102 protein-coding genes and 3 riboswitches (2 of these 105 only partly in view) are annotated in these 115,343 nt (G+C 45.2%); of the genes, 70 read left to right on the top strand and 32 right to left on the bottom strand.

Annotated features, from left to right (window positions below; all coding sequences use genetic code 11):
• The 4 genes from BTR1S_RS02450 to BTR1S_RS02435 all read left to right on the top strand — a co-directional run.
• A protein-coding gene (locus BTR1S_RS02450) for an acyltransferase family protein (RefSeq protein ID WP_029419769.1) crosses the window boundary here: on the top strand, window positions 1-867 show its 3' portion. 222 nt of this gene lie to the left of the window's left edge; only the last 867 of its 1,089 coding nucleotides appear in the window; its start codon lies off the left edge, out of view; its stop codon occupies window positions 865-867.
• A gap of 185 nt (window positions 868-1,052) precedes the next feature.
• On the top strand, window positions 1,053-1,280 hold the full coding sequence (locus BTR1S_RS02445) for a FeoA family protein (protein ID WP_029419768.1): 228 nt from the start codon (window positions 1,053-1,055) through the stop codon (window positions 1,278-1,280).
• On the top strand, window positions 1,277-3,289 hold the full coding sequence (feoB, locus tag BTR1S_RS02440) for a ferrous iron transport protein B (protein ID WP_029419767.1): 2,013 nt from the start codon (window positions 1,277-1,279) through the stop codon (window positions 3,287-3,289). The genes BTR1S_RS02445 and feoB overlap by 4 nt, the downstream gene beginning before the upstream one ends.
• Before the next feature lie 15 nt (window positions 3,290-3,304).
• Window positions 3,305-3,463, top strand: coding sequence for a FeoB-associated Cys-rich membrane protein (locus BTR1S_RS02435; protein ID WP_029419766.1), 159 nt, complete (start codon window positions 3,305-3,307; stop codon window positions 3,461-3,463).
• 21 nt (window positions 3,464-3,484) lie between these two features.
• On the opposite strand, the gene BTR1S_RS02430 is transcribed toward BTR1S_RS02435, so the two are convergent.
• Together BTR1S_RS02430 and BTR1S_RS02425 are read right to left on the bottom strand one after the other, a co-directional pair.
• Window positions 3,485-3,853: a VOC family protein gene (locus BTR1S_RS02430; protein WP_029419765.1), complete on the bottom strand. Its 369-nt coding sequence runs from the start codon at window positions 3,851-3,853 to the stop codon at window positions 3,485-3,487.
• A gap of 182 nt (window positions 3,854-4,035) precedes the next feature.
• Window positions 4,036-5,007 (bottom strand): iron-hydroxamate ABC transporter substrate-binding protein, encoded by a 972-nt coding sequence (locus tag BTR1S_RS02425; RefSeq protein WP_029419764.1) that lies wholly within the window; start codon window positions 5,005-5,007, stop codon window positions 4,036-4,038.
• Between the two features lie 155 nt (window positions 5,008-5,162).
• Here BTR1S_RS02425 and BTR1S_RS02420 point away from each other — a divergent pair, with 155 nt between their 5' ends.
• The 4 genes from BTR1S_RS02420 (at window position 5,163) to yidA (ending at window position 8,443) form a co-directional block, all read left to right on the top strand.
• Window positions 5,163-5,627, top strand: a complete 465-nt coding sequence (locus tag BTR1S_RS02420; protein WP_006639734.1) for a DUF3052 family protein — start codon at window positions 5,163-5,165, stop codon at window positions 5,625-5,627.
• 151 nt (window positions 5,628-5,778) lie between these two features.
• A complete protein-coding gene (locus BTR1S_RS02415) occupies window positions 5,779-6,429 on the top strand; it encodes an MtnX-like HAD-IB family phosphatase (RefSeq protein WP_006639733.1) in 651 nt (216 codons plus the stop codon).
• Entirely contained in the window at window positions 6,429-7,478 is a 1,050-nt protein-coding gene (locus BTR1S_RS02410) for an iron-containing alcohol dehydrogenase family protein (protein WP_006639732.1), read from the top strand. The genes BTR1S_RS02415 and BTR1S_RS02410 overlap by 1 nt, the downstream gene beginning before the upstream one ends.
• A gap of 152 nt (window positions 7,479-7,630) precedes the next feature.
• Window positions 7,631-8,443, top strand: a complete 813-nt coding sequence (gene yidA / locus BTR1S_RS02405; protein WP_006639731.1) for a sugar-phosphatase — start codon at window positions 7,631-7,633, stop codon at window positions 8,441-8,443.
• 34 nt (window positions 8,444-8,477) lie between these two features.
• Here yidA and BTR1S_RS02400 read toward each other — a convergent pair whose 3' ends face one another.
• Window positions 8,478-10,016: an ABC-F family ATP-binding cassette domain-containing protein gene (locus BTR1S_RS02400; RefSeq protein WP_006639730.1), complete on the bottom strand. Its 1,539-nt coding sequence runs from the start codon at window positions 10,014-10,016 to the stop codon at window positions 8,478-8,480.
• Window positions 10,017-10,462: 446 nt separating this feature from the next.
• Here BTR1S_RS02400 and htpG point away from each other — a divergent pair, with 446 nt between their 5' ends.
• The gene (htpG, locus tag BTR1S_RS02395) at window positions 10,463-12,343 is read left to right on the top strand and encodes a molecular chaperone HtpG (protein WP_006639729.1); all 1,881 of its coding nucleotides are present in this window, start codon (window positions 10,463-10,465) and stop codon (window positions 12,341-12,343) included.
• A gap of 149 nt (window positions 12,344-12,492) precedes the next feature.
• Here the strand turns inward: htpG and glpT are convergent, their stop codons facing one another.
• From glpT to BTR1S_RS02375, 4 genes are all read right to left on the bottom strand, one after another.
• A complete protein-coding gene (gene glpT, locus BTR1S_RS02390; RefSeq protein ID WP_006639728.1) occupies window positions 12,493-13,851 on the bottom strand; it encodes a glycerol-3-phosphate transporter in 1,359 nt (452 codons plus the stop codon).
• Between the two features lie 16 nt (window positions 13,852-13,867).
• Window positions 13,868-14,761 carry a glycerophosphodiester phosphodiesterase gene (locus BTR1S_RS02385; protein WP_006639727.1) on the bottom strand — a complete coding sequence of 298 codons (894 nt, stop codon included), beginning with the start codon at window positions 14,759-14,761 and terminating at the stop codon, window positions 13,868-13,870.
• A 298-nt stretch (window positions 14,762-15,059) separates the two neighbouring features.
• Window positions 15,060-15,992, bottom strand: coding sequence for an aldo/keto reductase (locus BTR1S_RS02380; RefSeq protein ID WP_006639726.1), 933 nt, complete (start codon window positions 15,990-15,992; stop codon window positions 15,060-15,062).
• 72 nt (window positions 15,993-16,064) lie between these two features.
• Window positions 16,065-16,820, bottom strand: a complete 756-nt coding sequence (locus BTR1S_RS02375) for a DeoR/GlpR family DNA-binding transcription regulator (RefSeq protein WP_029419763.1) — start codon at window positions 16,818-16,820, stop codon at window positions 16,065-16,067.
• A 429-nt stretch (window positions 16,821-17,249) separates the two neighbouring features.
• Between BTR1S_RS02375 and iolA the strand changes: the two genes are divergently transcribed.
• The 15 genes from iolA (at window position 17,250) to BTR1S_RS02300 (ending at window position 33,972) form a co-directional block, all read left to right on the top strand.
• Window positions 17,250-18,716 carry a methylmalonate-semialdehyde dehydrogenase gene (iolA, locus tag BTR1S_RS02370; protein WP_029419762.1) on the top strand — a complete coding sequence of 489 codons (1,467 nt, stop codon included), beginning with the start codon at window positions 17,250-17,252 and terminating at the stop codon, window positions 18,714-18,716.
• 74 nt (window positions 18,717-18,790) lie between these two features.
• Window positions 18,791-19,606, top strand: a complete 816-nt coding sequence (gene iolB, locus BTR1S_RS02365) for a 5-deoxy-glucuronate isomerase (protein ID WP_029419761.1) — start codon at window positions 18,791-18,793, stop codon at window positions 19,604-19,606.
• A gap of 27 nt (window positions 19,607-19,633) precedes the next feature.
• Window positions 19,634-20,623: a 5-dehydro-2-deoxygluconokinase gene (gene iolC / locus BTR1S_RS02360; RefSeq protein WP_006639722.1), complete on the top strand. Its 990-nt coding sequence runs from the start codon at window positions 19,634-19,636 to the stop codon at window positions 20,621-20,623.
• Between the two features lie 27 nt (window positions 20,624-20,650).
• Complete coding sequence (gene iolD, locus BTR1S_RS02355) at window positions 20,651-22,564, top strand: 3D-(3,5/4)-trihydroxycyclohexane-1,2-dione acylhydrolase (decyclizing) (RefSeq protein WP_029419760.1); 1,914 nt, start codon at window positions 20,651-20,653, stop codon at window positions 22,562-22,564.
• A 13-nt stretch (window positions 22,565-22,577) separates the two neighbouring features.
• Entirely contained in the window at window positions 22,578-23,480 is a 903-nt protein-coding gene (gene iolE / locus BTR1S_RS02350; protein WP_006639720.1) for a myo-inosose-2 dehydratase, read from the top strand.
• Between the two features lie 12 nt (window positions 23,481-23,492).
• Entirely contained in the window at window positions 23,493-24,791 is a 1,299-nt protein-coding gene (iolF, locus tag BTR1S_RS02345) for a myo-inositol transporter IolF (protein WP_006639719.1), read from the top strand.
• A gap of 24 nt (window positions 24,792-24,815) precedes the next feature.
• Window positions 24,816-25,850, top strand: a complete 1,035-nt coding sequence (gene iolG / locus BTR1S_RS02340) for a bifunctional inositol 2-dehydrogenase/D-chiro-inositol 1-dehydrogenase (protein WP_029419759.1) — start codon at window positions 24,816-24,818, stop codon at window positions 25,848-25,850.
• A gap of 22 nt (window positions 25,851-25,872) precedes the next feature.
• Window positions 25,873-26,739 carry a sugar phosphate isomerase/epimerase family protein gene (locus tag BTR1S_RS02335; protein WP_006639718.1) on the top strand — a complete coding sequence of 289 codons (867 nt, stop codon included), beginning with the start codon at window positions 25,873-25,875 and terminating at the stop codon, window positions 26,737-26,739.
• A 63-nt stretch (window positions 26,740-26,802) separates the two neighbouring features.
• The gene (gene iolI, locus BTR1S_RS02330) at window positions 26,803-27,639 is read left to right on the top strand and encodes a 2-keto-myo-inositol isomerase (RefSeq protein ID WP_006639717.1); all 837 of its coding nucleotides are present in this window, start codon (window positions 26,803-26,805) and stop codon (window positions 27,637-27,639) included.
• A 21-nt stretch (window positions 27,640-27,660) separates the two neighbouring features.
• On the top strand, window positions 27,661-28,539 hold the full coding sequence (gene iolJ, locus BTR1S_RS02325; protein WP_006639716.1) for a 6-phospho-5-dehydro-2-deoxy-D-gluconate aldolase: 879 nt from the start codon (window positions 27,661-27,663) through the stop codon (window positions 28,537-28,539).
• 183 nt (window positions 28,540-28,722) lie between these two features.
• Complete coding sequence (locus tag BTR1S_RS02320; RefSeq protein ID WP_006639715.1) at window positions 28,723-29,661, top strand: DMT family transporter; 939 nt, start codon at window positions 28,723-28,725, stop codon at window positions 29,659-29,661.
• Window positions 29,618-30,889 carry an ATP-grasp domain-containing protein gene (locus BTR1S_RS02315; RefSeq protein WP_034326768.1) on the top strand — a complete coding sequence of 424 codons (1,272 nt, stop codon included), beginning with the start codon at window positions 29,618-29,620 and terminating at the stop codon, window positions 30,887-30,889. Before BTR1S_RS02320 ends, BTR1S_RS02315 begins: the two co-directional genes overlap by 44 nt.
• Before the next feature lies 1 nt (window position 30,890).
• The gene (locus BTR1S_RS02310) at window positions 30,891-31,466 is read left to right on the top strand and encodes a prephenate dehydratase domain-containing protein (RefSeq protein WP_006639713.1); all 576 of its coding nucleotides are present in this window, start codon (window positions 30,891-30,893) and stop codon (window positions 31,464-31,466) included.
• Window positions 31,454-32,683, top strand: a complete 1,230-nt coding sequence (locus BTR1S_RS02305; RefSeq protein ID WP_029419757.1) for a DUF6421 family protein — start codon at window positions 31,454-31,456, stop codon at window positions 32,681-32,683. The genes BTR1S_RS02310 and BTR1S_RS02305 overlap by 13 nt, the downstream gene beginning before the upstream one ends.
• 5 nt (window positions 32,684-32,688) lie before the next feature.
• Complete coding sequence (locus BTR1S_RS02300; protein WP_006639711.1) at window positions 32,689-33,972, top strand: valine--pyruvate transaminase; 1,284 nt, start codon at window positions 32,689-32,691, stop codon at window positions 33,970-33,972.
• A gap of 32 nt (window positions 33,973-34,004) precedes the next feature.
• Here BTR1S_RS02300 and BTR1S_RS02295 read toward each other — a convergent pair whose 3' ends face one another.
• From BTR1S_RS02295 to BTR1S_RS02275, 5 genes are read right to left on the bottom strand one after another with little or no spacing between them, the layout of a single operon-like run.
• A complete protein-coding gene (locus BTR1S_RS02295; RefSeq protein WP_029419756.1) occupies window positions 34,005-36,119 on the bottom strand; it encodes a cellulose biosynthesis cyclic di-GMP-binding regulatory protein BcsB in 2,115 nt (704 codons plus the stop codon).
• Window positions 36,120-36,125: 6 nt separating this feature from the next.
• Entirely contained in the window at window positions 36,126-37,388 is a 1,263-nt protein-coding gene (locus BTR1S_RS02290; RefSeq protein WP_006639709.1) for a glycosyltransferase family 2 protein, read from the bottom strand.
• Window positions 37,381-39,111 carry a DUF2334 domain-containing protein gene (locus BTR1S_RS02285; RefSeq protein WP_029419755.1) on the bottom strand — a complete coding sequence of 577 codons (1,731 nt, stop codon included), beginning with the start codon at window positions 39,109-39,111 and terminating at the stop codon, window positions 37,381-37,383. Before BTR1S_RS02285 ends, BTR1S_RS02290 begins: the two co-directional genes overlap by 8 nt.
• A complete protein-coding gene (locus tag BTR1S_RS02280) occupies window positions 39,101-39,949 on the bottom strand; it encodes a diguanylate cyclase domain-containing protein (RefSeq protein WP_006639708.1) in 849 nt (282 codons plus the stop codon). The genes BTR1S_RS02285 and BTR1S_RS02280 overlap by 11 nt, the downstream gene beginning before the upstream one ends.
• Entirely contained in the window at window positions 39,930-41,024 is a 1,095-nt protein-coding gene (locus BTR1S_RS02275; RefSeq protein WP_006639707.1) for a glycosyl hydrolase family 8, read from the bottom strand. The genes BTR1S_RS02280 and BTR1S_RS02275 overlap by 20 nt, the downstream gene beginning before the upstream one ends.
• Before the next feature lie 332 nt (window positions 41,025-41,356).
• Between BTR1S_RS02275 and BTR1S_RS02270 the strand changes: the two genes are divergently transcribed.
• Window positions 41,357-41,815 (top strand): NUDIX hydrolase, encoded by a 459-nt coding sequence (locus BTR1S_RS02270; protein WP_029419754.1) that lies wholly within the window; start codon window positions 41,357-41,359, stop codon window positions 41,813-41,815.
• Between the two features lie 176 nt (window positions 41,816-41,991).
• Here BTR1S_RS02270 and BTR1S_RS23010 read toward each other — a convergent pair whose 3' ends face one another.
• The gene (locus BTR1S_RS23010) at window positions 41,992-42,123 is read right to left on the bottom strand and encodes a hypothetical protein (protein ID WP_255130726.1); all 132 of its coding nucleotides are present in this window, start codon (window positions 42,121-42,123) and stop codon (window positions 41,992-41,994) included.
• A complete protein-coding gene (locus tag BTR1S_RS02265; RefSeq protein WP_006639705.1) occupies window positions 42,120-43,223 on the bottom strand; it encodes a response regulator aspartate phosphatase in 1,104 nt (367 codons plus the stop codon). The genes BTR1S_RS23010 and BTR1S_RS02265 overlap by 4 nt, the downstream gene beginning before the upstream one ends.
• 230 nt (window positions 43,224-43,453) lie before the next feature.
• Here BTR1S_RS02265 and deoR point away from each other — a divergent pair, with 230 nt between their 5' ends.
• From deoR to BTR1S_RS02175, 17 genes are all read left to right on the top strand, one after another.
• Window positions 43,454-44,404, top strand: coding sequence for a DNA-binding transcriptional repressor DeoR (gene deoR, locus BTR1S_RS02260; RefSeq protein WP_006639704.1), 951 nt, complete (start codon window positions 43,454-43,456; stop codon window positions 44,402-44,404).
• 107 nt (window positions 44,405-44,511) lie between these two features.
• Complete coding sequence (gene deoC / locus BTR1S_RS02255; protein ID WP_029419753.1) at window positions 44,512-45,183, top strand: deoxyribose-phosphate aldolase; 672 nt, start codon at window positions 44,512-44,514, stop codon at window positions 45,181-45,183.
• Window positions 45,184-45,279: 96 nt separating this feature from the next.
• Window positions 45,280-46,461 carry a NupC/NupG family nucleoside CNT transporter gene (locus tag BTR1S_RS02250; RefSeq protein ID WP_006639702.1) on the top strand — a complete coding sequence of 394 codons (1,182 nt, stop codon included), beginning with the start codon at window positions 45,280-45,282 and terminating at the stop codon, window positions 46,459-46,461.
• A gap of 28 nt (window positions 46,462-46,489) precedes the next feature.
• Window positions 46,490-47,791, top strand: coding sequence for a pyrimidine-nucleoside phosphorylase (locus BTR1S_RS02245; RefSeq protein WP_029419752.1), 1,302 nt, complete (start codon window positions 46,490-46,492; stop codon window positions 47,789-47,791).
• Between the two features lie 194 nt (window positions 47,792-47,985).
• Entirely contained in the window at window positions 47,986-48,258 is a 273-nt protein-coding gene (locus BTR1S_RS02240; RefSeq protein ID WP_029419751.1) for a hypothetical protein, read from the top strand.
• A 488-nt stretch (window positions 48,259-48,746) separates the two neighbouring features.
• Window positions 48,747-49,085, top strand: coding sequence for a hypothetical protein (locus tag BTR1S_RS23005; protein ID WP_236834707.1), 339 nt, complete (start codon window positions 48,747-48,749; stop codon window positions 49,083-49,085).
• Window positions 49,086-49,913: 828 nt separating this feature from the next.
• A complete protein-coding gene (locus BTR1S_RS02225; protein ID WP_006639695.1) occupies window positions 49,914-51,362 on the top strand; it encodes a DEAD/DEAH box helicase in 1,449 nt (482 codons plus the stop codon).
• A 116-nt stretch (window positions 51,363-51,478) separates the two neighbouring features.
• Window positions 51,479-52,873, top strand: a complete 1,395-nt coding sequence (gene abnB, locus BTR1S_RS02220) for an arabinan endo-1,5-alpha-L-arabinosidase AbnB (RefSeq protein ID WP_029419749.1) — start codon at window positions 51,479-51,481, stop codon at window positions 52,871-52,873.
• 164 nt (window positions 52,874-53,037) lie between these two features.
• Window positions 53,038-54,000 (top strand): hypothetical protein, encoded by a 963-nt coding sequence (locus BTR1S_RS02215; protein WP_029419748.1) that lies wholly within the window; start codon window positions 53,038-53,040, stop codon window positions 53,998-54,000.
• Window positions 54,001-54,129: 129 nt separating this feature from the next.
• Window positions 54,130-55,119, top strand: coding sequence for a penicillin V amidase (gene yxeI / locus BTR1S_RS02210; protein ID WP_029419747.1), 990 nt, complete (start codon window positions 54,130-54,132; stop codon window positions 55,117-55,119).
• Window positions 55,120-55,137: 18 nt separating this feature from the next.
• Window positions 55,138-55,686, top strand: a complete 549-nt coding sequence (locus tag BTR1S_RS02205) for a hypothetical protein (protein WP_006639691.1) — start codon at window positions 55,138-55,140, stop codon at window positions 55,684-55,686.
• Between the two features lie 373 nt (window positions 55,687-56,059).
• Window positions 56,060-57,898, top strand: coding sequence for a beta-glucoside-specific PTS transporter subunit IIABC (locus BTR1S_RS02200; protein WP_029419746.1), 1,839 nt, complete (start codon window positions 56,060-56,062; stop codon window positions 57,896-57,898).
• 61 nt (window positions 57,899-57,959) lie between these two features.
• The gene (gene bglH / locus BTR1S_RS02195) at window positions 57,960-59,369 is read left to right on the top strand and encodes an aryl-phospho-beta-d-glucosidase (RefSeq protein WP_006639689.1); all 1,410 of its coding nucleotides are present in this window, start codon (window positions 57,960-57,962) and stop codon (window positions 59,367-59,369) included.
• A 165-nt stretch (window positions 59,370-59,534) separates the two neighbouring features.
• Window positions 59,535-60,227, top strand: coding sequence for a response regulator transcription factor (locus tag BTR1S_RS02190; protein WP_006639688.1), 693 nt, complete (start codon window positions 59,535-59,537; stop codon window positions 60,225-60,227).
• Window positions 60,224-61,228 carry a sensor histidine kinase gene (locus BTR1S_RS02185; RefSeq protein WP_006639687.1) on the top strand — a complete coding sequence of 335 codons (1,005 nt, stop codon included), beginning with the start codon at window positions 60,224-60,226 and terminating at the stop codon, window positions 61,226-61,228. The genes BTR1S_RS02190 and BTR1S_RS02185 overlap by 4 nt, the downstream gene beginning before the upstream one ends.
• A gap of 100 nt (window positions 61,229-61,328) precedes the next feature.
• Complete coding sequence (locus BTR1S_RS02180) at window positions 61,329-62,090, top strand: ABC transporter ATP-binding protein (RefSeq protein WP_006639686.1); 762 nt, start codon at window positions 61,329-61,331, stop codon at window positions 62,088-62,090.
• Window positions 62,080-64,023 carry an FtsX-like permease family protein gene (locus BTR1S_RS02175; protein ID WP_006639685.1) on the top strand — a complete coding sequence of 648 codons (1,944 nt, stop codon included), beginning with the start codon at window positions 62,080-62,082 and terminating at the stop codon, window positions 64,021-64,023. Before BTR1S_RS02180 ends, BTR1S_RS02175 begins: the two co-directional genes overlap by 11 nt.
• 62 nt (window positions 64,024-64,085) lie before the next feature.
• Here BTR1S_RS02175 and BTR1S_RS02170 read toward each other — a convergent pair whose 3' ends face one another.
• The gene (locus tag BTR1S_RS02170) at window positions 64,086-66,158 is read right to left on the bottom strand and encodes an ArnT family glycosyltransferase (RefSeq protein WP_029419745.1); all 2,073 of its coding nucleotides are present in this window, start codon (window positions 66,156-66,158) and stop codon (window positions 64,086-64,088) included.
• Window positions 66,159-66,362: 204 nt separating this feature from the next.
• Here BTR1S_RS02170 and yhfH point away from each other — a divergent pair, with 204 nt between their 5' ends.
• The 3 genes from yhfH to aceA are packed head-to-tail and all read left to right on the top strand — an operon-like array spanning window position 66,363 to window position 69,423.
• A complete protein-coding gene (yhfH, locus tag BTR1S_RS21535) occupies window positions 66,363-66,500 on the top strand; it encodes a protein YhfH (protein ID WP_006639683.1) in 138 nt (45 codons plus the stop codon).
• Window positions 66,501-66,543: 43 nt separating this feature from the next.
• Window positions 66,544-68,133, top strand: a complete 1,590-nt coding sequence (gene aceB, locus BTR1S_RS02165; protein WP_029419744.1) for a malate synthase A — start codon at window positions 66,544-66,546, stop codon at window positions 68,131-68,133.
• A gap of 15 nt (window positions 68,134-68,148) precedes the next feature.
• Window positions 68,149-69,423: an isocitrate lyase gene (aceA, locus tag BTR1S_RS02160; protein ID WP_006639681.1), complete on the top strand. Its 1,275-nt coding sequence runs from the start codon at window positions 68,149-68,151 to the stop codon at window positions 69,421-69,423.
• A gap of 229 nt (window positions 69,424-69,652) precedes the next feature.
• Here the strand turns inward: aceA and BTR1S_RS02155 are convergent, their stop codons facing one another.
• The 5 genes from BTR1S_RS02155 to BTR1S_RS02135 form a co-directional block, all read right to left on the bottom strand.
• Window positions 69,653-70,507 (bottom strand): Cof-type HAD-IIB family hydrolase, encoded by an 855-nt coding sequence (locus tag BTR1S_RS02155; RefSeq protein ID WP_029419743.1) that lies wholly within the window; start codon window positions 70,505-70,507, stop codon window positions 69,653-69,655.
• 63 nt (window positions 70,508-70,570) lie between these two features.
• Window positions 70,571-71,992 carry a PTS galactitol transporter subunit IIC gene (locus BTR1S_RS02150; RefSeq protein ID WP_197196736.1) on the bottom strand — a complete coding sequence of 474 codons (1,422 nt, stop codon included), beginning with the start codon at window positions 71,990-71,992 and terminating at the stop codon, window positions 70,571-70,573.
• Between the two features lie 16 nt (window positions 71,993-72,008).
• On the bottom strand, window positions 72,009-72,308 hold the full coding sequence (locus tag BTR1S_RS02145) for a PTS sugar transporter subunit IIB (protein ID WP_006639678.1): 300 nt from the start codon (window positions 72,306-72,308) through the stop codon (window positions 72,009-72,011).
• A 2-nt stretch (window positions 72,309-72,310) separates the two neighbouring features.
• Window positions 72,311-72,802 carry a PTS sugar transporter subunit IIA gene (locus BTR1S_RS02140; RefSeq protein ID WP_006639677.1) on the bottom strand — a complete coding sequence of 164 codons (492 nt, stop codon included), beginning with the start codon at window positions 72,800-72,802 and terminating at the stop codon, window positions 72,311-72,313.
• 14 nt (window positions 72,803-72,816) lie between these two features.
• On the bottom strand, window positions 72,817-73,566 hold the full coding sequence (locus tag BTR1S_RS02135) for a DeoR/GlpR family DNA-binding transcription regulator (protein WP_006639676.1): 750 nt from the start codon (window positions 73,564-73,566) through the stop codon (window positions 72,817-72,819).
• A 380-nt stretch (window positions 73,567-73,946) separates the two neighbouring features.
• Here BTR1S_RS02135 and lacA point away from each other — a divergent pair, with 380 nt between their 5' ends.
• The 5 genes from lacA to BTR1S_RS02110 all read left to right on the top strand — a co-directional run bounded on the left by lacA (window position 73,947) and on the right by BTR1S_RS02110 (window position 77,864).
• A complete protein-coding gene (gene lacA / locus BTR1S_RS02130; RefSeq protein ID WP_006639675.1) occupies window positions 73,947-74,375 on the top strand; it encodes a galactose-6-phosphate isomerase subunit LacA in 429 nt (142 codons plus the stop codon).
• A gap of 14 nt (window positions 74,376-74,389) precedes the next feature.
• Window positions 74,390-74,908 carry a galactose-6-phosphate isomerase subunit LacB gene (lacB, locus tag BTR1S_RS02125; protein WP_029419740.1) on the top strand — a complete coding sequence of 173 codons (519 nt, stop codon included), beginning with the start codon at window positions 74,390-74,392 and terminating at the stop codon, window positions 74,906-74,908.
• A gap of 23 nt (window positions 74,909-74,931) precedes the next feature.
• Window positions 74,932-75,867, top strand: coding sequence for a hexose kinase (locus BTR1S_RS02120; RefSeq protein WP_029419739.1), 936 nt, complete (start codon window positions 74,932-74,934; stop codon window positions 75,865-75,867).
• A gap of 5 nt (window positions 75,868-75,872) precedes the next feature.
• Window positions 75,873-76,862 (top strand): tagatose-bisphosphate aldolase, encoded by a 990-nt coding sequence (gene lacD / locus BTR1S_RS02115; protein WP_029419738.1) that lies wholly within the window; start codon window positions 75,873-75,875, stop codon window positions 76,860-76,862.
• A 252-nt stretch (window positions 76,863-77,114) separates the two neighbouring features.
• Window positions 77,115-77,864 (top strand): DeoR/GlpR family DNA-binding transcription regulator, encoded by a 750-nt coding sequence (locus BTR1S_RS02110; protein ID WP_197196735.1) that lies wholly within the window; start codon window positions 77,115-77,117, stop codon window positions 77,862-77,864.
• 344 nt (window positions 77,865-78,208) lie between these two features.
• Here BTR1S_RS02110 and BTR1S_RS22685 read toward each other — a convergent pair whose 3' ends face one another.
• A complete protein-coding gene (locus BTR1S_RS22685) occupies window positions 78,209-78,367 on the bottom strand; it encodes a hypothetical protein (protein ID WP_006639670.1) in 159 nt (52 codons plus the stop codon).
• A 186-nt stretch (window positions 78,368-78,553) separates the two neighbouring features.
• Window positions 78,554-78,659: riboswitch (TPP riboswitch) on the top strand.
• A 106-nt stretch (window positions 78,660-78,765) separates the two neighbouring features.
• Between BTR1S_RS22685 and tenA the strand changes: the two genes are divergently transcribed.
• The 7 genes from tenA (at window position 78,766) to BTR1S_RS02075 (ending at window position 86,862) form a co-directional block, all read left to right on the top strand.
• Entirely contained in the window at window positions 78,766-79,452 is a 687-nt protein-coding gene (gene tenA / locus BTR1S_RS02105) for a thiaminase II (protein WP_006639669.1), read from the top strand.
• A complete protein-coding gene (locus BTR1S_RS02100) occupies window positions 79,449-80,048 on the top strand; it encodes an ECF transporter S component (RefSeq protein WP_006639668.1) in 600 nt (199 codons plus the stop codon). The genes tenA and BTR1S_RS02100 overlap by 4 nt, the downstream gene beginning before the upstream one ends.
• On the top strand, window positions 80,023-81,612 hold the full coding sequence (locus tag BTR1S_RS02095) for an ABC transporter ATP-binding protein (RefSeq protein WP_029419736.1): 1,590 nt from the start codon (window positions 80,023-80,025) through the stop codon (window positions 81,610-81,612). Before BTR1S_RS02100 ends, BTR1S_RS02095 begins: the two co-directional genes overlap by 26 nt.
• Window positions 81,609-82,346, top strand: coding sequence for an energy-coupling factor transporter transmembrane component T family protein (locus tag BTR1S_RS02090; protein WP_006639666.1), 738 nt, complete (start codon window positions 81,609-81,611; stop codon window positions 82,344-82,346). Before BTR1S_RS02095 ends, BTR1S_RS02090 begins: the two co-directional genes overlap by 4 nt.
• A 205-nt stretch (window positions 82,347-82,551) precedes the next feature.
• Window positions 82,552-83,385 carry a BglG family transcription antiterminator LicT gene (licT, locus tag BTR1S_RS02085; RefSeq protein ID WP_029419735.1) on the top strand — a complete coding sequence of 278 codons (834 nt, stop codon included), beginning with the start codon at window positions 82,552-82,554 and terminating at the stop codon, window positions 83,383-83,385.
• Window positions 83,386-83,597: 212 nt separating this feature from the next.
• On the top strand, window positions 83,598-85,430 hold the full coding sequence (locus BTR1S_RS02080) for a beta-glucoside-specific PTS transporter subunit IIABC (RefSeq protein ID WP_034326764.1): 1,833 nt from the start codon (window positions 83,598-83,600) through the stop codon (window positions 85,428-85,430).
• 13 nt (window positions 85,431-85,443) lie between these two features.
• Window positions 85,444-86,862: a glycoside hydrolase family 1 protein gene (locus BTR1S_RS02075; protein ID WP_006639663.1), complete on the top strand. Its 1,419-nt coding sequence runs from the start codon at window positions 85,444-85,446 to the stop codon at window positions 86,860-86,862.
• A gap of 42 nt (window positions 86,863-86,904) precedes the next feature.
• On the opposite strand, the gene citH is transcribed toward BTR1S_RS02075, so the two are convergent.
• On the bottom strand, window positions 86,905-88,209 hold the full coding sequence (gene citH / locus BTR1S_RS02070) for a citrate transporter CitH (protein WP_006639662.1): 1,305 nt from the start codon (window positions 88,207-88,209) through the stop codon (window positions 86,905-86,907).
• Between the two features lie 445 nt (window positions 88,210-88,654).
• On the opposite strand from citH, the gene BTR1S_RS02065 reads away from it, so the two are divergent.
• Entirely contained in the window at window positions 88,655-90,733 is a 2,079-nt protein-coding gene (locus BTR1S_RS02065; RefSeq protein ID WP_029419734.1) for a catalase, read from the top strand.
• 41 nt (window positions 90,734-90,774) lie between these two features.
• Here the strand turns inward: BTR1S_RS02065 and BTR1S_RS02060 are convergent, their stop codons facing one another.
• The 5 genes from BTR1S_RS02060 to BTR1S_RS02040 all read right to left on the bottom strand — a co-directional run bounded on the left by BTR1S_RS02060 (window position 90,775) and on the right by BTR1S_RS02040 (window position 97,810).
• On the bottom strand, window positions 90,775-91,971 hold the full coding sequence (locus tag BTR1S_RS02060) for a nucleoside transporter C-terminal domain-containing protein (RefSeq protein ID WP_006639660.1): 1,197 nt from the start codon (window positions 91,969-91,971) through the stop codon (window positions 90,775-90,777).
• A gap of 129 nt (window positions 91,972-92,100) precedes the next feature.
• Window positions 92,101-92,202, bottom strand: a riboswitch (purine riboswitch).
• 104 nt (window positions 92,203-92,306) lie between these two features.
• On the bottom strand, window positions 92,307-93,311 hold the full coding sequence (galE, locus tag BTR1S_RS02055) for a UDP-glucose 4-epimerase GalE (protein ID WP_029419733.1): 1,005 nt from the start codon (window positions 93,309-93,311) through the stop codon (window positions 92,307-92,309).
• 30 nt (window positions 93,312-93,341) lie between these two features.
• Window positions 93,342-94,340, bottom strand: a complete 999-nt coding sequence (locus BTR1S_RS02050) for a glycosyltransferase family 2 protein (RefSeq protein ID WP_006639658.1) — start codon at window positions 94,338-94,340, stop codon at window positions 93,342-93,344.
• On the bottom strand, window positions 94,340-96,544 hold the full coding sequence (locus BTR1S_RS02045; RefSeq protein ID WP_029419731.1) for a glycosyltransferase family 39 protein: 2,205 nt from the start codon (window positions 96,542-96,544) through the stop codon (window positions 94,340-94,342). Before BTR1S_RS02045 ends, BTR1S_RS02050 begins: the two co-directional genes overlap by 1 nt.
• Window positions 96,545-96,679: 135 nt before the next feature.
• Window positions 96,680-97,810, bottom strand: coding sequence for a 5-methyltetrahydropteroyltriglutamate--homocysteine S-methyltransferase (locus BTR1S_RS02040; protein ID WP_029419730.1), 1,131 nt, complete (start codon window positions 97,808-97,810; stop codon window positions 96,680-96,682).
• Between the two features lie 71 nt (window positions 97,811-97,881).
• A riboswitch (SAM riboswitch) is annotated at window positions 97,882-97,993 on the bottom strand.
• A gap of 330 nt (window positions 97,994-98,323) precedes the next feature.
• On the opposite strand from BTR1S_RS02040, the gene BTR1S_RS02035 reads away from it, so the two are divergent.
• A complete protein-coding gene (locus tag BTR1S_RS02035) occupies window positions 98,324-99,007 on the top strand; it encodes a DUF3298 and DUF4163 domain-containing protein (RefSeq protein WP_006639655.1) in 684 nt (227 codons plus the stop codon).
• A 98-nt stretch (window positions 99,008-99,105) separates the two neighbouring features.
• On the opposite strand, the gene BTR1S_RS02030 is transcribed toward BTR1S_RS02035, so the two are convergent.
• Together BTR1S_RS02030 and BTR1S_RS02025 are read right to left on the bottom strand one after the other, a co-directional pair.
• Window positions 99,106-99,630, bottom strand: coding sequence for a chorismate--pyruvate lyase family protein (locus BTR1S_RS02030; RefSeq protein WP_087962543.1), 525 nt, complete (start codon window positions 99,628-99,630; stop codon window positions 99,106-99,108).
• Between the two features lie 179 nt (window positions 99,631-99,809).
• Window positions 99,810-100,784, bottom strand: a complete 975-nt coding sequence (locus tag BTR1S_RS02025; RefSeq protein WP_006639653.1) for a LacI family DNA-binding transcriptional regulator — start codon at window positions 100,782-100,784, stop codon at window positions 99,810-99,812.
• 234 nt (window positions 100,785-101,018) lie between these two features.
• Between BTR1S_RS02025 and BTR1S_RS02020 the strand changes: the two genes are divergently transcribed.
• The 6 genes from BTR1S_RS02020 to BTR1S_RS01995 are packed head-to-tail and all read left to right on the top strand — an operon-like array spanning window position 101,019 to window position 107,866.
• Window positions 101,019-102,317, top strand: a complete 1,299-nt coding sequence (locus BTR1S_RS02020) for an ABC transporter substrate-binding protein (protein WP_029419729.1) — start codon at window positions 101,019-101,021, stop codon at window positions 102,315-102,317.
• Between the two features lie 11 nt (window positions 102,318-102,328).
• On the top strand, window positions 102,329-103,267 hold the full coding sequence (locus BTR1S_RS02015; RefSeq protein ID WP_029419728.1) for a carbohydrate ABC transporter permease: 939 nt from the start codon (window positions 102,329-102,331) through the stop codon (window positions 103,265-103,267).
• On the top strand, window positions 103,264-104,112 hold the full coding sequence (locus BTR1S_RS02010) for a carbohydrate ABC transporter permease (RefSeq protein ID WP_006639650.1): 849 nt from the start codon (window positions 103,264-103,266) through the stop codon (window positions 104,110-104,112). The genes BTR1S_RS02015 and BTR1S_RS02010 overlap by 4 nt, the downstream gene beginning before the upstream one ends.
• A 34-nt stretch (window positions 104,113-104,146) precedes the next feature.
• Window positions 104,147-105,382: an MFS transporter gene (locus BTR1S_RS02005; RefSeq protein ID WP_029419727.1), complete on the top strand. Its 1,236-nt coding sequence runs from the start codon at window positions 104,147-104,149 to the stop codon at window positions 105,380-105,382.
• A gap of 14 nt (window positions 105,383-105,396) precedes the next feature.
• The gene (locus BTR1S_RS02000) at window positions 105,397-106,878 is read left to right on the top strand and encodes a glycoside hydrolase family 32 protein (protein ID WP_006639648.1); all 1,482 of its coding nucleotides are present in this window, start codon (window positions 105,397-105,399) and stop codon (window positions 106,876-106,878) included.
• On the top strand, window positions 106,871-107,866 hold the full coding sequence (locus BTR1S_RS01995; protein ID WP_006639647.1) for a carbohydrate kinase family protein: 996 nt from the start codon (window positions 106,871-106,873) through the stop codon (window positions 107,864-107,866). Before BTR1S_RS02000 ends, BTR1S_RS01995 begins: the two co-directional genes overlap by 8 nt.
• Window positions 107,867-107,914: 48 nt before the next feature.
• Here the strand turns inward: BTR1S_RS01995 and pepT are convergent, their stop codons facing one another.
• Complete coding sequence (gene pepT / locus BTR1S_RS01990; RefSeq protein ID WP_006639646.1) at window positions 107,915-109,147, bottom strand: peptidase T; 1,233 nt, start codon at window positions 109,145-109,147, stop codon at window positions 107,915-107,917.
• Window positions 109,148-109,342: 195 nt separating this feature from the next.
• Between pepT and BTR1S_RS01985 the strand changes: the two genes are divergently transcribed.
• The 3 genes from BTR1S_RS01985 (at window position 109,343) to BTR1S_RS01975 (ending at window position 111,798) form a co-directional block, all read left to right on the top strand.
• Window positions 109,343-109,762 (top strand): hypothetical protein, encoded by a 420-nt coding sequence (locus BTR1S_RS01985; RefSeq protein WP_029419726.1) that lies wholly within the window; start codon window positions 109,343-109,345, stop codon window positions 109,760-109,762.
• 102 nt (window positions 109,763-109,864) lie between these two features.
• Window positions 109,865-110,434 (top strand): sigma-70 family RNA polymerase sigma factor, encoded by a 570-nt coding sequence (locus BTR1S_RS01980; RefSeq protein ID WP_034326759.1) that lies wholly within the window; start codon window positions 109,865-109,867, stop codon window positions 110,432-110,434.
• Entirely contained in the window at window positions 110,404-111,798 is a 1,395-nt protein-coding gene (locus BTR1S_RS01975) for a DUF4179 domain-containing protein (RefSeq protein WP_029419725.1), read from the top strand. Before BTR1S_RS01980 ends, BTR1S_RS01975 begins: the two co-directional genes overlap by 31 nt.
• Window positions 111,799-111,833: 35 nt before the next feature.
• On the opposite strand, the gene BTR1S_RS01970 is transcribed toward BTR1S_RS01975, so the two are convergent.
• Window positions 111,834-113,231 carry a sensor histidine kinase gene (locus tag BTR1S_RS01970; protein ID WP_029419724.1) on the bottom strand — a complete coding sequence of 466 codons (1,398 nt, stop codon included), beginning with the start codon at window positions 113,229-113,231 and terminating at the stop codon, window positions 111,834-111,836.
• On the bottom strand, window positions 113,228-113,950 hold the full coding sequence (locus BTR1S_RS01965) for a response regulator transcription factor (protein WP_006639641.1): 723 nt from the start codon (window positions 113,948-113,950) through the stop codon (window positions 113,228-113,230). The genes BTR1S_RS01970 and BTR1S_RS01965 overlap by 4 nt, the downstream gene beginning before the upstream one ends.
• Before the next feature lie 189 nt (window positions 113,951-114,139).
• Here BTR1S_RS01965 and BTR1S_RS01960 point away from each other — a divergent pair, with 189 nt between their 5' ends.
• Both BTR1S_RS01960 and BTR1S_RS01955 read left to right on the top strand, forming a co-directional pair.
• Window positions 114,140-115,054: an ABC transporter ATP-binding protein gene (locus BTR1S_RS01960; RefSeq protein ID WP_029419723.1), complete on the top strand. Its 915-nt coding sequence runs from the start codon at window positions 114,140-114,142 to the stop codon at window positions 115,052-115,054.
• A protein-coding gene (locus tag BTR1S_RS01955) for an ABC transporter permease (RefSeq protein ID WP_006639639.1) crosses the window boundary here: on the top strand, window positions 115,051-115,343 show its start. 466 nt of this gene lie beyond the right edge of the window; only the first 293 of its 759 coding nucleotides appear in the window; the start codon lies at window positions 115,051-115,053; its stop codon lies off the right edge, out of view. The genes BTR1S_RS01960 and BTR1S_RS01955 overlap by 4 nt, the downstream gene beginning before the upstream one ends.

Here is a 115,343-nt window from a genome sequence, read left to right as displayed (position 1 = left end):
GGATTTTTAAAAAAGCGGTTTAAAACAATTTTCATCCCTTTTCTATTTATCGCTGTTTTGGATGCTTTTATGACCGCAGGTCTGATGATGCAGCAATTTCATGCATCGGTCATTATTAAAAAACTGTTGGCGAATATTTTCTTGGGGAATTTCATCGGTTACTTCATCCTCGTCATCTTTCAATTTTACTTGCTGCATATGTGCTTCCATTCATTTTTGCAAAAGGCTTCACCTAAATGGGTGCTTTCGATTTCTTTTGTGGTCACGGCGGCTTATTTGAGCTATTTCACGTTCATTCATCCTCCGGTTGTTCAGGAGGAGGCGCCGTTTCCTTTTTCATGGGTGCCGTTTCCCGGCTGGCTTTTTTATTTTTGTTTGGCCTATTATTGCGGCAAGAATTACGAGCGCTTTTTGGCATTGCTGGAACGATACAGGCATGCGGTGTATGCAGCGGCTGCTGTGACCGGATGTTTCATTGTAGCGGTTTCCTACTTCGGACAAGACATCGCGGTGACGTCAAAGCGTCCGGATATCCTGCTTTATTCGACAAGCATCATTTTCTTATGCTTTCACCTGTTTTCAAAACTGAAGTCGGTGCCGAAACTGATCATGACGATCAGCAACTATTCTTTTTCTATTTATCTATTGCACGCTTTTATCCTGATTTTCGGATTGGTTATCTTAACAACCCTTGACAGGATCGGTACGGTTTCGGCTGTTTTGCTTTTGTTTTTCATATCTACAGGCGCTGCGGTTTTCATATCCTGGGCCGTCAATAAATTGAAGTACGGCTACATGTTTGTCGGAAAAATTTATGTGCCGAAAAAGCGGCGAATGGAGCAAAAAGTGCGTCATCATGCGGGTTAATGACATAGCTATTGATAGAGTGAAAAGCCAGAACGGCAGATTGTCTGCCGGGGTTTTTCGCTTTTTTTATATTCTCGCAAAAGTGTTCCGGTTTTGCCACATCTCCTTTTAAATGGAAGGTGACTTATTGCCTATAATCATATTATGATAACGATTATCATTTTCAGAATGTGGAGGCCTCAACGATGGTTTTAGCCGAATTAAAGCAAAAAGAGAGAGCAAGAATCATAGATTTTTCAGAAGTGAATGAACTTGTTCAACACAGGCTCATACAGCTCGGGATGAAAGAAGAAGCAGAAATTTGCGTGAAGCGGAAATTGCCGTTTGGCGGTCCGTTCATGTTCGAGTCAGGTGGACAGTGCCTCGGCATACGGCTTGAAGAAGCAAAAAAGATCAGGATTGAAAAGCTATGAACAGCCGGCAGATTGCCCTTTTCGGAAATCCGAATACGGGGAAAACGTCATTGTTTAATGCGCTGACAGGCTCCTATGAGTATGTCGGAAACTGGAGCGGGGTGACCGTTGAGAAAAAGGTGGGACTGCTCCGCCATAAACAAGGAATGATGGTCGATCTCCCCGGCGTTTATACATTGAGCCCACTGTCCCGCGATGAAGGGGTCGTCACTGACTTTCTGCTCAATGAATCATTTTCAGACATATTGAATATTGTCGATGCATCTCAGTTAAAGCGGAATTTGCACTTAACCGTGCAGCTCTTGGAATTTGGTCATCCGCTTATAATCGGTTTAAATATGATCGATGTCGCAGGACAGCGCGGCATCTTCATTGATCATCAAAAAATGTCTGAAGCGCTAGGTGCTCGGGTGATTCCTGTGATTGCCCGCAGCGGCAAAGGGTGTGATGAACTGAGCCGGCATTTGCTTATTGAAAAAGAAAAGAGGGCGGAGCCGCTTGTCATCGATTACGGGAGCACAGTGGAAGAAGCGATCAGCCGGGTCGAATCGATCATACCGGAACGCCCCGGTGTTCTAAAGCGCTGGATGGCCCTTCAATATTTGGAAGGCAACTCGAAAATGAGAGAACAGCTTGAAGGCGCTGCCGACAGCGAAAGGTTAAAAGAAATTTACGAGGAAACCGAAAAACGCCTTCTTAAAGAACAATCCGCAAGATCGCTGCATCAGCATATTTACAATGAGAGAGAGCGATGGATTGACCGCATTATATCATCCTCTGTGCAATATCAGTCAGATCGAAAACAGACGCTGACGGAACGCGTGGATCAGATCGTAACGCATCAAGTGCTTGGCATCCCGATTTTTTTGTTGTTCATGTATCTCATGTTCATGCTGACGTTTGATTGGCTTGGTGTTCCATTGTCTGACGCACTGGACGGTTTCATCGGCGGACCGCTTACGGAATGGACGGCCTCGGCGCTGTCGGCAATGGGAGCCAGCCCGTTTATCGAGGCGCTCATTCTCGATGGGATTATTACCGGTGTCGGCGGTGTCCTCGTTTTCGTCCCGCAGATCTTTATCCTGTTTTTCTTCATTTCGGTGCTTGAAGATTCCGGATATATGGCGCGTGTGGCCATGGTGATGGACCGACTGATGGAGGCGATCGGTTTAAACGGCAAAGCCTTTATTCCGCTGATCATTGGCTTCGGCTGCAATGTTCCCGGCGTCATGGCTGCGCGAACTGTAGAGCAGCCTAAGGAAAGACTCTTGACGATTATGCTGACGCCATTTATGTCCTGTTCGGCAAGGCTGCCGGTTTATGCTCTGTTTGCAGGGGCTTTTTTCGCGGCTCATCAGGCTTTCGTCGTCCTTTCTTTGTATGTGCTGGGCATCGCAGCAGCGCTGGTGCTGGCGAAGTTCTTATCCTCGTCCAAGCTCAAAGAAGAAAAGTCGTTCTTCGTGATTGAACTGCCGCCGTACCGTTTGCCTCAAGCACGTACATTGTGGCGGGCAACATGGGAGAAGGGAAAAGGCTTCGTCCGCAAAGCCGGGACTTACATTTTTGGCGGGTCTGTCCTCATTTGGCTCTTATCGTATACGGGACCCGGCGGAACGGGAGTTGAGATGGATGACAGCTTTTTAGCGATGATCGGCGGAGTGATCGCACCGTTATTGCTGCCGCTGGGGTTCGGCACATGGCAGGCAGCGGCATCACTATTAACCGGTTTTCTCGCGAAGGAAGTTGTCGTTGCTTCGATGAGCATCATCTATTTCGTACCCGAAGCCCAGCTGCAAGGCATGATGGCTGAGCAATTCACACCGCTGGCTGCATATGGATTTATGGCTTTCGTTCTTTTATACGTGCCATGCCTCGCGACAGTAGCGGTGATTAAAAAAGAAACAAACTCGAAAAAGTGGATGTTCCTGTCCATTGTTTACGGACTGGCCATTGCATATGCGATCGCGTTCTTGATTTATCAGGGCGGACGACTGCTTGGGTTATCATAGGAAGGATGTGACAGCATGCTGTTTAATATGACGATCGGAGCGCTGATCTTCGGCTATGCGGCATGGACGCTTATAAAATTTGTCAAACGAAGCCGGAAAGGAAAATGCGCCGCCTGTGAATTAAATCGTACGTGTCAATCGGCTTGTGATGATGTGAAGACGAAAAACAGCTGAGGGATCAGCTGTTTTCACTTTTTATATGTGCACTTCACTCATCAACGCGAGGGTATTTCCTTCGGTATCTTCAAAGAAGGCCATCCAGGTTTCTGTTTGCTCGATTTTCGCCACCACATGCGGCTCTATTGGAAAAGAAACGCCTTTTGTTGCGATTTCATCATATAATGCCGGCAAATCTTCAACTTGAAAATAAATGACGGAGCTTGCATGAGCAAATTCGTCTTTTTCCGGGAGGCTGAGAAGAAGCCGCAGCCCGCCGCACTCAAAGAAAGCCATGCGATCTGTCTGAAATAAAAGGGACAGGCCTAATACATCCTGATAAAATGCCACAGCCCGCTCTAAGTCTTCAACCGGCACCCCGATTTGTCCAACTTTTTCAATTCCCATATTTATCGCCTCCATCCATTTATTGTATCATATATCGTTCCACGTGAAACAGCTTCCGTGAAATGGGAGGGAATGATCGTGCGGTTACGGAGGGAGCCTTAAAGCGGTGTTGAAGTCCTTCTTGTCCCTGGTTCCATCCTTCACCCAAAGCAATAAAGAAAGGCTGGAGACGGGCTCCAGCCTTATTTTTTCTGATTCTCCTTCTCACGCTTCACCAGCATCTCCGTAATCAAATCAACCTGCTTGCTGACAGAGATCGGATCGTACGGGTAGAAGGTATTAAAATCATTGATGAAGACGCGGTTGTTTTTGACGGCGTCAAGGTTTTTCCAAATGGAAGACTGCTTCAGCTTGTCCAGCGTTTTGCTGTCGCCGTTCGGATTATAATCTGTGACGAACATATAATCGGCAGCATATTCAGGGATGACTTCCGTGGACAGTTCTTTGATTTCACCTGTTTTGAAAATGTCTTTTACGATTTTTTCAGGAGCTTTTAAGCCGAGTGCATTATAAACCGCTTGGCCGCCGCGTCCGCCGTTGTCATTGAACACCCAAAACTTCCCTTTATCCGTGTTTTCATAAACGCCGAATGTTGCATTTTTGTCGACGACTTTGGCGATTTTTTTCTGAGCGGCTTTTGATTGTTTCTCAAAGTCTGCAAGGAATTTGTCGGCCTGTTCTTTCGCACCTGCGATATCGCCGAACATCTTCACGGTTTCCTGCACATTTTTTGCAGTGTTATAAGGGATGACGACAGTCGGTGCGATTTTAGACAGCTTGTCGTAATTGTCGTCTTTCATAACAACGATTAGATCCGGCTTCAGTTTCATGACCTTCTCTACATTGATCGGGTCGCCTACATCTGTTACATCTTTCAGCTGATCTTTCAAAAATGGGTTGGTGAAAGACCATGAGCCTGAGCCGACTACATTCGCGCCAACCGAGAACAGCTCGCCGGCATAAAAGTCTGTCACGATCCGTTTCGGTTTTACCGGGATTTTGACATTGCCGCGTGTTGATTTATAAGTTCTTGTCGCCGCCTCAGCTGCTTTTTCATTGCCGCTGCTTCCGCTGGACTCTGAAGAGCTGCTGCATGCGCTGACAAACAAACATAATATCATAACGAATCCGATGATAAATGAATACTTTTTCATTTGACCCTCCATATGTATCTATAATTGAAAATGATTCGCATTATCAATGTAAATATAGCAGAAAAAGCCCTCATTCGTCTATTACTTTTTTGCTTTGTATGATTACTGTTGTTTTGGATAATTTGTTACTATAAACAGAAAAGGATTGATTAAAGATGGCAGAAACACATCCGGTTATCAAAAAATTGCAGGTTAAAGACTTCGGCCAGCCCGTACTCATCATAAACGCACCTGAGTCTTACAATGAAATCATGGCCGCATTTCAAGGTGAAGTGCATGATAGGGCCGAACAAGACAAATACGATTTTGTTCAAGTGTTTGGCACGGCAAATGAAAGCCTGCAGGCATCTGCCCGGGAAGCGGAGCATCATCTGGCAGAGGACGGATTATTTTGGCTTTGTTATCCGAAAAAATCATCCAAACTGTACAAGGGTTCTGATTGCAGCCGCGAGACGGTAGCCGCTTTGCTTGCGGATCAGGGCTATGAGCCTGTCCGCCAGATCGCAATTGATGATGATTGGTCTGCCCTGCGGTTTCGGAAAGCGGAAAACATCAAGACAATGAAACGGAAATTTGCCGTGACGGAAAAAGGGAAACAACGTACTGAGAAAGAATCATAAACACATCACGTATATTGTTCAGTTCATTAAGAATATTCACTTTGTGAAATAAAGTACACAAAAAAGAAATATGATTATGTTCAACAATTCACAAACTTTCTGTATAATAAATCTAAAATTTAAAATTCCCTAGAGAAAAGAGGTATGCAGCATGAAGGAATGGGCATTTGTATCAGACTTTGACGGGACGATTTCCAAACAGGACTTTTATTGGATGGTTATTGATAAATATTTTCCTGAAGGCCGTGAATTGTTTAAGAAGTGGAAAGCGGGAGAATTAAAAGATATTGAATTTTTAGGCACCGTGTTTGCTTCCATCAATCAAAGCGAACAAACCATCATCGATGACATCCATTCGATTCCGATTGATGAGCATGTACCAGACTTCATTCGGCATGTCCAGGAAAGCGGCGGCGACTTTTTCATTCTAAGCGCCGGAACTGATTATTACATTCATTATATTTTAAAAAAATACGGCATTAAAGATGTCGAGGTTTATTCAAATAAAGGCTTTTTTAAAGAAGACAACGTCCACATGACGATTGATGAAAACCATTGGCACTACTCTGAACGCTATGGCATTGATAAATCAAAAGTCATTCAAAAGCTGAAAGAAGAGTATAAGACGATTTATTTTGCCGGTGACAGCGAACCTGATTCCCACCCGGCAAAATTTGCGGATGTTACGTTTGCAAAAGACGCGCTCCAGGATATATTGCGCGAGAAGGGTGTGCCGTTTGTAGCGGTCGAGACTTTCGGGGACATCGAACGGTACTTAAAGCAAAAAGGAATGATCGTCTAATGCCGCGCCAGGTGACAAGTATCGCCATTCCTGCGGTTTTGGACATTAGTGAAGGCGTGTTTGGCCGGTTGGAGGCGATCTTGGAAAAGCACCAGTTTGATAAGGCCATTATGTTTTTTGATGATTTTTCATATCAGCAGTATGAGAATTCATTAAAAGCCGCTTTTCAAAAGGTCCAAGTCGACGCTGTTAAACTGCCGGCCGGCCTTGATCTTCAGCAGCTGATTCAGAAAGCATTTTCAATCGGTAATTATGATGTCATGATCGCCATGGGCGGCGGATATGTCGTTGATTGCGGAAAATATATCGCCTTTTCTAAACGAACCCCGTTCATCAGCATACCGACATCGGCATCCAACGACGGGTTTGCAAGCAGCAATTGTTCGCTTCAGGTCGAGGGCAAAAAAACAACGGTTCCTGCCCGGGTTCCTTATGGGATTATTGCTGATTTGAATATTATTCAAAAAGCACCGGAATGCTTTATTTTAGCCGGGATCGGCGACCTGATGTCCAACATTACCGCCCTTTATGACTGGGAGTTTGAAGAGCGGCAAGGAGTCAGCGATGTCAATGCGTTTGCATCTATGCTCAGCAAAAAGGCAGTGAACAGTTTCGTCCGTACGCCGATGCAGGATATTAAACAGCCGATCTTTTTGAAAGAATTGGTCAGTTCATTAACAATGGGCGGCATCGCAACGGAAATCAGCGGAAACAGCGCGCCTATCAGCGGTTCAGAGCATTTGATATCCCATGCGCTGGACAAAATCTCAAAAAAACCGCAGATGCACGGCATACAAGTAGGGGTGGCCACCTATATCATGGCCCATGTGCAAAATCACCGGGCTGAGAGAATTAAAAAGGTGTTTACAAGAACGGGCTTTTTCAACTATGTAAAAACGCTTCATCTTGACAAACATGAGTTTCGCGAAGCGATCAGCCTTTCTCACACGATAAAGCCAAACCGTTATACGTACCTGCATGACAAGGCCTACCGTGAAAAAGCGCTCCGTTTGCTTGATGAAGATCCCATTCTTCAAGACATGTTTTAAGCTGCAAACAGTCTCCGCCAGAGGCTGTTTTTTGCTGTGGGGAGTTTTTCGGATGATGTCATAAAGGAAAAGCCAAGGACTGTGGTAAAATAAAGGAGAAATAGGTCATAGGTATGAGATTGAGGCACGATTTTAATCAGGGAGAGTGGAACATGTACAAACTAATCGCGATAGATATGGATGGAACATTGTTGAATGACCTTCATGAGGTAACAGAGGAAGTGCGTGATGCCCTTCATGCGGCGAAAGCGCAAGGCGTGAAGATTGTCCTTTGCACCGGGCGCCCTCTCGGCGGAGTGAGCCGCTATTTGGAAGAACTGAATTTAAATGAAGATGGCGATTATGTTATCGCCTATAATGGTGCGCTTGTTCAAAATACGCATACACAGAAGGTCGTATCAGAGCTGACGCTTCGCTATGAAGATTTGAAATCTTTATATGAACTCAGCCAAACCCTTGATACCCCGATGCACTTTTTTGACTCATCTTATTTATATACGCCAAACCGCGATATCAGCCCCTATACAGTCTATGAATCAAACGTCACTCAGGTTCCGCTCCGTTTTCGGAAGATGGAGGAGATACCGGAAGACATACTGGCGCCAAAGGCGATGTATATTGATGAGCCGGAGAAGCTTGACCGGACCATCGCCGCTATACCGGAGGAAGTAAAGGAACGTTATACAATGGTGAAGAGTTCGCCGTTCTTTTACGAAATTCTTCATCCTGCGGCCAGTAAAGGAAATGCCGTTCGGCAGCTCGCCGATCTATTGGGGATTGCAAGAGAAGAAGTAATGACAATCGGCGATAACGGCAACGATCTGACAATGATCGAATGGGCTGGCTGCGGAGTTGCGATGGGCAATGCCATACCTGAGGTGAAGGCCTCTGCAAATTATGAAACGAAATCAAATAATGAAAACGGCGTCGCCCACGCCATTCATGAGCTTGTATTATCCAAATAAAAAAGCCGGCCTTTCGAAAAGGCCGGCTTTTCCTTTACTTGCGCCGCCAGGCTTCAATCCGCCAGACATGAGTCACCCAGTCTTCATAAAAGGCCGGCTCATGGGAAACGAGCAAAATCGTTCCTTTATAGTCGCAAAGCGCTTGCTTTAAGGCATTCTTTGCCAATGTGTCAAGATGGTTTGTCGGTTCATCAAGAACAAGCAGATTGCTGTTTGAAAGCATCAGCTCCGCCAGCCGGACTTTTGCCTGTTCACCGCCGCTGAGCGTAGAAAAGGGCTGGCTGATATGCTTTGGCGTCAAACCGGACATCGCGAGCGTTTGCCTGATGTCTTTTTCCGGTACATCGGGAAAGAGCGCCCGCACTTTTTCAAGCGGTGTATCATGAGAAGCGGGGCTTTCCTGTCTAAAATAGGCTGCCTGTAAATGCTGTCCGGCTGTTACGATGCCGCTGAGAGGCTTGAGATCACCGAGCAGCGTTTTGATGAGCGTCGATTTTCCGGCGCCGTTTTCTCCGATAATGGCGATTTTATCGCCCCGGTTCACGGTCAGGGAAAGGGGCTTAAATAATGGTACGGTGTAGCCGGCCTCAAGCTTTTCCGTCTCGAGCACGGTCATCGCCGGATTCCGCCCCGTTGTAAATTCAAAGCGGGGGACATGAGAATCTGTCGGTTTTTCGATTCGCTTGATTTTGCTTAATGCTTTTTCCCTGCTTTTGGCCTGTTTCGCTTTTCGGACTCTGTTGCGGTCGATAAACGCCTCTAACTTTTTAATTTCCCTGTTCTGTTTTGCGTAAGCGGCTTCTGCCTGTGCCCGGCTTTGCGCATATTCCTTCAGAAAATATTGATAGTTGCCGGAGTAGCGTTTTATCGTTTGATGCTCCAGATGGAATGTAACCGTCGTGATCTCATTTAAAAAGCGTTCGTCATGGGAGATGACGAGAAATGCGTGCTCATAGTTTTTCAAGTAGCCTGTCAGCCACTCAATGTGTGAGGCATCCAAATAGTTGGTCGGCTCATCCAACAACAGCACATCAGGTTCTTCGAGCAGCAGCTTGGCCAGCAGCAGCTTCGTACGCTGGCCTCCGCTTAAAGCCGTGACATCCTGATCAAGGCCGATTTCCGTCAAGCCGAGGCCTTGGGCGGCATCCTCAATGTTGGCGCCGATTTGGTAAAATCCTGAAGCATCCAGTTCGGTCTGGAGCTCTCCGTATCTTTTCAGCATGGCCTCCAGGTTGTCTCCGGGATCGGCCATTTTTTCAGCGAGCACATTCATTTCCATTTCGATTTCAAAAAGCCGTTCATAGGCCTTTTCCATGTACTGAAGGATGGTTGTGCCTTCCGTCAGTTTGGCATGCTGTTCGAGAAAACCGGCCCGAATATTCGGCTGCCATTCAATGTTTCCGTAATCGGGCAGAAGGCTTCCCGTCAAGAGCCGCAGAAATGTCGACTTTCCGGCTCCGTTTGCACCGACAAGGCCGGCATGCTCGCCTTTCAGCAAGCGGAAGCCGGCATCTTGAAAGATCATGCGGTCTCCATATATATGGGTAAGATTCGTGACATTAACAATACTCATGGTGATTCTCTCCTTCAGGCTTATTTTCGAAAAAACTAAGCCATCAAAGAGAACAGCGTGAAGCATCGCTATCCTGTCCGGCAAAAAAAGCGGGTAAGGCAAAATACACCTTACCCGCTACATATTAAAATACAGCAAGAAAGGATGTGAAATCGTATCAAACTGTTCCCGAGATGGCTTGTCTAAAAAAGGGCAGACTTCTCCTGTCTTTAAGCCAATTCTCTTTTAAGAACAGTTGATAAGATTTTCATTCCTTTCCACCTCATACAGTCAAAATTTTCTTCATATCAAATTATATGAAGAGGAAGTACGGTTGTCAAATTGTAAAAAATGCTCCTTCAAGCGGCATTTTTTACAATTTGACATCAATCAGCCGGTATGTTATTTAAAATATGAATAGGAAAGATATTGAAAAGTCGGTTTGAAAACAAAAGGAGAGAGAAAAGGTGGCTAAAAAAGAATTCAAAGCAGAATCCAAAAGATTGTTAGACATCATGATCAACTCAATTTACTCCCAAAAGGAAGTCTTTTTAAGGGAGCTGATTTCTAACGCGAGCGACGCCATCGATAAAATCTACTACAAAGCGCTGACAGACGATTCACTGACGTTTAACAAGGACGATTATTACATAAAGGTGAAATCTGATAAGGAAAACAGAACATTGACCGTATCAGATACGGGAATCGGCATGACAAAAGAGGAGCTGGAGGAGCACCTCGGAACGATCGCGAAAAGCGGTTCACTTGCGTTTAAACAGGAACACGAAGTAAAAGACGGGCATGATATCATCGGCCAGTTCGGCGTTGGATTTTACGCCGCTTTTATGGTAGCCGACGTTGTCACAGTCATCACAAAGGCGCATGGCAGCGACCAAGCGTATAAGTGGGAGTCCGCGGGAGCCGACGGGTATACGATCGAGCCGTGCCAAAAAGATCATGTCGGCACAGATATTATGTTGAAATTGAAAGAAAACACGGATGATGAAAATTATGATGAATACCTTGATGTGCACCGTTTGAGATCAATCATTAAATCATATTCCGATTTCATTCGCTATCCGATCAAGATGGATGTCACCGTCAATAAACCGAAAGAGGACGGCGAAAACGAATTCGAAGAAGTCCAGGAAGAGCAGACGGTCAACAGTATGGTGCCGATTTGGCGGAAAAATAAAAACGAGCTTACAAAAGAGGATTATGAAGCGTTTTATGCTGAAAAGCGCTACGGCTTTGACAAACCTCTTGCCCATATCCATACAAGTGTCGACGGTGCGGTGAGATACCATGCTATTTTATACATTCCGGAGAACATGCCGTTTAACTATTATTCAAAGGAATTTGAGAAGGGCTTGGAGCTGTACTCTAACGGTGTATTGATCATGGAGAAATGCCCTGATCTGCTCCCTGACCACTTCAGCTTTGTGAAGGGAATGGTAGATTCAGAGGATTTATCCCTCAACATATCAAGGGAGATGCTCCAGCATGACCGCCAGCTCAAGCTGATTGCCAAAAATATCAGCAAGAAAATCAAAAATGAATTGAAAAATCTGTTGAAACATGACAGGGAAAAATATGAATCATTCTATCAATCGTTCGGCAGACAGCTCAAGTTTGGCGTCTACAACGATTTCGGCGCCAACAAGGATGTGCTGAAGGACTTGCTGATGTTCTACTCTTCCAAGGAGAAAAAGCTTGTCACGCTTGACGAGTATGTATCAAGAATGCCTGAGGACCAAAAATATATTTATTATGCGTCAGGCGATTCATATGACCGGATTGAAAAGCTTCCTCAGACAGAGCTTGTTTCTGAAAAAGGCTACGAAATTTTATATTTTACCGAAGATATTGATGAATTCGCCATAAAAATGCTTGCGAAGTATGAGGAAAAAGAATTTAAATCCGTGTCAAGCGGAGACCTGGGAATCGAAGAAGACAAGGACCAAAACAATACAGATGCGGATGAACATCAATACAAAGAGCTGTTTGGCGAAATGAAAAGCATACTGGCGGACAAAGTAAAAAACGTAAGGGCGTCAAAACGCCTGAAAACCCATTCCGTATGCCTTGCTGCCGACGGCGAAGTCACAATCGAAATGGAGAAAATTTTAAACGCGATGCCTGACAATCAGCATGTCAAAGCAGACAAAGTGCTGGAGATCAATACAAATCACGACGTTTTCAAAACGCTGCAGGACGCTTTTGAAAACGACAAAGATAAATTCAAACTGTATACCAGTCTCCTGTACAACCAGGCGCTGCTGATCGAAGGCCTGCCGATCGATGATCCAGTCGAGTTTACAAACGATATATGCAAAGTGATGGCGTAATAAATAAGCCGCATCTCAAGGTTTCTTGAGATGGGCTTTTTTTGTGGAAGTGGTTAGGTGGGAGCAAACAGCCAAACGAATATGGCCGGAAAAAATTTTATGGAAAACTTAGTAAAAGATACATCTCAGACTGAGATGTATCTCTTCACTTAATGTTTGACAACTTCCTGTCCCCGCACATTCCATGTCATCGCAAAGATGAGGGCGGCAATTGCGCATGATGCCGTTAATAATGTAAATCCTGCGTTCCATCCGGCTGAATCGACGATGACCCCCATTAGAGCGTTGGCGGTCATTGTGCCTCCCAAGTAGCCGAACAGACCGGTCAGTCCGGCGGCGGTGCCGGCGGCTTTTTTAGGAACAAAGTCAAGCGCCTGCAAGCCGATCAGCATAACCGGACCGTAAATAAGAAAGCCGATCGCGATCAAGGATATCATATCCACCACCGGATTTCCGGCCGGATTGAACCAATACACCAGCACAGCAATCAAAACGCCGAGCATAAAGACGAAACCGGCGGGACCGCGGCGTCCTTTAAACCATTTATCCGAGATCCAGCCGCATAGCAGCGTCCCCGGAATGCCCGCCCATTCATACAGAAAATAGGCGACGCTTGATTTGCTCATATCAAACCCTTTTTCTTCGTTTAAATAGGTTGGCGCCCAGTCCAATACGCCGTAGCGGACGAAATAGACGAAGATGTTTGCCAGCGCGATGGCCCAAACCCATTTATTATTCAACACATATTTGAACAGAATCTCTTTAGTCGACAGCTCCGTTTCAAACGTTTTTTTCGTTTTTGTTGAATAGTCATTGCGATATTCTTCAATTGGCGGCAGTCCAACAGACTGAGGGGTATCGCGGATTAATACATATGAAATAACTGCTACAACGATGGCAACCAGTGCTGGTAAAATAAAGACACCTTCATACCCTGAAGAACTTCCGGTGATTCCGGAGAATACCGCGACACCGGCAACAGCAATCGGAGCCATCAGCCCTCCGCCGACATTGTGGGCGACATTCCAAATCGCCGTTTTATTTCCCCTTTCGCTTACGCTGAACCAGTGAACAAGTACGCGGCCTGATGGAGGCCAGCCCATCCCTTGGAACCAGCCGTTTAAAAACAGCATGATGAACATGATGGCGATAGATGAAGTAAAGAAAGGAACAAACCCCATCAGCAGGCTGATGACGGCGGAAAGAATCAAGCCGGCAGGCAGGAACATCCGCGGATTGCTCCTGTCTGATATGGTCGCCATCACAAACTTGCTGATCCCGTAAGAAAGTGAAAGGGCGGATAAGGCCAGGCCGAGCTGTGATTTTGAAAACCCTTCTTCAATAAAATACGGCATAGCCAGCGAGAAATTTTTGCGAATCAAATAATATGCTGCATATCCGATGAAGATGCCAAGAAAAACCTGCAGTCTGAATTTCTTGTATTCAGAATCGATTTTTTCGTCAGGCAATCTGTCAATCGGCGGTGCAGGTCTAAAAAGCTTAATCATGTTTTCCTCCTACAAATCAATACTTGTTTTCTTGTAAAACTTGCTGCAAGCGGTCGGGAAAGTTGGTGAACATTCCGGTGACGCCCCAATCCAGCAGCCTTCGCATGTCTTCTTTTTCATTGACGGTGTAAGGATGTATGAGCAGTCCGGCCTTGCGCACCTTTTGAACGTATGCCTGATCAATTTGATCAAAGTTCATCCCGAGGCCGACGCTGTACGTCTTATACGCCTTCAGCTCATCATCCGTAATGGAAGCCGGCCCATCGTACCAGAGCAGCTGCACAAGCGGGATGGCAGGGTTTAATTGATGAATAATGTTCAAGCTTTCAGGACTAAAAGATTGAATGATGACTTTATTCGAATGAACATTTGGCCCTGTTAATTTATACTTATTCAGGGTGTTGAGCAGCTTTTCTTCCATTTGAGGATATACTTCCGGCGATTTTGTTTCAATATAGTAGCGGGCGTTTTTGCCGAATGTTTGAATCACTTCTTCAAGTGTTGGAACCTTTAGTCCGACATACTCCTTTTTCGCCAATTCGGGATACTTTTCATTAAACCAGGACCCGGCATCCAGCTGTTTTATTTCCTTTAGCGTATGGTCTTTGACAAGTCCGGTTCCATTTGTCGTCCGGTCCAATGTTTCATCATGCATGGCAATCAATCGGCCGTCTTTTGTCATTTGAAGATCGATTTCTATGTAATCGCCTTTCATGCGCTGTCCGAGTTTATAGGCCAATAGAGTATGTTCAGGAGCATGGCCCGATGCCCCGCGATGTGCGACATTTAATATTTGATTCGGGTTCAGCGGTTTGCCGGCCGGTGCTGCCGCCTCCGCTTTGCCGCAGATCCCAAAACCGATCCCAATCAGTGCGGCAGACATCAATACGTTTCGTAAAAGTCCCTTCATCATCGTTTCCCCTTTCTTTTATGAAAAAGATTGAGTGATCAATTTGAGGTCATTCCTCACATGTTTCCTTTCCTCCTTCATCGATTTGATCTGTTAATATAGCGGCAAAGAAAAAAGATCCCCAAAAAACCTCCTAAATGCTGAGGTTCTTCCAGTGGATCTCCCAAATCTCCATCACTATGATTAACTTATTCCCTATCATATCAGAATTGGAAACGCTGTCAACGTGTTTTAGCGATAAACTGCAAAAAGAAAAAACCTATCATGAAAGATAGGTTTTTAGAATGGTTTCTTTTTATTATGCAAACAGCTGGTCGATGTAGTCGATATCGTCCTGCGACAGTTTGATCTCAGCCGTTTTTATATTATCCAGCAGCTGATCTGCACGTTTCGCTCCAGGAATCAAAATATCGATTTCCGGTCTTGCAAGATACCAGGCCAATACGATGTGCGCGATGTCGGCACCATGCTTTTCCGCAATCGGCGCCAGCTTGTTTACCTTTTTGATGTTTTCTTTAAAGCGTTCGCCTTGGAAGTTTTCCATTTCCCTGCGGAGGTCACCTTCAGGGAATGTCGTGTCTTCCGTGTATTTTCCGGCCAAGAGCCCTGAAACAAGCGGGAAATATGGAACGAACGAAATGTTATGCTCCTGTATATACGGGAAAAAGGTCGTTTCCGCTTCCCGGTTCAGCAGATTGTATTCGCCTTGCAAAACATCAACAAGCCCGTTTTTATTTGCTTCTTTAAGCTGGTCGAGAGAGAAATTGGAAACACCGATCGCCCGGATTTTTCCCGCCTTCTTCAGCTCATGCAGCGCCTCGACCGCTTCATCTTTCGGTGTGTGTTCGTCAGGGAAGTGAATATAGAAGAGATCGATGTAATCCGTTTGCAGCCGCTTTAAGCTTTCGTCTACGGATTGTTTCAAAAATTCCGGAGAGTTGTCAAAGACAAAGTCGTTTCCTTCTTTTTTGTGGGCGGCTTTTGTTGCGATGACGGCATCTTCGCGGTTAAATTCGCGGAGGACTTCGCCAATCAGCTCCTCAGAACGGCCGACTCCGTATATGTATGCGGTATCCAGCAATGTCACGCCGTTTTTAAGCGCTTCGCGGACCAGTTCTTTTCCTGTTTCTTCATTGAGATTTGGATAAAGGTTATGGCCGCCGACTGCATTTGTTCCAAGACCGATCGGAAATACATGTAAGTCTGACTTGCCCATTCTAACTTTTTTCATTGATTTCCCCTCCTAATATATATGGACCCGGCCGGCAATACCGGCCAAGCTGTTCACTTCAACTATAACATGCTAAGCCAGATGGATTTCAATGTTATGCTCGTTGCAGAATGTGTTGTACTCCTCATCGAGCGGTTTTGACGTGACAATGGCATGCAGCCTGTCAAAACGCGCATATGTCAGCAATGTCGATTTGCCGAATTTGGAACGGTCAGCGAGCAAGTACACTTCTTTTGCTTTTTCGGAAATCTTCTTTTTGATTTCATATTCGAGCAGATCCGAGTTTGTCAGCCCGTGTGTCAGAGTCGCCCCGGTCGCCGACATAAACGCTTTGTTGATGTTGTATTTATCCAATGTGCTCGGATCATCCATCCCGACAAAGGACTGTGTTTTTCGCTTAAAGTTGCTTCCGATGATAATCAGGTTAATATGTTTCAGAGCTGCGGCAGCATTGATAATATCCAGGCTGTTTGTTAAAACGGTTACATTTTTATTTGGATCAAGAGTTTCCAATATCGATCTTGTCGTCGTGCCGGAATCGATGAATATAAGGTCGTGATCTTCGATGAACCGTGAAGCATAATGGGCGATTTTCGTTTTGGCGTCTTTATTTTGGATTGTGCGATTCTCAAATGGGATCAACGCCGTTTTCTCAATCGCCGTCACACCGCCGTATACTTTTTGGATGACGCCCTTCTCAGTCAATTTGTTAATATCGCGTCTGACCGTGTTTTTGGAGACATTGAAGACCTGGCAAAGTTCATCTAACGAAGCGGTGCCATTGGTCAAAATGTACTCCTCCATCTCCTTTATCCGCATCAATTTCATACATATATCTCCTTCTAATATCTTTAATTAAATATATAAGAAATCCAAGAGTTAATCAATAATTGCTTAAAAAATGATAACATTGGTGGCTATTTTTTGCAAGATTTGACTGCGTTCCATTTTATTACACATTTATTATATAAATAGTTTCAAGGTTTCAACAAGAAAAAATTTATTTTTTTATGATTGACTTATGGGTATAATCAGATTAGAATATAACCAAGAAATAACCAAAACGTGATAAAATTTGATGAAAATGTTGAGCTGAAAAAAAGCTTTTCATTCCGTTTTCGGTTCTTTTGATTTTGTAAGCGTTTCATTTCCGCCTTTTGCGAAATCTGTCATGCAATGAGCAATAGCCGTTCATGATGGTTAAATCCTGCCAACATCTGTACCAGCAGACGTTTAATATTTAAGGAGGTTATAAGGATGGCAGAAATCAGAAAGCTAAGAAACTATATTAATGGCGAATGGGTTGAAAGCAAAACCGATAAATATGAGGATGTCGTCAATCCTGCTACAAAAGAAGTACTGTGCCAAGTGCCGATTTCTACGCGGGAAGATATCGAATACGCTGCACAAACAGCGGCAGAAGCGTTTAAAACATGGTCAAAAGTTGCCGTACCGCGACGGGCGAGAATTCTTTTTAACTTTCAGCAGCTTCTGACCCAGCATAAAGAAGAGCTTGCACACCTGATAACGATTGAAAATGGAAAAAACACAAAAGAAGCGCTTGGCGAAGTCGGGCGCGGAATAGAAAATGTCGAGTTTGCCGCAGGAGCCCCTTCATTAATGATGGGCGATTCGCTTGCAACGATTGCGACTGATGTCGAAGCCGCCAACTATCGCTACCCTGTTGGAGTCGTCGGCGGAATCGCACCGTTCAACTTCCCGATGATGGTTCCGTGCTGGATGTTCCCAATGGCCATTGCTTTAGGAAACACATTTATTCTGAAGCCATCTGAGCGTACACCGCTGTTAACAGAGAAGCTGGTTGAGCTTTTTGAAAAAGCGGGGCTTCCTAAAGGTGTATTCAATGTTGTGTACGGCGCGCATGACGTCGTAAACGGAATTCTCGAGCACCCGGAAATTAAAGCGATTTCATTTGTCGGTTCCAAACCGGTCGGGGAGTATGTCTATAAAAAAGGAAGCGAACATTTAAAACGCGTTCAGTCTTTGACAGGCGCCAAAAACCACACCATTGTGCTGAATGATGCCAATCTGGAAGATACGGTCACGAATATTATCGGTGCCGCTTTCGGTTCAGCCGGTGAGCGCTGCATGGCTTGTGCGGTTGTAACCGTAGAAGAAGGAATCGCCGATGCCTTTATGGAGAAATTGCTTAAAAAAGCGTCCGAGGTCAAAATCGGAAACGGACTGGATGACGGCGTGTTCTTAGGTCCGGTCATTCGTGAAGAAAATAAAAAGCGCACGCTCGGCTATATACAAAAAGGGATTGAAGAAGGCGCCAGACTCGTCTGCGACGGCCGTGAAAATGTGTCTGATGACGGCTATTTCGTCGGTCCGACGATCTTTGACAATGTAACAACTGATATGACGATCTGGAAAGACGAAATTTTTGCGCCTGTTCTGTCGGTCATCCGTGTGAAAAACTTAAAAGAAGCGATTGAAGTCGCCAACAAATCTGAATTTGCCAACGGCGCATGTTTGTTTACATCCAATTCCAACGCCATCCGCTATTTCCGCGAGAACATTGATGCGGGAATGCTTGGCATCAATCTGGGCGTGCCGGCTCCAATGGCCTTCTTCCCATTCTCCGGCTGGAAGTCCTCCTTCTTTGGAACACTGCATGCCAATGGAAAAGACAGCGTTGATTTCTATACGCACAAAAAAGTCGTGACTGCAAGATATCCGGCCCCTGATTTCAATGAATAAATGATAACTGTCGAACGGCGTGGACCTCACGCTGTTCGGCCCATGTTTCAAGATATAAAAAGGAGGCTTTTTCAATGAGTCATTTGTTGCGCAAGCCGCAAGAGGCAGAGCTTTCACAAGGCGTCAAGGTTGTTCATGAGGTGACGGCCTCAAATTCCGATCTTCGCTATGTAGAATTCAAGGTCGTCGACCTCGCGCCGGGATCCCGCTATTCAGAGGAATTAACCAAGCAGGAATGCTGCATTGTTGCGGTTACTGGAAAAATTACCGTATCTGATCATGAAGCGACATTTGAGAACATCGGAACGAGGGATAGCGTATTTGAAAAAAAACCGACGGACAGCGTCTATGTGTCAAATGACCGCGCATTTGAAGTGACTGCGGTTACCCAGGCAAGAATAGCCCTTTGTTATTCCCCTTCAGAAAAACAGCTGCCGACAAAATTGATCAAAGCGGAAGATAACGGCGTCGAGCATCGCGGGAAGTTTAGCAATAAACGGACCGTCCATAATATTCTTCCGGATTCAGACCCTTCGGCGAACAGCCTGTTAGTCGTTGAAGTCTACACAGAAAGCGGAAATTGGTCAAGTTACCCGCCTCATAAACACGATCAAGACAATCTGCCAGAAGAATCGTTTTTAGAAGAAACCTATTACCATGAACTTGATCCTGCCCAAGGTTTTGTATTCCAGCGCGTCTATACGGATGACCGCTCAATTGACGAGACGATGACAGTAGAAAATGAAAACGTTGTCATCGTGCCGGCGGGCTATCACCCGGTGGGTGTTCCTGATGGGTATACGTCTTATTATTTGAATGTCATGGCAGGACCGGTGCGCAAGTGGAAGTTTCACAATGATCCGGATCATGAGTGGATTTTGGAACGCTAACAATCAGGCGAGGAGTGGCTGTTGAAGATGAAATATACGTTTAATGAAGAGAAGGAATTTGACATTGTGGCGATCGGCCGCGCGTGCATTGACTTAAATGCCGTCGAATACAACCGGCCGATGGAAGAAACGATGACGTTTTCGAAATATGTCGGCGGCTCGCCGGCGAATATTGCGATCGGCAGCTCAAAGTTGGGATTGAAGGCCGGTTTCATCGGCAAAATTCCGGACGACCAGCATGGCAGATTTATAGAGTCCTATATGAGAAATACGGGTGTTGACACATCGCAAATGGTTGTTGATCAAGACGGACATAAAGCAGGCCTCGCTTTTACGGAAATCAAAAGCCCTGAAGAATGCAGCATTTTGATGTACCGGGATGATGTCGCAGACCTTTACCTTTCTCCTTCGGAAGTTGACGGGGACTACATCGCCAGAGCGAAGATGCTCTTGGTCTCCGGTACGGCGCTCTCAAAAAGTCCGTCCCGCGAAGCGGTTTTAAAAGCCGTTCAGCTGGCGAAAAAGCACCAGGTCAAGGTTGTATTCGAGCTTGATTACCGTCCGTACACATGGACATCAGCGGAAGAGACCGCTGTTTACTATTCATTGGTCGCCGAGCAGTCCGACGTCGTCATCGGGACGCGCGATGAATTTGATGTGATGGAAAACCGCAGCGGAGGAAGCAATGAAGAATCAGTGAAACATTTATTCGAACATTCTGCGGATCTTGTCGTCATCAAGCACGGTGTGGAAGGGTCGTATGCATACAGCAAATCGGGAGAGGTCTTCCGCGCGAAAGCTTACAAAACAAAGGTTCTGAAAACATTTGGAGCAGGCGACTCATATGCTTCAGCCTTCCTCTACGGCCTTGTGACAGGGAAGACAATCGAAACGGCATTGAAATACGGCAGCGCTTCCGCCTCTATTGTCGTCAGCAAGCACAGTTCATCCGAAGCCATGCCGACCGTTGAGGAAATCGAGCAGCTCATTGCGGCGCAGTCTTACAGTCTTAAATGAAAAGAATGAGTAAAGGTGGGATCGTTTGTGGGCAAGAAAATACGTTTAACAACAGCACAAGCGTTAATTAAATTCTTAAATCAGCAGTACGTCAATGTTGATGGAGAGGAAACGCCGTTTGTCGAAGGGATTTTCACAATTTTCGGACACGGAAACGTGGTCGGGATCGGCCAGGCGCTTGAGCAGGATGCCGGTCATTTGAAAGTATTCCAGGGGAAAAACGAGCAGGGAATGGCTCATGCGGCAATGGCCTACAGCAAGCAAATGCTGAGAAGAAAAATCTATGCCGTATCAACGTCCGTCGGACCGGGAGCCGCGAATTTGGTGGCTGCCGCAGGAACAGCGCTCGCGAACAATATTCCGGTTCTTTTGCTTCCGGCTGACACATTTGCAACGAGACAGCCTGATCCGGTTCTTCAGCAAGTGGAGCAGGAATACAGCGCAGCGGTTACGACGAACGATGCATTGAAGCCGGTCTCAAGGTATTGGGATCGCATTACACGTCCCGAACAATTAATGAGCAGCCTGATTCGTGCGTTTGAAGTGATGACAGACCCGGCAAAGGCCGGTCCGGTAACGATTTGCCTGTCTCAGGATGTCGAAGGTGAAGCATTTGACTTTGATGAAAGCTTCTTTCAAAAACGCGTTCACTACATTGACCGCAGGGAGCCGAGCGAACGCGAGCTGACAGGCGCGGCAGAGCTGATCAAATCGAGCAAAAAACCGCTTATCTTAGTCGGCGGCGGGGCGAAATATTCCGGTGCCCGGGACGAACTGATCGCGATCTCCGAAGCATACAACATACCATTGGTTGAAACACAGGCCGGCAAATCAACGGTGGAAGCTGACTTTGCAAATAACTTGGGCGGAATGGGCATCACAGGTACGCTCGCTGCCAACAAAGCAGCCCGCCAGGCCGACCTCATCATCGGGATCGGAACACGATATACCGATTTTGCGACCTCTTCAAAAACGGCGTTTGATTTTGATAACGCAAAATTTTTGAACATCAATGTCAGCAGAATGCAGGCCTATAAGCTTGACGCATTCCAGGTCGTGGCAGATGCGAAAGTGACGCTCGGCAAGCTGCACGGCTTATTGGAAGGATATAAGAGCGAGTTCGGTTCACTCATTCGGGAGCTGAAAGACGAATGGCTTGCTGAACGCGACCGCTTGAGCAAAGTCACATTTAAGCGCGAAAACTTTACGCCTGAAATTAAAGATCACTTTTCTCAAGAAGTGCTGAATGAATATGCCGACGCACTGAAAACCGAGCTTCCGCAAACGACCGCTTTGCTGGCGATCAATGAGACAATCGATGAAGACAGCGTTGTCATTTGTTCAGCGGGTTCTCTGCCGGGCGACCTGCAGCGGCTGTGGCATTCAAACGTACCGAATACGTACAACCTGGAATACGGCTATTCCTGCATGGGTTATGAAGTATCCGGCACACTCGGGCTGAAATTGGCTCATCCGGACAGAGAGGTCTATTCACTGGTTGGGGATGGCAGCTTCCTGATGCTTCACTCAGAGCTGATCACAGCCATTCAGTACAATAAGAAAATCAATGTCCTGCTTTTTGACAACTCCGGGTTTGGCTGTATCAACAACCTCCAGATGGATCATGGAAGCGGCAGCTACTATTGCGAATTCAGAACGGATGACAACCAGATTCTCAACGTCGATTATGCAAAAGTTGCTGAAGGCTACGGAGCCAAAACATACCGCGCCAACACGGTTGAAGAATTAAAAGCCGCACTTGAAGATGCAAAAAAACAAGAGGTCTCGACATTGATTGAAATGAAAGTGCTGCCGAAGACGATGACTGACGGTTATGACAGCTGGTGGCATGTCGGGGTTGCAGAGGTTTCAGAACAGGAAAGCGTTCAAAAAGCGTATGAAGCCAAAGAAAAAATGCTCGAATCTGCAAAGCAGTATTAAAGGAGGCACCAGGATGACCAAGTCAGAAATTCTATGGGGCATTGCCCCCATAGGATGGCGGAATGATGATATTCCGGAAATCGGAGCGGGCAACACCCTTCAGCATTTGTTAAGCGATATCGTCGTTGCAGGCTTTCAAGGCACGGAAGTGGGCGGCTTCTTTCCGGAACCGGCCATTCTCAATAAAGAGCTCGAGCTGAGAAATCTAAAGATTGCCGGCAAGTGGTTCAGCAGCTATATCCTTCGTAACGGCGTTGAAGAAGCGGCCAAGGAATTTGCGGCTCACTGCCAGTACTTGAAAGACGTCCATGCAGATGTTGCGGTCGTATCAGAACAGACCTACAGCGTGCAGGGTTTGGATAAAAACGTGTTTACAGAAAAGCCTTATTTCACCGATGAAGAATGGCTGCGGCTATGCGAAGGTTTAAATCACCTCGGGGAAATCGCCGGCCGGTACGGCCTGAAGCTTGTCTACCATCATCACCTCGGCACAGGCGTGCAGACAGAAGAAGAAGTTGACCGGCTCATGGCAGGAACTGACCCGTCGCTTGTGCACCTTCTGTATGATACGGGGCACGCCTACATTTCCGACGGAAATTATATGAACATTCTTGAAAAGCATATCGACCGGATCAAACATGTTCATTTTAAGGACGCACGCCTGAATGTCATGAAGAAATGCAAGGCGGAAGGAAGATCGTTTCAACAAGCGTTTTTGCAAGGAATGTTCACCGTTCCAGGCGACGGCTGCATCGATTTTAAAGAAGTATATGAAAAGCTGCTGCAGCACGGCTATTCCGGATGGATCGTAGTGGAGGCCGAACAGGATCCTGATGTGGCAAATCCGCTTGAATACGCATTGATCGCCAGAAAATATATTGACCGTCACTTGTTGAATGTCGCAGCAACCAATTAAGGGGGCTCTAAATTGAGCAATGGAAATGCAGCAGTCTCACCATTCAATAAACGAACCGTCGCGGCAGCTTTGGCAAATTACATTGATGCAGGCTCCATTGTGGCAGGATCGGCAGGTTTATCTTTATGGGTCAGTTATCTAAAGCTTTCTGATACACAGATCGGGCTGCTTGGCGCGTTTAGCGCGAACGCCATCTCAGCAGCGATCGGAGCGCTGCTCGGCGGCTTTTTGGCTGACAAAATTGGCCGGAAAGCTGTCTATACGAACAGTATGCTTGTTTATGCACTGGGGATTTGTTTAGTATTGTTCGGCGCCAGCTTCCCTATTTTGTTAAGCGGTTACATTATTATCGGTTTGTCGGTAGGAGCTGATATTACGGCTTCTTGGACGATTATCGCAGAGAACGCGCCTAAGAAAAACCGGGCCCGTCATTGCGGCGTTGCGCAAGTCGCATGGGCTGCGGGAGCGGTTGTGGTTCTGTTGCTGTCGGTCCTGCTGGGTGATTTCGGCTTATTGGGCAATAAAATCGTGTTTGGGCATTTGCTTGTCATCGCACTGATCACCTATGTTCTGCGCAAAAGGCTGCCGGAATCCGATGCCTGGCAGGATAAAGCTGAACCGGCTCAAGCCGTCAGGAAGACGTCCTATCTTGATTTACTTCAGCCTAAGTTTTTAAAAAGCATTTTATTTTTAATGGGTGTGTACTTGATTTGGAATCTGGCGGCCGGTGTCATGGGATTTTTTATGCCTTACATTTATCAGCAAGTCGGCGGTGTGTCAGCAAACATGGCAAACATTTTGCAGATGGGGCTGTTTATTTTCACCGGGCTTGGTGTCGCTTTTATCTTCATGCCGTTTGCCGACAAATACAGAAAGACAGTGTTTGGAATCTCCGCATTTGCGGCGGTGATTGGCTGGTCATTGTTTCTGCTTCCGGCAGAGGGCATGCCGATTCTCATCCTCTTTATCGTGATGATCGGCATCAACAATGGGGCCGGACAACAGGCGAACTATCAATTATGGGCCAGCGAAATTTTCCCGACAGAATACCGTGCATCTGCACAAGGGCTGATGTTCTTTCTTGTTCGCATCTCAATCGGAGCCTGGAGTCTGTTCGTCCCAATGATCATCTCGAATTTTGGAATTGCATTTATGGCCGCCATTCTCCTCGGCTGTGTAACAGCCAGCATGATCATCGGGCTTGTATTCGCACCTAATACATCCGGCAAGTCGCTTGAACAAATTCAAAAAGAGCTGTATGGAACTCCGCCAGCTCAAGTTGAGCAAGTACAGACAAAAAAAATTATGTAACTACTTTTGAAGGAGTGGCTATCAATGAAATTACGCATTGGTGTTATTGGTACAGGAGCAATCGGAAAAGAGCACATCAACCGCATCACGAATAAATTAGCCGGCGGAGAAATTGTCGCGGTCACCGATGTAAACCAGGAGGCAGCTCAGCAAGTCGTAGCCGACTACAGTTTGAATGCCAAAGTCTATCCGGATGACGACAGCCTGATCGCAGCCGAAAACGTAGACGCCGTCTTGGTGACAAGCTGGGGTCCGGCTCATGAATCAAGCGTGCTGAAAGCGATTAAAGCGAATAAATACGTATTTTGTGAAAAACCTTTAGCGACGACTGCGGAAGGCTGCATGCGGATCGTCAATGAAGAAATCAAGGCAGGCAAACGACTCGTTCAAGTCGGCTTTATGCGCCGTTATGACAGCGGTTACGTACAGCTGAAAGAAGCGCTCGATAACCATGTCATTGGCGAGCCGCTTATGATTCACTGCGCGCACCGCAATCCGGCAGTGGGAGAAAACTATACAACGGATATGGCCGTTGTTGATACGCTTGTTCATGAAATTGATGTGCTGCACTGGCTCGTCAATGATGACTACGAGTCCGTCCAGGTCATCTATCCGAAAAAATCGAAAAACGCGCTGCCGCATTTAAAAGATCCGCAAATTGTAGTGGTCGAGACAAAAGGCGGGATCGTCATCAATGCTGAAATCTATGTCAACTGCAAATACGGATACGACATCCAATGTGAAATCGTCGGCGAAGACGGCATCATCAAGCTTCCCGAGCCAGCAAGCATCTCGGTGCGAAAAGACGGAAAATTCTCTACAGATATCCTGATGGATTGGCAGCGCCGCTTTGTGGACGCGTATGATGTGGAAATTCAAGATTTCATTGACTCGATCCAACAAAAAGGCGAAGTCAGCGGACCGACCGCATGGGACGGCTATATCGCAGCCGTGACGACGGACGCCTGCGTAAAAGCTCAGGAATCCGGACAGAAAGAGCCTGTGGCACTCCAGGAGAAACCGGAATTCTATCAATCGTTTACAACTGTGCAAAAATAAAAACATTGAGGAGTGAAAAAATATGAAATTAGCATTGGATCCATCGATGTATCGAGATGATTTAACTTTGGAGGAAACGGTCTATAAAACGGCGGAGCTAGGCTACGAATATATCGAACTATCGCCGCGCGAAGATTTTTGCCCATTCTATAAATATCCGAAAGTCGATTCAGCAAAGATCAAACAATTAAAGCGTCTTTTAAGGGATACAGGTGTTAAGCTTTCATCGCTCCTCCCGCTTTACCACTGGGCAGGTCCTGATGAAGATCGCCGTCAGGCAGCGGTGCGCAATTGGAAAAGGGCGATCGAAATTGCGGTTGAGCTTGAAGTGGATTTGATGAACAGCGAATTCAGCGGTTCAAAATATGACCCTTTAACAAGTGAAGAAAAATTTATCAAATCCATGGATGAACTGATTCCCGTCTTTGAAAAAGAAGGCATTAAGCTGAATCTTCAAGCCCATCCGTACGATTTTATCGAAACGCACAAAGGTGCGATGGATATGATCCGCGCGCTTGATCGGGATTGGATCAACCTTGTCTACTCGACTGCGCATACATTCTTCTATGATGACGGCAAAGGCGATATCGAAACCATGTTTGACGAAGCAGGCGACCGCCTCACACATGTTTTATTTGCAGATACCTATAACCATAAAGCGGCTCATGGCCTGCGCTACATCGTCAATCCGCCTGACGCGAAAGTAACGGTTCACCAGCATTTGGACATTGGTCAAGGCGAGGTTGATTTTGATACGATTTTCAGAAAGCTGAGAGAGATGAAGTTCGACGGAATTGCGACCAATGCCGTTTTTGCTTGGGTCGGTGAAAGAGCGGATGAATCAAGCAGATTCATGCTTGAAAAATTGAAACAGGAATTATTAGGATGAGCCTCGAGTTCGGCGCCGTGCCGAACTCTCTTCACAAGGACATGAGAGAAGGAGAATCGCGAGATGAAACTATGCTTTAATGAAGCAACGACATTGGAAAACTCAAACCTTGCAAAAGATCTTGAATATTGTGAAAAACACGGATACGACTATATTGAGATACGGACGATGGATAAGCTGCCGGAATACTTAAAAGACCACTCTCTCTCGGAATTGGCGGAGTACTTTCAAACCCACCATATCAAACCGCTTGCATTAAACGCTTTAGTATTTTTCAACAACCGCGATGAGAAGGGGCATCAGGAGATTATCGCCGAATTTAAAAACATGATGGACATATGCCAGACGCTCGGCGTAAAATATGTCGTCGCTGTTCCGCTTGTTACAGAACAAAAAATCTTAAAAGAAGAGATTAAAAGAAGCTGCGTCGATGTCTTGACAGAACTGTCCGATATCGCCGAACCGTACGGCGTCAAGATAGCCCTTGAGTTTGTCGGGCATCCGCAATGCACGGTCAATACATTCAGACAGGCATATGACATCGTCAGCGCCGTAAGCCGCGACAATGTCGGCCTTGTATTTGACAGCTTCCACTTCCATGCGATGGGATCTGACCTTCAAGACTTGAAACAGGCCGATGGAAAGAAAATTTTTATTTACCATATTGATGATACAGAGGATTTTCCGATCGGCTTTTTAACTGACGAAGACCGTGTATGGCCGGGACAGGGGGCCATTGATTTGGATGCCCACTTATCGACGTTAAAAGAAATCGGTTTTTCAGACGTTGTGTCTGTTGAGCTGTTCAGACCAGAATATTATAAGATGGCTGCTGAAGAAACGATTAAAACGGCAAAAAAAACAACGGTTGATGTTGTCTCAAAATACTTCAAGATATAACTGGAGATAGGAGGGGTGAACGTGGCTTTCGTTTCCATGAAGGAGCTTCTTAGAGAAGCAAAGAATCAGCATTATGCGATCGGACAGTTCAATATTAACGGCCTTCAGTGGACAAAGGCGATTTTACAGGCGGCGGAAGAAGAACGGTCACCCGTCATTGCAGCCGCCTCAGATCGTTTAATCGATTATTTGGGGGGCTTTAAAACGGTATCAGCCATGGTTTCGGCACTGGTTGAAGAAATGTCGATTACCGTTCCCGTCGTCCTGCACCTTGATCACGGAAGCAGTCCTGAACGCTGTAAACAGGCGATTGACGCAGGGTTCAGCTCTGTGATGATTGACGGGTCGCATGATCCGATCGATGAAAATATCGCCATGACAAAAGAAGTCTTATCATATGCCAGACGTTACAATGTGTCGGTTGAAGCAGAGGTCGGCACGGTCGGCGGTATGGAAGACGGCCTGATTGGCGGAGTGAAATATGCAGACCTTGAAGAATGCAAACGTCTTGTGAAAGAAACCGATATCGATGCATTGGCTGCCGCTCTCGGCTCAGTCCACGGCAAATATCAAGGCGAGCCAAAGCTGGGATTCAAGGAAATGGAAGAGATCTCTGCTGCAACCGATGTTCCGCTTGTTCTCCATGGGGCTTCGGGAATCCCGGCTGATCAAATTGCAAGAGCGATCAAACTCGGCCATGCGAAAATCAACATTAATACCGAATGCATGGTGGCCTGGACTGAAGAAACCCGGAGCATGTTTAAAGAAAATCTGGATTTATATGAACCGCGCGCCTATATGGCGCCTGGGATCAGCGCCGTCAAGGAAACGGTAAAAAGCAAAATGAGGGAATTCGGGTCATCCGGCAAAGCGGCCGCGGCCCGCAAATTGAATGTCTAACGATTCCGCTTACACTCACTGCATTATGGTGAGTGTTTTTTTATATATAATTGTTAAGAGATTCTAAATGTTATTGACTGCAATTGATATAAAAGTTATAATTTCCCTCATAATCCATTTCGATCAGAAAAGAGGTAATTTTCTGAAAATAGCAAGACGATAACGAATAAGGTGAAGTGTAATATGCTGACAAATCTTTTCAAGTACCGTGTATATGTTTTATTTGGGCTTTTATGCTTAATCGGCGGCACGACGTGGGCTGTGCAAAAAACCGGACTGAAGGACAGCCTGCCGTTTTGGTCGGCCGGCATGCGTTTTATGATTGCGAGCGTCATCATTGCCGCATTTCTTTTGATGCGGAAGCAATTTGTTTTCTCAAAGGAACTGCTAATGCTATCTTTTTTCAATGGCATCATGTATTTTTCCATTCCTTTTGGCTCTGTCTATTGGGCTTCGCTTTATTTGCCAAGCGGATTGGTATCCATTTTAGCAGCGAGCATCTCCGTCTTTGCTTTGATCATCAATCGGCTGGTAAAAGGAACCCCGGCGACAAAGATTCAAAAGTGGGGCATCGTCCTCGCTTTGCTCGGCATTATGGTCGTATTTGGAAATCAGTTGTTTATCAAGGTTGATGTGATTGAAATCATCGCCATGGCCGTGATTTTATGCGCGATGTTCGGTTCAGCTTTTATCCAAATCAAAGTGCAGCAAAAAATCCGCACGCTTCCGATTTTAAGCTTCAATTCTTTGTCCATGCTGAGCGGCGGAATGGTGTTGCTGATCAGCAGCTTTATTTTCGAAAGCGGAACAAGGACATTTTCCGGCATCAGCCTTTATTCATTATTATACCTGGCGATCGTTGGATCGATATTGGGTTTTTGGATTAATATTTATTTGCTGAAAAAATGGCACATCTCAAAAGCGACTTCACATCTGTTTATCTCCCCTGTCATTGCTCTCTATATCGGTTTTCTTTTTTTGGATGAACAATTAAACGCAAATATTTATGCAGGAACATTGTTTGTGATTTTTGGAGTGATGTTTATTAACCTAAAAAAAGAAGAGAGGATCGCGAAAATTGACAAAGCTCAACAAACACTTGGCCATCATATGCCAAAATAAACAGTTGCCTTTTATTTTTGAAGAAGCGGAGCGTTTAGGAATAGAAGTTACTTTTTTTTATCATTCGAGGGAAGATTCCCCGGGAAATCTTCCGTCAGTGGTCAGGTCTGTGGCGATCCCGCTGTTTGAAAATGAAGATGAGGCAATGGATATCGTGAAGAAAACATTTGTCGAATTTCCATTCGACGGAGTCATGACATTGTTCGAGCCCGCGCTCTGTTTTACCGCCAAAGCCGCTGCGGAATTAAAGCTTCCCGGCCTTCCTTTAAAAACGATTGAAAACTGCCGTAATAAGAACGAAACCCGCAGCATTCTTCAGCAAAACGGTCTAAATACGCCGCTCTTCTATGAAGTGGCTGCATATGAAGACTTGGAGAATGTGGAACTGACATTTCCTTTAGTCGTGAAACCGATCAACGGCTTTTCAAGCCAGGGCGTCGTTCGGGCCGATGACCGCAAACAGCTCTTAGAAGCGATCAAAAAAGTGGAGGTGATCAATCAAGGGGACCTTAAACAGTTTGTCAAAGGGAAAAGAGGCATTGTCGTTGAGCAATTTATCGACGGGCCCGAATTTGCGATTGAAACATTGTCTGTTCAAGGCAAGGTCCACGTTTTGTCGATCGGCTATAAAGGCAATAGCAAAGGACCTTTTTTTGAAGAAGGCGTCTATATTGCGCCGGCGCAATTGGATGACCAATCGCGCGCTTCGATCATCAAGGAAGTAACGGGCGCCGTTTCAGCGTTAGGCATTCGCCACGGACCGGCACATACCGAATTAAGGCTGGATAAAACCGGAAAGCCTTATGTGATTGAGGTAGGGGCGAGAATAGGCGGATCCGGCATTTCTCATTACATCGTAAAAGAGAGTACGGGCATCAATTTTATGAAACTGGTCATTCAAAATGCCTTTGAACCGCTGGACAAGCATCTTGAAGAGATTCGCGCGGAAAGGACGGCCGGAAACTACATCATTCCCGTACAGGGTTCGGGTATATTTGAACAAATCGATGGCCTTGAAGCCGTCAAACAAATGCCGGAGGTCAAGCGGGTTTTTCAATTTATCAAAACCGGGGCCGAGATTCTTCCTTACCCGCACTTTTCCGGATACCCGGGGTTTATTTTAACAAGTCATGATTCATATGAGGAATGCGAATCGTTTTACCGTAAATTGGATGATGAGCTTGCCATCATTTATAAAAATAACCTGACGGGTACAATAGGAGGTTAAGATGATCGCGACTAAAGTGCAGGAAGATCAAGCCGTGATGATTGTTCACACATTAGGTCCAAGAGGTACAAATTGTGAAAAGGCGGGCCTCTTATGGCTTAAGAACCAAGGGCTTCAAGGGGAAGTCAGACTGTATGAAACACTTGAAGAAGCATTGCCGCATGTAAAAATGACTGAAAATTCTGTCCTGTTGGGCTGTGCGGTCTACCCGTTATTGCACAACATCGTATTTGAGAATTTACTGGATTTAGAAATCATTGATAGTTTTGTTATGCCGACATATAACATGGTGTTTGCCGCAAAGCCAAACACGAAAGAAGCAGATATCAAAACAATCGCTTCCCATCCTGCACCTGCTCATCTTGCAAAACTGTTCAGTGATGAAGTTCAATTGGTCAACAGCAACTCCCAAGCGGCGATTGCATGCGCGTCAAATGCAGCTGACGGCTGCATTACAACGATTAAAGCTGCTGATGAGAACCATTTGCAGGTCATAAAAGATTTCGGTGAAGTGCCGATGTGTTTTACCATTCACGGGCTTCAAAAACATGAAGGAGGAAACCGATGGAGACGTTGACGCGTGATATTGTCAATTTGGTAGACGAAAAGATTGTGCCGCAGGTTCATGAACTGCAGACATATCAAAACGAAAAAGGCGAAATTGCAGAAAACCGCGAGAGGGCAAAACAGCTTCTGCTGCAGTTGAGCGAAGACGCGGGCATGATATATGAGGCGGTTGATTTACAAGATGCGGCTTCCGCTTTCAAAGAGGATGTCCAGGATTGGATCAGCCGCGGATTGGGAGAGACTCCGTATTTTGACCGTTTATTAACGGCCTACCGCCCTCCGCAAGACCAGGAAGCGACCTTCTTTCTCGCTCCTGTCGTGACGCCCAACGGGCCGCATACAAAAGGCTGTTTTTTTGAAGCGTTTTTCGCCGTTCGAGACGAGCCGGCGATGATGAAGCCGATTGAAGAGGAGCTGCCCCACCCTGAAAACGGCTGCCAATCGCTCAAGCTGATCACAGGAACAAAGGGGTTCACAGAGGAAAAATGCATCGTGTTTTTCCCGGAGAATGTCAAAACAAAAGAGAAAATCACCTCGCAAACGTTTGCGATATTTTATTTTAATAAGTTTTATCAAATCTATCATGAAGATACATTAAAAAGGGCAAAAGCCATTTTTGAAAACGTCTCTTTCAAGTCGGCGAATATATCTCCGGAAAGCACATATGAAGCAAGGGTTCTCTGGGGATATTTGCACGACTATTACCATCACTGCGGCAAAAAGCCGTTTCATAAACATATTCACGCGAAAATGAATTTTTTTGCGGGAATATTGGAAGAAATCAAAGTGGACTGCCAATCGATCCTGGCTTTATCACAGCGGCAATATAAGGATTGGGAAGAAATCATTGAGTTCGTCCTGTTTGAACGGCTGCTGCGATATCCAAGCCAGCATAATGCCACACAAAACTTCGACTCGGGAACAGGCTTTTTCCTGTTCAGCTGGCTCATTGAAAACGGCCGCTCCATCCAAAGGGGAAAAGAAAAGCCCATATCATTCGATCTTTCCTTATGCATGGACGATTTGAAAAAGCTTGTCGCAGAAATAGAAGAATTAGAAGAAATAGAAGATGACATCGAATATAAAAAAGAGGCGGAACGCTATGTCAGGCAGTATTTGCCGCCCGGAAACAAAGGGGAGCGGTTTAGCGTCCCGCCGCAATATTTTATATATGATACAAACAACCAAATCGATACGCCTTATCTAATATTTCACAATGAGAGGTAAAAGCATTGAAACCAAACCTAAGCCTCATCGGTCAGAAAATGAATAAAAAGACAGGAGTCAGGGCGGTGATGGGCGATATTCAGGAAGTACTCGCAGACGGCTCCAAGCAATATACGAATTTGAGCGCTGGCAATCCGATGATTCTGCCGGAAGCGGCCGCAATGTGGGAATCGGCTTTGGCAGACTTGCTCGAAGACGGCAAAATCGCTCCGATTATCAGCCAATACGGATCAAGCTATGGAACGGACGAGCTGATTCAAAGCATTGTCCGGTTCTTTTCTGAACATTATGATCTTGAGCTTCAAAAAGAGAATGTATTGATTACCGCGGGAAGTCAGCAGTTGTTTTTTCTTGCCATCAATTCTTTTTGCGGTCCGGGAAGCGACTTTGTGGTGAAAAAAGCCTTAATACCAATGCTTCCCGATTATTCGGGTTACAGCGGTACGGCATTGGACTTGAGCATTGTGGAAGGGATTCCACCGCTGATTCATAAATTGGATCGTCACATGTTCCGGTATGAATTGGATCGGGAGAGCTTTTTAAGGAAAATGCGGAACGACCATGAGATCGGCGCCGTCGTAATGTCCAGGCCGAATAATCCGTGCGGAAATATTCTGACCGAGGAAGATGTTCGGTTCATTTCTGAGGCGTGCCGCGAGGCCAATGTTCCGCTCTTCATCGATTCCGCATATGCGCCGCCATTTCCGGCGCTTAACTTTATTGACATGGAGCCCGTTTTTAATGATCAGATCGTTCATTGCATGAGCCTTTCGAAGGCGGGGCTCCCAGGTGAAAGAATCGGAATCGCGATCGGTCATTCCCGATATATTCAAGTCATGGAGGCTTTCCAGTCAAACACGGCGATTCATTCTTCAAGATTAGGTCAGTATATGGCGGCAGCCGTTGTCAATGACGGACGCCTTGCCGCTGTTTCACAGCATGAGGTCCGGCCTTACTATGAGAAAAAATTCCGGCTGTTAAAGGATACGCTGTTTGCTGTCATGCCGGACGATATCAAATGGTATTTGCACAAAGGAGAAGGAGGGCTATTCGGATGGCTGTGGTTTGAGAATCTGCCGGCATCAGATATAGAGTTGTACAGACAATTGAAAGCCAAACATGTCATCATCGTGCCCGGCGCCTCATTCTTTCATCATACATCAAGTCATTTGCCTCATGCCCGGGAGTGTATCAGGATCAGCTTGACGGCGGCGGATGAAGATATTAAAAGGGGAGTCGGCCTTTTAGCCGAGGTCGTCAGAGAGATGTGTAAAAAAAAGGTGTTGTGATCAAACACAACACCTGGTTTCAGGGGCTGACATCAGCCCCTGTCTGTTTTTCTCTTTTTGCGTCTTACCGCTATCCAGATCGAAATGACTGCTATCGCCATGATGAAAACCAGGATGCCGACATACAGCAGCATATGTTGCTGATTGCCTTTTTCTGTTTCAGCCGGCTGCGTTCCGCTCGTTTTTGAGATGAGCTGCTGGTGGTTTGTGAACACCTGCCGGCTGTCTGTTTCATTCATGACGGTCGCTGTGTCGCTATTGCTGTTCAGAAAGCTGATCATTTCTTTTGTGACTGCTGTGCCTTGACCGCTTAATGGCGCAAACACAGCCATCGAATAATTTGAATCCCATAGTGACGCTTGGGTAAATGCGACTCGTTTCGTTGTTTCATTCAGCATCTGAAAGGCTGACACGTCGAGTGCTCCGTTTTTCGCCACCTGCACAGCCAAATCGGCTGCTTTCTCTTTTAGAAGCGAAAATTCGTTCACGGCGCCGATGAAAATGATATTCCGGCCTTTTGCATCATTCGCTTTGACTTCAGATGCTTTCTTTACCGTGAATGACTGCTGAGCTTCGCTGCCGAAGGAATCTGTCACAAGTGAAAGCTCGTGAAGCTTCGATTGATCCACTCGGTCAGGAAGGATCATCAGTGTCGTGTTGTTCTGGTCTCCCGCATAAGGAAGCGGCCAATCCTGAAAATCGGCGGTCGCTGATGTATCGCCCACAGAGTAGGACAGTGTGCTGTTTTTATCGATGAAAACCCATTTGTCGTCGTCTGTCGAGCTGCAAGGATTATTCTCCTTCAAGCCTGAAGTGACGAATTGAATATCAATATAGCGGTTTTTTTGCAAAAGCTTTGGATCGACTTTTAAGGAGACATGATAAAAGCCGTTTTTATCTTCTTTCCCCAAGTCTTCAAGATCGATAGAGTGGGGCTGGCCATTGATCATCACCTTCAGCTCTGCATCTTTCGCAGAAGCTTCGCTTTCGGCCGCAGCCTTTTGAATCGATGCCGATTTTTTCAAGGCAAGAGACAGCTTCGCCGGCTGATTCTTGTCCAATATCGCCGGGACAGGATAGTAATAATGCTCTGAAGATGTTTGGTCAGACCCGATTGTCAAATCCCCCGCCCCGAAATTCTCAAGTGTCAGATCATGGCCGCTCTGATTTGTATGATGTATGAGCTTGCCGATCTCCAATGTTTCTCCGCTGAGCTGGCTGCTGTATGTTTTATCGGTAATGACGCTGATCTTATCAGTCAGCACATCATCGGAAGCGGCAGTGACAAACAGTACGGGCTGTTGTCTGTCGTTGGCTTTCAGCACCCGTTCCGCAAGCAAAAGCTTTTCTCCATGCGCTTTCAGGTTTCCCTGTTTCAACAGCTTTTTCACCTTGCCGTTCCAATGCTGCTGAACGCCGATAAACATCGTCGGCCTGTCGATCCGCTTCACATCGGACTCATTCAGGAGCTTAGTTCTGATGCTGCTGTCCACTGTGTGAAGATAGCTTTCTGTTTTGACCGCTGCTTCTATTTCTGCCGAACTTGGATCATCAGGGATCACGATCGCCGCTTCTTCCTCTGTGTTTCCTGATTGGGCAAAGGGATATGGATAATGTTCAAGAGCTGTTCCCTTTAATCCGCTGTTATCTCCCAATGTCAGACGGCTGTCCGGATAAATTTTGATCCAGTTGCCGGAAGAATCCTGCCTGACACAGACGCCTTCTTTCAAGACTCCGTAAAACTTCAGCGATAAGCTGTGATAGCCTTGAGATGATTGGCTTTTGTCCAACGAAAGCTTCAATGTTTTCCGTTTTGAATCCCCATCAAGCTTTACCGTTTTCACCGGTTCGCCATCGATTTCCGCCGTTAGAGAAGAAGGGGGGATTAAAAGGTCTGACGCCTCATATTCAATCGCCAGCTGCTGCTGGGCGGAGGAGGAGCCGGCCGGAATTTGATAGGTCAGTTCTGTACTGTCTTTTGCTCCATACATGGCAATCAGGTCGCTTGAGAGCACCTGCTGCTTGGCCTGTGAATGGCTGTTCTCCCCCAGAATTGAGCCATCGACCTTCACCTCTTTTGCCAAAGCTGTTTGTCCGGCCATAGCCGCCAGCATGAAGCTTATCAGACATATAATTGTATATTTCAAAAAAAGTCACCCGCTTTTCCTTTGATTGTATCGTTCTGTTTTGTACCACTTCACTTCCTGCTTGAATAGGCGGTGCTTGAGTTCTACGAATAGGGAGTAAATCACGAGCACAATCCAAGCCTGTGAGTATGTAAAGTACATCAGAAAAACGATGAAAAAGTTTTGCCTGTTCATTTCTGTTTTTTCGATGCTTAATGTGATCATGACCTCTGTCATAAATAGAAAGAAGGCCAAGATCCATAAAATCATCGACAAAAAACCGACTGAAAGGTGCAAATCATAAAATAAATTCACAATAAAAATTGTATTAGACATAATCACGCCAAAGAAAAACAAAAAATACGTAAAGAAGAAATAAAACAAATCAAAGATAATCCGTTTTCGTTTCAGCTTGAAAAATTGCGATAGAAATTTCAGGACGACATATTGATTGCCGCGCGCCCATCTTGTCCGCTGGCGCCACCAGACCTTCCACGTTTCCGGTTCCTGCTCCCATGTAACAGCCGCCGGAAAGAAGCGGATGTGGTAGCCGAGGTTATACACGCGGATCGTAAGCTCGGTATCCTCTGCCAGCGCTTTATCATCCCAGCCGCCAAGCTGTTCGATGATGCTTCTGCGGATCGCAAAGTTGGTGCCGGGAATCGTTGCGATTTTGAACCATTTCCATCTTCCACCCTGCGCCATCCACTGAAAACAGATCGTTTCAATGTTGATGAATTTTGTCAGAAGTGTTTTTGCGGCATTGATGACGCGGAATTTTCCTACCACGGCTCCGGCCTTCTGATCGTTCATCAGTCCGAGAACAAGGTAATATACGGCCATCTTCTCCGGGGTGTTGTCGGCGTCATAGACGCAAATGACATCACCGTTCGATTCGGCAAAACCGCAGTTCAGAGCCGAGGATTTTCCTTTTCCGGCGTGAGGCGGTTTGGTCACGACCATTTTAATAAACCCGTATTGTCTCGAAAATTCATTCACGATCTCGCCTGTCCGGTCTGATGAATTGTCGTTGATGACGATAATCTCCAGCCGATCCTTCGGATAATAGAGGTTTACCATTGCCTTCAGCGTCTGCCGAATCACGACCTCTTCATTATGCGCCGGAATCAGAACGCTGACCTTCGGAAGGTCCTTCAAGTTCTCTCTCCACTTCGGAATGTTCAGTTCGTAGGTCATGTAGTGCCGGAATCCGCCCTGCATCAGGAACATATGATACAGAAGCATGACCCATATTAAGCTTAACGAGATAAAGAACAGAACATTACCCACGGCTTTTTCTCTCCTTAAAGATTCGTTTTTTTAATGTGGCTCTCAAGTAAAAGGTATAGCTCACAAACATGACAACAAACAAGAGCACGACTGCTGAGAGAATCCATAGCGCCTTTTCCAGCGGGCTTTGCTGATGATGGTCGAAAAACTTTTCAACGGCATTGACCTTGCTGTTTACTTGAATGGTTCCGTTTCCGTTTGTGTGAATTTCCACTTTGTCTGTTTTTACGGTTTGCTTCGTTTTCTTTAAATCGAGCCAGCGGCTATTCGGAATGCGTTCCATCTGGTCGACAAGCTCCGGCAAATAGGTCATTCCCAGATAGGGATGGTAAAATGCTCCTGCCACTCCGCCTTCAAAATCGATCATTTGCGAGGTGTGCTCTTCTATACTGCCGAGCGGATTCTGATCTGATGCATCGACATAGCCGAGTGTTTCAGGATACAGCGTCATGCCGTGCAGCATGGCGGGTTTCGTTACAAAAGGACCTGTGCCGGACGTTTTCCACGTTGCATCACTTAGCTGGACCTGTCCGATGATGCTTGAGAAATATTGAGAGGCAATTTGGTAGCCTTGCTCTGACATCGTATAGTGCGGTGCCTCAAATGCGAGCGGATACAGCCCTTCCGCGGTTAAATCCTCAATAGCGTGCGTCAGTTTTTTTCGCGTATAGGTTTCTTCATTTTTCCGGAACGGTTTCAAATAGTTGTGATAAGCCGTTTCATTCGGAAAATCCTGTTCTTTTTGTAAAATTGACGGGGAATCCTCGGCATTTTGCGATGTGATCGGCTGATCTGCCTCAGCATCCCAAAATTCGAACCCTTCCCCGGTTTCACTGTAGCGGTAGGCGTGGGTATATCCGTGCACAACCACACTGCCGCCCATGTTCTGCAGTTTTCGCAATGTTTTGACAAGCTTCGGCTTATCAGCTAAATAGACTTTGTCGCCTGTTTTAGGGTTCAGATAGACCGGGATGACGGCCAGGATAAAAGGAATATGTCTTTTATGCAGGTAGGTTCCGGCTTCAAGCAGCAATTTTTCATCTGACATCGGGCTGATATCCTCCAGCCGGAGATATAAAAGCGTGCTGCCTGCAGGTTCCCCAAATGCTTCTCTGACCCGTTTCGCCACGAACAGGTAGTTGTTTTGCAGATTCGTCAAGCCGATGTATACATTTGACTGCTCGGTTTTCCATATAAACGGATGGGATGTCCCATCATTAGATTTGTGTGTGTATAAAGCTTTTCCTTTCAGCCCTGAGACGTCCAGCACATCGAGCCCGGTTTCCAAAGAGGCCTCGTTTTTCTCAGTGCTGCTGCGGACTTGGTACACATTTTCTTTGCGTGTCAGCGATAGGCCGGAAAATTGGCTGATTTGCCCGGCATTAAAGCCGATTGCAACCACCTGCTTTTGGAAGCCGCTGATCAGTGACACCAGCTCTTTGCTCAGCTTTCTTTTCGTTTGGCCGAAATAAATGACCCGTTCTTTTCCCTCAAGATCAGATGAGGTAACATCCGCATCTTTTTTGACGGTTACATGCGAGGTAAAATGTCCCGCCAGTAAATCAAGCATTTTCACATGGGAAGACTTTTTCCCATCGATGGTTGTATAGATGATGAGAATTCCGTGATTCTCCCGTTTTGCTTGGGCGGAGCCGGGAACATAAAAAACGGCCGAGAGGATGAGTACAGTTGCGTATAGAAGTCGTATCGGCTTACAGTTCATTCATCATCATCTCATTTTCCAGTTCTTCTAAAAATTGATCAGCCGTTTTCAAATCTTTTCGATAGGATAAGTAACAGACATGGAAGGTTAAGCTGACATATTTGCCATTTTCCAGCTGATACGTGTCCAGCTGGTTTTTCAGCTTTGATAGGACAGCAGGCATATGTTCCGCAGGTGTGTGAGTCAGTACGATGCCGAACCGTTCCTCAGAGGGGCGGAATTTTTTATCCGTTTCCCGTACAAGCGATCTGATTTGACTGCTCACAAATTGAAAGAGGCGATCGGTTTCTTTTTCACCGTATAAGGACTTAAACTCTTTGAAATAATGGAGCTGAAGCAGCAAAAAAACAAAGGAGTTGCCATACCGCTCCGCCCGTTTGATTTCTTCAGAGAGCTCAAGCTTCATTCTCTCTGCATTATCAAAACCCGTCACTGTGTCAATCGCTACAAAGCTTTTGATTTCAGACTGAAGCCGCTTGACTGAATGATGAAGCTCTTTCGCGATATCATGGATTCTTCCTGATAAAAAGGACAGTACCAAAAGCGCAGCCCCCCAGAACGCGAGCATTCGCATTCCTTCATCAGCCGGAAAAGGCACAACTTGCTCGGCATGAAAAAACATCATTAAAGTCCCGAGAATAAACACGATGATAAAGGTGCCTGATAGTGCGTAAATCGGACCGAGCCAAATCCCCGCGCCGATCACGGCAAATGTGATGCAAGTCATCAACACGCCTTCAGGCTGCTGGACGGCATAATGCAAAAAAAGAGAAAGGGCCGCGACGAACCCTGTTATATAGGCAAATATTTTCTGTGATTCATTGAATGACATTTTCATCAAAAAGTTTCCTTTCAGCCAATAATGGCAGCAGGTTGTCAAAAGAGTGCGTATTGCTGCCGCTCATATATCCCCCGTAATAGGCAGCGGATGGGTCAAGAATTTCGAAAGAAGTCATTTTTTCATATATCGCTTTGACCACGCTTCTGTCTTCATGTTGTTTCATTAAAAATAAAATGGCCAAAGCGTAAACGGATGGAGACTCATATTGAACAGCCGGCTTTTTTGTATTCGCCCAATACCGTCCATACAGCTTTCCGTTCGTTTGAAATTCCTGCTTGATCCAATCCGCCATAGCAGCGGCTTTTGTATCCCCAGGCTGCAAGTGCCAAGCCGTGTACAGTTGATCAATGAGATTGACTTCACTGTCATAGCTGTATTCCTTTTTCTCTGTGCTGTACATTTTCGGCAGAAAGCCGTTTTTCAGAGGAGCAAGATCTAGAATGTTTGTGTTCCGCTGTTCAGTTTCTTCATCTATGGTTCCGTACTTTTTCAAAACAGATAGTGCGTCAGGCATGATATATGAAAGGGTGATATCCTTCGCCGCTGCTCGGGAAGAGGAATCGTAAAAATCAGTGAATATCCCGTTGTTCATGTTGTACGATTTTATGGCAGCGCCGATTTTCCGGGCGGTTTGCTCATACTGGCTGTTGCCCCATAGAGCGGCAGCTTGATCCAGACTCTGCATGATTCTGAGATCATCGATCAGTGCGTTTGTTCGGCTTGCTTGACCGTCTTGAATTTTCCATGAAATCAGGCCGTTGTTCAACAAAAAGGATTCGTTCAGGTGCTGATATTGCTCTTGAAAATGTGAACGGTCCCTTTTGGCGGCCAAAAATTCCATCCATAAGCCGAGCGATTCTGATAAGTAGACAGGCTGATCGGAAAGATCGGTTCTGATCAGCCACTGATCATTCATTAAATGATGGTAAACAAAGTACTCGGCAGGCTGTAGCGGTTCATTGGCGGTATCTGCGGCCGTTTGTTTTTTCGACTTGCTTTCAGCTACAATGCAACCGGCGGAAAGACTGATAAATAAACAGCATAAGATAATCCCTGTCAATATATGCCTCACGGACACATCCCCCCTGATTCGTTTCCTTACATATTTCATATATTATAAATGAAAAATTGGAGATTGCTAGATTTTTTTCGGTCTTTCTCATCATTTTCGAATCAGGACTTTAAGATCAATAAAAAGCTGTGCATTATTTGCACAGGATAGGGCATTGCACTTTGCGCTATCCGGATGTGAAGGGGGGACATAGTGAAGCAAAACGCTTTTTTAAAAGGCTCTGTTATAGGTAAATGTTGATATTTGATACCTATACGATTCCTTGATATAATCATAAATAGAAACAAGTGTTCGATGAGGTATAATTTCCAAAGAGAACTGAGGAGAAATGGATGTCGCAAAATGGAATTGTTTTAGTAGCAAGTGTATCAATCTTTAGTGATGATAAAGTCTTGATTATAAGAGAGAATAAACCTGCTGCTGTTAATAAATGGAACTTTCCGGGTGGACGTATCGAATATGGAGAGGACATTCTCTACTCAGCTCGAAGGGAAGTTAAAGAGGAAACTGGGTTGGACGTAAACCTGATTGCCACTACTGGTATATATAATTTTATCAGTAGTACGAACAATCAAGTTATTTTATTTCATTTTATTGGTGAAGTTACTGGAGGTTCTTTAAATCTCGAAGAAGATGAAATTTCAGACAGCAAGTGGATAAAAGCAAATGACCTTGTCACATTTGAAAACGAAGATTTACGAGAACCAAATGTAATAAAGCAAATAATTGATAACTTATTAAAAGAGAATTTACACTCAATTAGCGTGTATAATGAGCAACTGATTAAATAGTTCTTAATGAGCTGACGGGGATGTTGGTTTAACAAGAATGGAGGAAACCCTAATAAATAGGGTTTCCTATATATTTTTATGCATGATCAGCATTAAAATTCAACAGAGCCTTTTAAAAAGAAAAAGGCGTTGTGAAAAAACACACAACACCTTTTTCTTGAATAACGCTCTTCATATTAGCCGAAACCGGCGTTTTCCGTGACCTTCACCGGGATTTGACTTACTGCCTTCTGATCTGACACTCCATGGGAAGTGACCCCTGCTGTCAGTATGCCGAGTAGCAATGCGACGCCTGCCAGTTTTTTCATGAAACCGCCTCCGTTAATTTGAAAATTTGATCTTTCGCATAGCACGCTTTTTCAAAATATTTGGCTGAGTGCACATAGTTGTTTTCCTGTTTGAAGTATTTCGCACAGTTGATTGCCAGGTCGGCTACGTCTGACCAATGCTGTTGCCTTTCCAGATGTTTAAGGCCTTGATCGATTCCATCCGGATCGCATTTCTCATACAGGGAATGTATGATGAAGAGTTTGGACTGGAATTCAGTCTGCTCCTTTTTCGAAGCGAGGGATGCCGCTTTTTGGTACCAGTGACGCGCCTCTGCATACAGTCCCATTTTGTAGAGAACACGGCTCAGCATGTATTTGGACCGCAGAGAAAAGACGGATTGCCGATGTTCTGGAATGTTCAATGCTTTTTCAAAGCACTGTCTTGCTTCAAGCAGCTGGTCATGACGTTCATAGCAAATTCCCAAATTCATGCAGGCAAGTCCGGCCGATCGGAAATCTCCGGCTGCAGAAGCTTCGCCGTATACCTTCCGATAAAGCTCTTCGGCTTCATGAAACCGCTGAAGGTCTACATAATTGGCGGCAATCACCATTTTGCTTTTGAGTGTTTTGCTTGTGTATTCGTCATGTGCTTGAAAGGATTCCAGCGCTTTTTCAGCATGGTTTAATGAAAAAATGTTTTGTCTGATTTCATAGTAAGCAATGGCCAGATGATAGTGGAATTCGGCTATTTCGATTTCATCAGGGATTTTGTAAAGTGAATGTTCGGCAATTTTGTAGAAGTTGATGGCGGTGATGAAGTCTTTTTTATAAAACTCATACATTCCGCTGAAAAAATAGAAATAGTATTGAATCATGTTGTCCGTGCCGATTTCTTCCGGTGTTTTATTGATGTTTTTTAAGAGTGTTCCGGATTCCTCATACCGTTCTGTCAACAGTTTGAATCGCGAATCAATGAGGTTGAAATACAGAAGCACATCCTGATTTTCTTCCATCGCATCAAGCGTCCTCTTAATTTCTTCCCTCATGGCGGCCGCCTCTGTAATGTTGTTCTGCCTGATCAGCCCGTACCATTGATTCAAGCTGTTTCCCACTGCTTCGAATGCGATTTTTGCTGCCACTCTTCACCCTCCATTCACCAATATGGTAACCTCCCCTACATTACCCATTTTATCATAATAATGGTATATTAATAGTTATAAACAGTACAAGTTTACTATAGTCAACATGGCATATAACGCCGGCAGAAAGACTTGCTTCAGCCGGGATGTGCATCAGCGTTCCGGCTGGTTGAAAAAGTCTGCAAGGGTATATATGATGGTATGAAGCGATACTAAAGGGGAGGCTTGTGATGGACAGGGAAAAACAGCAATTGAGCATTGAAGCTGCAAGACTTTATTATCAGTCTGATTACAGCCAGCAGCAAATCGCTGAACAGCTTCAAATTTCAAGGCCGACAGTATCCAGGCTGCTGCAATATGCAAAGGAAAAGGGGTATGTACAGATCCGCATCATGGACCCGTTTGAGGACATGGATGCGCTCGGTTCGATGCTTGAAGAGAAATACGGTCTGCTTGAGGCGCACGTCGTTTTTTCACCGACGGAGGATTATACGATCATCACGCACTATCTCAGCCGCTACGGTGCGGAATATATGCACGGCGCCGTTAAAGATGGCGACATCGTCGGCGTCAGCTGGGGAACGACCATGTATCAGGTTGCACAAAATCTCCACGCCAAACAAGTGAAAGGCGTAGAGGTCGTCCAGTTGAAAGGCGGGATCAGCCATTCACAAGTCAATACATATTCGGCAGAAACAATTCAGCTGTTTGCCGAGGCTTTTCAAACGATGCCGAGATATCTCCCGCTCCCGGTCGTGTTTGATCATGCCGAGGTTAAACAGATGGTAGAGCAAGACCGCCATATCAAACGGATCATGGAGATGGGCAAACAAGCCAACATCGCGCTTTTTACGGTTGGAACGGTTCGCGATGAAGCACTGCTGTTCAGACTCGGCTATTTCAGCGAGAAAGAAAAATCCCTGCTCAAAACAAAAGGCGTCGGCGACATTTGTTCGCGGTTTTTTGATGCTGATGGAAACATATGCAGCGAAGCCATCAATGCCAGAACAATCGGTGTAGAGCTGGGGGATTTAAGGGAGAAGGAACGATCAATTCTCATCGCCGGCGGCCTGAGGAAAACGGCTGCCATTCACGGGGCGCTGAAAGGCAAATACGCCAATGTGCTGATTATCGATCAGCATACGGCAAAGGAATTGTTAAAAAAGGGTCAGGAAGATTGACCTTGAATTAACGTTATTTTCTAATGAACAAAATTTCATGTGGTAATTTACATTTGTTCAAAAATCAGTTATGCTGAAACTATCTTAGACAAAGGAAGTGCTTGTATATGACGATTGCAAAACAAATTGATCATACAGCATTGAAACCGCATACACAAAAATCAGACATAAAGAAGTTAATAGAGGAAGCGAAAACATACCAATTCGCTTCAGTCTGCGTCAATCCGACATGGGTGGAATTTGCCGCCAAAGAACTGGCTGGAACCGGAATTGATGTTTGCACAGTCATCGGCTTCCCTTTGGGCGCCAATACATCTGAAACAAAAGCGTTTGAGACGAAAGACGCCATTGCAAAAGGCGCGACAGAGGTGGATGTGGTCATCAACATCGCCGCTTTAAAAGACGGCGACGATAAGCTGGTTGAATCAGATATCCGCGGCGTTGTAGAAGCCGCAGCCGGAAAAGCCCTTGTCAAAGTCATTATTGAAACATGTCTTTTGACAGATGAAGAAAAAGAGCGTGCATGCCGTTTGGCAGTCGCAGCGGGTGCTGATTACGTCAAAACGTCCACAGGATTCTCCACAGGCGGAGCAACAGCGGAAGATATCGCGTTAATGCGGAAAACCGTAGGACCTGACATTGGGGTCAAAGCATCCGGTGGCATCAGAACAAAAGAGGATGTTGAAAAAATGATCGCAGCGGGAGCAAGCCGCATCGGAGCGAGCGCCGGGGTTTCCATTGTCGGCGGTGAAGCCGGGAAACAAGACGATAACTATTGATAGATGCAGAAACGGGAAGCGTCATGCTTCCCGCAAAATACAGAAACATGGCATTGTAGAAAATTGTAAGCGAATACAATTTCAGGAGGACGCGACATGAAGTTTTTAATTGGGATCTTAGGCTTGATCGTAGTCTTGGCCCTTGCATGGGTGGCGAGCAGCGGGAAAAACAGAGTCAAGTACCGCCCTGTCATCGTTATGATTGTACTGCAATTTGTATTAGGGTATATTTTGCTCAACACAGGTGTCGGCAATTATCTTGTCGGAGGCTTTGCCCAAGGCTTCGGCTATTTGCTCACATATGCAGGAGAAGGAGTTAATTTTGTTTTTGGCGGGCTGGTGAATGTGAATGAATCTACATTCTTCATGAACGTTCTCCTCCCAATCGTGTTTATTTCAGCTTTAATTGGTATTCTTCAGTATTGGAAAATACTCCCGTTTATTATAAAATATATTGGACTTGCGCTTAGCAAAGTCAACGGAATGGGGAAACTGGAATCTTACAATGCCGTGGCTTCGGCGATTTTGGGGCAGTCTGAAGTATTTATTTCCTTGAAAAAGCAATTAGGAGGGCTTTCCAAACAAAGGCTCTACACACTATGTGCGTCAGCGATGTCAACCGTGTCCATGTCAATCGTCGGTTCTTACATGACGATGCTTAAGCCCGAATATGTCGTGACCGCGCTTGTATTGAACTTATTTGGCGGATTTATTATTGCTTCTATTATCAATCCTTATGAAGTGACACAGGAAGATGATGTGGCAGAGGTTGTAGAAGGGGAAAAACAATCCTTTTTCGAAATGCTCGGTGAATACATTATGGACGGATTTAAGGTGGCCGTCGTCGTTGCGGCTATGCTGATCGGATTTGTTGCGATCATCGCCATGATCAACGGTATTTTTAATGCTGTATTGGGCGTATCCTTCCAAGAACTGCTTGGCTATGTATTTGCCCCATTCGCTTTCTTAATGGGTATTCCATGGAATGAGGCAGTCAATGCCGGAAGCATCATGGCAACCAAAATGGTGTCCAATGAATTCGTTGCTATGCAGTCGCTTGCTCAAGGCAATTTCCACTTCAGCGGCCGTACGGAAGCGATTGTGTCCGTCTTCCTCGTCTCTTTTGCAAACTTCTCATCCATCGGCATCATTGCCGGCGCGGTGAAAGGATTGAATGAAAAACAAGGGAATGTCGTCGCTCGTTTTGGCTTAAAATTATTGTACGGTGCTACACTCGTCAGTTTCTTGACTGCGACAGTCGTCGGATTGATTTACTGAACATTATAGAAAAGGATCGGTGATGATGATGAGAATGGTCGATATCATTACGAAAAAGCAGAGCGGAAAAGAGCTGTCCACGGAAGAAATCAACTTCTTTATCAACGGCTATACGGACGGCAGCATTCCTGACTATCAGGCAAGCGCGCTGGCCATGGCGATCTATTTTCAAGACATGACTGACAGAGAACGCGCTGATTTAACGATGGCTATGGTCAACTCAGGCGAGACGATTGACCTCTCCGCCATTGAAGGCATTAAGGTCGACAAGCATTCAACCGGAGGCGTCGGCGACACGACCACACTCGTTCTCGCGCCGCTTGTCGCTTCGCTTGGGGTGCCTGTTGCCAAGATGTCCGGCCGCGGACTCGGCCATACAGGAGGAACGATTGACAAGCTGGAAGCCATTGAAGGGTTTCACGTGGAACTTTCAAAGGATGAATTCGTTGACCTCGTCAACCGCGACAAGGTCGCCGTCGTCGGGCAAAGCGGTAACTTGACTCCCGCCGATAAAAAGCTTTATGCACTTCGTGATGTGACAGGGACTGTCAATTCGATCCCGCTGATCGCAAGCTCAATTATGAGCAAGAAAATTGCCGCCGGAGCGGATGCCATCGTCCTTGATGTGAAAACGGGAGCGGGCGCCTTTATGAAAACGGACGAAGACGCCGTCAATCTCGCAAAAGCGATGGTCCGAATCGGCAACAATGTCGGCCGCCAAACGATGGCTGTCATCTCTGACATGTCTCAGCCGCTCGGCTATGCAATCGGAAACGCCTTAGAGGTCAAAGAAGCGATCGACACATTAAAAGGAGAAGGTCCTGAAGACCTTACCGAGCTTGTCTTAACATTGGGCAGCCAAATGGTCGTTCTCGCCAAAAAAGCAGAGACTCTTGACGAAGCAAGAGAGAAACTGACCGATGTAATGAAAAACGGAAAAGCGCTGCAAAAATTCAAAGACTTCCTGCAGAACCAAGGCGGCGACAGCTCTGTCGCGGATAACCCTGAAAAGCTGCCTCAGGCTGCCTACAAAATCGACGTTCCTGCCAAAGAAGCGGGCGTCGTGTCTGAAATCGTCGCCGATCAAATCGGCGTCGCGGCCATGCTACTGGGTGCCGGCCGCGCAACAAAAGAAGACAAAATCGACCTCGCCGTTGGCATCATGCTTCGCAAAAAAGTCGGCGATGCCGTTGAAAAGGGAGAACCATTGGTCACACTTTACGCCAACCGTGAAAATGTTGATGACGTTATCACAAAGGTTTATGAAAATATCCGGATTGCTGATCAGGCAGAAGTACCAAAGCTGGTGCACACGGTGATCACTGAATAAAAGGAAATTAGCAAGCAGCACATGCCCGTGGCGGGTGTGTGCTGTTTTTCTTTTTAGTCGGCATAAAGGATGATGAAAGCGATAGGGTCTTTTTTCTCATTTACCTGTTTTTATCTTTCTTGTAGTATGAAAAAGGTCTGTTTGTCACCTTTTTACATAGTCGGAAAGATATAAACAACAGGAGGTCATTAAACGTGTTCAAACGCATCTTAGCATCTGCTGCCATCAGTTTTTTAATATTAATTCTTATTGGTATAGGTTCATTCATCCTGTATGCCATACTGTCGTTTTTTTTCCTGCAATCTTTCGCGACGGGAAACCTCTCCCAGGATGAAGCATTGGGATGGGGGTATATCGGCATGCTGGTTATTTCCTTCATATTAGCCATTTTGACTAGCGGAATTGCGGGTGTCGTAAGCTTTTGTAAATATTTTAAAAAATATGGGGAAAAGAATCGTTCAATATGAATAATAAAATGATTCAGGCTGCCGGATTTGCTGGCAGTTTTTTTGTTTCAAAAAAACCTTTCCGTCTTTCCTTTTTTGTCATGATCAATATATTCAAGAAAACCAAAATTTCGTGAAAGAGCACCAGAGGCTATTATAAATGAACAACAGTTCATTTATAGTGAAAAGGGAATTGAACCTTTTTCAATCCAGACAGAAAGTCTTTTAAAACAAAGAGGATATTGGGCTGATAACACAGAATCTAACTTGCAAAAAGGATTAGAAAACCTGATACATCTACTCATTCAATCAAAGCAAAAAGTTCGCTGTATCCATCGAAAAAAGGTGCTGATTGTACATCACCTTCAAAAAAATGAACTGATCGTGCAGGAAATCGAAAACCAAAACACAGTTTTTCGATTTTACGAAGCAGAGAAACGTTTCTGGAAATATTGAAAGCATTTTATCATTCATATACGGATAAGAAACCAGAATATGAAATTTTTAAAATGGATGAAGATTCATTTGACGAGTTTCACGAGGTAGAAGCTGAAGTTATTAAAAGAATGGCAGAGGACCCAAAAACACATCCGTCTATTAGTCAATTTTCTTTTGATTTTTTAGCGAACGATCAAGAACTTGATAATATTTCTTTTGTTGAAAGTGACTATATTCAAAACCAAACAAGATTAGATCAAGTTGTGTTTTTATTAAAAAGCGACGATTTCATTTGGCATTTAGATTATGAAAATATTAAAAAAACCGGTTCTCTTTATCTTCAGCCGGTAGCAGTGGGTGAATATTTTGAGAAAATAGTGGCCGTCATGAATGAATTTTATGATTTATAGAATGTAGAAAGGACTAATTTTATGTTTTCAATAAAAAAAAGCTTCTTTTTTTGGTTAAGAAGCAACGTTGTTATATTATTGTTTACAGCTTTTTTGTTAGCAAGCTTGCCTTATAGAAATGAGGATGAGAGCGGTAACTCAATTTTTTTATTTGCTTTTTTATCTGAATGCTTCTTAATATTACTTTCTTTTGTATATGGTACTAAAACAAAAAAGCAATATACCAGCCCACGAAAAAGGATACTTAAGAAGTCAAATGTGACACAAGGTATTTTAGTATTTCTTTTCATAAGTATCTTCTTTAGTTATGCATTAAATGGAATGGTACCTTTTCCAAGTTCATTGCTTTATATTTCATTAAGTGTCAACTTAATAATGGCTATATATTCTTTAATTGCTCCCTCATGGGTAATAAAAATATATGAATACAATATTTATGAAGCACCGAATGGGTGGATAAGCGATTTGCTGTATTTTTTGTTTTTCGTATGGTCGGTTAACTATGAGGTTCAAGTTGTTTTATACCGGCTCCCATTTCTGTTGCAACGGTTATTGGGTATTATTTTTATATTTGTTTTGATCATAAACATATTTTTGATTTCTTCAATGTTTTAGAGGGGCAATTGAATGTTAAAAACAGTCGTTTCTTTGGCTGAGAAGCAATTTTTTTGTTGTTAACAGCTTTTTAAGTTGATTAGGGTGTTTCTTAGGGCTGCACTGATTGCAGCCTCTTTGTCATGTCTTTTTGAAATCAGTCATGATTAGCGTATAATCACATTCATAACACCGTCATTGACTGGAAATCATATGACCAAAAGGAGTCCATTTATGAGCAAAACCAGTTTTAAAAGCTATAGATTAAGCGGCGATATCATGAAAGCCCTCGATCATTTAGGGTACAAGCATCCGACTGCGGTGCAGAGTGAAGTGATCCCCGCAGTGCTCAAGAAGCGGGATGTTATTGTGAAATCGCGGACGGGGAGCGGGAAGACGGCTGCGTTCGGAATTCCGCTTGGCGAACTGACCGAATGGGAAGAGAATAGACCCCAAGCTCTGATTTTGACACCGACGCGCGAGCTTGCCGCTCAAGTAAAAGAGGATTTGACCAATATCGGCCGCTATAAAAGAATAAAAGCAGCAGCTGTTTACGGAAAATCTTCCTTTGAACGGCAGAAAACGGAATTGAAACAAAAATGCCATGTGGTTGTCGGGACTCCGGGCCGTTTATTAGATCACATTGAAAAAAGAACGCTTCCGCTGGAAAAACTGAAATACCTTGTCATCGATGAAGCTGATGAAATGTTGAATATGGGATTTATCGACCAGGTTGAAGCGATCATCCGTCATCTGCCGGAAGAACGGCTGACCATGCTGTTTTCAGCGACCTTTCCGGAGGATGTCGAGCACCTTGCTGATCAATATATGAAAAGCCCTTTGAAAATCGAGATCAAAGCAAGCGGTATGACAACCGCAGACATCGATCATGCGCTGATCATCGTAAACGAGCATGATAAATTTTCGCTTTTGCGGGATGTTTTAATTACTGAGAACCCGGACAGCTGCATCATGTTTTGCCGTACACAGGAGCATGTGAATGAATTGCAGCGGCGATTGGCCGGTTTGGGCTATCCCTCTGCCAAAATCCACGGCGGAATGCCTCAGGAAGAACGTTTTGCCGTTATGAACCGCTTTAGACGCGGAGCATTTCGCTATTTGATAGCCACCGATGTGGCGGCAAGGGGCATTGACATTGAGAACATGACACATGTGATCAACTATGATCTGCCATTAGATAAAGAAAGCTATGTGCACCGTACCGGAAGAACAGGACGAGCGGGCAGCCGGGGAAAAGCGGTTACCTTTGCCACACAGCATGAAAAGAACATTATAGCGGAAATTGAAGACTACATCGGTTTTGCTATTCCTGTCATTGAAGCTCCATCAAAAGGAGAAGTGGCACAAGCAAAAGCGGCGTTTCAAAAGAATATCAATACAAAGCCGGAGCTTAAAAAAGATAAGAGTGAATCGTTAAATCAAGAAATCATGAAGCTCTATTTTAATGGGGGAAAGAAGAAGAAACTGAGAGCCGTTGATTTCGTCGGAACGATTGCTAAAATCGATGGTGTCTCTGCGGAAGATATCGGTATTATCACAATACAAGAGCAATGTTCATTTGTTGAGATATTAAACGGCAAAGGCCCGCTCGTATTAAATGCGATGAAAGAAACGACCGTGAAAGGGAAATTGTTGAAAGTGCATAAAGCAAGGAAGAACTAATTTCAGGCTGTCGACTCTATCGAGAGCTTTTTTGTTCGTAATAAACAATGGATAAGCGGCATATGATGGATTGTCAAAAAATGAAAGCGTTTCAAAAGAGAGGAGAACAAATGAAGATGAGTAAGCGTTTCTTGCGGATTCTTGCATTGACTTTCATCATCACTGCCTGCTTGATACCGGGGACTGCATTTGCAACATTTCAAAAACCGGTTTTTTCAGATGTTAGCGTTCATGATCCATCCGTCATCAAGGTCGATGATACGTTCTATGTATTCGGCTCCCATTTGGCCTCGGCAAAATCAGCCGACCTCATGAAGTGGACGCAAATTTCTTCAAGTGTAAACAACGACAATCCGCTTATTCCAAATGTGCATGAGGAATTAAAAGAGACCTTTGAGTGGGCGGAGACCGATACGCTGTGGGCGCCTGACGTCACACAGCTTGAAGACGGCAGATTTTATATGTATTACAATGCCTGCCGGGGAGATTCTCCAAAATCGGCGCTCGGCCTTGCTGTCGCAGACGACATTGAAGGTCCGTATAAAAACAAAGGCGTTTTTTTAAAATCGGGAATGGAGGGAATCAGCAATGACGGCACCCGATATGACGCGACAAAGCATCCGAATGTCGTCGACCCGCACACATTCTTTGATAAGGACGGAAAACTGTGGATGGTGTACGGCTCCTATTCCGGCGGTATTTTCATTTTAGAAATGGATCGGAAGACCGGCTTCCCTCTTCCGAATCAGGGCTATGGAAAAAAACTGATCGGCGGTAACCACAGCCGGATTGAAGGCGCATATATCCTCTACAATCCGGATACGGAGTACTATTACATGTACATGTCTTTCGGCGGCCTTGCTGCTGACGGCGGGTACAACATCCGTGTCGCCCGCTCGAAACATCCAGACGGGCCATACTATGATGCGGAAGGCCATGCGATGATCAATGTGCGCGGCAAAGAAGGCACACTTTTTGATGACCGCTCAATCGAGCCGTACGGCGTCAAACTTATGGGGAATTTCCAGTTTGAAAATAAGAGCGGCTACGTCTCGCCGGGCCATAACTCCGCCTTTTATGATGAAAAAACCGGCCAATCCTATTTGTTTTTCCATACCCGTTTCCCGGGACGGGGCGAGGAGCATGAAGTCCGTGTTCATCAGATGTTGATGAATAAAGAAGGCTGGCCTGTTGTCGCGCCTCACCGCTATGCCGGAGAGAAACTCGGGAAGGTGAAAAATTCGGACGTGATTGGAGACTACCAGTTGGTGCGGCATGGCAAGGACATTTCCGCAGACATTCGTTTACATCGCAATGGCAAAGTGTCCGGCGGGGCAGAGGGAAAATGGAAGAAAACCGGACACAACCGAATTGAACTCAAGATCGACGGAAAAAAATACAACGGCGTGTTTTTGCGGCAGTGGGATACGAGCGCCGGGCGGAAAGTGATGACGTTTAGTGCGTTGTCTCGTGAAGGGGGTGCGGTTTGGGGGAGTGAAGATTTATATTAAAAGTAGTAATAATTTATAAAGGCATATACCTAATTAAAGGTATGTGCTTTTTTGAGAAGGTTACTAATAAATTTTGTTTTAATATAGTAATTTAGTGAGAGTTATACGATAATTAGTATAGATTTCTTTTAAAAGGGCGCATGATGCTGTTTTAGAGGTGTAAGATGGAGACCATGATATTATTTATTATATTTATGTTTGTTATATTTTTAGTTATATTGCTTTCTAGGTTTATACTTGATAAAGCAATATTTCCTTTTATTGAATATTTGAGCAATTCCAGTTTTGAAAAATATAATGAAATAGTTAAAAAAAGTAAAAAACGATTAATTATACATAATGTGATTTTAAAAATTAGCGAATGTTTTTTCATTTTGCTATTGATATTTTTTATAACCGTGTGTTTAAGTTTGTCTTTATCTCCAAACGATATAATCTTGACAATCAAGTATATTATAGTATCTGCTTTCTTTATTTGTTGCACAATTTTTATAGGGAATTTCACCCAAAAAATTAAAGATGAATTTAAAAGAGGGAAAATTAAATATGATAGCTTAATAGAAAAGACTATTCATAAGATTATATCCACTATAGATATAGACAGTTATTTGTATAGCAGGTTGAAAGTCATTGGAAAAGCAAGTATGAGCTTTTTAATTCATTGCTTGCTCATTTATTTGATCCTACTTTTTTTAACAAAAGTCGATAATATCCCCTACGAAGTTTTTTATTTAGGTTTAATGTTTCTTCCTTTGGCTTTGGCAAGTTGGGTCTATTTTTCATCATTAAATAATGAAGAACAAAATATCCGAAGAATAGTTATTTATGTAGTGTTATTGATTGTAACTTTAGGTAAAAGTTTTTTTGATTTTAAAGTTGTAATAGGTTTAGATATTGTTAATTCAGCTAATGAATATATTATATTCTTAATCCTCACTGTTTTCACTGCTGTGGACCGACTTTTAAAAAGTATATTTGATGATTTAAAAAGCTTTAAAGAGCAAAAAAAGGAAAAATCTAAAAAAAGAAAAACGAACAGAAGAAAAAAATTAAAACAAAAGATTCCTTTAAAATTGAAGGCAGCAAAACCAAGAAAGAGAACAAAGATTAAAGGAAGAACTATCTAATGGCAAGCCGGGATGAAACATCTCGGCTTTTGCTATAATCCTTTCGTTTTGACGAATCTTTTCCAATTCGTTAAGATAAACATAAATTGTTCACTAAGTGTAATATCAATCAAAAAGGACTGAGGCGCCATGTGTACGAGTTTGACATTGACGACGGCTGATCAGATGCAAGTGCTGGCAAGAACGATGGATTTCGCTTTTCAGCTTGATGGCGAGGTGCTGTTGCATCCGCGTATGTTTCAGTGGACGAGTGAAGCGGATGGCAAGGAGCATAAGGCTCCGTATGCGTTTATCGGAATGGGCAGAAGGTTTAAAAATGCTTTGTTTGCCGATGGTGTAAACGAAAAGGGCCTGTCATGCGCCGCTCTTTATTTCCCGGGCTATGCGGTGTATGAAACAGAAGCAAAAGAGGACCGCAAAAATATCGCACCGCATGAATTTGTGACATGGGTGCTGTCAAGCTGCCGTAACCTGGATGATGTGAAAGATGCGGTGTCTTCCCTCGCCATTGTTGAGAGGGAGGTGAAGCTGCTCGGTACGGTTACGCCGCTGCATTGGATTTTGGCAGATCGATCAGGCAAAAGCATCGTCGTTGAACCTGTGGAGGACGGTATACAGGTTCATGACAATCCTGTCGGGGTGATGACGAACAGTCCGGATTTTCCATGGCATTTGACCAATTTACGGAATTACATCGGGCTGCGCCCGGGGCAGTTCACAGCAAAAAAATTGGGCGAACTGACGTTGTCGGCTTTTGGAGAAGGATCGGGGCTGGCCGGGCTGCCGGGAGATTTCACTCCGCCTTCCCGTTTTGTAAGGGCCGCGTATTTGAAGGAACATATTAAACCTGTCTCTGGTGAAACAGAAGGTGTGGCGGCGGCTTTTCACATTCTCTCAAATATGAACATACCGAAAGGCATTGTTATCACAGAGCAGGGAGAAGACGACTATACGCAATACACAGCGGCGATGTGCAATCATACGGGAACCTATTATTATCATCATTATCAAAATCGGCAGATTCAAAAGGTATGCCTGTTTCACGAAGACCTTGATCAGCCGGAGCTGAAATCATTTCCGGCAAGAGCTGAAGAAGCGATCCACTCACTTCAATCATAATACGAAGGAAGGAACGACATGCAAAACAAAGCAGCAAATAGACTTACTTTATTGGGAATAGGATTGCATATCATGTACTGGTTCGGCATTTTATTCGTCTTCCTGCGCATCAAAAGCAGGTGGTTTGATTCTTACACCGTTTGGAATCCGGATGTCGTGAGCGGATACACGCAGTCTGAGACTTTCGTGGATATGCTGAGATCGATGATTTATTCGGGGACATTGTTTAATTGGTTCTGTTTTTTCCTTTTGATCATGTTAATCGTCATTTTGGCGCAGTCGCTTATTTTTATTGCCCTGGAAATTACGGCGTATTTCAAAATCAGAAAAAATCCTTTTTCTGCGTGGGGTTCTTTTATTTTGGCGATGGGTTTTAAAAACATCTTTACGAATACATCCGGAATTCCGTTTCTCATTGCCGGATTTCTCCTTCATAAACAGCAAAAAGAACCGCAGGAACCTGAAACAAAGGCCGTGCGGCGCAAGACCAGAAGAAGGGCTTCCGCATTCGGCGAACGAAAAGCAGCAGCGGTGAAAAAACGGAGAAATCCAGGAGTAAAGTCTTGATAGAAAATGAGATTTGCAGATGAACCAAGCGGGGAAAAGCCGCCGAACACCGATTTCACGGGATGGCGGCGGCTTCCGCTTTTTTTATGTGACAATTGTAATGAAAGCGTTGACATAAAAATGAGCAGATGCTACAGTATAGATACAAACTAATATCACCAAGTTCCTAAGGATTGTTACTGCTATGCAGGCAAAACCTAAGTTGCGCATCATTATCGGGATATTGACCCGTGAATGGCGGCGTAATTTAGGTTTTTTTGTGCCTGAAAATGAGGAGGTGATGCAAAACGATCGATACTTTTCCAGAAAAAAAAGCCGGGTGAAGGCGGCCACCTTCAGTCCGGCAGATTCCCCCAAAAGAGGAGGTACTCATATGGATTATAATAAAGTATCAAAAGACATTTTACAACTCGTCGGCGGTGAGGAGAACGTACAGAGCGTGATTCACTGCATGACAAGACTGCGTTTCAACCTTTATGACAACGCAAAGGCAGACCGCGCGAAACTGGAAAGTCTGCCGGCTGTAATGGGCATCAACATCAGCGGCCAGCAGTTTCAAATCATCATTGGAAATGATGTGCCAAAAGTGTATAAAGCGATCATTGCCAATAGCGGACTCAGTGATGAAAAAGCAGGCTTGCAGCAAGGCGGGAAAAAGAAAAACGTGTTATCCGCCATCTTTGATGTAATTTCCGGCGTATTTACGCCGATTCTGCCGGCGATCGCCGGTGCTGGTATGATCAAGGGGATCATTGCGATCGCCGTCACGTTCGGCTGGATGACAAGTGAAAGCCAAGTGCACACCATTTTATCCGCCATCGGCGACGGAGCATTTTACTTCCTGCCGATTTTGCTGGCGGTCAGCGCCGCAAGAAAGTTCGGCAGCAACCCTTATGTTGCGGCGGCGATCGGAGCGGCGATTTTGCATCCCGACCTGACGGCGCTCCTCGCTTCTGGCAAAAGCATCTCCTTTGCCGGGCTGCCTGTAACCGCTGCCACTTATTCGTCAACGGTCATCCCAATCTTGCTTGCGATTTGGATTGCATCTTATGTGGAGAAATGGATTGACAGATTCACCCCGACTTCTTTAAAGATGATCTTTGTGCCGACGCTGACGCTGCTGGTTGTCGTGCCTGTCACATTAATTACGGTCGGTCCGCTCGGTGCGATTGCCGGAAACTATCTGTCAATCGGTGTGAACGGTTTATTTGAAAACGCCGGTTTAATCACCATGATTCTTTTAGCCGGAACGTTCTCGCTGATCATCATGACAGGAATGCACTATGCCTTTATTCCGGTTATGTTCAACAACATTTCCCAAAACGGCTACGATTATTTAATACCTGCGATGTTTTTGGCGAATATGGGTCAGGCAGGTGCGTCATTTGCCGTCTTTTTACGATCCAGAAATAAGAAGTTCAAATCATTGTCGCTCACGACAAGCATTACGGCTTTGATGGGGATAACAGAGCCGGCGATGTACGGTGTCAATATGAGACTGAAAAAACCGTTTGTTTCCGCGCTTCTCGGCGCCGCCGTCGGAGGTGCATTCTATGGTATCACCGGTGTAGCAGCATATATTATTGGCGGAAACGTCGGTTTGCCGGGAATCACGACGTTTATCGGCCCGACTTTTATACAGGCGATGATCGGTATCGTCATCACGTTCTTTGCAGCGACGATTATCGCTTATCTGTTAGGATTTGAAGACATACCTTCAGAGGAAGATGACGCTCCGGCTAAAGGCGATGCGGCCGCCGAAGAAATCATTCACAGCCCTTTAAAAGGCGAAGTCAAAGCATTAAGCGAGGTGGATGATGCGACATTTTCCGGCGAAGTGATGGGAAAAGGCGTAGCCATCGAACCTGTGGAAGGCGAAGCGGTGTCTCCCGTATCGGGTACGATCACAACGGTTTTTCAGACAAAGCACGCTATCGGCATCACGAGCGACAATGGCGCAGAGATCATCATCCATATCGGGATCGACACGGTGAAGCTAAACGGAGAACATTTTACCGTACATGTAAAAGAAGGAGATGCTGTATCACCGGGAGATCTGCTTGTCTCATTTGACATGGAAGCGATTAAAAAAGCCGGCTATCAGCTGATTACGCCGATCATCGTGACAAATACGGATCGGTACGAATCGATCAAGCCGGTCAAAACAACAGAAAACGTAAATCTTAAGGAAGCGCTTCTCGTTTTATCGTAAATATAATATATCCCCTCTCTTTCATCGGGAGGGGAAGAAAATAATAATGAGGTGAAATCGTATGAGTGAAAATGCCAAAAGATTTCCTGAAGGCTTTCTGTGGGGCGGTGCGGTTGCAGCAAACCAGGTAGAAGGAGCGTATAATGTCGGCGGAAAAGGACTTTCGACCGCTGATGTGTCACCGAACGGAGTGATGCATCCGTTTGATGAATCAATGGAGTCGTTGAATTTGTATCATAAAGGCATTGATTTCTATCATCGCTATAAAGAAGATATCGCACTGTTTGCCGAAATGGGCTTTAAAGCGTTCCGCACATCAATTGCCTGGACGCGGATTTTTCCGAATGGCGATGAGAGCGAACCGAACGAAGAAGGCCTCAAGTTTTACGATGATTTGTTTGATGAGCTTTTAAAATACAATATTGAACCCGTTGTGACGATTTCCCACTATGAAATGCCGCTCGGCTTGATTAAAAACTATGGCGGCTGGAAAAACCGCAAGTTGATCGAATTCTATGAAAGATATGCGAGAACGGTTTTCAACCGGTATAAAGACAAAGTGAAATATTGGATGACCTTCAATGAAATCAACATTGTCCTGCATGCGCCGTTTACAGGAGGCGGCCTTGTCTTTGAGGAAGGCGAAAACAAACTGAATGCGATGTATCAGGCGGCGCATCACCAGTTTGTCGCGAGCGCTCTTGCGGTCAAAGCCGGACACGAAATCATCCCGGACTCAAAAATCGGCTGCATGATCGCCGCCACGACGACATATCCGATGACGCCAAAGCCGGAAGACGTGCTTGCCGCAATGGAAAACGAAAGAAAAACGCTGTTTTTCTCGGACGTCCAGGCGCGCGGCGCTTATCCGGGCTACATGAAGCGCTTCTTAAAAGAACACAACATTACGATCGAAATGGCTGAAGGCGACGAAGAGATTTTGAAACAGCATACCGTCGATTACATCGGTTTCAGCTATTACATGTCAATCGCAGCAAGCACCGATCCTGAGCACCTTGCAAAATCAAAAGGCAACCTCCTCGGCGGCGTCAAAAATCCGTACTTGCAATCGTCTGAATGGGGCTGGCAGATCGACCCTAAAGGGCTGCGCATTACCTTGAATACGTTGTACGACCGTTATCAAAAGCCGCTGTTCATCGTCGAAAACGGTCTTGGCGCGGTCGATGTCGTCGAAGAAGACGGCTCCATCCAGGATGACTACAGGATCAACTATTTGCGCGATCATTTACTAGAAGTCAGAGAAGCGATCGCCGACGGCGTCGACTTAATCGGCTACACATCATGGGGGCCGATCGACCTTGTCAGCGCTTCTACCGCTGAAATGAAAAAGCGCTACGGCTATATTTACGTCGACCGGGACAACGAAGGAAAAGGAACGCTGAAGAGAACGAGAAAGAAAAGCTTTTATTGGTATAAAGATGTGATTGAAACGAATGGTGAGAGTTTGTGATGTAATGATGGAAAGGGCTGTTCCCTATGGGGGCAGCTTTTTTCTTCGCTATACAACGCGGCGGCATTCGGAGGCGATTTCCGGAGCCGGTTCTTCTCTGTAGCACAGGCAAACGATTTGCTATACACTTGACATAGACATGTTGAAAGAAGAGCGGTGAGTCCGATGTTTAAACTGTTGTTAATCGAAGATGATAAATCGCTGTTTCAAGAAATAAAAGAGCGATTGTCAGGATGGTCCTATGATGTATACGGCATCAAGGATTTCAGCCAGGTGATGCATGAATTTGCAGCGATCAAGCCAGACTTTGTCATCATTGATATCCAGCTTCCTAAATTTGACGGTTTTCATTGGTGCCGGATGATCCGTTCCCGTTCAAACGTTCCGATTCTCTTTTTATCATCGCGCGACCATCCCGCTGATATGGTGATGTCAATGCAGCTCGGGGCCGATGACTTTATTCAAAAGCCATTTCATTTTGATGTGCTCATTGCCAAAATCCAGGCCATCTTCCGCCGGGTTTATGATTATAATACAGAGCCTGCCATTGTGAAAACGTGGTGCGGAGCGACCGTGGATGTCGAACAAAATCTCGTCAGCAATGAAAGAGGAGCCGTAGAACTGACGAAAAATGAAATGTTTATTTTAAAACTGCTGATCGAACAAAAAAATAAAATTGTCAGCCGGGAAGAGCTGATCAGGAGCTTGTGGAACGATGAGCGTTTTGTAAGCGATAATACGCTGACGGTCAATGTCAACCGTCTGAGAAAGAAGCTGGACGCCTTGAATTTGGGGACATATATTGAGACGAAAGTTGGCCAGGGCTATATGGCGAAAGAAGAAGGGGCAGTGCGATGATAAAAGCATTTTTTATTGAAAGACGGAGCTGGATCGCCATGTTTCTGCTTCAGCAGGTCCTAATGCTGTTTATCGCCTATGTCGATTCATCCATCCCTTTCACGCCGATTCTTTATATGATCTATCTGTCTTTTTTGATCTTTTTTGCTTTTCTGCTGGTCCGCTTCCGAAAAGAGACGAAATTTTACAAAAGCCTGAAAGAATGGGAACATCATCTTGATGTGGCAAACATTCAGGGAGCAGAGACCCCTTTTGAATCGATAATTGAAACAAGCATCACAGGACAGACGAAACAGTTAAAGCAACGGGCAGCACAGCATCGCTTAGCCTTGGAAAATGAAAAAGATGACCTAATGGCTTGGGCACATGAAGTCAAAACACCGTTAACCGCTATGCATTTAATCATTGAGAGAATCGAAGATCAAACGGTAAAAGCTCAGCTGGCCTATGAATGGCTGCGTATTCACTTTCTTCTCGATCGGCAGCTTCACCAAAAACGCATGTCATTTATTGAAAATGATCTGTCCATAGAGGTCCTTGAGCTTAAATCATTGATATTTAAAGAGATTAAAGATTTACAATCGTGGTGCATCCAAAAAGGGATCGGTTTTGATATTCGGCTTGAAGCGCCAGAAGTCCTCAGCGATGCGAAGTGGCTGGGTTTTATCATCAGACAGCTGTTAACGAACGCAGTGAAATACAGTCAAGCGTCCGATATTTTAGTTAGCAGTTTTGAAAAAGGCGGAAGAGTGCATCTCGAAGTCAAAGACTTTGGGCGGGGAATCGATCCAAAAGATATAGCACGCGTATTTGACAAAGGGTTCACATCAACAACGAAGCATGATAGCCAGGCATCTACAGGAATGGGGCTGTACTTGGCGAAAAAAGCGGCAAAGGCGCTGTTGATACAGATTGAGGTATCCTCTTCGCCAGGTGCCGGGACAACCTTTATATTAGCTTTTCCGAAACGGAATGAATTTGAACGAGTGATAAGCGTGTGACAAAAGTGTCACATGCTTTTTTATTTTGTTCGTTTAATCGAAGGAAAGCTTCAGTATTGGTTTTTATAATAAATGTATCCTCTATAAAGGAGTTTTTGAGATGATGATTTTAGAAGCAAATAAAATTCGGAAAAGCTATGGAAATAAGCACAATCAACATGAGGTATTAAAGGGTATCGACATTCAGATTCAAAAAGGTGAATTTGTCAGTATTATGGGTGCATCAGGCTCCGGCAAAACAACATTGCTTAATGTTCTCTCCTCTATTGATAAGGTGAGTGACGGAACGATTACCATTAATAATCATGAGATGACCAATATGAAAGAAAGAAAGCTTGCTGAATTCCGCAAACATCATTTAGGATTTATTTTTCAGGAATACAATTTGTTAGATACGCTGACAGTGAAAGAAAATATCCTTCTGCCGTTATCGATTACGAAAATGTCTAAAAAAAAGGCCAATCAAAAGTTTGAGGAAGTAGCAAAGGAATTGGGCATTTTCGAGCTGAGAAATAAATATCCAAATGAAATTTCAGGCGGTCAAAAACAGCGCACATCGGCTGCGAGAGCGTTTATTCATGAACCAAGCATTATTTTCGCTGATGAGCCGACCGGTGCGCTCGATTCGAAATCGGCTTCAGATTTGTTGCACAAACTGGGCCAATTAAATCAAAAGCGCTACGCCACTATTGTCATGGTTACCCATGATCCGGTCGCCGCCAGCTACTGCAGCAGAGTGGTTTTTATCAAGGACGGACAAATTTACACACAGTTGAATAAGGGCGGCCAGGACAGGCAGATATTCTTTCAGGATATTATGAAGACGCAAGGCGTGTTAGGCGGGGTTCAGCATGAACATTAATCAGATCATCATTCGGAATCTCAAGAAAAATTTGCGGAATTATTACCTCTATGTATTTGCGCTTATTTTCAGCGTAGCGCTCTATTTCGCGTTTGTGACACTCCAATACGATCCCGCGATCAATGAAGTAAAAGCCTCTATTAAAGGCGCCGCGGCAATTCAAACCGGATCGATCCTGCTTGTTGGGGTGGTGTTGATCTTTATTTTATATGCCAATACGATTTTTATTAAAAGGCGAAGCAAAGAAATCGGTCTATTTCAACTAATCGGCATGACAAAATCTAAAATCTTCAGAGTTTTGAGCGTGGAAAATATCATACTCTATTTCGGTTCTTTACTTATTGGGGTGTTTGCCGGGTTTTCAATGTCAAAATTCGTGCTGATGATCTTGTTCAAAATTGTAGATGTAAAAGCGGAGGCCGAGCTGCATTTTTCCGATAAAGCATTGGTCCAAACCCTCATCGTATTCTGCGGAATCTATCTTTTGATGATGGTGATGAACTATACGTTTATTAAAAGACAAAATATTTTATCTTTATTTAACGTGATATCCTCTACTGAAGATAAAGTAAAGAGAATATCCGTTTTTCAAATGATGATCGGTATGCTGGGCATTCTGTTTATATTGTCGGGGTACTACGTTTCTACCGAGCTGTTCGGCGGAAAATTCAAAACGATAAACGAATTGTTCATTGTGATGAGTTTTATTCTCGGAGCGGTCATCATCGGCACATACCTTTTTTATAAAGGTTCTGTCAGCTTTATCTTTAATATCATTCGTAAAAGCAAAGGGGGATACTTGAATATTGTTGAAGTATTATCCCTTTCATCGATTATGTTCCGGATGAAGTCAAGCGCTTTATTGTTGACGATAATTACGACTGTTTCGGCGCTGGCAATTGGTTTGCTGTCCTTATGCTATATTTCATATTACTCTGCGGAGAAAACAGCTGAACAATACGTAGCAGCTGACTTTGCCATGACGAATGAAAAGGATGCAAATCAGTTTGAGGAGCGATTAAAGGAAGACGGCATTTCATATAGCAAAAAAGAAATCAAAGTAGCTCAAGCGACATTCAACTTGGAACATATTGTAGAAGGCAATCCTGAAGATATGGCGGGAGATCCCCGAAAACTGCAGCTTGCGGTAGTCAGTGATAAAGAGATTGACGGGATTGATGTGCCAAAGGGAGAAGCAGTATTCTCCGGATATACCGATATTCTGCAAAAATTCATGGCTTTTAAAGATTCCGGCAGAATCACAATAAGCAGTAAGCAGAAGACGCAAACATTAAACTATTTAGGGCTGAGAAAGGAATTTCTTCTATCCTATAATTTTACAAGCGGGGGAATGCCTGCTGTGATTGTCGATGACTCTCTGTTTAAACGGCTTGAAAATAATAAAGATCCAAAACTGCAGCAAGGGCCGAGTGTTTTTGTCGGAATTCATGTGAAACATGAAAATCAGCTTCAGCAGGCAAACGAACTTTTTGCAAAAGTAAACAAAAGCGATCAGCATTTATCGCGCCTTGATGTCAGCGTCTCTCAAAAATCGCTTTACGGTATTGCGATGTTTATCGTCGGCTTTTTAGGATTAACGTTTTTGATCACATCGGGATGCATCCTCTATTTTAAACAAATGGATGAAAGTGAAGAAGAAAAACCGAATTATACGATTTTGAGAAAACTCGGTTTTACACAGGGAGACTTGCTGAAGGGCATACGCATTAAGCAATTTTTTAACTTCGGCATTCCATTGGTCATCGGTCTGTTTCACAGCTACTTTGCCGTCCAATCCGGCTGGTTCTTTTTCGGAACAGAGATATGGATGCCGATGATAATCGTGATGGTGCTGTATACCATGCTGTATTCTGTTTTTGGCTTGCTGTCCGTCCTTTATTATAAGAAGGTGATTAAGTCGGCGCTGTCATAATCGAGTCATGTTGCATACGCCAAAAAAACCATCGGACCGTATCCGATGGGTTTTCCTGTCTCCTACAATTCAACCTGATAAAGCGCTGTCTGCTCTCCGCCGCCGGGGCCGCCTCTCATGCTCTGCTGTGCAGAGCTGTTTGTGCTGCTTGCGGAACTGCTGTATTCATCGGATGAAATTTTCGTACCGTGTTTTTTGATCCATGAGACAAGCTCACTGTTGCCTGAATTGTTGCCTGGGATAAGGAAATACTTCACTTTCCCTTCTTTGACAAGGTTTTTCAGCTCGCTGACTGTCAGGATCGGGTCTGTGCCGTTGAAGCCTCCGAGCGCCATAACCGATTCATCGGCGTCGATGATATATGGTGCTACGGTAACCGTCGTCAACGTAGCAAATAGGTATTCTTCGCCTGTATTGTGTTTGCGAAGGTATGAAAGGAGGCTCGTGTCGACTTCCGAGCTGAACATGCCTCCGCTGCTGCCGGCTGATGTTTTCAGCTGCGGACCTGCTTCAGGAAGTACGCTGCTATTGCCGTACAAAAGCGGTGTCGCTGACCAGTAAACCGGTGTGAGCAGAAGCACGCACAGACCGATAATGGCCAGCTGCTTCCCGAACGGAAGATGCCGTTTGAGCATGAGAAGGGCCATGGTAATGCCGAGTCCCAAGATTCCCAAAACGCACATCCAAGCGCTGCCGATTTGGCTTGTATAGCCGCTTAAAATATAGACTTGGAATGCCGCCGTGATGAGCATGGCTGCCGGAAGCAGGTAGCTGGCCCAATCTTTTTGATTTTTGTATAAGCCGTACATCGCAAACCATCCGATTCCGGATAACGCGGCAATCGGCGGTGCCAGCATAATCAAATAGTAATGATGGAAGAAGCCCGCGATGCTGAAGAAGCCTGCGACAGGGACAAGCCATGCTGTCCAGAAAAGGGTTTCTTTCATTTGTCCCATTTTTTCGCGGCGGTCACGGAACCAGCTGATCATCATGCCAAACAATCCGAACAGTGCGAATGGAAGCAGCCAGCTGATTTGGCCGGACAGTGCCGATTGGAACAATCTAAGCGGGCCGGCAGAACCTGTGCCGAATATATTCATGCCGCCGCCATTGCCGCCGGGGCCCCCGTTTCCTCCGCCAAATCCGCCTTGGCCGCCACCTCCTGGCGGCTGCATGCCCCCGCTTTGTGCTTGAGAATGGCCGTTAGTCGAGCTGCCGTTAGTTGAGCTGTTCCCATTCGGCGGCTGCATGCCTCGATTTTGTGCTTGAGAATGGCCATTAGTCGAGCTGCTACCGTTCGGCGGCTGCATATCTCCGCCAAATCCGTTCATATCGCCGCGGGCATTCCCTGTCGTCTGTCCGAAAAGCCGTTCTGTTCCGTTATAGCCGAATGCCAGTTCAAGAACGGAGTTGGTTTGGCTGCTTCCGACATACGGCCGGCTGTCAGCCGATGTGTAGTCGACAACAAGCGCCCATGAAAGCGAAATGCCGGTGAGCACAATGAGCGACAGTACCGTTGAGATGATTTTTTTCTTCCACTTCGCATTTGCCGCGATGAGATAAAACAGCAAAAATGCGGGAAGAACCATGAAGGCCTGAAGCATTTTCATATTGAATCCGAGTCCGGCCATTCCAAATGCAGCGAGGAGCCAGATGAGTCTGCCTTGTTTGACCGCTCTCATCAAGCACCATGTACCGAGAAGCAGAGCGAAGACGAGCATGCTGTCGATATTGTTCGTCCTGCTGACGGCCACGGCGATCGGCGTCAGCGCCATGACAAGGGCGGAGATGCGCGCCGCGCCTTTTCCGAATCTCGGCTTGATCATGATATAGAGCAGGAATACAGAACCGGCGCCTGCGAGCGCCTGCGGAAGGATCACGCTCCACGTATGGACGCCGAATACGAGCGCGAAGGTGGTCTGTATCCATAAAACGAGCGGCGGCTTATCGACTGTTACAAAGCCCGAAGGATCGAATGAAGCATAGAAGAAATTGTGGAAGCTTTGCGTCATGCTTTTGACCGCTGCCAAGTAATACTGATTGGCGGCATCATCCTGCCAAATGTTATATGTATTCAGAATAAGTGCTGCCAGCAAAATTAAGATAAGGACTATATCCGGTTTTTTTATGTTCATCATCATCTTCACCTCTTTATGGTCCCTATTCTAAAAGAAAAATATGAATAAGTTATGAATAAAAAAAGAAATATTCTTTTGATTTGGGAGAGGGAAAAATAAATAATTTTGGAAAAAGTGTGTACATTTTCATTTTCTCACTGTATACTGTACTACAACAGAAATAAAAACATAAAACTGTTGTATAAAAAGGAGGGGAATACAATGACCATGAAAAGTCCGCTTGAATTTTTCCGGACGCTGCCAAAAAAAACGTGTCCTGAGTGCGGGGAACAGGTGGAGGAACAGGCCGAATCCTACTTCATGGAATGTGAGCGCTGCCTTGCGAAAAAGGGTGAATAGGGAAACTGTTTGATTACAAAATGTGAAAAGGGGTTAGGGTGAAATGAAGATTGAAGAGAAAAGGCTGCAAATTACCGAGGATCTGAATCCTGAATATGAAGAGATATTAACAAAGGAAGCGCTTCAATTCGTCAAACGGCTTGAACGCCACTTCGGGAAAAGACGGCGGGATTTATTGCACTTGCGGAATATCGTTCAGACGGAAATTGATCAGGGAAAGAATCCTGATTTTCTGAAGGAGACGAAGCACATTCGGGAAGGAAGCTGGACGGCAGCGCCGATCCCGCCGGATTTGGAAGACCGGAGAGTCGAAATTACCGGACCGGTGGACAGAAAAATGGTGATCAACGCTCTCAACTCAGGGGCGAAGGTTTTTATGGCCGATTTTGAAGACGCAAACTCGCCGACATGGAAGAACTGTGTAGAAGGGCAGATCAACTTAAGAGATGCGATCCGCGGGACGATTTCTTTTACAAATGAAAATGGAAAACGGTATCAGCTCAATCAGAATCCGGCCGTTATCATGGTGAGGCCGAGGGGCTGGCATTTGGAAGAAAAGCATGTTCTGCTTGACGGTGCACCGGTTTCTGCAAGCTTGTTCGATTTCGGTCTCTATTTCTTTCATAACGCAAAAGCGCTGATCAAAAAAGGGAGCGGACCTTATTTCTATCTTCCAAAAATCGAAAATCACCTTGAAGCCAGACTCTGGAACGACATATTTGTCTACGCCCAAAACGACTTGGGCATCCCGCAGGGCACGATCAAGGCGACCGTCTTAATCGAAACGATCCTGGCAGCGTTTGAAATGGACGAAATTTTGTTTGAATTGAAGGAACATTCGGCAGGCCTCAATTGCGGGCGGTGGGATTATATTTTCAGCTTTATTAAAAAATTCCGCAGCCGTGAAGAAGTCATCCTTCCAGATCGTTCTGCCGTGACGATGACGGTACCGAACATGAGAGCCTACTCTCTTTTGGCCATTAAAACGTGCCATAAACGGAATGTTCATGCCATCGGAGGGATGGCGGCGCAGATTCCCGCCAAAAACAATCCGGAAATGAACGCCAGGGCTTTTGCAAAAATACGCGAAGATAAGCAGCGTGAAGTAAAAGACGGGCATGACGGAACATGGATCGCGCATCCCGGCATGATTCAAACCGCGCTTGATGTTTTTAATGAACATATGCCTTCAGCAAACCAGATTCATAGAAAACGAGAGGATGTCGAGGTTGAGGGGAAAGATTTGCTGGAAGTGCCGAAAGGCCGGATAACCGAAAAAGGCGTCCGTACAAATATCAGCGCCGGCATCCGCTATATCGCTTCCTGGCTGTCCGGCAGAGGCGCCGCTCCGATCGACCACCTGATGGAAGATGCGGCAACGGCAGAAATCTCAAGAGCTCAATTATGGCAATGGATCCGCCATCCGAAAGGCATCCTTGATGATGGCAGGAAAGTGACCGTCGAAATGTTCAAGACGATGAAAGAGGAAGAAATGAAGAGAATCATCGATGAGGCTGGTCTGAAGCATTTTCATGGGGGACGGTTTGAAGAGGCCGGCCTGCTGTTTGAAAAATTGATTTTGGATGATCAATTCGCGGAGTTTTTGACGATCCCCGCTTATGAAAAATTATAAAGGGAGGAACTGAAGATGAAGTCTGAAAAGGTAAAGCAATTGGAGGAGAGCTGGCACGGCAAACGGTGGAATGGAATCAAGAGACCGTATAAGGCTGAGGACGTGATCCGTCTGCGCGGCTCTCTTGAGATCGAGTATACAATCGCAAGGCGCGGCTCCGAAAAGCTTTGGCGGCTTCTTCATACAGAAGATTTTATTCCTGCGCTCGGAGCTTTAACAGGCAATCAGGCGATGCAGCAAGTAAAGGCCGGATTGAAAGCGATTTATTTGAGCGGCTGGCAGGTGGCGGCAGACGCGAATCTGGCGGGAAGCATGTATCCGGACCAAAGCCTTTATCCGGCAAACAGCGTTCCCGAGGTCGTCAAGAGAATCAACCGTACGCTTCAGCGTGCAGACCAAATTCATTTCATGGAAGGAAAAGAAGAGATCGATTGGTTCGCGCCGATCGTGGCAGATGCCGAAGCGGGATTCGGCGGACAGCTGAATGTCTTTGAGCTGATGAAAAGCATGATTGAGGCGGGGGCCGCCGGTGTGCATTTTGAAGATCAGCTCTCATCTGAGAAAAAATGCGGCCATTTGGGCGGAAAAGTGCTCCTGCCTACGCAGACGGCGGTTCGCAATTTGATTGCCGCGCGCCTCGCCGCAGATGTGATGGGCGTACCGACGGTTCTCATTGCCCGCACAGATGCGAATGCGGCCGATCTCATCACAAGCGACATCGATCCATATGATGCTCCGTTTTTGACGGGAGAGCGCACATCAGAAGGATTTTTCAAAACGAAGGCAGGTCTTGACCAGGCGATTGCCAGAGGGCTTGCATACGCGCCTTATGCCGATCTGATCTGGTGTGAAACATCAGAACCGAACATTGAAGAAGCGCGCCGGTTCGCACAGGCGATCCATGAGAAATTCCCGGGAAAACTGCTTGCTTACAATTGCTCGCCTTCTTTTAACTGGAAAGCCAAACTTGATCATCAAACGATTGTTGATTTCCAAAAAGAACTCAGCGAAATGGGGTATAAATTTCAATTCGTCACACTCGCCGGGTTCCACGCCTTAAATCACGGCATGTTTGAATTGGCCCGTCAATATAAAAACCGCGGGATGGCCGCCTACTCCGAGCTGCAGCAGGCCGAATTCGCCAGCGAAGTCCACGGCTATACGGCGACAAGGCACCAGCGTGAAGTCGGAACAAGCTATTTTGATGAAGTCGCACAAGTGGTCACGGGCGGCACATCTTCTACTACAGCGCTGAAAGGCTCGACTGAAGCGGAGCAGTTTCAATCTTAAAATGGGTCTCGGGAAAAGTTGAACGGATTATTCGTTAGGGAGTTTGATGGCATGGGTCCGGTATAAAACCGGGCTCATGCCTGTTAGCTGTTTGTGGTTAGACAATCAATATACTTTAACATGCTCGGAGCTATCGGAAAAACGGGTAGATCCCTTGATCTGAAGCCCTTCGTATCAAACGATAGTAGCTTCTGAATAGAACAGATTTTTTTAGACTGCTATGCAGGCATCAACAATTTAAGACATATTCTTTTATAGCTTTTGCTACGCCGTTTTGATTTTGAGCGTCTGTGACATGCATTGCGCAGTTTTTGATATCATCATGGGCATTTTCCATCGCGATGCTGATTCCCGCTAATTTGAACATGGGGATATCATTGAAATTGTCGCCAATTGCAACCGTATGTTCGAGTGGTATTTTGAAATAGTCGGCCAAAAAGGATACTCCATGCCCTTTATTTGTTTCCGGGTGGCCAATTTCTACCGTTCCTAGACTTCCGGATGTAATAGATATATCATGACGCCCCTCAAGTTTTGCCATGAATCTATCCCGTTTTGTTTTTTGATAAGAAATGGCACCTATTTTGTAGATTTGCAATGCTGAAAAATCAGTTTTGCGAAAATCGGCAATAAAACGGATAGGATGCTGATTGAATAAATTGGTGATTTCACGGCTGTATACCGCTTTTACGGCTGAATCCAGTGTTTTCGATTGCTCGGCCAGTTCTTCTTCCAACATGCTGCGGCCGGATTGTTTCATTATAATTCCTTCATTTGTATATAATTCGCAAAACAACTGTTCATGCTCGGCAAGATCAATCATTTCCTTGACGGTATGATCCGGCAGCACCAGCCGTTTTATCAGCGCTTTATCATAAATCACTCCGCCATTTCCGCTGATGATGGATGCTTTTATATTGTATTTACGGAGGATCTGGAGAATGTCATGATGAGATCGGCCCGAACAGATGGCAAGCCGGTGGCCCTGCTTCTGGGCTTCTGACAATGTATCCAGATTGGCCTTACTGATTGTTCCGTCTTCAGACAATAGAGTCCCGTCCAAATCGATTGCAATTAGTTTCATGGGAAACCTCCAAGTATTATCCTTTTCTTTAGCTTGTTGGCGCTATTCAAGAATTCCATCTGTTTAGGCTGCTTCTTGATTTTTTTCTATAGCTTCATATTCTTCATTTCTCTTTTTCATTTGTTTTGCATACCATGCAAATAGGCCGATATATAGGACAAGACCAATCACGGCATACAGAATAAACGTTGGATTTCCTGTTACTGCTTGCCCGACAATAACTGCGATCACTTTTTCCAGCGGTCCCTCAAGAGTGGAATGTGTAATTTGGTTTGTTTCCGATACGCCATCAGGGAATGCCCCGACTGATTGGGCAGTTTCTGTGACAAACGGTGCGATCATTGTTCCGGATACCAGGAACAATGGCAGTAAAATCGCTCCTATGACGATCATTCTAATAATCTTACCTCTCGTTACGACAAGCAGGGCAGGAGTGAGTCCCATTGCGATAATGCCGCCTAGCGGCAAAATTTTATTTCCCGGTATAATCAACGCTTCAATTAATAAAATAGGCGCCAATACGTTAGCTGCAGCCCAGATTTCTGCGCGGCCTGCGATAAAGGGCCAGTCAAGGCCGATGTTGAATGTTCTTCCTTTTAAACGTTTACTTGCAAAATCGGAAATTCCTTGAGATAACGGTTCAACAGCTGAAATAAACCAGCTTCCGATCAGGGAAAACAATTCAAGACAGACACCGGCTGTAAAAGCCAGGGTAAACGTGGCTTTAATCGATTGTTGAGATAACAAGCCGATAAAAACGCCTAAATAAACACCAATCGCAAATTTACTGCCCCAGAAACCAATTTTTTGATTCAATTTGGCTGCATCAAAATCAAATCTGTCAAGCCAGGGCAAAAATTTGTCAAAGATTTTATCAAACACCATAATAACCGGATTTAACATATAGTTCATATGAGTCGATGTCATCGGATTTGATTTTGGCGCATTCAGCAGATCGTTAAAGGTTGGTTTCATTAAGTCGGAATTGATGATTTTCATGACGCCAATTACGATAATTAACAATGTTGCGACCAATAGGTTATGACTGAACCACATGACGAGCAATCCGGTAATTGATAAATGCCAAATATCAAAAATATCAACATCCAATGTATTAGTCTTCTTTAGAAGAAGCATAACGATATTAACAATCAACATGATCAACAGAAAATATAGTGTATATGCAGAACCCCATGTAATGGTTGCAAGCGGCGCCCAGCCGACATCGGTAATTGAAAGGTTAATCCCGGTCGATTTGACGAAATCCTGAAAAGACTCGGAAAATGCTCCGGTCAGCATGTTAATAATAGCACTTATGCCTGTTAAGGCGATGGCCAGCTTCAAACCGCCTTCAAGAGCTTTGGAAAATTTCACTCTAAAACATAACGCCATTAACGTTAATATAATAAACATCATCGGTGCTGCGCCTAAATCAATGATCGGCTGAAAGACTTTATTGGAAAAATCAATGACTGCATCCAGCATGGTTGGCCCACCTCATTTATTTAATTTTTTTTATGACAGACTCTAATTCGTCAAAAACGGGTCCTGACATAGCGGGAATTCTGTAAAGGATTGGACCGGCTTCAACGACCGGAATGTTAATTTCAAAACCAACATCTGATTTTGCGATAGGGGTAAAAATATCGTATTTGCTCATCAAATCTGCAGTCAGATCTTTGACCATCACGGCATCAACTTCCACCTGATAGCCCCGGTTTCTCATTTCGGTTTCTACCGCTTCTTTAATTTGATGGCTTGAATTTACCCCTGCACCACAAGCTGCCAAAATTTTTACCATGTTTATACACTTCCTTTTTCCGTTTTTGATTGAATGTATTGAAATATATCTTTTTCCGTATTGAATTGGCTTAACGTTTTCAAGTCCCAGTTTTGCGTGAAAGATTCCATTAAACTTGATAGAATATTTGTTTGCGCTGATTTTTTCCCATTTAAAATAAAGAAGGCGAATTTTACGTTTAATTGTTTTTTTGGAGTGATCATGTTGTGAAATGGAATTTCGTTTTCCAGTTTTACAACAACGATCCGGTCAGTGTTGCAATAATCTGTTTCAGTATGAGGAATCGCCACATTTGGAATATCAGTCCCGACGGCACTCATGTCCAGACCGGTCGGGTAATGTTTTTCCCGTTCGATAATGGCTTCTGTAAATGCGGGTTTTACCAGACCTTGATCTATTAATTTTTGGCCGATCTTGCGGAATAGTTCCCGGCTCGTCTCCACATTTTCGAAAAAAACGAGATGAGGTCTAAATAAATCTGCAATATCACTCATTGTCGTCACCTCTATCAAATGATGGTCGTGAATTTTTTGTAATAATGTTCGATCTCGGCATCAATTTCCGAATCAGTGATGATTGCACTGACGTCCTGTACATCATAAAAAGTAAAAAACGCTTGAACATTGAATTTTGAACTATCAGCCAGTGCGTACCGCTCATGTGCATGATCCAGAATGATTCGCAGTCCGTTGCCTTCTTCTTCGTTTGCAGTCGTAATATTCAAATCGGATATTCCGTTTGTTCCGACAAACGCCTTGTCCACCTTGATTTCTTTCAGCAGTTGGTTGGCAAAGTAACCGATGAAGGTCCCGGTTCTTCCCCGGTAGCGCCCGCCGCTTAATATCACGTCGTAGTTTGAAAGGTCTTTTATTCGATTAAAAACATGAAGAGAATTTGTGATTACATTCACATTATTTGCGTTTACATAGTCGAAAATAAAGCCGTTTGTCGTCCCTGAGCTTATAAAAATAATGTCATTGTCTTTTATAAGAGAAGCGCATTTTTTGGCAATTTCTTTTTTCTTGTCTACATTCATCGTCTGCTTTTGGCTGTTCGTTAACTCAGTATAAGTTGATTTTTCCTTCCTCTTTGCACCGCCGTGGACTCTGACCAGTAATCCTTGTTCTTCAAGTTCATTTAAGTCTCTTCTTATTGTTGCTTCTGTGACATTTAATGTTTCAGACAGGTCAGACACTTCAACAACGCTTTTTTTCTCAATGAAATCTAATATCATATGAAACCGGTCCAATTTAATCATTAACTTCTGCTCTCAAGCCTCCTTTTCGCATAGGTTTGTTTTTGTTTGTAATTGTTCGTTATTGATACGAGTTAAATATAAAACGAAAACGCTTTCTTGTCAACGACAAAATATTGAACAATACATTCACAAAATATCCAAAGACCGATTAAGGATTTGAAAACGAAGGAAGTTAGTATTATTACTGCTTTTTTTATAAAACGAAAGCCATTCGCAATAGAAATTCCAGTTTTTTGATTAAGTAATATATTGTTCATTCGCTGTCGTTGACAGGTATAAACGAACATGATAATCTAACATTAAAGAACAATAACAAACATTAACGAACTTCTGGGATGTTGTTCAGATCGACCATATTAAAAAGAAAAGAGGAGTAGAAGATGAAGGTGCTCATAGGCGCAGATCAAGATGGAACTCATTTAAAAGAAGTATTAAAAGACTATCTTGCCGAACAAGGGTATGACGTAATCGATAAAACACCGGAGGCAAATTTGGACTTTGTGGACTCCGCTGTGCGTGTTGTCCGGGCGCTTCAGGAGAAGGAAGGCGACCGCGGCATTCTGATTGACAAATTTGGTGCGGGCTCGTTTCTGGCGGCAAATAAATGCAAAGGTATGATTTGTGCAGAAGTTTCCGATGAACATTCCGCCAAAATGACCCGCAATCATAACAATACAATGGCAATTGCTTTAGGTTCCGGTATCGTCGGCGAAGAATTGGCCAAAGGCTGTGTCGACGCCTATTTGAATTCTGAATATGCAGGCGGACGTCATCAAATTCGGGTAGATATGCTAAACAGAATGTGCTGAAGGAGGAAACAGAAATGAAGATTGCTCTTGGGTGTGACCATATTGTAACTGATACAAAAATGCAAGTCTCAGATCATCTGAAAAGCAAAGGACATCAAGTAATTGACGTTGGCACCTATGATATGACAAGAACACATTACCCTATCTTCGGAAAAAAAGCAGCTGAAAAAGTGGTAAACGGCGAGGCGGATTTAGGTGTTGTGTTATGCGGAACAGGCGTGGGGATCTCTGTTTCTGCTTGTAAAGTTCCGGGAATTCGCGGAGCGCTGGTCCGGGATCTAACGACTGCGAAATATGCGAAAGAACAACTGAACGCAAATTTGATCGGGGTCGGAGGCAGAATTACGGGGTTGCATGTCATTCAAGCGGTCATTGATACATTTATTGAAACCAAATATAAAGAAACTCCTGAAAATCAAGCATTGATTAAAAAATTAAGCGATCTTGATCATGCTGCGGAAAATCAAACAGGGAATGAACATTTCTTTGATGATTTGCTTGCAAAATGGGAACGTGGAGAATACCACGATTAAGATTGAGATAAGGAGAGGGTCTCATGCTGCTGGCCGTCACTTTAAATCCATCAGTGGATATTTCTTACCGGCTCGATGACTTGAAGCTGGACGATGTAAACCGTGCAGCGGAAGTGCGAAAAACGGCGGGCGGAAAAGGGTTGAATGTTGCCAGAGTCGCCCATTTATTAGGAGCGGATGTTATATCTACCGGTGTACTCGGCGGATCGTTAGGCGATTATATTGAAAGGCTGCTTGATCAAGACGGGATGAAGCATCAGTTTCTGCATACAAACCAAGAAGCGAGAAATTGTATCGCCATCTTGCATGAACAAAAGCAAACAGAAATTCTCGAATCTGGACCTCATTTAACAAAAGCTGACCAGGATCGGTTTTTATACCACTTTCGCAGTCTTTTGCAGGGAATATCAGTCATTACCATTTCAGGAAGCATTGTCAGCGGATTTGCGACTCATGTATATTCGCAAATGATTGAAATTGCCAACGAGAAACAAATTCCGGTTCTTTTGGATACTTCGGGTGAAACATTAAAAGCATCATTGCAAAACAAAAGGGCTTTACCATATTTAATCAAGCCGAATGCGAGCGAGTTGAGGCAATTGCTTAATCGATCCATTGCAATCAATCCAAGTGAATGGCAAGAGGCGTTAAGCCATCCGATTTTTAGCGATGTGCCATGGGTTGTCGTATCAAAAGGGGCGGATGGCGCTTTCGCCAGACATCAACATAACTTTTATCGTGTCAAAATTCCAAAAATCCAAGCGGTCAACCCTGTCGGTTCCGGGGATGCAACTGTTGCCGGATTAGCCAAAGCGATAGAAATGAATCTTAATGATGAAGGTGTGCTGAAATACGGCATGGCCGCCGGTTTGCTGAATGCAATGGAAGCGCAAACAGGCTATGTAGACGCGTCAAAATTTGATCATTATGCAAGTCTAGTAGAAGTCCAAAAGGAGTGAATGATGTGGTAAAGATATCAAAGGGCAAACATGAAGGATTAAAAAAACTTTCTAATGAACATGGAATTATTGGCGCATTGGCAATTGACCAACGCGGATCGCTGCAAAAAATGATGGCTGCCTATAGCAAAAAAGATCTGGACCCATCCAGCTTGGAAAAGTTTAAATTGCTCGTTTCAAAAGAACTGACACCATATGTTTCTTCCATTCTGCTGGACCCGGAATTCGGCTGGCCGGCCGCTGAAAGCCGGGAAGCGAGTGCCGGTTTGCTTGTGGCTTATGAAAAAACAGGCTATGACGCGACGAACCGGGGACGCCTTCCGGACCTTCTTCCAAACTGGTCGGTTAAACGGTTGAAAGAAAAAGGAGCGGATGCCGTTAAATTGCTTCTTTACTACGATGTAGACGAATCCGCTGAAATTAATGGCCAAAAACATGCGTTTGTTGAACGCGTCGGTTCCGAATGTGCAGCAGAAGATGTACCGTTTTTCTTGGAGATTGTTTCTTACGATGCAAACAACAATGATGTAAATGGTGCAGATTATGCAAAAGTAAAACCGCATAAAGTCAATCAGGCAGTCCGCGAATTTATTAAACCGTATTATGCCGTAGACGTTTTGAAGGTGGAAGCACCTGTAAATATGAAATTTGTTGAAGGTTTCTCTAGCGGTAAGCCTGTCTATAGCCAAGCTGAAGCAAAACGCTATTTTAAAGAGCAATCAGATGCATCGACTCTCCCGTTCATCTTTTTGAGCGCTGGTGTTTCTGCGGAGTTATTCCAAGAAACGCTTAAATTCGCCAAAGAAGCAGGTTCGGAATTTAATGGCGTTTTGTGCGGACGGGCCACATGGAAAAACGGTGTTGAGCCATTTGCTGAATCCGGCGAGGAAAAAGCGGCGGCATGGCTTAGAACGACAGGCCGCCAAAATATTGTCAACCTGAATAAGGTATTAAGAGAAACAGCGACGCCTTGGTGGTCCCGAGTCTCAGTTTAAGATTGGGAAAATGAGTGCAACATAGTGATCGGTAAAAGCACATGAACCTCTGCAGGGGATATGTGCTTTTTAATTATTTAATTTGCCTAATGGGAAAACATATTCATTTGGTGAAACAAACGATTTTAAAGGAGCTGCCAAGAGCTAGCAAGCAAGCGTTAGACCTAATGTTTCGAGCGATTCCCATAGGTTGACATTGCTAAATAATTTATGTACATTGCAAGTAATAAAGTCAGTAATGAAGGAGTCAAAATGATTAAAGAAGAGAGATATCGGGCCATTCTTTCAATGCTGGATAAAAATCAGACAGTGGAAGTTGCAGAACTGGCAAAACAACTTGATGTAACAGAAATGACCATCCGCAGAGATTTGCAAGCGTTGGAAAACGAAGGGCTGCTCGTCCGTGTTCACGGCGGCGCCAAAAAAAGAGATTCCCATTACATAGAATTATCGCATCATCAAAAACGAGACATTAATGTTGAATTGAAAAAACATATCGGCAAGATTTGTGCGGATATAATCTCTGATTATGATACCGTTTTTATCGGTTCTGGTACGACCAGTGATTTTATCTTTGATTATTTGGGTGATAAGCATGTGAATGTTGTAACGAATTCGATCAATGTGTTCCAACGTGTTCAAAACATGCCGAACATCGATATTATTTTAACTGGCGGTCGTTATCGAAAAAAAACCGGAACTTTTTATGGGTACTTTGCGAACAGATTATTAACTGATATTAAAGTAAAAAAGGCTTTTATTGGTACGAATGGGATTTCCGGTACAAATATAACCACAGCTAATGAAGAGGAAGGCTATGGTTTGCAAATCGTGCTAAATAATGCAATTGAACGTTATATCCTTGCTGATAGTACGAAATTTACCATAGAGGCCTTTTTTACCTTTTATGATGTGAAAGACATAACAGGCATTATTACTGACAATCATATTAATCCGCATGTAGAGGCGTATTATAGCAAATATGCCAAAATGATAAAATGAATCCGAACAGATGATCATCATCTTTTTGCTCAGGAGCATGGAAAACTCTCTTCCTCATCATCGGAGCCGCCCTTTTTTAACAGTTTTCTTCCGCAGAGCGAGAGATAAGGTTGCGAACATTGAAGATGGCGGCTGTTTCACGGATAGATTACCTCTAGGCTATTGTTGCAGCATCCCTCCGAGATATTGATATCTACGAATCTATACATGAATGGCGCATGGCAAGACACCGTCGCATGAATCCCTTCAACATTCAAATTTAGCGGTAAAAAACTGCACTCCCGCTTAGAAGGTCTCTAACGATTGGAGTGCAGTTCGATTTAACACTCAGATTGGAGTGGCATTTAACAGTTGGTATCATTGGAAGGGGCAGTCAAAGGATGTTCCCGAAGTACAACCAGTTTCTGATGAGCTTTGCCGCTTTTCTTTGCCGGGCGGTTGTCTTTGCTGAAAGAGTAGAACAAATACACAGCCAGTGTCAAAATCAAGATAAACATCATCATATCGATCCCCTCCAAATAAAATTTGTTTTCTATATATTAGACGGATAAGCGCCCAAAAGGTTTCAGAAAATTTATAATTTTTATACAAAAATCGCAAACTTCTTTAAAACTTCATGTGCCCAGGCTTAAAGAAAGCAAGGTTGACATGATGTTCATTGATGTGTAGAGTAAAAGTTAATGTAATAGGAAGTCCACTAGGGGAGCCATAAAGCTGGCTGAGACAAGAGGTGATCTTGGACCCTTCGAACCTGATCTAGTTCATACTAGCGTAGGGAAGTGGAGTCGGTTTCTTTATGAGTTCATCATGCAAGCCGCTCCATTTTGGGGCGGCTTTTTTGTATAAGAGGCCGCTTTCCCCCTTGTGCCTTCCCCTATCAGAATGAAGGAGGCTATCGATAATGAGTTTTTCAGCAGAACTTCGCCGTGAGGCAGATCCTATCTTTGAAGCAATTTTTCAGCATCCTTTCGTAAAAGGCCTGGCGTCAGGCGATCTGAAAAAGGAGCAGCTGATCCATTATGTTAAACAGGATTTTGAGTATTTGAATTCCTTTGTTCAAATCTATGGAATCGCGATTTCCAAATGCCAAAACCGCGAAGACATGGAGCTGTTCCATCAGCAGATTTCTTTTGTATTGAACAGCGAGGTGCATCCTCACAACAATCTTTGCCGGGTTGCAGGCGTGGCATATGAAGAGCTGCAAGGCTATCCCCTTGCACCATCGGCCCATCATTATATCCGTCATATGCTGACGGCGGCGCACGAAGGCACGCTCGGAGACATTTTAGCCGTTTTGCTTCCGTGTCCGTGGACATATTGGGAAATCGGCAAAAAGTTGCTGAAAGAGGTGCAGCCTGATCCGTCGCATCCATTTTATGACTGGATCCATTTTTACGGAGACAGAACCGATTCAATCACGACGGCATTTTGCGCCCGTTTGGATGAATGGGCGAAAGAGGCCCGCCAGACAGAAAAAGAGAACATGAAGGAGCTCTTTTTGTTAAGCTGCCAGCTCGAATATCAGTTTTGGGAGATGGCCTATACAGTTGAAGACTGGCCGGTTGAAATGGAGTCGGTGAGACGATGAACTGGAATATAAAAGAAGTGGTGATGACGGTTATATTGTCGGTCGCTTGCGGTGTCATTTATTTAGGCTGGTCTACGCTGTGGATTCCGGTCTCGGCGATTGTCGGGCCTGTGGGGGCAAACTTTATGTTTGGCATATGGGTGATTGCCAGCCCGATCGTTGCCTATATCATCCGCAAACCGGGAGCGGCGCTGATTGCCGAGACGGCAGCGGCGTCGGTTGAACTGCTGACAGGCAGCCATTTCGGGTTATCGGCGTTGTTAATCGGCGTGTTTCAGGGGGCCGGGGCGGAAATCGCTTTTGCCATCTTTCGCTATAAGCGCTATAACTTGTTTACACTCATGCTTTCCGGAGCGCTCGCGGCGTGTGGCAGCATGGCTTACAGTCTGATGGCAAACGGTTTTGGCTACTACACCACGCAAACGCTGATTCTCACATTTGTCATTCAAGTCATCAGCGGAATGATCCTGGGCGGCTGGCTTGCCAAAGCGGTGGTCGGGGCGCTTGCGAAAACAGGAGTTCTTGACCAGTATGACATGATGAAGGAACATCGGAAAAAGGATGAATCAAATGAATTCATATCTAGGATGCAGTAATCTTTCCGTACGCTTTTACCACCGTTCAGAAACGATCTTGGACCGTGTGAGCTTATCGATTGATAAAGGGGAGAAAGTGTTGATTCTCGGGCCGAGCGGAAGCGGAAAATCAACGTTGATTTCGGCGCTTTCCGGCATTATTCCCGATCACATTGAAGCTGAAGTCAGCGGCGAGGTAAATCGCAGGAAGAGTACGGGCGTGATGTTTCAGGATCCGGATTCGCAGTTTTGCATGCTTCATGTCGATGAAGAAATTGCCTTCAGTCTTGAGAACCGCTGTATTCCCCGCGAGGAAATGGATCAGATGATCTCCTCATTCATGGAGCAGGTCGGGCTGAATATCGACAAGAAAACGCCGATTGAGGCATTGTCAGGCGGCATGAAGCAGCGGCTTGCTCTAGCTTGCCTTTTGGCGCTTGAACCGGAGGTGCTGTTTTTTGACGAGCCGACTGCACAGCTTGATCCGGCAAGCCGGAAAGACATATTTGCCCTATTGAAAGACGTCTCTGAAACAACCGGGCAGACGATGGTGTTTGTCGAGCATGTATTGGACGGCTGCATCGAATGGATGGACCGCGTCATCCTTTTAAGCGAAAACGGCCGAATCATCGGTGATGGAATACCGGAGGATATCCTCCGGCGTTTTCAGCGGCAAATGAAAGAGGCCGGCATTTGGCAGCCGAAGCTTTATCCGGCGGTATGGGAAGAAGTCGTTGAAGATGAGAACCACCCGCTTGCCGCCAAGCTCTCTGCCAAACTGAAAATAAAAGAGCTGTCGGAAAAAAACGGGACCCCGGACAGCGGGCCGTTGATCCGCACTGAAGATGCCGCGATCGGCTATCGCAAAAAAACCGTCGCAGACGGCATCAATCTTCAGATTCAAAAAGGCGCGTGGGTATCAGTCATCGGAAAGAACGGCAGCGGAAAAAGCACTTTTCTAAAAAGCTTGATTCGCTTAGAAGCCGTGAAAAAAGGCCGGATTTATGTGGAGGACCGCGAGCTGAAAAAATGGTCTGACAAGGCGCTGTATGACAAAGCGGGCTTTGTTTTTCAAAATCCGGAACTTCAATTTATTCAGGATACGGTCTTTGAGGAAATCGCGTTCGGCGCGAGACAGAGACATTGGCCGGAAGAACAAATCAAGAGAAAAACGTCGGAGCTGCTAACTGAATTCGGCCTTGCCTCCCACGCCAAGGTCCACCCTTTTACATTAAGCCTCGGGCAGAAACGGCGCCTGAGCGTGGCGACGATGCTTTTGTTTGATCAGGATGTGCTTTTGCTGGATGAACCGACATTCGGCCAGGATCAAAAAACCGCCGGTGAGCTGATCAAACGGTTAAAAGAGCGGCAGGAACGGGGGACGACCATCATCATGGTTACCCATGATATGGATATTGTTGATCAGCATTCTGATCAGGTCATCGTGTTTCATCATGGAAAAGCAGCATATCAAGGAACGCCGTACCGGTTATTTTCCGATGAACGCCTTGTCCGGCAGTTCTCCATCATTCCGCCGCTTCACTATGAGCTGATGCATGCCAGAAAAAAGAAGGTGCTTGTATGAAAAGCAATCATTCATACCTTTCAACATTGAATCCCGCCGGAAAGCTCTTTACCCATCTCTTGGTCATGTGTATGTTAATGGCTGTATCAAATCCGGAAGCGACCTTTTTCATTTGGCTCCTCGCGGTTTTTATCGGAATCGTGTTCGGCGGCTGGACACTAGCATATCTGCTGAAGCGTCTTTTGCCTTATTTTATTTTTTTCATTCTCGTATGTTGGATGATGGCCGCTTTTGGGAAAGGCGAGGAAACGCTTTGGGAATGGGCCTGGTTTCACGTGACGACAGAGAGTCTGACAAATGGGCTGACCATCGCTTTGCGGATGCTGGGATTTGTCACTTACGGGCTTCTGTTTACATCCACTACAGATTTAACAAAGTTCATCATGAGCTTGATCCATCAATGCAGGCTGTCGCCAAAATGGGCGTATGGACTGTTGGCCGGCTTCCGGTTTGTTCCGCTGTTTCAATCGGAGCTTTCGCAGATGAAAGCTGCGCATAAAATCAGGGGCTACAAACAAAAAAACAGCTGGAAGGCCTTTATCCGATATTCTTTGCCGTTATTTTCGCAAGGCATCCGCAAATCCGAAAGAATAGCGATTGCCATGGAAGCGCGCGGTTTCACAGGTACAAGGAACCGGACGTATTATCAAACGACCCGGCTTGAAGTAAAAGATATCATATATGGATTCGCATTGCTTATCGCTGTGCTGGGAATCCTGGCCGCGTCATCATAACTTTGTTTGTGGAATAAATATACATTTATAAGAGCCGCTCACGGCTCTTTTTTAGTATTTTGGACAAATGGAAGAATAGAAAAGTCTGGAACAATTGACTTAAATATATTGACCCGGACAAAAAAGGTTGTACAATCAATGTGTAACCTATGAAAAAAGAAATATATATCATTCCCTTATTTTAAAAAATCGGAGGGTGCGACGGGTGAAAATAGCCAAGGTGATCAACAATAATGTGATCAGTGTTTTAAACGAACGGGGTCAGGAACTAGTGGTCATGGGCAGGGGAATCGCTTTTCAGAAAAAGCCGGGCGAAATGGTCGATGAATCAAGGATTGAAAAAATTTTCAGGCTCGATAATAAAGACATCTCCGACAGATTTAAAACGCTTTTGGATGAAATACCGATCGAATTTATGGAGGTATCTGAGGAAATTATCAGCTTTGCGAAAATGCGGCTTGGAAAAAAGCTGAATGACAGCATTTATGTGTCGCTGACCGATCATATCCATTTTGCCATTGAAAGGCATAAAAAGGGCTTGGATATCAAAAACGCGTTGCTTTGGGAAACGAAACGCCTTTACAGAGATGAGTATTCCATCGGCAAAGAGGCGCTTGACATGATTAAACATAAAACGGGTGTTGAGCTGCCGGAAGATGAAGCCGCTTTTATCGCGCTTCATATCGTAAACGCCGAGCTGAATGAAGAAATGCCGAACATCGTCAATATCACAAAAGTGATGCAGGAGATCTTGAATCTCGTGAAATACCACTTTCATATCGATTTTGACGAAGAGTCGCTCCATTATTACCGGTTTATTACGCATTTGAAATTTTTCGCGCAGCGGCTGTTCAGCGGGTCCTATATGGAAAGCAAGGATGACTTTCTATTTGATACCGTCAAAAATAAGTACCGGGAAGCCTATGGATGTACAAATAAAATCAGGCAGTACATTCAAAAGGAGTACGGCCAGGAGCTGACAAGCGAAGAACTGCTGTACTTGACCATTCATATTGAAAGGGTTGTTCACCAAACATGAACGTCATATTCAAAAAATGAAAGCGTTGACAATTGGTTGAATGTATGCTAATTTGAATATAAACAACACCACCATTTATTTTAGGATTGTTACTGATGATGCAGGCAAAACCTAAATTGCTATGGAACGGAGCAAGTCTCTTTTCATAGTGATTTGGGTTTTTTATTTTTCTATAGATACATAGGTTCCAATGGGATGGGGGATGAACACGGATGGATTTTCAGTCATTAGCCAACAACATTTTGACTCATATCGGAGGGGAAAACAATATCGTTTCTTTCGTCCATTGTGCAACAAGGCTGCGCTTTCAGCTGAAGGACCGCACAAAGGCGGACAAGGAAGCGCTTGAAGAGATCGACGGGGTGGTGACGGTTGTCGAGAGCGGAGGGCAGTTCCAAGTGGTGATCGGCAACCACGTCCCCGAAGTCTATAAAGAGATAGTCCGCATAACCAATGGCCGGGAAGACTCGGCGCCCGGCGGGAGCCGGCAAGAAAAGGGGAATCTGGCCGGGAGACTGGTCGATATTGTATCGAGCATCTTCACGCCGCTGCTCGGCGTCATGGCGGGAGCGGGGATTTTAAAAGGATTGCTTTTGATATGCACAAACACCGGCTGGCTCAATGCCAAAGAGACGACATATACGATTTTATACGCGGCGGCCGATAGTTTATTTTACTTTCTGCCTTTATTATTAGCCGTCACAGCCGCGAAGAAATTCGGAGCGAACATCTTTGTGGCCCTTACGATCGCAGGGGCGCTGATTTACCCGACGATCATTGAATTGAAAAACAGCGGCGCAGACACGTCATTTTTCGGCATCCCTGTTGTCTTGATGAATTATACGTCAACCGTCATACCAATCATTCTTGCCGTATTCGTACTGAGCTATCTCGAAACATTTTGTATGCGCTTCATTCATGAGAGTGTCAAAAACTTTATCACCCCTTTAATCGGGTTAGTGGTGATGGTCCCGTTAACACTGATCGTCTTCGGACCGCTCGGGGTTTATACCGGAAACGGCATCGCGGCGGCGATCCTGTCGATTTTTGATGTCAGTCCGATTGTGGCGGGGGCGGTCATTGCGGCGTTGTGGCAAATCCTTGTCATCTTCGGGATTCATTGGGGTATTGTCCCGGTCATTCTCAACAATATTGCCGTCCATGGAAAAGATTATATTAAACCGGCGACGGCGGCTGCCGTTTTTGCCCAAACAGGGGCCGCCTTTGGCGTGATGCTGAAGACGAAAAACAAGAAGCTGAAGGCCTTGGCGGGATCGGCCGCGGTGACGGGAATATTCGGGATCACAGAACCGGCTGTTTACGGAGTGACCCTCAGGCTCAAAAAGCCGTTTGTATGCGGTGTCATCAGCGCGGCGGCGGGCGGAGCCATTATCGGCTATTCCCACAGCATCGCGATCGCCTCGGGCGCACCGGGCCTGCTGACCATTCCGATTTTTTACGGGCCGGGTTTTCTCGGGTTTATCATCGGAATTTCCGTCTCTTTCGTATTATCGATTGTGCTTACGTACATCATCGGCTTCGATGATCCGGTCGATGAGAAACAGATGCAGACGGAGATAAGCTCCGGAGAGCAGATATACAGCCCGTTGCAAGGAGATGTGCTTCCATTGTCTGAGGTATCTGATAAAGTCTTTTCATCTGAAGCGCTCGGCAAAGGCATCGCGGTCCTGCCGACAAAAGGCGTTGTCACAGCTCCGGCGGACGGCGTTGTCTCAACGGCATTTCCGACGGGGCATGCGTATGGCATTACAACTGAACATCAAGCCGACATCCTCATTCATATCGGGGTGGACACCGTAAAATTGGAAGGGAAGCATTTTGATCGAAAAGTGGTGCAAGGGCAAACCGTGAAACGGGGTGATATTCTCGCAGAATTTGATATAGAAGCTTTGAAAACAGAAGGATTTGACGTGAAAACGCCTATCGTCGTGACGAATTCAGACCTGTACAGCGATGTGATTCTGACCGATCAAAAACAGGTCAATCCGGAGGACTGCATCATCACATTACGATCATCAAAATAGGGAGGAATAGATCATGAAATATAACACGCCGGCCAAATTTCCTGAAGGATTTTTATGGGGGGCATCGACTTCCGCGTATCAGGTAGAAGGCGCCTGGAATGAAGATGGGAAAGGACCGTCTGTTATTGATGCCCGCGAAAGCTATCCTGAAGGAACGACTGATTTTAAAGTTGCCAGCGATCATTATCATCGCTATAAAGAGGACATCGCACTGTTTGCGGAAATGGGGTTTAAAGCTTACCGTTTTTCAATCGCCTGGACACGGATCATTCCGGATGGCGACGGTGACATCAATCTGAAGGGGATTCAATTTTACAGCGATCTGATCGATGAGCTCCTCGCCAATCATATTGAACCGATTGTGACGATGTACCATTTCGACCTGCCGCACGCCTTGCAGAAAAAAGGCGGCTGGTCAAACAGGGCAACGATTGACGCCTTTGAAACATATGCGAAAATCCTGTTTGAAAACTACGGAGACCGCGTGAAATACTGGTTGACCATCAATGAACAAAACATGATGATCCTTCATGGCGCTGCGCTGGGAACGCTTGACCCGAATCTGGAAAATCCGAAAAAAGAGCTGTACCAGCAAAACCACCACATGCTGGTCGCCCAGGCGAAGGCGATCAATCTGTGCCATCAGCTGCTGCCGCAAGCCAAAATCGGGCCGGCGCCCAATATCGCTTTGATTTATCCCGCTTCATCCAAACCGGAGGATGTTGTAGCAGCTTTCAACTACAATGCGATCCGCAACTGGCTTTATTTAGATATGGCCGTCTACGGACGCTATAATACGACCGCATGGGCATATATGAAAGAAAAAGGCTGTACACCGGTCATCGCCGATGGAGACATGGAGATGTTGCGCTCGGCCAAGCCCGACTTTATCGCGTTCAATTACTATACATCGCAAACGGCTGAAGCAAGCAAAAATGATGGACACGATACGGCCGCCCGCGGCGGGGATCAGCATTTGCAGACGGGTGAGGAAGGCGTATACAGGGGAAGCAGCAACCCTCATCTGCAGAAAAATGATTTCGGCTGGGAGATTGATCCTGTGGGCTTCCGCTCCACATTGAGAGAAATCTACGACCGCTACCAGCTGCCGCTGATCGTCACCGAAAACGGCCTCGGAGCGTTTGATCAGCTTGAAGACGGAGATGTCATCAATGATGATTACCGGATCGACTATTTAAAACAGCATATTGAGCAAATTCAATTGGCGTTGACGGACGGCGTCGATGTTTTCGGCTATTCGCCATGGTCGGCGATCGATTTAATCTCGACACACCAAGGATGTTCAAAGCGCTACGGATTTATATATGTGAACCGGGATGAATTTGATTTGAAAGATTTGCGCAGAATCCGCAAAAAAAGCTTCTACTGGTATAAGCAACTGATTGCTTCAAACGGCGAAAACCTGGATTAAGACTCTAAAGCACCCCTTCTTATAAAAGGGGTGCTGTTATTGTTAAAGTGAGATGATGCCGATCAGTACCGCGGCAGCAGTCATCACGATGGTCGTGCCGATCGCCCATTTCAGCGTGAATTTTTGATGGTCGCCCAAAGTGACGCCCACCATTCCGACAAGAAGGTAGGTTGACGGAACAAGCGGACTAAGCAAATGAACGGGCTGCCCTAAAAGTGAAGCCCTGCCGATTTCAGCCGCATCGATGCCGTAATTAGACGCCGCCTCGGCGATAATCGGTAGAACGCCAAAGTAATAGGCGTCATTTGACATGAAGAAGGTAAACGGCATGCTGGTAATCGCCGTAATGACCGGCAAATGAGGCCCCATTGAATCGGGTATGAGTGAAACAAGGGAATTGGCCATGGCGTCAACCATTTTGGTTCCTGTCAGGATTCCCGTAAAAATCCCTGCCGCAAACACCATGGAAACAACGGCCAACGCATTGCCGGCGTGAGCGGAAACGCGGTCCTGCTGCTCTTTAAGCTTAGGGTAGTTGACCATTAAAGCGATGGCAAACGCAGTCATAAACAAAATCGGCAGCGGCAGGAGATTGGTGATTAAAGCAACCATCAAAAGCACGGTCAGCGAAAGGTTGAACCATAGCAGTGCCGGACGTTTAAATGACGGAGCTTCTGAGGCTGCCGAAGTTTCCGATGTTGTTTTGACAGAGGATTGATATTGAATGTCCAGAACGCCGAGTCTTTTGCGTTCCCTTTTGCCGAGAAAATAAGCGACGAAGACGACCCACAAAAATCCTAGCACCATAGCTGGAATCAAAGGTGTAAACACTTCCGATGTGTCAAGCTTAAGGGAAGTCAGCACGCGCGCGGTCGGACCGCCCCATGGAATAATGTTCATCACGCCTGAGCCGAGCATTGCGACCCCGGCCAAAATGAGCGGGTTCATTCCGAGCCGTTTGTAGAGCGGGAGCATGGCCGCAATCGTAATCATGTAAGTCGTTGTGCCATCGCCGTCCAATGAAATCGTCATCGTCAGAATCGCCGTCCCGACGACAATTTTTAACGGATCTCCTTTGACGAATTTCAATATTTGTTTAATAAACGGATCAAACAAGCCGGCGTCTATCATCACGCCAAAATAAAGAATGGCGAACAACAGCATGATTCCTGTCGGGGCAATATCCGTTATCCCCTTCAGCATCATGTCCCCGAGATCTTTGCCGAATCCGCCGATCAGCGCAAAAACAATCGGGACAAGGATCAAGGCGGTCAGAGCGGATACGCGGTTGGACATAATCAAGTACATAAAAACAATAATCATAATAAATCCTAAAATAGACAGCATAAACAGTTCCCCTCCACATGACATTGTAATAAAGTAAGCGCTTTCTTTTGGTCGTTTTTCCTAAAAAGCCCCGAATGCCGGGGCTGATTGGAAACCGGCAGATGTTATGAAAAAAACTTGTTCTAGGAAGAACTGTTTTTTCATTGATAAAGCTCCCAATCTACATGCAGTGCCCTCTAATCAGCTTATGCAGGCTGTTGAACCTGTTGACCGCCTATCTTCCTGCTAAGGCCGGCGGTCGTTCCCGCGCCGCTGAGTTTTTTTAAAATTCAGGAAAGCGTTTTCAAAAAAGAAGAATCATTTTTCTGAATTGTTCGAACAATTAGTTATAATTCTACACAAATATAAACATCTGTCAATTGTTGTAGCTGCACCCCAGTTTAGGAAACTTCACAACAGGGTATATCATAAAACAGCACTCTATAAAAACGGGAGGGAGCTGTCCATGAGTAAAGATGAACGCCGCAAGGTCAATGAACACAGCAAGGATGAGCAGCTTGAACAATTCCGTACCGACAACCGCGGCAAAAAAATGACGACGAATCAAGGTGTGCGCGTGTCTGAGGATGAGCATTCATTAAAAGCGGGTGAACGCGGCCCCACACTGATGGAGGACTTTCACTTTAGGGAAAAAATGACCCATTTTGACCATGAACGAATTCCGGAGCGCGTCGTCCATGCGAGAGGGTTCGGCGTACATGGCTATTTTCAGGTTTACGAGCCGATGACTAAGTATACAAAAGCGAAATTTCTTCAGGACCCTTCTGTTAAAACGCCGGTTTTCGTTCGCTTTTCTACGGTTGCAGGTTCCAGGGGATCAGGTGACACCGTTCGGGATGTCAGAGGTTTTGCCACAAAATTTTATACAGAGGAAGGGAACTATGACCTCGTCGGAAATAACATCCCCGTTTTTTTCATTCAGGATGCGATCAAGTTTCCTGATTTGGTGCATGCTTTTAAACCGGAGCCTCACAATGAGATGCCCCAGGCGTCTACCGCCCATGATACGTTTTGGGATTTTGTCGCCAATAACGAAGAGACCGCTCATATGATCATGTGGGCGATGTCGGACAGAGCGATTCCGCGCAGCTATCGGATGATGGAGGGCTTTGGCGTTCATACTTTCAGGCTTGTAAATGAGCAAGGAAAAGCCCATTTTGTAAAGTTTCATTGGAAGCCGGTGCTTGGCGTTCATTCGCTCGTCTGGGACGAAGCCCAGAAAATAGCCGGCAAGGATCCGGATTTTCACCGCCGTGATCTATGGGAAGCGATTGAAAGAGGAGACGAAGCCGAATTTGAACTTGGTGTGCAGATGATTGATGAAGAGGATGAATTTAAATTTGATTTCGATATTCTCGATCCGACGAAATTATGGCCGGAGGAAATGATTCCCGTCCATATCATCGGCAAGATGACGTTAAATCGCAACCAAGATAACGTCTTTGCGGAAACTGAACAGGCGGCGTTTCACCCGGGCCATGTCGTCCCCGGCATCGATTTTACGAACGATCCGCTTCTTCAAGGCCGGCTTTTTTCATACACTGATACGCAGCTGATCCGATTAGGAGGCCCGAACTTTCATGAAATTCCGATCAACAGGCCGGTCTGTCCGTTTCACAACAACCAGTATGACGGCTATCACCGCATGACGATCAATACGGGTCCTGTCGCATATCATAAAAATTCGCTGCAGCAAAACGATCCCGCCCCTGCTTCAGAGGAGGAAGGCGGATATGTACATTATCAGGAGAAAGTCGAAGGCCGGAAAATTCGCCAGCGCAGCGACAGCTTTAAGGATCACTACTCTCAGGCGAAGCTCTTTTGGAACAGCATGTCGCCGGTCGAAAAAGAACATATTATATCAGCATTTCGATTTGAAGTCGGAAAGGTAAAAAGCAAAGATGTCCGCCGGCAGGTCGTCGAGATGTTCAACAGAGTTGATCACAAACTGGCCAAACAAATTGCCGTAGGTGTGGGGGTAAAACCCCCTGAAAAAGACGAAGGTGCAAAAGTAACGCTCAAATCCCCGGCATTAAGCCAGGAGAACACGATCAAGACGCCGTTGACAAGAACGGTTGCGATTTTGGCAGACACGGGGTTTGATGATGCAGAAGTCAGCCAAGTCATCAAAGCTTTCCGAAAAGCCGGGGTCATTCCGGACATCATCAGCACCGCTTTAGGGATGATCAAAGGTGATAACGGCAAAGAAATCGAAGCGGCCCATACATTGCAGACCGCAGATTCTGTCCTGTATGATGCTGTGTATATTCCGGGTGGAAAAGAAAGCATCGAACGGCTGAAGAAACAAAAAGCGGCTTTAGACTTCATCAATGAAGCTTTCAGCCATTATAAAGCGATCGGAGCCCTAAGTGAAGGGATTGACCTGCTGATGTCCGCGGCAGGAGCACATTCGGTCTCAGAGCCGGGCGTCATAACGGCCGCGAGCGGCAAAGCGATCGACGCATTCAGCAAAGAGCTGATTGAAGCGATCGGTGAGCATCGTCAATGGGAGAGGACCGTATAAAAAAGAGCAGGCGCAAAAGCCTGCTCTTTTTATCACACATATTACCACACAAACAATCCGACAATCGCCGCGCTCAACAGTGAGACGGCAATTCCGCTGACCAGCAGCTTCCAGACGTTTTTGCCGATAACCGCCGATTTTTCTTCTTCTTTAAATAAAGAGTTATATGTTCCGTAGATCATGCCGACGGTGCTGAAATTCGCAAAGGAAACTAAAAATGTCGTTGCGACTGCTGCTGTATGCGGCGAAAGCGCGTGCAGCTGCGTTTTTAAATCCATCATCGCCACAAATTCATTTGTGGCAAGCTTCATGCCCATCAGCTGTGCGACATACATCGTGTCATGCCCTGATAAACCGAGTAAGAACGCGAACGGGCTGAAGATGTAAGAAAAGATTTTTTGAATCGTCAACCCATGCATGATCAGTCCTAAAATGCCGTTTAAGCATGAAGTTAACGCGACATAGCCAATGACCATGGCCAAAATGACAATCACCATATTCATGCCGACCATCATGCTGTTGGAAATCGTAGAGAAGAAATCCTTCTTTTCTTCCTTCGGCGGCACGTAAATGATGTCCTCGTCTTTCTTCACTTCGACCGGGTTTAAAATGCTCGCCAGGATCAATGCGTTTAAACAGTTTAAAGGAATGGCCGTAAACACATATGTGGCCGGAACCATTGCCAAATAAGAGCCGATGATCGATCCGCTGATGCTGCTCATGCTCATGATGCCGAACGTCAATAGCCGGTTTGTTTTTAGCACGGACAATTGCTGACGAATGACGGCCAGCGCTTCCGTGTTGCCCAAAAACATCATTTGAATCGAAAAGAAACTTTCCAATTTAGGCAGCCGGGATACTTTTGAAATGACCCAGCCGATCTTATCGATCAGCCACGTAAGGATGCCGAAATAAGACAGAATGTCAAAGAATGTAACGACAAAAATGATCGGCAGCAAGGCGCTGAAGAAAAAGTCGACCGTCGGATTGCTCATCACGGACGGAAAAGCAAACGCGATGCCGTCTTTCGCGCAGTCTATCAGCCAAGAGAAGAATGAGGCAATGACGTTAATGACCGAGCCGCCAATCTTCGTCCCAAGCATAAACCATGTTACCAATAGTTCAAGCACAAAGAGAGAAAGAATTGGTCTCCACTTTACTTGCTTCTTTTGCGGGGAACATAAAAAAACCACGGACATGACGATGAAAATGCCTAAAATATTAATTAAAAAATACATGATCCCAACTCCCGGAATGTTTTTTGAAAATAAAAAAGCTCTTATTTTTCATAGATTCTGAGAAAACAGAAAGCATGAAAAATAAGAGCAGCCGCAAAATAGATATATCTATGCTATTTTCGATGTTCCAATCTATTCAAACTTTCTTGTAGTCTAGTGATTTACGGTTACTAGGTAGAAACAATCAGACCCTATTACTGATTATATACAAGAATGCTATTTTTTATTTTGACTGTATTTTATCCTGACAACCTATAAAAATCAACCTGAATTTATATTTTCAAAATAATAAATTATTTCAATTGAACAAAAAAGCCGCCTGCTGTCGGCGGCTTTTATCCCTGCTTCTCTTTATAAGACCCATACCCATAGAGGTTGTCGGAATTCCAGTTCCAGGCGTCGCGGATGATGGCAATCAGGCTGTTGTGTTTTGGCTTCCAGCCCAGCTCTTTCCTGGCTCTGACAGAAGAAGCGATCAACGTGTCAGGGGCTGTGCCGCTTCTTTCTGTGTAGCGTGTGTTGATCAGGCTGATGCCTGTGACATATTGTGCGGCCTGTATGACTTGTTCGGCAGAATAGCCCTCGCCATAGCCGATATTGTATGTTCGGCTTTCTTTCCCTTTTCGCAAATGGCTGACAGCAAGCGCATGGGCTTCCGCCAAATCCTGAACATGGACATAGTCGCGGATGTACGTCCCTTCTGCCGCCGCATGATCACTGCATGATAAAGATACAAAAGGTTTTTGTCCAAAAGCGGCGCGAAGAACATGTGAGATGAAATGCTGTTCGCTGTCACGGTCTTCACCGGCCTCTGCAAGAAGTATGCCTCCCACATTGAAGGAGCGAAGAATCACATATTTCAGTCCGTAAGCTTTTTCTGCTTCCATCAGCATGTTCTCCATCATCCATTTTGCTTTTCCATGGGGGTCGACAGGACGGGGCTCGGTTTCTTCCGTAATCGGGATGTCTTTAGCCTGACCGTAGACCGATGCACTTGATGCAAATACGATCTGGCTGACGCCGAATTCCTTCATGACGCCGAGAAGCGTTTCCATACCTGTGATGTTTTCATTAAAGGAAGCAAAAACGCTTTCCGGCTGTGAAGAAATCGGAGCAGCCGCAAAATGCATGACGGTTTCGATGGCCTCGTTTGCCAATACTTGTTTGAGAAAATGCCGGTCTCTGATGTCTCCCTGATAAAACACGGCTTTTGGGTGGACGGCTTCCGCATCCCCTGTCGCCAGAGAATCGACAACGACGACTTTTTCCTTTTTCTCAATTAATGTGTAAACGGCGTGGGAGCCGATATAGCCGGCTCCACCGACAACCAGTATGCTCATCGGAATCTCTCCTTTTGTATCTCCTGTTTGTTACATGATGTGCCGCTGCGGGGCAGCCGCTTGTCTTTGTTCTTCAAATCCGTATTTTCCGTCTATGATATAGAGCGGCCTGTCTTTTACTTCGTCGTAAATGCGTCCGATATACTCGCCCACCGCCCCAAGAATGATCAGGATGAATCCGCTGAACATGCATTGCAGAATAATCATCGATGACCATCCCGTGATGGTGCTGGTCGTGAACAGCTTCATACAGACGACGATAAAGGCGTATATAAAACCGATCGCTGAAAGCACAATTCCGGAGTAGCTTGCCAGTTTTAACGGCTGGAAGGAGAACGATGTAATCCCGTCCAGCGAAAGCTTAAGCATCTTTTTCAGCGGGTACTTCGTTTCGCCGGCGAGCCGTTCGTGGCGTTCATAGTACACGGCCGTCTGTTTGAATCCGAGCCAGCTGACGAGCCCGCGCACAAATGGATTTTTTTCTTTCAGCTTGTTCAGTTCATGGACGACTTTGCGGTCCATGAGCCGGAAATCTCCCGTATCTACCGGGATATCGACATCTGTGAGCCGCCTCAGTATCCGGTAGAACATGGAGGCTGTCTGCTTTTTGAAAAATGTTTCTCCTTCACGCTTCGTCCGAACCGCATAGACAACGTCATAGCCTTCCCGCCATTTTTCCGCCATGTCCAAAATCAGTTCAGGAGGGTCCTGGAGATCGGCGTCAATCACCACGATTGCCTTGCCGGCCGCATAGTCCGTACCGGCCGTAATCGCGATCTGATGGCCGAAGTTTCTTGAGAAATTAATGCACTTTACAGTTGGATCAGACTGAGCCAGCGACTTTAGCATATGAATGCTGTCGTCGCTGGAGCCGTCATTTACAAATATCAGCTCATACGTTTCACCTGTTGAATCCATGACGCTTTTCAGTCTCTCATAGGTGTTGTCGAGTACTTCCGCCTCATTGTAGACGGGGACTACAATTGAAAATGTGACTGGTTTGTTCATATTGATCACCTTTCCTTTCATCAATCTAGCTCCACTTTATAAAGGGTTTGATTTCCGCCAGGTCCCCCCGATTGTGAACTGTCACCTGAAGAAGAGCTGCTGTACTCGCTTTTCTTAATCTCTGTGCCGTGTTTTTTAATCCAGTTGGTGATGTCTGAGTTGTCTTGGCCTCTGCCATTGCCAATCATGAAGTATTTAACCTCTCCGTTTTTGACGAGCTTTTTGAGTTTGTCCACGGTCAGGATCGGATCGCTTCCGGAGAATCCGCCCATCGCCATAACCGCTTTTCCTGTTTTGATTATGTAAGAGGAAGCGGAATTCGCGTTAGAGACCGCGAACAAATACTTTTCCCCAGTATTGTGCTTCTCAAGGTAAGATAAGAGGTCTTTGTCGACTGATTCGCCGCTTCCAGGGCCGCCCCGGCTGCCGTTTGGTCTGCCTTGATCAGTCTTACTTGAGCTGCCTCCGTTCTGGTTTTGGCTGTTTTGATCAGAGCTGGAGTCAGTCGACCTATTATTCCCGCTGTTTGGCTGATTGCCTGTTTGGCCGTCTTGGACTGTTGGGCTGCCAAATCCGGGAGGTCGGCTGCCATTGTTCATCTTGCCGCCGCCCCCGCCAAATGATTGCGCTGATTGAGGTCCTGCCTGCGGAATCATGCCGTTTACCCCGTCAGCGAGGGTTGCCGTTGTCCAGCAGAATGGACCGATCAGCATGCCGAGAAGTGCGGCAAGCGATACATAGTAGCTGAATGGCTTTCCTTTTTTGACAAAGAAGAGAAGACAGCTTGTAATGATTCCGAAAGCTCCGACCAGGATGATCCAAGTGATTCCGATGTCGCTGATATAAGGAATCAGAATATATAATTCAAATGCTGTTGCCAGCAAAATGCCGATTGGCAGCAGCCATTTTTTCCAGCCGCTTTCCTCTTGATAAAGGCGAACGAGCGCCGTCCAGCCCGTACCCGACAATGCGGCAATCGGTGCTGCCAGCATGATCAGATAGTAATGGTGGAAGAATCCGGCGACACTGAAGAATGCAGCGACCGGCAATAGCCACATCGTCCAGAAAATCGTTTCATACGTTGTGTCATTGAATTTTCTTTGACCGCGAAGGCCTGTGATCAGTAAGGCGATAATCCCGAACAGTACAAACGGAATCAGCCAGCTTGCCTGACCTGAAAGCTCAGATTGGAACAATCTCAGCGGCCCCGGTGTGCCTGTGCCGAATGAGCCTGCACCGTTTCGGCCGCCTCCGGGACCGCCGCCGCTTTGAACATCGCCTTGCTGGCCGCCCGGTCCGCTTGAAGGCATCTCGCCGCCGCTTGGCGGAGTCATCTGTCCGTTTGAGGAAGATGAACTGCTGCTAGCCGTGCTGCTTTGCTGCTCTTGGTTCGATTTCTTTTGTGTTTGATCGGAAGCCGCTTTGCCCCCGCCTGCTCCGGACTGTCCCGTCAGACGCTGGACTCCGTTGTAGCCGAAGGCGAGCTCCAGGACAGAGTTCGTCTGGCTGCTTCCGATATAAGGCCGCGAGCTTTCCGGCTGGCTGTCAACGACGACTGCCCATGATACGGAAACCGCCGCAAGAACGATGACCGATGTAATCAGAGACACAATTTTTTTGCGAATCGTCGTCTTTGCTGCAATCAGATAAAACAGCATAAATGCAGGTAACACCATGTATGCTTGCAGCATCTTGACGTTAAAGCCGACGCCGACCATGAAGAAGGATGCGAGCAGCCACGATATTTTTCCTGTGCGGACGGCTTTAAACAGCATCCATGTTGCAATCATCAAACAAAGGACGAGAATGCTGTCGACGTTGTTTGTGTGGCTGACAGCGACGGCAATCGGTGTACACGCCATAACGAGTGCGGAAATTCTTGCTGCCGTTTTTCCAAAAGTAGGTTTTACAATGAAGTAGAGCAGTGCTACGGAAATGACTTCCGCAATTCCTTCGGGAAGCACGACGCTCCAGCCGTGCACGCCGAACACAAGCGCGAAAAGCGTCTGTACCCATAGTGCGACCGGCGGTTTATCGACGGTTACAAAACCTCCCGGATCAAAAGAAGCGTAAAAGAAGTTGTGAAAGCTTTGCGTCATACTCGTAACGGCTGCTGTGTAGTAGGCGTTGTCTGTATCGCTGTTCCAGATGCCGTACAGGTTGAGCGCTGCGGATAATAAGAGAATGAGAACTAGGAATATATCAATTTTCCTTTTCTTTATCATGATTCGATCACCTCACTAACAAGCATTATAGAAGCCAAATATGATCAAACTATGAACAAATCAAGAAGGATTTTTAAAAGAAGACATAAAAAAAGCCATACCTGATATCAGGTATGGCTTGAAACATGTCCTTATTTATTTCCAAACGTCTTCGGCAATTTCGATCACATGACGCAGTTTTTCCCACTGCTGTTCTTCGGTCAGCAGGTTGCCCTCTTCCGTTGAAGCAAAGCCGCACTGCGGGCTTAAGCACAGCTGGTTCAGATCGGCATAGCGGGACGCCTCTTCAATGCGCCGCTTAATATCATCCGGGTTTTCAAGCTCGCCGAATTTAGATGTAATTAAACCGAGGACGATTTGCAGGTCTTTCCGTTTCACGAAGCGAAGCGGTTCGAAGCCGCCAGAGCGCTCGTCATCGAATTCAAGGAAGAGTCCGTCAAGGTTCAGTCCGTCGAAAATCGTTTCAGCCGCAGCGTCGTATCCGCCTTCTGCCACCCATGTTGACTGGAAGTTTCCGCGGCAAATATGCATTGTGACAGTCAAATCATCGGGACGTCCTTCGATTGCTTCGTTGATCGTATTGGCAAAGGATTGGCGCAGCTCATCAGGCTGGCGGCCGAACGCCTTGATTTGCTCATGTCCCTTTTCTGAGAAAAATACGGACCAGGCCGTATCATCAAGCTGCAAATAGCGGCAGCCGGCATCATAGAACGCGCGGATCGCTTTTTTGTAAGCCTGCGCCACATCGTGATGGAACTCATCAAGATCCTCATACGGACTTTCTTCCAGCTTTCCTCTGAAAAACAGCATATTCGGGCTCGGGATCGTCATTTTCGGCGTATGCGTCCCTGCAATACTATGAAGAAATTGATAATCTTCCAGCATCGGATGGTTTGTAAAGTCGACTTTGCTGGTTACTTTAATGCCGCGCGGTTTCGTTACGACATTGTGAAATTGAATTCCTTTGTCTGCTACAAAGCCTTCAACACCGTCAAGACCTTCGAGAAAATCGAAATGCCACCAGGAGCGGCGGAATTCGCCGTCCGTTACGGCTTTCAGGCCGATTTCTTTTTGTTTTTCGACAATGCGCTTGATCTCTTCGTTTTCGACTTCGCGCAATTGTTCCGCGGTAATTTCGCCGTTTGCTTTTTGCAGGCGCGCTTTTTTAACAGGCTCAGACCTGAGCAGGCTGCCCACCTGATCCGCCCTGAACGGTCCTATTTTTCTTCCTGGCGTTTGCTGCAATACATCGGTTGATTGTGACATGCTTCATCCCTCTTTCTTTATTAACATAAAAAAGCTCTTCCCGATAAGGAAGAGCTTGGTAGACAATCTCCTCCTTATCTTCAAGAGCACAGCCGTGCTCTTAAGGAATTAGCACCATTCTGTCAAAAAGACAGCGGTTGCCGGGTTTCACAGGGCCAGTCCCTCCACCACTCTTGATAAGGAAAACCTTTTTATGCGATTTTTATAATAATTTTAATATTAATACTTTTTGCGAAAATGTCAATGGGTTTTGATATTTATCGCTAAGAACGCGATTTATGCAAGTTCCTCAAGCTTATGTCCAGCCGTTTTGAAACAAACCCTGCCGAAATATCAGGAAGGTGATGAATGAACAATTGAGGAGGAATAATCGTTCGCAGATTCGGTTTCATTTTAATTAAGACCGAATTTTTTTATTGAAACGAAAACTTTTTCACGGGGCTGTCAGTCTTACATGTGTACCCGTTTTGAAAATGGGTAATATAACAATGAAACGAAAAAGGAGGCCATATGATGAACAGCAAACCGTTTTTCAAAGCAGCGGCGATCATGCTCTCAGGGCTATTAATGCTGATATTGTACAGCGGAGCGGCGATTCCTTCGGCTCAAGCGGCGAACGGGACAAAACCGGTGGTGACGAGCCATACATACAAAAACGTAAAGGAATTGAAGTACCCGCAGGTTAAAAACGTTGGCAGCAGATCTCTGCAAAACAAAATCAACAAAGACTTTAAAAACTATATTGACCAATCCTACAAAGACTATCTGAAAAACAAAAAAGACGGCCAACAGCACGGGTACCAAACGGCATACCAAACGTCTTTTGACGTCAAATATCTGACCGGCGAAAAGATCAGCATCCTGACGAAAAACTACGTGTACTCCGGCGGGGCGCACGGCAATACAGCCGTCCGCTCGTTCAACTACGATTTAAAATCAAAAAAACGCGTCTATCTGACAGACGTATTAAACAAAAAATCAAAAATCGATAAAACGAGAACATACATTTACAAATACATTCAAAAGCATCAGGACACGTTTTTCCCGGATGTGAAGAAAAAAGACATCGTCCTTCTTCAAAACACGGCATTCCACTTTACAAAAGACGGGATTGCGATCGTGTTCCAGCAATATGACGTCGCACCTTATGTCGCCGGAACCCCGGTTGTTGCCGTTCCGAAAACGGTGTATCAATAAATGACAGCCCCTGTTTCGCAGGGGTTTTTGTTTTGAGGAGAGAAGGAATGAGGAGTTTTTGGAAGCCCTTTCATAAAACGGTAACTGACGGGCATGATTCAGCCCGCTGTCAGTCTGCAGATTTTTTCTAAATCAAACAGTTCGGAGACGTGGAAGATGCACTGCTGTCCGCTGATGATCTGGTATCGCTTAAAAACGTATTCCCTGTCTGTTGAAACAGGCACAAGGTGTGTAAAGTGTTTGCCAAGGGACTTACCGGTGCTGAAGATTTCACGCCTTGACTCCAGTTCGGAAATGATTTTGCCGATGGGGAGCCGTTCTTCTTTCAGATATCGTTTAACGGCTGGCGGCAATGCATTTGTTTTGACATAGACATAATTAAATGACAAATAATCATCGCCCCGTTTCAATGAGGAGGTCCTGAATAAAATCTTATCATCAGGCTGAAACAGCTTTGCTTCCTCAGCGGACAGATGATCGTAATCGACATAGGCCTGCCGGAAAACTTCAATATCAACCTTGCCGCCTATCAATGTTTCGATTGCCTTGGTTGTTGAACCATCCGTTTTGGTCAGCATCTCTTTCACAAGGGAAGTAAGCGATTCAGGCAGAACTTTGCTCATTTCCAATTATGGCACCTCCACACAAAGATAGAATATTTTGAAAACTTGTACTATACATTATCACACAGAGGGTGGTTTGTCTAGAAATAAAAGTTAAAATTTATCTTATTTTTACAAAAGTCAGAGGGGGGTACAGGAGAGATGAAGGCTGCAAATCTCTCCGTAACATGATGTGAATATTAAGTGGTTTCACCTTCCAGAACCTTAACAGGCAAATAGGTTTCCAGCGGCAAATCATCGAATTCGCCTTCAATGGCTTTGGACAAAATCTCGATGGCCGTCTTGGAAATGAGTTCGATCGGCTGCTGGATGGTTGTCAATTCCGGGAGGATGGACTGAACCGCTTCCGTTCCGTCGTAGCCGATTACCTTTAATTGCCCGGGAATGTCTTTTCTGCGTTTTTTTGCTTCGGTGATGACTGTAGCGGCCATGAGGTCATCGCTGGCAAAAATGCCGTCAGCTGCAGGCTGTTCATCAAACAGTTTTGAGATGATTTCCCGGTAATTTTGATGAAAGGGAACTTCATATGTAATCGGCTGTCTCCCGTGTTGTCGCATCACATCTTCATATGCTTTTCTTCTAAGATTTGCCGGTGTTTTCAGCTCAATTGGTCCGTTGATATGGATGATGTGCCGGCAGCCTTTTGCAATTAACAGTTCTGTCGCTTTTCTTCCTCCGTCATAGTTATCGGAGCCGATGACGGGAATCGTTTCCGACAAGTAATGGTCGATGGCGACAATCGGCAGGTTTTGCCGATGATAATTTAAAATTCCCCTGTTGTAAGTCACGGCGATGACGCCGTCCACTTGATTTCGCATCAGCATTTCCAAGTATTTTTCTTCTTTGTCTTTGCGGTTTAAGCTGTTGCAAAGCAGCAGTTTGTAGCCCATGGCAGCGCAGATGCTCTCAATATGAAAGGCCAGTTCGCCGAAAAACGGGTTGCTGGAGTTAGGGATGATGAGCCCTATTAAATGAGTTCGTTTACGAAATAAAGAGCGGGCCAAATCGTTTGGAAAGTAATTGATTTCTTCCATCGCTTTATAGACTTTTTCTTTTGTTTTTTCACTAATATAGCCGCGGTTATTTAATACCCGCGATACGGTTGTTGGTGAAACTCCCGCTTTTTTTGCAACGTCGTGAATGCTAGGCTTCATTCCCTTTTCCCCCTGCTATTTTTACTGAAATGGCTTACAATTCTCGTCACGCACTTATTTTAGAGAATCGGGCCGATATGTGCAAGAAAATGCCACGATTATGAGAAATGTACCGGGATGAATAATTGGGGAAAAAATATGTCAACCGGTTGACATATGAAACCGGTTGACATACAATTCACTTGAAAGCGCTTTTATTTGTTGATTTATGAAAAATGGGGGGAAGTGACAAAGATGAAAAGGTGGCTCTTCGGAGTTTTTTCGTTGTTGCTGGTGTTTGCGATGTTGGGCTGCAGCAATAGCAAAGGTGCAAATGGCCAAGATGGGAAAACGCTTACGGTGTGGGTGCACGTATCTGATGATAGTGAAGAAGGAAAGGTCTATCAAAAGCGGGTGGACGCTTTTAATAAAAAGTATGCCTCTGAAAACGTCGAGGCCAAAATTGATTTCATCCCCAGAAGCGGAAACGGCGGCGGATATGAAGACAAAGTGAACGCGGCGCTGACAACGAACACCCTGCCGGATGTGATCACTTTAGACGGACCGAACACGGCGGCTTATGCGAAATCCGGCGTTATTGCGCCATTGGATGAGTATATCAAAGACCAGGATGATTTATTGCCGAGCATTAAGCAACAGGGAACCTACCAGGGGAAACTGTATGCGATCGGCGTCAGCGAATCATCGGTCGGTATTTACTATAACAAAAAAATGCTGAAGGACGCCGGCGTTGACTTGAAAACGCTGCCAACGGTTGAGAATCCATGGACGTGGGACGAATTCCTTGAGCTTTGCAAAAAGCTGAAAAATAAATATGACAAACCGGCCATCGATATGCAGTTGCAGTCAAAAGACGAAATGCTGACCTATGCGCTTTTGCCATTTGTTTGGTCGGCTGGCGGCGATGTCCTTTCAAAAGATGGCAAGAAAGCTGAGGGTGTTTTTAACGACAAACTGACCGTTGAAGCGATGACATTTATTCAAACAATGCTGAAAGAGGGTTACACGACCCGGGCTCCGGTTAAGCAGGCGTTTGAAACAGAAAAATATCCAATGAAAATGAGCGGTGTCTGGACGGTAACCGACATGAAAACAAATTTTCCTAATGTCGATTATGGTGTGATGCCGTATCCTGTTTCGCCAAAAACAAAAAAGCTTGTGTCCCCTTCAGGAAGCTGGCAGTTCGCCATGACACAGACGTCTGAAAACAAGGAATGGGCGGCAAAATTGGTCGATTGGATGACAAACAAGGAATCCAACCTGGAATTGAGCCGTTCGATCGCCGCGCTGCCTGTGCGCTATTCATCAGAGAAAGTGCTGGCAAAAGAATTCTCAGCTGAAATGAATGTCTTCTTGCAGCAGCTGAAAGAAACGGGGCATGCACGACCGGTGACACCGGCATATCCACAGGTGACGCGCGCATTTCAGCAAGCGATCGATGACATCAGCTTCTTTGATCAGCATCAGGATATTCAATCGGTTCTGGATACGCGTGCAAAAGAAATGCAATCAGCCATCGATAAGGCAAACTAGAAGGTGGAGCCATGAATAAAATTCCGTTGAAAGAAGCAAGGACGGCCTTTCCGCTGAAAAAAGTCCCTGCCAGTAAAATAGGGTGGCGGGACAATGTGCTGGCCTATACATTTTTAGGTCCGGCCTTGCTGATTTTGTCAGTGTTTCTCGTGATTCCTTCGATTATGGCGGTTTACTACGCATTTACAGATTATTATTTGTTAACACCTGACCTGCGCAAGTTTGTCGGTTTTGACAACTTTATCAAATTGTTCAAAGACCCTATTTTCTTGAAAAGTTTGAGCAACACATTGAAATTTGTTGTCCTTGTGATTCCATTACAGATCGGGGCCGCTCTCGGGCTGGCCCTTCTGTTGAATAAAAAGCGCAGGGCCAATACGTTTTTCAAAGTCGCATACTTTAGCCCTGTCGTCATGTCGCTTGTTGTCATCTCCGTTTTGTGGCTGTACTTGCTGAATCCGAATGAAGGAATGATAAATAACGTACTGACGCATGTCGGTTTACCGCCACAGCCGTTTTTGACAAGTCCTAATCAGGCGATCTTTACAATTGTTTTCGTTTCAGTCTGGCAGGGAGCCGGATTTCAGATGCTGATTTTTTTAGCGGGCCTGCAAAACATTCCCGGAGATGTCTACGAGGCGGCGCAATTGGATGGTATGAATAAATGGCAGCGGTTTATTTATATTACATTGCCTTTGTTGAAACCGACGTCGGTTTTTATCTTTATTACGACGCTGATCAGTGCGTTTAAGCTCCTTGTGCAGCCAATGGTCATGACCCAGGGGGGACCGGTCAATTCAACGATGACAGTTGTCTATTATATTTATCAAACGGGATTTACCGATCGGATGGTCGGCTATGCAAGTTCAATTGCGCTCTTGTTTGGCACGATAATTGGATTGGTGACGCTTGCGCAGCGCAAGTTGGTGAAGGAGGATGAAGGCGGATGAGAAGGAAATTCGGACCTTTAACGATACTGGAATATATATGCCTTGTTTTGCTGGCGGCTCTGTTTATATTTCCGCTGATTTGGATGGTCGCTTCATCGATGAAACCGGAAGCTGATATTTACAACAATATCAGCAGCATTAAAGCGTTTCTTCCGTCTTTTCATCCGTCGGAATGGTTTCAATCCTACAGGGAAGTGCTGTCACGGTTTGATTTACTAATGTATATTGGTAACAGTCTGTTTTACGGTTTGTGTGTGGCAGCGGGAGCGGTCATTATCAACGGAATGGCGGGCTTTGCATTCGCCAAGCTGCAATTCACAGGTAAAAAAGTGCTGTTTACCATATTGCTGGCGCTTTTAATCGTGCCGATGGAAACGATTTTAATCTCGCAGTTTACAATTGTTCATAAGCTCGGACTTGTTGATACGCGCCTTGCCGTGATTTTGCCGGCGCTTGCCGGGGCTTTCAATATTTATTTGTTCCGAAACTTTTTCATGGCGATCCCGGGGGAGATGATTGAGTCGGCCAAGCTTGACGGAGCCAACACATGGCAGATTTTCTGGCGGGTGATGCTGCCGATGTCCAAACCGGCTGTCGCTACGGTGGGGACATTGGCTTTTATCGGCAGCTGGAATGACTATATTTGGCCGCTGATGGTTTTGACGGATAAGTCGAAATTTCCGATCCAGGTGGCGATTACAGCCATCAACAGCACCGAGCCGGTTTATACGAACCAGGTGATGGCTGTCTTGACGATTTCCACGATTCCGCTGATTCTGATCTACATTGTAGCTCAACGCTACATTTTAGATGGCCTGGGCGGTTCAGGGACAGGCATCAAATAGATACATCCAAATCGGGTTAAAGGAGCAAATGAAAATGAAAAGCTCAAACAGTCTGTATTGGAAACTAAGCGCTTATTTTTTCTTTTTCTTTTTTACTTGGTCTTCCAGCTATTCTTTATTTGCGATTTGGTTGGGGCAGGAAATCAATTTGAACGGGTCCGCGACGGGCATTATCTTTTCTGTAAACGCTATCTTTACTTTGTGCATGCAGCCTTTGTACGGTTTTATCTCCGATAAGCTCGGGCTGAAGAAAAACATATTATTTATGATCAGTTTGCTGCTCGTATTTACGGGTCCCTTTTATATTTTCGTCTACGGACCGCTTTTGCAATACAACGTCTTTCTCGGGGCTATTGTCGGCGGAATGTATTTGGGAACTGCTTTTCTCGCAGGAATCGGCGCGATTGAAACCTTTATTGAAAAGGTCAGCCGCAAATATCAATTTGAATATGGAAGAACAAGGATGTGGGGGTCCCTCGGCTGGGCTGCGGCGACATTTTTTGCAGGTCAGCTGTTCAATATCGACCCGAATATCAACTTCTGGGTTGCGTCCGTTTCAGCAGTCATATTGGTGGCCATTATTGTTTCTGTAAAAATTGAGATGACAGATGATGAAAAGGAAAGAGCAGACTCGGTTGGATTAAAAGACGTGGGAGGGCTGTTTCTCTTAAAAGATTTCTGGTTTTTGATGTTGTACGTGATCGGCGTAACTTGCGTATACGGCGTCTATGACCAGCAGTTCCCGCTTTACTACGCTTCCTTATTTCCGACTCCGGCCTTGGGGAACCAAATTTTTGGATATCTTAACTCATTCCAAGTATTCATTGAAGCGGGCATGATGTTTCTTGCACCTTTCATCGTCAATAAGCTTGGTCCGAAAAAAAGTTTGATTTTAGCGGGGCTGTTAATGGCTTTCCGCATTATCGGCTCCGGTCTTGTCAGCGGACCGGTCGGAATTTCATCGATGAAGCTCATTCATGCTTTAGAATTGCCGATTATGCTGATTGCGGCGTTTAAATATTTGGCGACTAATTTTGATAATCGCCTTTCATCCGTACTTTATCTTGTCGGCTTTCAATTCGCATCCCAGGTAGGCGCATCGATTTTTTCGCCGCTTGCGGGAGGTTTATACGACAGCATCGGATATCGCCACACTTATCTCATCATGGGAACAATGGTCCTTTGTTTCACCATTATTTCGATTTTTACCTTGCTAGACTCAAAGAAAGACGTTCAATTTGCTCAAAGTCTACAAAGAAAGCATATATAGAAAGGATGTCACAGATGAATAGAATTCAGCAGGCAGAAGAAGCGTTGAAGAAAGCCGGAAAAAAAGTGAATCACCGATACCGAATGGGCTATCACATGATGCCCCGGGCAAACTGGATCAATGATCCAAACGGACTTATTCAATATAAAGGGGAGTATCATGTCTTTTATCAACATCATCCGTATGATGAGAATTGGGGGCCGATGCATTGGGGCCATTTGAAGAGCAGGGATCTCATTCACTGGGAGCACTTGCCGATCGCTTTAGCGCCTGGCGATGCATTTGATGAGAGCGGCTGCTTCTCAGGAAGCGCAGTCGAATATAACGGCGACCTCGCTTTAATCTATACAGGGCATAATATGATAGATGAAGAGAAAGACGATTTCTACCAAAATCAGAATATAGCTGTCAGCAAAGACGGTATCGTCTTTGAAAAAATGAAAGAAAACCCTGTCATTGCAGAGCCGCCGGAAGACAGCGCACGCCACTTTCGCGATCCGAAAGTATGGAGGCATCATGAGAACTGGTATATGGTGGTCGGAAATTCCTCAAAAGAGAACGTCGGGCGGGTCATTTTATACCGCTCGCCTAACTTGGTAGATTGGGAATATGTAGGCGTCCTCGCCCAAAGCGACGGGAATCTCGGCTTTATGTGGGAATGTCCGGATTTCTTTGAACTAGACGGCAAACACGTTTTGCTGATTTCCCCTCAGGGTATAGAGGCAGATGGTGATTCATATCAAAATCTGTATCAAACAGGCTATTTAATTGGAGACTATGATGAAGAAACAAATGAGTTTGTACATGGCTCCTTTAAAGAGTTGGACCATGGCCATGACTTTTATGCCGTGCAAACTTTGTTGGATGACAAAGGGCGCAGAATTGCGATTGGCTGGATGGATATGTGGGAGTCAGAGATGCCGACGAAAGCGGACGGATGGTCCGGGGCTTTGACGCTGCCGCGGGAATTAACATTGCGCGATGATCACAAAATCTTGATGAATCCCGTGGAGGAAACCAAGCTGCTGCGGAAAACGGAACATCGGGTATGCGCCAATCGATCGCTTTCAGGGAGTTATTTGGCCAAGACAGCCGAAGAGCTTCTTGAAGTGAAGGTCGTGTTTGATATAGCGGATTGCAGTGCACAAACGGCAGGAGTAAGAATTCGGGGGCTGGAAAAAGAAGAGACCATCATCAGATACAGCTTAACCGATCAAAAACTGACACTTGATTGCTCCGCATCCGGCAAAGAACGGGACGGTGTCAGAAACGTGCAGATTGAAGCGGGAGAGAAGCTTTCCCTGCGCCTATTTATCGACAGATCGTCTATTGAAGTATTTGCCAACCATGGTGAAGCCACGATGACAAGCCGCATCTATCCGAAAGAAGGCAGACTGGGAATCGAGCTGTTTTCTGAGAAAGGCGATGCGAGAGTTGAAGAATTTACCTATTGGGTGCTGAAAGATATTTGGAAAGGCGATGAATCGCTTGAATAGAATATTTTGCATCGGTGAGACGCTCATTGATTTTATCCCCGTCCAAAAAGAAACGGCTCTGGAAAACATCACCGGATTTGAACGCGTTGCCGGCGGCGCGCCTATGAATGCCGCGATTGCTGCTGCTAAATACGGCGCCCGTGCGGCAATGCTGACGAAGGTTGCCAACGATCATTTTGGCGATTACTTAATCAGCGTTCTTGAGGAAAATGGAGTTGACACTTCCTATATCGTTCGAAGCGACGAAGGTGAAACCGGATTGGCATTTGTATCCGTAGACAAGTCCGGGGAAAGAAGTTTTCATTTTTATCGGAAGAATGCAGCCGATTTGCTGCTTTCGGCAGATGAGATTCAATCTGAGTGGTTTCATAAAGGGGATCTGCTTCATTTTTGTTCAATTGATTTAGTCGAAAGTCCAATGAAACAGGCGCATATTAAGGTGATCAATGACTTCCGGGAAGTCGGCGGAATTGTCAGTTTTGATCCAAATGTCAGGCTCCCGTTATGGCCTGATGAAACAAGCTGCCGCCATACGATCAGGCAGTTTTTGCCGCTGGCGGATATTGTAAAAGTATCGCTTGAGGAATTGCCGTTTATCACAAATATTGATGATGAGAAGGAAGCGATTGCTTCGCTTTTTGCCGGCAATGTCAAAGTCGTTGTCTTGACAAAAGGGGGAGACGGTGCGGCGATATACTTAAAAAGCGGCGAAACATACGAAGACCGGGGATTTAAAGTGGCTGTTTCAGATACAACCGGTGCGGGGGATGCTTTTATCGGCGGTTTCTTATCCGAATTGGCGTCGTACGGCGCAGCAAAGGAAGATCTGTGTAGCCTCATACGGGAGCATCACCGCGGGTTGCTGACGTTCGCCAATGCAAGCGGCGCCCTGACGGCTTCTGTAAAAGGTGCGATACATAAAGCGCCAGGCAAACAGCATGTCCTGAATTTTATTTCGGCAGGGCGAAGACCGGGTTTTAATGGGTGAAAAAAGAGCGGCTGCTTTGTTTTGCAGCCGCTCCTTGCTTTTCCGGTATTATGCCCTTTCTTCAAACAACTTCGCAATCTCCACGACAACATTCGCGGCTTTCACCATATTGTCTGCGGAAATGTATTCGTATTTGCCGTGGAAATTTTCCCCGCCCGTAAAGATATTCGGACAAGGAAGCCCCTTATATGACAGCTGGGAGCCGTCTGTGCCGCCGCGGATCGGTTTGACGACCGGCTCGATGTCCAGGTTTTTCATCGCCTGATAGGCAATATCGACAATCTCCTTGACCGGTTCGATTTTTTCTCTCATGTTGTAGTATTGGTCTTTCATTTCGACCAGAATGCTGTTTTTGCCATATTGCGCCCGCAGTTCTTCCGCAATTGTTTCGACCGCCTTTTTTCTCTCGTTAAAACGGTCTCTGTCAAAATCTCTAATGATATAGTTCAGCTTCGTTTCTGAGACATCACCGCTGATAGAGAGAAGATGATAAAAGCCTTCATAACCTTCTGTAAATTCAGGCGCCTCCATCTCCGGAAGTGCTGAGTTGAATGCCATCGCAATTTTCGCAGCGTTGACCATTTTTCCTTTTGCTGTACCCGGGTGGACGTTTGTCCCTTGACACGTAATCTTCGCCGCCGCGGCATTGAAGCTTTCGTATTGCAGTTCGCCGAGTGGGCCGCCGTCAACCGTATACGCGAATTTCGCATTGAAGGCCGCCACATCAAATTTGTGCGGTCCTCGGCCGATTTCTTCATCAGGCGTAAATGCGACCCGGATTTTTCCGTGTTTGATTTCGGGATGGTCGATTAAATATTCCAGCGCCGTCATGATTTCAGCGATACCGGCTTTATCGTCGGCGCCGAGCAGCGTCGTTCCGTCCGTCGTAATCAGTGTGTGTCCCCTATAACCCGCAAGCTCGGGAAATTCTTTCGGGGACAAAACGACGCCGAGCGCTTCATTGAGGACAATCTCTTTTCCATCGTACTGTTCGATGATTTGCGGATTGACATTCTTTCCGGTAAAATCAGTCGCCGTATCGACATGAGCCAAAAAACCGATCGTCGGCACCTGCTTTTCCGTATTGGCCGGAAGCGTCGCCATGACATAGCCGTTTTCATCGATTGTGACATCCTCCATGCCGATCTGCTTTAATTCTTCAACAAGCATATTGGCGAGTGTCAGCTGTCCGGGTGTAGAAGGACATGTCTCACTGTTTTCATTTGACTGTGTGTCGACTTTCGCATATGTAATCAGCCGTTCAATCAATTTGTTCTTCATGTTTCCTTCATCTCCATTTGTTGGTTTTATGTTTATCTTATCATTCCTGATCATGTAATGGGATGTAAAAATCTTTTACTCTTCCTTTTATAGAAAAATCTAGTATAATAGATGGGGATAGTTCTATTGGACGGGGTAATTCGAACTATTGTTTGCGAAAAAACTATAAACATCAGCTGTAAGGAGAGTAAATAAATGGCGAAAGGTTTTACAAATGAAGGCGCAAAATGGGAGATCGCGCATTCCTTTTGGATATTGTTCACATGGGTTCCATTTGCGTTTCTGAGCTGGTTTGCATTTATATATATCGGAGCCCGGACAAAGCAGATAAAATGGCTTCTTACCGGAGTCGTCTATGCGGCGGCTGTCCTCTTCACCGCCTTTACGGCGAGAACGCTCTTTTTCGATTTGGCAATGAAAATGCTGCTAGTCGTTTGGATCATATCGATCATTCATGCGTTCAAGATCAGGCCGGAATTTTTGGTCCGCCTGGAAGCTGTATATCAGATCAAACGCTCGGAAATGAACGAGCTTCGCCAAGAGCTGAAAAATGAGAACTTTCCGGAGCCATCCGGGCAAACCGAATCTTCTCAGGTGACGCTTGCCAAAAAGTAAACAGGGTGTTGTTGTTCGCCAAACCGCTATTTTGAAAAATAGCGGTTTTTTAATAAAAAAATCCCATACTGTTGAAACTTTTTCTTCAGTTATCTCTCTCTAATGTTTGAAGGAGGCTCACCAGTGAAGCAAATAAAACTAGTAAGAAAAGCTGTCGCAGGAAATGCCAAAGCGTTTGAAATGCTTTTTCAGAAACATAGCGATCAGCTTTACCGAACAGCATACATCTATGTTCAAAATAAAGAAGACGCATTAGATATTGTACAGGAAACAGCATATAAAGCGTTTTTATCGATTGCCCAGCTGAGAAATCCCGAGTATTTTCTGACATGGCTGACAAAAATCCTCATCCACCACGCATATGCCTTATTGGACAAGAAAAAGAAAGTGGTGTTGATGGACACGCAATTAAGAGAGCAAGGACAGGGCCGGGAAATGAATGCCGACGACAGAATGGGGCTGCTGGAAGCAGTCCAGCATTTACGTAAAGACTACAAAACGGCGATTATACTATTTTATTATCAAGACTTGCCGATCCATGATATCGCCGACATCATGAATGTTCCCGAAGGAACCGTTAAGACATATTTAAAAAGAGCCAAGCTTGAGTTAAAACATTTACTGACTGGAGGGGAAGAGGCATGGACAAAAAATGGTTCGAAAATGAAGTGAATCAGATTGATGTTCCTACACAGGACATCAATCAATCTATTTCTGAAGGCATCATGCGGGCAAATAAGGAAAAAACGGTTAAGCCGAAGCGTGGTACATTGAAACGCACTGTTTTTATCTCCGGTACGGCGGCAATGCTTCTTCTAGGGAGCGGGTTTGTTTCTCCTGCCATGCAACGCGTTTTGGCGGATGTCCCGCTGTTTGGCAAAGCATATCAGCAGTTTCACGATTATATCGGCCAAAACTTAATGGCGAGCCAGCTTGTAACTGAACTCCATCAGAAAGCCTCAAGCAACAACATTGATGTAACGGCGACAAGCGTTTATTTTGACGGCGGAATCATTACCATGACGTTTAAAGTCAATAGTGATACAAGAAAAGATTTGAACGATGGCGCGGAAATGGTTCATTTCACACTATTTAATGGTGAGAGGAAGTGGATGATAGCCTCTGAATCAGATATAAAGAAAACAAAAGACGGCTATGTCGGCTTTATTCAAATCGGATACCCCGACAAGAATATTCCGGATCAGCTGACGCTTCCGGTGACGATTACAAGCATAAATGATATCAGGGGGCAATGGAAATTTGATATACCTGTTGTCAAACTGCCGTATAAAACACTGCATATTCGGCAAAAAGAGAAACAAGCGGCTGATGGCCCTATTGTTGAGCCGAAAACAGTGATTCTTGGCAAAGAATCGACTGTAATCGATTATGATGTCATCACCTCGCTCGAGCATCCAAATGATCGCGCATCGATAATAAAAGTGACGGATGATAAGGGAAATGAGGTTCCTTATTTAATGAGCGGAATAACATTGACAGATCGTAAAAAAATCGGAGACCGTATCCACCGCGAATCAAGAATGATCCTGGGAAAGGTAAAAGATGATGCGAAATATGTAAAGATTGAGGCAAGCTCTGATAAAAGCGATTCAGAAAAAACACTGCCTCTCAAGAAAGCGCCAGCCTCAGTGAGCGCTGACCGGCATAGCTTTAACATTGCCTTTGATCAGGTCAAGCAAAATGGAAACAAACTAGTTGTAGACTATCATCTGAAAAATGTTGACCGGTCAAAGATTGATGTTGACAGTATGCAAAATTTTCTGGAAACGATATCGCTGATTGATTCTGCTTATAAAAGTTTTGATGAAGCGCCTGTTGGACATAGTGTCAAAGGAAATTTCACGAAAGTGCTTAATTCTTCCAAGCTTCAGTTTCAATCAGTTTTCACAATAGACGGTGAATTTGGTGCAGAAAAGTTTAGTCTTGAACAATATTCACTAGACGTTGATTTTGGTTATTTAAGTACATTTTATTCGACATCATTAAAGCCAATTAAAGTGCAATTGTCACGGTAGGTTGAGATCCGTTGTTTCGACTGAAACAGCGGATCTTACCTTGTTTGAAGCACCACCTTCATCCGCGTCCCGCGCCCCGGTTCGCTGAACATTTCGATATGTCCTCCATGGGCAACAATGATCTGTTTTGCAATCGCCATGCCTAAACCGGTTCCCGAGGTGTCGCTTGAGGCATCGGTTCCCCTGTAGTAGCGGTCAAATAAATGCGCCATTGTTTCTTTTTCCATGCCGATGCCGTTATCTTCTATAAGAATTGATATAGGGCCGTCTTGTAAAACGGATACTGTAATCGCTGTACCATCAGGATTATGTTTGATGCTGTTGGCTAGCAAGTTTTCCAAGGCCCGCTGCATGTATGTTTCGTCTATATCAGCGAAAATCCCGCTTTGATTTGTCTGGAACTGGAAAGTCTTTTCTTGTGATTCAGGCAGGCTTTTCAAATGTTCTAAGGTTTTTCTAAGCAAGCCGACAATGTCGGTTTTTTCTTTTTTGATCGGAAGAGCGTCATTTTTTAAGCGGAACGTAAGGTTGAACTCTTCTATTAATTCTTCCATATACTCTACCCGCTCGTTCATGATGTTGGCAAAATCCCGTACTTTTTCATGGTTCCATTCATGTTTTTCAGATGATAAAAGAATGGTATATCCTTTAATGACTGACAGCGGTGTCTTTAAGTCATGGGAAACGCCTGTCATCCATTCCTCCCGCGTTCTTTCCAGCTGCTCGCTTTCTGTTTTGTTTTTCTGAAGGATCAGCGTAAGATTGCTCATTGCATTCATTAGTTCCTGATATAACCGATATCCGGGTTTTTTCTTTTTCTTTGGGATAAAGGAAGAAGATGCCGGCTCTGCATATCTGCCTATGGAGAGATTTTCAATCCATGACACGATATAAAGCAAAGGTGCGCCAAGCTGCTTTCCGAAGTACAGCGCAACCGCCATCCCCATTATGATGATCGAAAGGATCCACAGCTGGTTTGTCCAATATAGAAACGGGTTGTCAGATTGAAAGGGTTCACCCAAAATCCACGTCAATGTCTGGCTGTCTTTCGTATCAAACCATGTTGACAGATGGAAACCCTTTTTAGCAGGGTAAAGATAATCTGAGACAAGCTCACCGGGAATATAATGTTTGGGAAAATGGCTTGGCTTGTTGTATGAATAAAGCTCGTTCCCGTTTTCGTCAAGAATCTGCAGCCACATATGATTTTTCTTCAAATGAGCGGTCATATCTTCATCAACAGAGATGTTCCTGTCTGTCAAAGTGGTTTGACGAACGACACTGGATAAAGAAAGCGGTGAGCGATGAGGCTTTTTATCGTTTAGAAAAAAATCGAAAAACAATATGCTGAATAAGAATAAAACGATACAAATGACGATCAATAGAATGGTTCGGGAGAAGAAGTGAAAAGCAATCCGTTGTTTTAACTTCACTGCTCTTCACCTGTTGGAAGATACTCGAAAATATAGCCGAAGCCCCTTACCGTTTTAATCCATTTTGGACGGCCCGGGTCTTTTTCAATCTTTTCCCGAAGCCGGCGTACATGAACCATGACCGTGCTGTCGCCATTGTAAAATTCTCCCCAAACGTCTCTGTAAATCTTTTGCTTGCTTACGATTTGGTTGGGGTGGTTGCAAAAATACAATAAAAGTCTGAACTCCTGGGCCGGGCATTCCACCCTTACTCCATCAACAATCAGCTTCCCAGATGGTTCATCAACTTGAAAATCTCCAAAATCATAAGACGGTCCGGATGAAACCGCGGTAAAACGTTTCAATCGTTTCAGCTGGGCTTTTACGCGGGCCACGACTTCAAGAGGGTTGAAAGGTTTGGTAATGTAATCGTCTCCTCCATAGCTGAACCCTTGCAGTTTATCTAAATCAGCCGTTTTTGCTGTAAGAAAAAGAACGGGTGTATTTGTAAATTGACGAAGTTGATTGCAAATGGTGAATCCGTCTGAATCCGGAAGCATGACATCGAGCAGGATGATATCCGGCTTTTGATGTTTGACAAGATCGACTGCTTCCTCTCCGTTCTTGGCATTTAAGACAGCAGAGAACCCTTCGTTTTCAAACACAACGTTTAACAGATCTAAAATGTGCCGGTCATCATCAACGATTAACACTTTATAGCAATTATAAGATTGATCCATGGTTTATGACCTCCATCGTGATACGTCTTCATTTTACCTGATGAAGTATATGAAAAGAGCGGGAAGGATCGGAATTTAAAGGATGTTTAGATTTCTGAAAATTGAGAAAACATTATTTAACTATTGTTCAGGAAACGTTTAAGGCGCATTTAGATAAAGCGTCCTATGATGAGGGGGAGGTGAGAAATAGTGGCGCAACATATTGTGGCAACAAAAAATATAACAAAAAAATTCGGAAAGCATACATCGGTCAGCGGACTTGAGATGAAAATTGAAAAAGGGCAGATTTACGGATTTTTAGGACCGAATGGTGCCGGAAAAACGACAACGATTCGAATGTTACTAGGATTGGTCAAGCCTACAGACGGAGTTATTGAGCTATTTGGCCAAGACATCCGCACAAACCGTTTGCAAATCCTGCAAAGAGTCGGTTCCTTGGTTGAATCTCCATCTTATTACGGACATTTAACCGGAAGAGAAAATCTTGAGGTGATTCGCAGGATTCGCGATTTGCCTGAGACGCGGATCGCGGAAGTGTTGAAGATCGTCCGGCTGACAAAAGTAGCTGATCGATTAGCAAAAGAGTACTCTCTGGGCATGAAGCAAAGGTTGGGGATCGCTGCTGCTTTGTTGAGTAAGCCCGATCTCTTGGTGTTGGATGAGCCGACGAATGGACTTGATCCTGCCGGTATTCATGAAATTCGGGAGTTGATCAAGGAGTTGCCGCATCAATATGGCATGACCGTTCTTGTATCCAGTCATTTATTGAGCGAGATCGACCAGATGGCGACACAAGTGGGGATTATTATGAATGGAAAGCTGATGTTTCAAGATAATATCGAAGCGTTGAGGAAAAAACAAAAACCTCTCCTGAAGATAGGAGCCGATCAGATCCATGAAGCCCAATCCATGATTCAAAACCGGGGCTGGCGTGCTGTACTTCAGGAAGGAAGCTTGTGGGTCAGCGAAACATCGCCCGAGCTTGTTTCAGAAATCAACGGCATGCTGGTCAAGTCGGGGATCTCTGTTTACCGTTTAGAGGAAGTTAAACGCTCTTTAGAAGACATTTTTCTGGAACTGACAGGTGCGGAGGAGAGTTTATGAAACAAGTCCTGCACGGTGATGGATTAAAACTCAAGCGCTCATCTTTGTTTGTCGTTATTGTTTTAGTTCCCCTCGTTGTTCTGGCATACGAATGGTTGAATATCACTTATCGGGGAGAGTATGTCCAAAAGCAAGCCGACATGTTCAAGGCTTCCTCCATGTGGCAGTATCTGCTTTTTGACAACAGCATGCTGTTCGGGCTCGGTTTTCCTTTAGCCGTAACGATTATGGCTTCAATCATTGCCAATACAGAGCATCAGACAAATTCGTGGAAGCAAACGCTGGTTTT

The organism is Bacillus sonorensis NBRC 101234 = KCTC 13918 (genome assembly GCF_001592005.1).
Taxonomy (GTDB): Bacteria; Bacillota; Bacilli; order Bacillales; family Bacillaceae; genus Bacillus; species Bacillus sonorensis.
This window is presented reverse-complemented; position numbering and strand designations above follow the sequence as displayed.

Bases quoted from the DNA above. Each gene is read 5' to 3' on its own strand.
- BTR1S_RS02445 (WP_029419768.1), top strand. From the start codon at position 1,053: ATGGTTTTAGCCGAATTAAAGCAAAAAGAGAGAGCAAGAATCATAGAT.
- feoB (WP_029419767.1), top strand. From the start codon at position 1,277: ATGAACAGCCGGCAGATTGCCCTTTTCGGAAATCCGAATACGGGGAAA.
- BTR1S_RS02435 (WP_029419766.1), top strand. From the start codon at position 3,305: ATGCTGTTTAATATGACGATCGGAGCGCTGATCTTCGGCTATGCGGCA.
- BTR1S_RS02430 (WP_029419765.1), bottom strand. From the start codon at position 3,853: ATGGGAATTGAAAAAGTTGGACAAATCGGGGTGCCGGTTGAAGACTTA.
- BTR1S_RS02425 (WP_029419764.1), bottom strand. From the start codon at position 5,007: ATGAAAAAGTATTCATTTATCATCGGATTCGTTATGATATTATGTTTG.
- BTR1S_RS02420 (WP_006639734.1), top strand. From the start codon at position 5,163: ATGGCAGAAACACATCCGGTTATCAAAAAATTGCAGGTTAAAGACTTC.
- BTR1S_RS02415 (WP_006639733.1), top strand. From the start codon at position 5,779: ATGAAGGAATGGGCATTTGTATCAGACTTTGACGGGACGATTTCCAAA.
- BTR1S_RS02410 (WP_006639732.1), top strand. From the start codon at position 6,429: ATGCCGCGCCAGGTGACAAGTATCGCCATTCCTGCGGTTTTGGACATT.
- yidA (WP_006639731.1), top strand. From the start codon at position 7,631: ATGTACAAACTAATCGCGATAGATATGGATGGAACATTGTTGAATGAC.
- BTR1S_RS02400 (WP_006639730.1), bottom strand. From the start codon at position 10,016: ATGAGTATTGTTAATGTCACGAATCTTACCCATATATATGGAGACCGC.
- glpT (WP_006639728.1), bottom strand. From the start codon at position 13,851: ATGATTAAGCTTTTTAGACCTGCACCGCCGATTGACAGATTGCCTGAC.
- BTR1S_RS02385 (WP_006639727.1), bottom strand. From the start codon at position 14,761: ATGAAGGGACTTTTACGAAACGTATTGATGTCTGCCGCACTGATTGGG.
- BTR1S_RS02380 (WP_006639726.1), bottom strand. From the start codon at position 15,992: ATGAAAAAAGTTAGAATGGGCAAGTCAGACTTACATGTATTTCCGATC.
- BTR1S_RS02375 (WP_029419763.1), bottom strand. From the start codon at position 16,820: ATGAAATTGATGCGGATAAAGGAGATGGAGGAGTACATTTTGACCAAT.
- iolA (WP_029419762.1), top strand. From the start codon at position 17,250: ATGGCAGAAATCAGAAAGCTAAGAAACTATATTAATGGCGAATGGGTT.
- iolB (WP_029419761.1), top strand. From the start codon at position 18,791: ATGAGTCATTTGTTGCGCAAGCCGCAAGAGGCAGAGCTTTCACAAGGC.
- iolC (WP_006639722.1), top strand. From the start codon at position 19,634: ATGAAATATACGTTTAATGAAGAGAAGGAATTTGACATTGTGGCGATC.
- iolE (WP_006639720.1), top strand. From the start codon at position 22,578: ATGACCAAGTCAGAAATTCTATGGGGCATTGCCCCCATAGGATGGCGG.
- iolG (WP_029419759.1), top strand. From the start codon at position 24,816: ATGAAATTACGCATTGGTGTTATTGGTACAGGAGCAATCGGAAAAGAG.
- BTR1S_RS02335 (WP_006639718.1), top strand. From the start codon at position 25,873: ATGAAATTAGCATTGGATCCATCGATGTATCGAGATGATTTAACTTTG.
- iolI (WP_006639717.1), top strand. From the start codon at position 26,803: ATGAAACTATGCTTTAATGAAGCAACGACATTGGAAAACTCAAACCTT.
- BTR1S_RS02320 (WP_006639715.1), top strand. From the start codon at position 28,723: ATGCTGACAAATCTTTTCAAGTACCGTGTATATGTTTTATTTGGGCTT.
- BTR1S_RS02310 (WP_006639713.1), top strand. From the start codon at position 30,891: ATGATCGCGACTAAAGTGCAGGAAGATCAAGCCGTGATGATTGTTCAC.
- BTR1S_RS02305 (WP_029419757.1), top strand. From the start codon at position 31,454: ATGGAGACGTTGACGCGTGATATTGTCAATTTGGTAGACGAAAAGATT.
- BTR1S_RS02285 (WP_029419755.1), bottom strand. From the start codon at position 39,111: ATGAACTGTAAGCCGATACGACTTCTATACGCAACTGTACTCATCCTC.
- BTR1S_RS02280 (WP_006639708.1), bottom strand. From the start codon at position 39,949: ATGAAAATGTCATTCAATGAATCACAGAAAATATTTGCCTATATAACA.
- BTR1S_RS02270 (WP_029419754.1), top strand. From the start codon at position 41,357: ATGTCGCAAAATGGAATTGTTTTAGTAGCAAGTGTATCAATCTTTAGT.
- BTR1S_RS23010 (WP_255130726.1), bottom strand. From the start codon at position 42,123: ATGAAAAAACTGGCAGGCGTCGCATTGCTACTCGGCATACTGACAGCA.
- deoR (WP_006639704.1), top strand. From the start codon at position 43,454: ATGGACAGGGAAAAACAGCAATTGAGCATTGAAGCTGCAAGACTTTAT.
- deoC (WP_029419753.1), top strand. From the start codon at position 44,512: ATGACGATTGCAAAACAAATTGATCATACAGCATTGAAACCGCATACA.
- BTR1S_RS02250 (WP_006639702.1), top strand. From the start codon at position 45,280: ATGAAGTTTTTAATTGGGATCTTAGGCTTGATCGTAGTCTTGGCCCTT.
- BTR1S_RS02245 (WP_029419752.1), top strand. From the start codon at position 46,490: ATGAGAATGGTCGATATCATTACGAAAAAGCAGAGCGGAAAAGAGCTG.
- BTR1S_RS23005 (WP_236834707.1), top strand. From the start codon at position 48,747: ATGGATGAAGATTCATTTGACGAGTTTCACGAGGTAGAAGCTGAAGTT.
- BTR1S_RS02225 (WP_006639695.1), top strand. From the start codon at position 49,914: ATGAGCAAAACCAGTTTTAAAAGCTATAGATTAAGCGGCGATATCATG.
- abnB (WP_029419749.1), top strand. From the start codon at position 51,479: ATGAGTAAGCGTTTCTTGCGGATTCTTGCATTGACTTTCATCATCACT.
- BTR1S_RS02215 (WP_029419748.1), top strand. From the start codon at position 53,038: ATGGAGACCATGATATTATTTATTATATTTATGTTTGTTATATTTTTA.
- yxeI (WP_029419747.1), top strand. From the start codon at position 54,130: ATGTGTACGAGTTTGACATTGACGACGGCTGATCAGATGCAAGTGCTG.
- BTR1S_RS02205 (WP_006639691.1), top strand. From the start codon at position 55,138: ATGCAAAACAAAGCAGCAAATAGACTTACTTTATTGGGAATAGGATTG.
- BTR1S_RS02200 (WP_029419746.1), top strand. From the start codon at position 56,060: ATGGATTATAATAAAGTATCAAAAGACATTTTACAACTCGTCGGCGGT.
- bglH (WP_006639689.1), top strand. From the start codon at position 57,960: ATGAGTGAAAATGCCAAAAGATTTCCTGAAGGCTTTCTGTGGGGCGGT.
- BTR1S_RS02190 (WP_006639688.1), top strand. From the start codon at position 59,535: ATGTTTAAACTGTTGTTAATCGAAGATGATAAATCGCTGTTTCAAGAA.
- BTR1S_RS02185 (WP_006639687.1), top strand. From the start codon at position 60,224: ATGATAAAAGCATTTTTTATTGAAAGACGGAGCTGGATCGCCATGTTT.
- BTR1S_RS02180 (WP_006639686.1), top strand. From the start codon at position 61,329: ATGATGATTTTAGAAGCAAATAAAATTCGGAAAAGCTATGGAAATAAG.
- BTR1S_RS02175 (WP_006639685.1), top strand. From the start codon at position 62,080: ATGAACATTAATCAGATCATCATTCGGAATCTCAAGAAAAATTTGCGG.
- BTR1S_RS02170 (WP_029419745.1), bottom strand. From the start codon at position 66,158: ATGAACATAAAAAAACCGGATATAGTCCTTATCTTAATTTTGCTGGCA.
- yhfH (WP_006639683.1), top strand. From the start codon at position 66,363: ATGACCATGAAAAGTCCGCTTGAATTTTTCCGGACGCTGCCAAAAAAA.
- aceB (WP_029419744.1), top strand. From the start codon at position 66,544: ATGAAGATTGAAGAGAAAAGGCTGCAAATTACCGAGGATCTGAATCCT.
- aceA (WP_006639681.1), top strand. From the start codon at position 68,149: ATGAAGTCTGAAAAGGTAAAGCAATTGGAGGAGAGCTGGCACGGCAAA.
- BTR1S_RS02155 (WP_029419743.1), bottom strand. From the start codon at position 70,507: ATGAAACTAATTGCAATCGATTTGGACGGGACTCTATTGTCTGAAGAC.
- BTR1S_RS02150 (WP_197196736.1), bottom strand. From the start codon at position 71,992: ATGCTGGATGCAGTCATTGATTTTTCCAATAAAGTCTTTCAGCCGATC.
- BTR1S_RS02145 (WP_006639678.1), bottom strand. From the start codon at position 72,308: ATGGTAAAAATTTTGGCAGCTTGTGGTGCAGGGGTAAATTCAAGCCAT.
- BTR1S_RS02140 (WP_006639677.1), bottom strand. From the start codon at position 72,802: ATGAGTGATATTGCAGATTTATTTAGACCTCATCTCGTTTTTTTCGAA.
- BTR1S_RS02135 (WP_006639676.1), bottom strand. From the start codon at position 73,566: ATGATTAAATTGGACCGGTTTCATATGATATTAGATTTCATTGAGAAA.
- lacA (WP_006639675.1), top strand. From the start codon at position 73,947: ATGAAGGTGCTCATAGGCGCAGATCAAGATGGAACTCATTTAAAAGAA.
- lacB (WP_029419740.1), top strand. From the start codon at position 74,390: ATGAAGATTGCTCTTGGGTGTGACCATATTGTAACTGATACAAAAATG.
- BTR1S_RS02120 (WP_029419739.1), top strand. From the start codon at position 74,932: ATGCTGCTGGCCGTCACTTTAAATCCATCAGTGGATATTTCTTACCGG.
- BTR1S_RS02110 (WP_197196735.1), top strand. From the start codon at position 77,115: ATGATTAAAGAAGAGAGATATCGGGCCATTCTTTCAATGCTGGATAAA.
- BTR1S_RS22685 (WP_006639670.1), bottom strand. From the start codon at position 78,367: ATGATGATGTTTATCTTGATTTTGACACTGGCTGTGTATTTGTTCTAC.
- tenA (WP_006639669.1), top strand. From the start codon at position 78,766: ATGAGTTTTTCAGCAGAACTTCGCCGTGAGGCAGATCCTATCTTTGAA.
- BTR1S_RS02100 (WP_006639668.1), top strand. From the start codon at position 79,449: ATGAACTGGAATATAAAAGAAGTGGTGATGACGGTTATATTGTCGGTC.
- BTR1S_RS02095 (WP_029419736.1), top strand. From the start codon at position 80,023: ATGAATTCATATCTAGGATGCAGTAATCTTTCCGTACGCTTTTACCAC.
- BTR1S_RS02090 (WP_006639666.1), top strand. From the start codon at position 81,609: ATGAAAAGCAATCATTCATACCTTTCAACATTGAATCCCGCCGGAAAG.
- BTR1S_RS02080 (WP_034326764.1), top strand. From the start codon at position 83,598: ATGGATTTTCAGTCATTAGCCAACAACATTTTGACTCATATCGGAGGG.
- BTR1S_RS02075 (WP_006639663.1), top strand. From the start codon at position 85,444: ATGAAATATAACACGCCGGCCAAATTTCCTGAAGGATTTTTATGGGGG.
- citH (WP_006639662.1), bottom strand. From the start codon at position 88,209: ATGCTGTCTATTTTAGGATTTATTATGATTATTGTTTTTATGTACTTG.
- BTR1S_RS02065 (WP_029419734.1), top strand. From the start codon at position 88,655: ATGAGTAAAGATGAACGCCGCAAGGTCAATGAACACAGCAAGGATGAG.
- BTR1S_RS02060 (WP_006639660.1), bottom strand. From the start codon at position 91,971: ATGTATTTTTTAATTAATATTTTAGGCATTTTCATCGTCATGTCCGTG.
- galE (WP_029419733.1), bottom strand. From the start codon at position 93,311: ATGAGCATACTGGTTGTCGGTGGAGCCGGCTATATCGGCTCCCACGCC.
- BTR1S_RS02050 (WP_006639658.1), bottom strand. From the start codon at position 94,340: ATGAAAGGAAAGGTGATCAATATGAACAAACCAGTCACATTTTCAATT.
- BTR1S_RS02045 (WP_029419731.1), bottom strand. From the start codon at position 96,544: ATGATAAAGAAAAGGAAAATTGATATATTCCTAGTTCTCATTCTCTTA.
- BTR1S_RS02040 (WP_029419730.1), bottom strand. From the start codon at position 97,810: ATGTCACAATCAACCGATGTATTGCAGCAAACGCCAGGAAGAAAAATA.
- BTR1S_RS02035 (WP_006639655.1), top strand. From the start codon at position 98,324: ATGAACAGCAAACCGTTTTTCAAAGCAGCGGCGATCATGCTCTCAGGG.
- BTR1S_RS02030 (WP_087962543.1), bottom strand. From the start codon at position 99,630: ATGAGCAAAGTTCTGCCTGAATCGCTTACTTCCCTTGTGAAAGAGATG.
- BTR1S_RS02025 (WP_006639653.1), bottom strand. From the start codon at position 100,784: ATGAAGCCTAGCATTCACGACGTTGCAAAAAAAGCGGGAGTTTCACCA.
- BTR1S_RS02020 (WP_029419729.1), top strand. From the start codon at position 101,019: ATGAAAAGGTGGCTCTTCGGAGTTTTTTCGTTGTTGCTGGTGTTTGCG.
- BTR1S_RS02015 (WP_029419728.1), top strand. From the start codon at position 102,329: ATGAATAAAATTCCGTTGAAAGAAGCAAGGACGGCCTTTCCGCTGAAA.
- BTR1S_RS02010 (WP_006639650.1), top strand. From the start codon at position 103,264: ATGAGAAGGAAATTCGGACCTTTAACGATACTGGAATATATATGCCTT.
- BTR1S_RS02005 (WP_029419727.1), top strand. From the start codon at position 104,147: ATGAAAAGCTCAAACAGTCTGTATTGGAAACTAAGCGCTTATTTTTTC.
- BTR1S_RS02000 (WP_006639648.1), top strand. From the start codon at position 105,397: ATGAATAGAATTCAGCAGGCAGAAGAAGCGTTGAAGAAAGCCGGAAAA.
- pepT (WP_006639646.1), bottom strand. From the start codon at position 109,147: ATGAAGAACAAATTGATTGAACGGCTGATTACATATGCGAAAGTCGAC.
- BTR1S_RS01985 (WP_029419726.1), top strand. From the start codon at position 109,343: ATGGCGAAAGGTTTTACAAATGAAGGCGCAAAATGGGAGATCGCGCAT.
- BTR1S_RS01980 (WP_034326759.1), top strand. From the start codon at position 109,865: ATGTTTGAAGGAGGCTCACCAGTGAAGCAAATAAAACTAGTAAGAAAA.
- BTR1S_RS01975 (WP_029419725.1), top strand. From the start codon at position 110,404: ATGGACAAAAAATGGTTCGAAAATGAAGTGAATCAGATTGATGTTCCT.
- BTR1S_RS01965 (WP_006639641.1), bottom strand. From the start codon at position 113,950: ATGGATCAATCTTATAATTGCTATAAAGTGTTAATCGTTGATGATGAC.